The organism is Actinomycetospora aurantiaca (genome assembly GCF_037401875.1).
Classification (GTDB): Bacteria; Actinomycetota; Actinomycetes; order Mycobacteriales; family Pseudonocardiaceae; genus Actinomycetospora; species Actinomycetospora aurantiaca.
In genome coordinates, this window is sequence record NZ_JBBEGN010000016.1 from 1 (window position 1) to 113713 (window position 113713).

The 113713-nt window shown below is 74.9% G+C and carries 110 protein-coding genes and 1 pseudogene (1 of these 111 cut by a window edge); 69 read left to right on the plus strand and 42 right to left on the minus strand.

Features of this window, described 5'->3' with window-relative positions; translation table 11 throughout:
- Positions 1–8: 8 nt before the first annotated feature.
- Together WCD74_RS23595 and WCD74_RS23600 are read right to left on the minus strand one after the other, a co-directional pair.
- Positions 9–458, minus strand: coding sequence for a DUF6918 family protein (locus tag WCD74_RS23595; RefSeq protein ID WP_337697338.1), 450 nt, complete (start codon positions 456–458; stop codon positions 9–11).
- A gap of 99 nt (positions 459–557) precedes the next feature.
- On the minus strand, positions 558–1700 hold the full coding sequence (locus WCD74_RS23600; protein WP_337697339.1) for a polyhydroxyalkanoate synthase family protein: 1143 nt from the start codon (positions 1698–1700) through the stop codon (positions 558–560).
- A gap of 266 nt (positions 1701–1966) precedes the next feature.
- Here WCD74_RS23600 and WCD74_RS23605 point away from each other — a divergent pair, with 266 nt between their 5' ends.
- On the plus strand, positions 1967–2767 hold the full coding sequence (locus WCD74_RS23605; RefSeq protein WP_337697340.1) for a hypothetical protein: 801 nt from the start codon (positions 1967–1969) through the stop codon (positions 2765–2767).
- Positions 2768–3112: 345 nt separating this feature from the next.
- Entirely contained in the window at positions 3113–3772 is a 660-nt protein-coding gene (locus WCD74_RS23610; RefSeq protein WP_337697341.1) for a DUF4190 domain-containing protein, read from the plus strand.
- Between the two features lie 67 nt (positions 3773–3839).
- On the opposite strand, the gene WCD74_RS23615 is transcribed toward WCD74_RS23610, so the two are convergent.
- Positions 3840–4115 carry a hypothetical protein gene (locus WCD74_RS23615; protein WP_337697342.1) on the minus strand — a complete coding sequence of 92 codons (276 nt, stop codon included), beginning with the start codon at positions 4113–4115 and terminating at the stop codon, positions 3840–3842.
- Positions 4116–4282: 167 nt separating this feature from the next.
- Here WCD74_RS23615 and WCD74_RS23620 point away from each other — a divergent pair, with 167 nt between their 5' ends.
- Positions 4283–5206, plus strand: a complete 924-nt coding sequence (locus tag WCD74_RS23620) for an alpha/beta hydrolase (protein ID WP_337697343.1) — start codon at positions 4283–4285, stop codon at positions 5204–5206.
- A gap of 40 nt (positions 5207–5246) precedes the next feature.
- Positions 5247–5933: an NADPH-dependent F420 reductase gene (gene npdG, locus WCD74_RS23625; protein WP_337697344.1), complete on the plus strand. Its 687-nt coding sequence runs from the start codon at positions 5247–5249 to the stop codon at positions 5931–5933.
- Between the two features lie 10 nt (positions 5934–5943).
- Here npdG and panB read toward each other — a convergent pair whose 3' ends face one another.
- A complete protein-coding gene (panB, locus tag WCD74_RS23630; RefSeq protein WP_337697345.1) occupies positions 5944–6756 on the minus strand; it encodes a 3-methyl-2-oxobutanoate hydroxymethyltransferase in 813 nt (270 codons plus the stop codon).
- Between the two features lie 172 nt (positions 6757–6928).
- Between panB and WCD74_RS23635 the strand changes: the two genes are divergently transcribed.
- The 4 genes from WCD74_RS23635 to WCD74_RS23650 all read left to right on the plus strand — a co-directional run bounded on the left by WCD74_RS23635 (position 6929) and on the right by WCD74_RS23650 (position 14481).
- Complete coding sequence (locus WCD74_RS23635; RefSeq protein WP_337697346.1) at positions 6929–8587, plus strand: alpha/beta hydrolase; 1659 nt, start codon at positions 6929–6931, stop codon at positions 8585–8587.
- 62 nt (positions 8588–8649) lie between these two features.
- On the plus strand, positions 8650–9993 hold the full coding sequence (locus WCD74_RS23640) for a glutamine synthetase family protein (protein WP_337697347.1): 1344 nt from the start codon (positions 8650–8652) through the stop codon (positions 9991–9993).
- 37 nt (positions 9994–10030) lie between these two features.
- Positions 10031–13078, plus strand: a complete 3048-nt coding sequence (locus WCD74_RS23645; RefSeq protein WP_337697348.1) for a bifunctional [glutamine synthetase] adenylyltransferase/[glutamine synthetase]-adenylyl-L-tyrosine phosphorylase — start codon at positions 10031–10033, stop codon at positions 13076–13078.
- Between the two features lie 8 nt (positions 13079–13086).
- Positions 13087–14481 (plus strand): pyridoxal phosphate-dependent decarboxylase family protein, encoded by a 1395-nt coding sequence (locus WCD74_RS23650; RefSeq protein WP_337697349.1) that lies wholly within the window; start codon positions 13087–13089, stop codon positions 14479–14481.
- On the opposite strand, the gene WCD74_RS23655 is transcribed toward WCD74_RS23650, so the two are convergent.
- The 3 genes from WCD74_RS23655 to WCD74_RS23665 all read right to left on the minus strand — a co-directional run bounded on the left by WCD74_RS23655 (position 14432) and on the right by WCD74_RS23665 (position 18262).
- The gene (locus tag WCD74_RS23655; RefSeq protein ID WP_337697350.1) at positions 14432–14992 is read right to left on the minus strand and encodes a Uma2 family endonuclease; all 561 of its coding nucleotides are present in this window, start codon (positions 14990–14992) and stop codon (positions 14432–14434) included. The two genes, WCD74_RS23650 and WCD74_RS23655, sit on opposite strands and share 50 nt — an antisense overlap.
- Before the next feature lie 120 nt (positions 14993–15112).
- Positions 15113–16468: a S1 family peptidase gene (locus WCD74_RS23660; protein ID WP_337697351.1), complete on the minus strand. Its 1356-nt coding sequence runs from the start codon at positions 16466–16468 to the stop codon at positions 15113–15115.
- A gap of 144 nt (positions 16469–16612) precedes the next feature.
- Positions 16613–18262 (minus strand): trypsin-like peptidase domain-containing protein, encoded by a 1650-nt coding sequence (locus WCD74_RS23665; protein ID WP_337697352.1) that lies wholly within the window; start codon positions 18260–18262, stop codon positions 16613–16615.
- Positions 18263–18502: 240 nt separating this feature from the next.
- Between WCD74_RS23665 and WCD74_RS23670 the strand changes: the two genes are divergently transcribed.
- The gene (locus tag WCD74_RS23670; RefSeq protein WP_337697353.1) at positions 18503–18823 is read left to right on the plus strand and encodes a hypothetical protein; all 321 of its coding nucleotides are present in this window, start codon (positions 18503–18505) and stop codon (positions 18821–18823) included.
- A 324-nt stretch (positions 18824–19147) separates the two neighbouring features.
- Here WCD74_RS23670 and glnA read toward each other — a convergent pair whose 3' ends face one another.
- Positions 19148–20569, minus strand: coding sequence for a type I glutamate--ammonia ligase (glnA, locus tag WCD74_RS23675; RefSeq protein ID WP_337697354.1), 1422 nt, complete (start codon positions 20567–20569; stop codon positions 19148–19150).
- A 307-nt stretch (positions 20570–20876) separates the two neighbouring features.
- Here glnA and WCD74_RS23680 point away from each other — a divergent pair, with 307 nt between their 5' ends.
- Complete coding sequence (locus WCD74_RS23680) at positions 20877–21341, plus strand: RDD family protein (RefSeq protein WP_337697355.1); 465 nt, start codon at positions 20877–20879, stop codon at positions 21339–21341.
- On the opposite strand, the gene WCD74_RS23685 is transcribed toward WCD74_RS23680, so the two are convergent.
- Positions 21342–22085: a DUF4191 domain-containing protein gene (locus WCD74_RS23685; RefSeq protein WP_337697356.1), complete on the minus strand. Its 744-nt coding sequence runs from the start codon at positions 22083–22085 to the stop codon at positions 21342–21344.
- Positions 22086–22110: 25 nt separating this feature from the next.
- A complete protein-coding gene (gene lipA / locus WCD74_RS23690) occupies positions 22111–23133 on the minus strand; it encodes a lipoyl synthase (RefSeq protein ID WP_337697357.1) in 1023 nt (340 codons plus the stop codon).
- Positions 23134–23177: 44 nt separating this feature from the next.
- On the opposite strand from lipA, the gene WCD74_RS23695 reads away from it, so the two are divergent.
- Positions 23178–24101: an LLM class F420-dependent oxidoreductase gene (locus WCD74_RS23695; protein WP_337697358.1), complete on the plus strand. Its 924-nt coding sequence runs from the start codon at positions 23178–23180 to the stop codon at positions 24099–24101.
- A gap of 1 nt (position 24102) precedes the next feature.
- On the opposite strand, the gene WCD74_RS23700 is transcribed toward WCD74_RS23695, so the two are convergent.
- From WCD74_RS23700 to WCD74_RS23735, 8 genes are all read right to left on the minus strand, one after another.
- Positions 24103–24801 (minus strand): CAP domain-containing protein, encoded by a 699-nt coding sequence (locus WCD74_RS23700; RefSeq protein WP_337697359.1) that lies wholly within the window; start codon positions 24799–24801, stop codon positions 24103–24105.
- Between the two features lie 131 nt (positions 24802–24932).
- Complete coding sequence (locus WCD74_RS23705) at positions 24933–25466, minus strand: CAP domain-containing protein (RefSeq protein ID WP_337697360.1); 534 nt, start codon at positions 25464–25466, stop codon at positions 24933–24935.
- 93 nt (positions 25467–25559) lie between these two features.
- Complete coding sequence (gene lipB / locus WCD74_RS23710) at positions 25560–26294, minus strand: lipoyl(octanoyl) transferase LipB (RefSeq protein WP_337697361.1); 735 nt, start codon at positions 26292–26294, stop codon at positions 25560–25562.
- 26 nt (positions 26295–26320) lie between these two features.
- On the minus strand, positions 26321–27556 hold the full coding sequence (locus WCD74_RS23715) for an NAD(P)/FAD-dependent oxidoreductase (RefSeq protein WP_337697362.1): 1236 nt from the start codon (positions 27554–27556) through the stop codon (positions 26321–26323).
- Positions 27553–28440 carry a TIGR01777 family oxidoreductase gene (locus tag WCD74_RS23720; RefSeq protein ID WP_337697363.1) on the minus strand — a complete coding sequence of 296 codons (888 nt, stop codon included), beginning with the start codon at positions 28438–28440 and terminating at the stop codon, positions 27553–27555. The genes WCD74_RS23715 and WCD74_RS23720 overlap by 4 nt, the downstream gene beginning before the upstream one ends.
- A 222-nt stretch (positions 28441–28662) precedes the next feature.
- Positions 28663–30615, minus strand: a complete 1953-nt coding sequence (gene sucB, locus WCD74_RS23725; RefSeq protein WP_337697364.1) for a 2-oxoglutarate dehydrogenase, E2 component, dihydrolipoamide succinyltransferase — start codon at positions 30613–30615, stop codon at positions 28663–28665.
- Positions 30616–30651: 36 nt separating this feature from the next.
- The gene (gene lpdA, locus WCD74_RS23730) at positions 30652–32034 is read right to left on the minus strand and encodes a dihydrolipoyl dehydrogenase (RefSeq protein WP_337697365.1); all 1383 of its coding nucleotides are present in this window, start codon (positions 32032–32034) and stop codon (positions 30652–30654) included.
- Between the two features lie 88 nt (positions 32035–32122).
- Positions 32123–33670 (minus strand): leucyl aminopeptidase, encoded by a 1548-nt coding sequence (locus WCD74_RS23735; RefSeq protein ID WP_337697366.1) that lies wholly within the window; start codon positions 33668–33670, stop codon positions 32123–32125.
- A gap of 98 nt (positions 33671–33768) precedes the next feature.
- Between WCD74_RS23735 and gcvT the strand changes: the two genes are divergently transcribed.
- From gcvT to WCD74_RS23755, 4 genes are all read left to right on the plus strand, one after another.
- Complete coding sequence (gene gcvT, locus WCD74_RS23740; protein ID WP_337697367.1) at positions 33769–34878, plus strand: glycine cleavage system aminomethyltransferase GcvT; 1110 nt, start codon at positions 33769–33771, stop codon at positions 34876–34878.
- A 7-nt stretch (positions 34879–34885) separates the two neighbouring features.
- A complete protein-coding gene (locus tag WCD74_RS23745; RefSeq protein ID WP_337697368.1) occupies positions 34886–35377 on the plus strand; it encodes a cupin domain-containing protein in 492 nt (163 codons plus the stop codon).
- Between the two features lie 92 nt (positions 35378–35469).
- Entirely contained in the window at positions 35470–37383 is a 1914-nt protein-coding gene (locus WCD74_RS23750) for an MFS transporter (protein ID WP_337697369.1), read from the plus strand.
- A 10-nt stretch (positions 37384–37393) separates the two neighbouring features.
- Positions 37394–38497: a branched-chain amino acid aminotransferase gene (locus tag WCD74_RS23755; RefSeq protein ID WP_337697370.1), complete on the plus strand. Its 1104-nt coding sequence runs from the start codon at positions 37394–37396 to the stop codon at positions 38495–38497.
- Here WCD74_RS23755 and cobS read toward each other — a convergent pair.
- The 4 genes from cobS to WCD74_RS23775 are packed head-to-tail and all read right to left on the minus strand — an operon-like array spanning position 38494 to position 41418.
- Complete coding sequence (gene cobS, locus WCD74_RS23760; RefSeq protein ID WP_337697371.1) at positions 38494–39237, minus strand: adenosylcobinamide-GDP ribazoletransferase; 744 nt, start codon at positions 39235–39237, stop codon at positions 38494–38496. The two genes, WCD74_RS23755 and cobS, sit on opposite strands and share 4 nt — an antisense overlap.
- Positions 39234–40187: a nicotinate-nucleotide--dimethylbenzimidazole phosphoribosyltransferase gene (locus tag WCD74_RS23765; protein ID WP_373696120.1), complete on the minus strand. Its 954-nt coding sequence runs from the start codon at positions 40185–40187 to the stop codon at positions 39234–39236. The genes cobS and WCD74_RS23765 overlap by 4 nt, the downstream gene beginning before the upstream one ends.
- A gap of 23 nt (positions 40188–40210) precedes the next feature.
- Positions 40211–40765 (minus strand): bifunctional adenosylcobinamide kinase/adenosylcobinamide-phosphate guanylyltransferase, encoded by a 555-nt coding sequence (locus WCD74_RS23770; protein WP_337697448.1) that lies wholly within the window; start codon positions 40763–40765, stop codon positions 40211–40213.
- On the minus strand, positions 40762–41418 hold the full coding sequence (locus WCD74_RS23775) for a DUF3043 domain-containing protein (protein WP_373696121.1): 657 nt from the start codon (positions 41416–41418) through the stop codon (positions 40762–40764). The genes WCD74_RS23770 and WCD74_RS23775 overlap by 4 nt, the downstream gene beginning before the upstream one ends.
- Before the next feature lie 79 nt (positions 41419–41497).
- Between WCD74_RS23775 and WCD74_RS23780 the strand changes: the two genes are divergently transcribed.
- The 3 genes from WCD74_RS23780 to WCD74_RS23790 all read left to right on the plus strand — a co-directional run bounded on the left by WCD74_RS23780 (position 41498) and on the right by WCD74_RS23790 (position 42751).
- Positions 41498–42031, plus strand: a complete 534-nt coding sequence (locus tag WCD74_RS23780; RefSeq protein WP_337697373.1) for a glycerate kinase — start codon at positions 41498–41500, stop codon at positions 42029–42031.
- 15 nt (positions 42032–42046) lie between these two features.
- Positions 42047–42229 (plus strand): hypothetical protein, encoded by a 183-nt coding sequence (locus tag WCD74_RS23785; RefSeq protein ID WP_337697374.1) that lies wholly within the window; start codon positions 42047–42049, stop codon positions 42227–42229.
- Positions 42230–42394: 165 nt separating this feature from the next.
- Complete coding sequence (locus WCD74_RS23790) at positions 42395–42751, plus strand: HesB/IscA family protein (RefSeq protein WP_286053199.1); 357 nt, start codon at positions 42395–42397, stop codon at positions 42749–42751.
- A 68-nt stretch (positions 42752–42819) separates the two neighbouring features.
- On the opposite strand, the gene WCD74_RS23795 is transcribed toward WCD74_RS23790, so the two are convergent.
- Together WCD74_RS23795 and asnB are read right to left on the minus strand one after the other, a co-directional pair.
- Positions 42820–43809: an adenosine kinase gene (locus WCD74_RS23795; protein WP_337697375.1), complete on the minus strand. Its 990-nt coding sequence runs from the start codon at positions 43807–43809 to the stop codon at positions 42820–42822.
- Positions 43810–43909: 100 nt separating this feature from the next.
- Entirely contained in the window at positions 43910–45832 is a 1923-nt protein-coding gene (gene asnB, locus WCD74_RS23800; protein ID WP_337697450.1) for an asparagine synthase (glutamine-hydrolyzing), read from the minus strand.
- Between the two features lie 185 nt (positions 45833–46017).
- Between asnB and ctaC the strand changes: the two genes are divergently transcribed.
- The 3 genes from ctaC (at position 46018) to WCD74_RS23815 (ending at position 47947) form a co-directional block, all read left to right on the plus strand.
- On the plus strand, positions 46018–46953 hold the full coding sequence (gene ctaC / locus WCD74_RS23805; RefSeq protein ID WP_337697376.1) for an aa3-type cytochrome oxidase subunit II: 936 nt from the start codon (positions 46018–46020) through the stop codon (positions 46951–46953).
- A gap of 31 nt (positions 46954–46984) precedes the next feature.
- Positions 46985–47383 (plus strand): cytochrome c oxidase subunit 4, encoded by a 399-nt coding sequence (locus tag WCD74_RS23810; RefSeq protein ID WP_337697377.1) that lies wholly within the window; start codon positions 46985–46987, stop codon positions 47381–47383.
- A gap of 174 nt (positions 47384–47557) precedes the next feature.
- Positions 47558–47947: a nuclear transport factor 2 family protein gene (locus WCD74_RS23815; RefSeq protein WP_337697378.1), complete on the plus strand. Its 390-nt coding sequence runs from the start codon at positions 47558–47560 to the stop codon at positions 47945–47947.
- Between the two features lie 144 nt (positions 47948–48091).
- Here WCD74_RS23815 and qcrB read toward each other — a convergent pair whose 3' ends face one another.
- The 4 genes from qcrB to ctaE are packed head-to-tail and all read right to left on the minus strand — an operon-like array spanning position 48092 to position 52418.
- The gene (qcrB, locus tag WCD74_RS23820; RefSeq protein WP_337697379.1) at positions 48092–49777 is read right to left on the minus strand and encodes a cytochrome bc1 complex cytochrome b subunit; all 1686 of its coding nucleotides are present in this window, start codon (positions 49775–49777) and stop codon (positions 48092–48094) included.
- Entirely contained in the window at positions 49774–50943 is a 1170-nt protein-coding gene (gene qcrA, locus WCD74_RS23825; RefSeq protein ID WP_337697380.1) for a cytochrome bc1 complex Rieske iron-sulfur subunit, read from the minus strand. Before qcrA ends, qcrB begins: the two co-directional genes overlap by 4 nt.
- A complete protein-coding gene (gene qcrC, locus WCD74_RS23830; RefSeq protein WP_337697381.1) occupies positions 50940–51764 on the minus strand; it encodes a cytochrome bc1 complex diheme cytochrome c subunit in 825 nt (274 codons plus the stop codon). The genes qcrA and qcrC overlap by 4 nt, the downstream gene beginning before the upstream one ends.
- 30 nt (positions 51765–51794) lie before the next feature.
- On the minus strand, positions 51795–52418 hold the full coding sequence (gene ctaE, locus WCD74_RS23835) for an aa3-type cytochrome oxidase subunit III (RefSeq protein WP_337697382.1): 624 nt from the start codon (positions 52416–52418) through the stop codon (positions 51795–51797).
- Positions 52419–52632: 214 nt separating this feature from the next.
- Between ctaE and WCD74_RS23840 the strand changes: the two genes are divergently transcribed.
- Together WCD74_RS23840 and trpD are read left to right on the plus strand one after the other, a co-directional pair.
- Positions 52633–53055 (plus strand): hypothetical protein, encoded by a 423-nt coding sequence (locus tag WCD74_RS23840; protein WP_337697383.1) that lies wholly within the window; start codon positions 52633–52635, stop codon positions 53053–53055.
- Positions 53052–54104 (plus strand): anthranilate phosphoribosyltransferase, encoded by a 1053-nt coding sequence (trpD, locus tag WCD74_RS23845; RefSeq protein WP_337697384.1) that lies wholly within the window; start codon positions 53052–53054, stop codon positions 54102–54104. The genes WCD74_RS23840 and trpD overlap by 4 nt, the downstream gene beginning before the upstream one ends.
- A 25-nt stretch (positions 54105–54129) precedes the next feature.
- Here the strand turns inward: trpD and WCD74_RS23850 are convergent, their stop codons facing one another.
- Positions 54130–54408 carry an Lrp/AsnC family transcriptional regulator gene (locus tag WCD74_RS23850; RefSeq protein WP_337697385.1) on the minus strand — a complete coding sequence of 93 codons (279 nt, stop codon included), beginning with the start codon at positions 54406–54408 and terminating at the stop codon, positions 54130–54132.
- On the minus strand, positions 54405–56243 hold the full coding sequence (locus WCD74_RS23855; protein WP_337697386.1) for a DEDD exonuclease domain-containing protein: 1839 nt from the start codon (positions 56241–56243) through the stop codon (positions 54405–54407). Before WCD74_RS23855 ends, WCD74_RS23850 begins: the two co-directional genes overlap by 4 nt.
- Before the next feature lie 68 nt (positions 56244–56311).
- On the opposite strand from WCD74_RS23855, the gene WCD74_RS23860 reads away from it, so the two are divergent.
- From WCD74_RS23860 to WCD74_RS23875, 4 genes are all read left to right on the plus strand, one after another.
- The gene (locus tag WCD74_RS23860) at positions 56312–57655 is read left to right on the plus strand and encodes an NYN domain-containing protein (protein WP_337697387.1); all 1344 of its coding nucleotides are present in this window, start codon (positions 56312–56314) and stop codon (positions 57653–57655) included.
- 108 nt (positions 57656–57763) lie between these two features.
- Entirely contained in the window at positions 57764–58045 is a 282-nt protein-coding gene (locus tag WCD74_RS23865; protein ID WP_337697388.1) for a hypothetical protein, read from the plus strand.
- 127 nt (positions 58046–58172) lie between these two features.
- The gene (locus WCD74_RS23870; RefSeq protein WP_337697389.1) at positions 58173–59264 is read left to right on the plus strand and encodes a C40 family peptidase; all 1092 of its coding nucleotides are present in this window, start codon (positions 58173–58175) and stop codon (positions 59262–59264) included.
- Complete coding sequence (locus WCD74_RS23875; RefSeq protein ID WP_337697390.1) at positions 59261–60415, plus strand: glycosyltransferase family 4 protein; 1155 nt, start codon at positions 59261–59263, stop codon at positions 60413–60415. Before WCD74_RS23870 ends, WCD74_RS23875 begins: the two co-directional genes overlap by 4 nt.
- 85 nt (positions 60416–60500) lie before the next feature.
- On the opposite strand, the gene WCD74_RS23880 is transcribed toward WCD74_RS23875, so the two are convergent.
- On the minus strand, positions 60501–62294 hold the full coding sequence (locus tag WCD74_RS23880) for an AMP-dependent synthetase/ligase (RefSeq protein ID WP_337697391.1): 1794 nt from the start codon (positions 62292–62294) through the stop codon (positions 60501–60503).
- A gap of 178 nt (positions 62295–62472) precedes the next feature.
- On the opposite strand from WCD74_RS23880, the gene WCD74_RS23885 reads away from it, so the two are divergent.
- From WCD74_RS23885 to WCD74_RS23910, 6 genes are all read left to right on the plus strand, one after another.
- On the plus strand, positions 62473–62895 hold the full coding sequence (locus WCD74_RS23885; RefSeq protein ID WP_337697392.1) for a polyketide cyclase / dehydrase and lipid transport: 423 nt from the start codon (positions 62473–62475) through the stop codon (positions 62893–62895).
- A complete protein-coding gene (locus WCD74_RS23890; RefSeq protein WP_337697394.1) occupies positions 62895–63695 on the plus strand; it encodes a metallophosphoesterase family protein in 801 nt (266 codons plus the stop codon). Before WCD74_RS23885 ends, WCD74_RS23890 begins: the two co-directional genes overlap by 1 nt.
- A 97-nt stretch (positions 63696–63792) precedes the next feature.
- On the plus strand, positions 63793–64221 hold the full coding sequence (locus WCD74_RS23895; protein WP_337697395.1) for an SRPBCC family protein: 429 nt from the start codon (positions 63793–63795) through the stop codon (positions 64219–64221).
- Positions 64221–65459, plus strand: coding sequence for an ArsA family ATPase (locus tag WCD74_RS23900; protein ID WP_337697396.1), 1239 nt, complete (start codon positions 64221–64223; stop codon positions 65457–65459). The genes WCD74_RS23895 and WCD74_RS23900 overlap by 1 nt, the downstream gene beginning before the upstream one ends.
- Positions 65456–66181: a hypothetical protein gene (locus WCD74_RS23905; protein ID WP_337697397.1), complete on the plus strand. Its 726-nt coding sequence runs from the start codon at positions 65456–65458 to the stop codon at positions 66179–66181. Before WCD74_RS23900 ends, WCD74_RS23905 begins: the two co-directional genes overlap by 4 nt.
- Complete coding sequence (locus WCD74_RS23910) at positions 66175–67128, plus strand: ROK family protein (RefSeq protein ID WP_337697398.1); 954 nt, start codon at positions 66175–66177, stop codon at positions 67126–67128. Before WCD74_RS23905 ends, WCD74_RS23910 begins: the two co-directional genes overlap by 7 nt.
- Here the strand turns inward: WCD74_RS23910 and WCD74_RS23915 are convergent.
- Both WCD74_RS23915 and WCD74_RS23920 read right to left on the minus strand, forming a co-directional pair.
- On the minus strand, positions 67125–67712 hold the full coding sequence (locus WCD74_RS23915; protein WP_337697399.1) for a hypothetical protein: 588 nt from the start codon (positions 67710–67712) through the stop codon (positions 67125–67127). The two genes, WCD74_RS23910 and WCD74_RS23915, sit on opposite strands and share 4 nt — an antisense overlap.
- Positions 67709–68488 carry an alpha/beta hydrolase gene (locus tag WCD74_RS23920; protein WP_337697400.1) on the minus strand — a complete coding sequence of 260 codons (780 nt, stop codon included), beginning with the start codon at positions 68486–68488 and terminating at the stop codon, positions 67709–67711. Before WCD74_RS23920 ends, WCD74_RS23915 begins: the two co-directional genes overlap by 4 nt.
- A gap of 205 nt (positions 68489–68693) precedes the next feature.
- Here WCD74_RS23920 and WCD74_RS23925 point away from each other — a divergent pair, with 205 nt between their 5' ends.
- The 5 genes from WCD74_RS23925 to WCD74_RS23945 are packed head-to-tail and all read left to right on the plus strand — an operon-like array spanning position 68694 to position 72739.
- The gene (locus WCD74_RS23925; RefSeq protein ID WP_337697401.1) at positions 68694–69386 is read left to right on the plus strand and encodes a lysophospholipid acyltransferase family protein; all 693 of its coding nucleotides are present in this window, start codon (positions 68694–68696) and stop codon (positions 69384–69386) included.
- A gap of 14 nt (positions 69387–69400) precedes the next feature.
- Positions 69401–69907 (plus strand): polyadenylate-specific 3'-exoribonuclease AS, encoded by a 507-nt coding sequence (locus tag WCD74_RS23930; protein WP_337697402.1) that lies wholly within the window; start codon positions 69401–69403, stop codon positions 69905–69907.
- 28 nt (positions 69908–69935) lie between these two features.
- A complete protein-coding gene (locus WCD74_RS23935; protein WP_337697403.1) occupies positions 69936–70364 on the plus strand; it encodes a nitroreductase family deazaflavin-dependent oxidoreductase in 429 nt (142 codons plus the stop codon).
- 15 nt (positions 70365–70379) lie between these two features.
- Positions 70380–71333 (plus strand): NAD(P)-dependent oxidoreductase, encoded by a 954-nt coding sequence (locus tag WCD74_RS23940; protein ID WP_337697404.1) that lies wholly within the window; start codon positions 70380–70382, stop codon positions 71331–71333.
- A 17-nt stretch (positions 71334–71350) separates the two neighbouring features.
- Positions 71351–72739 (plus strand): class II 3-deoxy-7-phosphoheptulonate synthase, encoded by a 1389-nt coding sequence (locus WCD74_RS23945; RefSeq protein ID WP_337697405.1) that lies wholly within the window; start codon positions 71351–71353, stop codon positions 72737–72739.
- A gap of 6 nt (positions 72740–72745) precedes the next feature.
- On the opposite strand, the gene WCD74_RS23950 is transcribed toward WCD74_RS23945, so the two are convergent.
- Entirely contained in the window at positions 72746–73939 is a 1194-nt protein-coding gene (locus WCD74_RS23950) for a protein kinase domain-containing protein (protein ID WP_337697406.1), read from the minus strand.
- Positions 73940–74047: 108 nt separating this feature from the next.
- Between WCD74_RS23950 and WCD74_RS23955 the strand changes: the two genes are divergently transcribed.
- A complete protein-coding gene (locus tag WCD74_RS23955; protein WP_337697407.1) occupies positions 74048–74407 on the plus strand; it encodes an Rv2175c family DNA-binding protein in 360 nt (119 codons plus the stop codon).
- On the opposite strand, the gene WCD74_RS23960 is transcribed toward WCD74_RS23955, so the two are convergent.
- From WCD74_RS23960 to WCD74_RS23975, 4 genes are read right to left on the minus strand one after another with little or no spacing between them, the layout of a single operon-like run.
- Entirely contained in the window at positions 74376–74714 is a 339-nt protein-coding gene (locus WCD74_RS23960) for a hypothetical protein (protein WP_337697408.1), read from the minus strand. The two genes, WCD74_RS23955 and WCD74_RS23960, sit on opposite strands and share 32 nt — an antisense overlap.
- A 10-nt stretch (positions 74715–74724) precedes the next feature.
- Complete coding sequence (locus tag WCD74_RS23965; RefSeq protein ID WP_337697409.1) at positions 74725–75744, minus strand: phytoene/squalene synthase family protein; 1020 nt, start codon at positions 75742–75744, stop codon at positions 74725–74727.
- The gene (crtI, locus tag WCD74_RS23970; protein ID WP_337697410.1) at positions 75741–77216 is read right to left on the minus strand and encodes a phytoene desaturase family protein; all 1476 of its coding nucleotides are present in this window, start codon (positions 77214–77216) and stop codon (positions 75741–75743) included. The genes WCD74_RS23965 and crtI overlap by 4 nt, the downstream gene beginning before the upstream one ends.
- Positions 77216–78346: a polyprenyl synthetase family protein gene (locus WCD74_RS23975; protein ID WP_337697411.1), complete on the minus strand. Its 1131-nt coding sequence runs from the start codon at positions 78344–78346 to the stop codon at positions 77216–77218. Before WCD74_RS23975 ends, crtI begins: the two co-directional genes overlap by 1 nt.
- A gap of 132 nt (positions 78347–78478) precedes the next feature.
- Here WCD74_RS23975 and metF point away from each other — a divergent pair, with 132 nt between their 5' ends.
- On the plus strand, positions 78479–79366 hold the full coding sequence (gene metF, locus WCD74_RS23980; protein ID WP_337697412.1) for a methylenetetrahydrofolate reductase [NAD(P)H]: 888 nt from the start codon (positions 78479–78481) through the stop codon (positions 79364–79366).
- Between the two features lie 6 nt (positions 79367–79372).
- Here metF and WCD74_RS23985 read toward each other — a convergent pair whose 3' ends face one another.
- Together WCD74_RS23985 and WCD74_RS23990 are read right to left on the minus strand one after the other, a co-directional pair.
- A complete protein-coding gene (locus tag WCD74_RS23985; RefSeq protein WP_337697413.1) occupies positions 79373–80044 on the minus strand; it encodes an LppM family (lipo)protein in 672 nt (223 codons plus the stop codon).
- Between the two features lie 29 nt (positions 80045–80073).
- Positions 80074–80790 (minus strand): GNAT family N-acetyltransferase, encoded by a 717-nt coding sequence (locus tag WCD74_RS23990; RefSeq protein WP_337697414.1) that lies wholly within the window; start codon positions 80788–80790, stop codon positions 80074–80076.
- 289 nt (positions 80791–81079) lie between these two features.
- Between WCD74_RS23990 and WCD74_RS23995 the strand changes: the two genes are divergently transcribed.
- Positions 81080–81370, plus strand: a complete 291-nt coding sequence (locus WCD74_RS23995; protein ID WP_337697415.1) for a hypothetical protein — start codon at positions 81080–81082, stop codon at positions 81368–81370.
- Positions 81371–81394: 24 nt separating this feature from the next.
- The gene (locus tag WCD74_RS24000) at positions 81395–81943 is read left to right on the plus strand and encodes an SAV_6107 family HEPN domain-containing protein (protein ID WP_337697416.1); all 549 of its coding nucleotides are present in this window, start codon (positions 81395–81397) and stop codon (positions 81941–81943) included.
- 3 nt (positions 81944–81946) lie between these two features.
- Here WCD74_RS24000 and WCD74_RS24005 read toward each other — a convergent pair whose 3' ends face one another.
- Positions 81947–82816, minus strand: coding sequence for a ParA family protein (locus WCD74_RS24005; protein ID WP_337697417.1), 870 nt, complete (start codon positions 82814–82816; stop codon positions 81947–81949).
- Positions 82817–82874: 58 nt separating this feature from the next.
- On the opposite strand from WCD74_RS24005, the gene WCD74_RS24010 reads away from it, so the two are divergent.
- The 6 genes from WCD74_RS24010 (at position 82875) to WCD74_RS24035 (ending at position 89080) form a co-directional block, all read left to right on the plus strand.
- A complete protein-coding gene (locus WCD74_RS24010; protein ID WP_337697418.1) occupies positions 82875–83636 on the plus strand; it encodes a methyltransferase domain-containing protein in 762 nt (253 codons plus the stop codon).
- Positions 83637–83870: 234 nt separating this feature from the next.
- Positions 83871–84272, plus strand: a complete 402-nt coding sequence (locus WCD74_RS24015; RefSeq protein ID WP_337697419.1) for an SCO2097 family morphological protein — start codon at positions 83871–83873, stop codon at positions 84270–84272.
- A 528-nt stretch (positions 84273–84800) separates the two neighbouring features.
- Entirely contained in the window at positions 84801–85232 is a 432-nt protein-coding gene (gene mraZ, locus WCD74_RS24020; RefSeq protein ID WP_337697420.1) for a division/cell wall cluster transcriptional repressor MraZ, read from the plus strand.
- 214 nt (positions 85233–85446) lie between these two features.
- On the plus strand, positions 85447–86439 hold the full coding sequence (rsmH, locus tag WCD74_RS24025) for a 16S rRNA (cytosine(1402)-N(4))-methyltransferase RsmH (protein ID WP_337697421.1): 993 nt from the start codon (positions 85447–85449) through the stop codon (positions 86437–86439).
- Entirely contained in the window at positions 86436–87176 is a 741-nt protein-coding gene (gene ftsL, locus WCD74_RS24030; protein ID WP_337697422.1) for a cell division protein FtsL, read from the plus strand. The genes rsmH and ftsL overlap by 4 nt, the downstream gene beginning before the upstream one ends.
- Positions 87176–89080 carry a peptidoglycan D,D-transpeptidase FtsI family protein gene (locus tag WCD74_RS24035; RefSeq protein WP_337697423.1) on the plus strand — a complete coding sequence of 635 codons (1905 nt, stop codon included), beginning with the start codon at positions 87176–87178 and terminating at the stop codon, positions 89078–89080. Before ftsL ends, WCD74_RS24035 begins: the two co-directional genes overlap by 1 nt.
- Here the strand turns inward: WCD74_RS24035 and WCD74_RS24040 are convergent.
- Positions 89070–89402 carry a GNAT family N-acetyltransferase gene (locus WCD74_RS24040; RefSeq protein WP_337697424.1) on the minus strand — a complete coding sequence of 111 codons (333 nt, stop codon included), beginning with the start codon at positions 89400–89402 and terminating at the stop codon, positions 89070–89072. The genes WCD74_RS24035 and WCD74_RS24040 overlap by 11 nt on opposite strands.
- 54 nt (positions 89403–89456) lie before the next feature.
- Between WCD74_RS24040 and WCD74_RS24045 the strand changes: the two genes are divergently transcribed.
- The 21 genes and pseudogenes from WCD74_RS24045 to WCD74_RS24145 all read left to right on the plus strand — a co-directional run.
- Positions 89457–90113: a TetR/AcrR family transcriptional regulator gene (locus WCD74_RS24045; RefSeq protein WP_337697425.1), complete on the plus strand. Its 657-nt coding sequence runs from the start codon at positions 89457–89459 to the stop codon at positions 90111–90113.
- Positions 90110–91681, plus strand: coding sequence for a UDP-N-acetylmuramoyl-L-alanyl-D-glutamate--2,6-diaminopimelate ligase (locus WCD74_RS24050; protein WP_373696122.1), 1572 nt, complete (start codon positions 90110–90112; stop codon positions 91679–91681). Before WCD74_RS24045 ends, WCD74_RS24050 begins: the two co-directional genes overlap by 4 nt.
- Entirely contained in the window at positions 91678–93144 is a 1467-nt protein-coding gene (locus WCD74_RS24055; protein ID WP_337697426.1) for a UDP-N-acetylmuramoyl-tripeptide--D-alanyl-D-alanine ligase, read from the plus strand. Before WCD74_RS24050 ends, WCD74_RS24055 begins: the two co-directional genes overlap by 4 nt.
- Positions 93141–94208 carry a phospho-N-acetylmuramoyl-pentapeptide-transferase gene (mraY, locus tag WCD74_RS24060; RefSeq protein WP_337697427.1) on the plus strand — a complete coding sequence of 356 codons (1068 nt, stop codon included), beginning with the start codon at positions 93141–93143 and terminating at the stop codon, positions 94206–94208. Before WCD74_RS24055 ends, mraY begins: the two co-directional genes overlap by 4 nt.
- Positions 94201–95676, plus strand: a complete 1476-nt coding sequence (gene murD, locus WCD74_RS24065) for a UDP-N-acetylmuramoyl-L-alanine--D-glutamate ligase (protein ID WP_337697428.1) — start codon at positions 94201–94203, stop codon at positions 95674–95676. The genes mraY and murD overlap by 8 nt, the downstream gene beginning before the upstream one ends.
- Entirely contained in the window at positions 95673–96956 is a 1284-nt protein-coding gene (ftsW, locus tag WCD74_RS24070) for a putative lipid II flippase FtsW (protein ID WP_337697429.1), read from the plus strand. Before murD ends, ftsW begins: the two co-directional genes overlap by 4 nt.
- An 8-nt stretch (positions 96957–96964) precedes the next feature.
- Positions 96965–98104, plus strand: a complete 1140-nt coding sequence (gene murG, locus WCD74_RS24075) for an undecaprenyldiphospho-muramoylpentapeptide beta-N-acetylglucosaminyltransferase (protein WP_337697430.1) — start codon at positions 96965–96967, stop codon at positions 98102–98104.
- 11 nt (positions 98105–98115) lie between these two features.
- Positions 98116–99582 (plus strand): UDP-N-acetylmuramate--L-alanine ligase, encoded by a 1467-nt coding sequence (murC, locus tag WCD74_RS24080; protein ID WP_337697452.1) that lies wholly within the window; start codon positions 98116–98118, stop codon positions 99580–99582.
- A gap of 194 nt (positions 99583–99776) precedes the next feature.
- The gene (locus tag WCD74_RS24085; RefSeq protein WP_337697431.1) at positions 99777–100430 is read left to right on the plus strand and encodes a cell division protein FtsQ/DivIB; all 654 of its coding nucleotides are present in this window, start codon (positions 99777–99779) and stop codon (positions 100428–100430) included.
- A 259-nt stretch (positions 100431–100689) separates the two neighbouring features.
- Positions 100690–102039, plus strand: a complete 1350-nt coding sequence (locus WCD74_RS24090; protein ID WP_337697432.1) for a DUF8814 domain-containing protein — start codon at positions 100690–100692, stop codon at positions 102037–102039.
- Positions 102023–103432 carry a polysaccharide lyase family 20 protein gene (locus WCD74_RS24095; RefSeq protein ID WP_337697433.1) on the plus strand — a complete coding sequence of 470 codons (1410 nt, stop codon included), beginning with the start codon at positions 102023–102025 and terminating at the stop codon, positions 103430–103432. Before WCD74_RS24090 ends, WCD74_RS24095 begins: the two co-directional genes overlap by 17 nt.
- 242 nt (positions 103433–103674) lie before the next feature.
- Positions 103675–104937 carry a cell division protein FtsZ gene (gene ftsZ, locus WCD74_RS24100; protein WP_337697434.1) on the plus strand — a complete coding sequence of 421 codons (1263 nt, stop codon included), beginning with the start codon at positions 103675–103677 and terminating at the stop codon, positions 104935–104937.
- A 13-nt stretch (positions 104938–104950) separates the two neighbouring features.
- The gene (pgeF, locus tag WCD74_RS24105; RefSeq protein WP_337697435.1) at positions 104951–105661 is read left to right on the plus strand and encodes a peptidoglycan editing factor PgeF; all 711 of its coding nucleotides are present in this window, start codon (positions 104951–104953) and stop codon (positions 105659–105661) included.
- Complete coding sequence (locus tag WCD74_RS24110; RefSeq protein ID WP_337697436.1) at positions 105658–106386, plus strand: YggS family pyridoxal phosphate-dependent enzyme; 729 nt, start codon at positions 105658–105660, stop codon at positions 106384–106386. The genes pgeF and WCD74_RS24110 overlap by 4 nt, the downstream gene beginning before the upstream one ends.
- 820 nt (positions 106387–107206) lie before the next feature.
- Positions 107207–107464, plus strand: a pseudogene (locus WCD74_RS24115) (cell division protein SepF); the annotation flags it as partial.
- Positions 107465–107849: 385 nt separating this feature from the next.
- The gene (gene wag31 / locus WCD74_RS24120) at positions 107850–108791 is read left to right on the plus strand and encodes a DivIVA-like cell division protein Wag31 (protein ID WP_337697437.1); all 942 of its coding nucleotides are present in this window, start codon (positions 107850–107852) and stop codon (positions 108789–108791) included.
- 71 nt (positions 108792–108862) lie between these two features.
- Positions 108863–110557, plus strand: coding sequence for a hypothetical protein (locus tag WCD74_RS24125; RefSeq protein ID WP_337697438.1), 1695 nt, complete (start codon positions 108863–108865; stop codon positions 110555–110557).
- Positions 110558–110592: 35 nt separating this feature from the next.
- Positions 110593–111402, plus strand: coding sequence for a class I SAM-dependent methyltransferase (locus WCD74_RS24130; protein WP_337697439.1), 810 nt, complete (start codon positions 110593–110595; stop codon positions 111400–111402).
- Positions 111403–111459: 57 nt separating this feature from the next.
- Complete coding sequence (locus WCD74_RS24135; RefSeq protein ID WP_337697440.1) at positions 111460–112944, plus strand: potassium/proton antiporter; 1485 nt, start codon at positions 111460–111462, stop codon at positions 112942–112944.
- A 50-nt stretch (positions 112945–112994) separates the two neighbouring features.
- Positions 112995–113564, plus strand: coding sequence for a signal peptidase II (lspA, locus tag WCD74_RS24140; RefSeq protein WP_337697441.1), 570 nt, complete (start codon positions 112995–112997; stop codon positions 113562–113564).
- Positions 113561–113713, plus strand: partial view of an RluA family pseudouridine synthase gene (locus tag WCD74_RS24145; RefSeq protein WP_337697442.1) — the start only. Its footprint extends 783 nt past the window's final position; 153 of the gene's 936 nt are visible here — the first part of the coding sequence; the start codon lies at positions 113561–113563; its stop codon lies beyond the right edge, outside the window. The genes lspA and WCD74_RS24145 overlap by 4 nt, the downstream gene beginning before the upstream one ends.

Consider the following 113713-nt stretch of genomic DNA (forward strand, 5'->3'; position numbering starts at 1 on the left):
AGCGGAGCTCACACCGCCGCGTGCTTCTCCACGACGGCGCCGAGGCGCGGCAGCGCCTCGATGACGTTCTCCTGGGCCTTGCCGCGCAGCTTGGAGTAGACCGACGTGATGGCCTGGCGGTTGGACTTCTCCGCGCGCCGGTCGGTCACCGAGAGCAGGGCCTCCGACACCGGCTGCGGGTGGGCGGCCAGGTAGGCGCCGAAGTCACCGGTCGGGGCGGCGTTGTAGGCGGTCCAGTGCGGCTCGAGGGCCTCGACGAACTCGTCGAGCAGCGAGTCGATGACGCCCCAGATGATGCCGGGCTTGATCTTCTTGACGGCGGCGTACCCGGTCTTGATCACGCCGCCGGACAGGCCGCTCTTGTCCTTGACCTCGTCGTCGACGAGCGTCTCGAGGTCGGTGACGACGAATCCGCGCTTGTCGGAGTCGAGCAGGGCTGCCTTCAGGGTGACGGCCACGCGAGGTGTCCTTCCACGGGGGAGCAGGGCAGCGCTGACCGTACGACACCCGTTCGACCGGTCCTCGAACACCCCGGAGGCGAACCACACCGGTGTGGTTCAGTCGTCGTGGTCGGCGATGAAGTCGAGGAACACCGGCCACGTGTGCGACTTCGCGCGGCGGCCGGTGAGGACGCCGAGGTGTCCGCCCGGCTCGACGTCGAAGCGCAGGTCGGACGAGTTCGTCAGCAGGTCGACGCCCGTGCGGACGCTGTCCACCGGGGCGATCCCGTCGTCGGCGCCGGCGATGAGCAGCACCGGGTCGGTCACGGCGGACAGGTGCACCTCGCGACCGCCGATGCGCACGGCGTCGCGGGCGATCTCGTTGCCGCGGATCACGTGGTGGAAGACCTGCCCGAACGCGCGGCCGGGGTAGGCGACCATGTTGTTCATCAGGACGTCGACGGCCTCCATCTGCTCGAGGAGCTCGCGGTCGTCGAGGTGGGTCAGCACCGTCACCGGCTTGGTGATGTACCGGTCGGCGCTGACCAGCTGGAACGCGGCGCGGACGGCGGGCGCGGGGAAGCCGCCCAGCAGGCGGTAGGCGGTGGTGAAGATCCGCCCGCCGGTGTACTCGGCGATCGAGCGGAAGGGCGCCACGATCGGCACCTCGTCGACGTCGACCGGGGCGGCGAACGCGGTGCCGGACGCGACCGGGAGGTCGTGGGCCGCGAGCGTCAGCAGCACGAACAGCCCACCCAGGCTCCACCCGGCGAGGTGCAGGTCGCCCGCGTCCTCGTCGTCGGCGTGGGCCGCCTCGACCGCGGCCGGGAGGACGTCGTCGACCCAGGTCTCCAGGCCCCGTCGTCGCCCCCGCCAGAAGGCGGCGTCGTAGGTGACGATGTAGACCGTCCGGCCGTGCTGGAGCAGGAACTCGACCAGGCTGTTGCCCCGACGCAGGTCGAACGCGAGGTCCGGCGCTCCGAGCGGGGGGACGAGCAGGACCGGGTTCCCGACGGTGCCCGTGACCGGTGCGCCGGTCAGTGGCGCGTACCGGTGCAGGGTCCAGCCCCGTCCCCCGGTGATCGCGGTGCGCGGGTGGCGGGTCGTGTCGGCCAGGTGCCCGTGCCAGAACCGGTCGACGACGTTCGTCGCGGCCGACGACACGCGACCGAGGACGGCGCCGGCCTCGTGCAGCGCCGCGTCGAGCACCGTCGGGGTGTGCTCGGGAGTGCTGGGACCGCCGGTGGCATCGCTGGACACGGCGAGATCGTAGGGCCGATCGGGGGATGACGAGCGGTCGGACCGTGCTCGCGGTCTCGCAGGGTGACACGACGAGTGGTCGTCGGTCCGCGGCCGGACGTCGTTCGTCCTGCTTGACGCTGCGTCACCTCCGGCTGCGGGCAGTGACATCACGCGCCCACTCGGACGCATGACATCCCGCCTGATCAGCAGAGAGACGACTACACCGTCGGTCCGTTTCACTGAGCGGACAGCCCCTCGACCAGGCACGACGGGAGGACGTACGGGTGGAGAGCACGGTGTCGGGCGGGGCGGTGCCCCTGTTCGCGAGCGACGCTCCGGCGGGCGCGGCAGCGGTGGCGGGGCCCGTGCCGGTGGCGGAGTCGGAGCCGGGGGAGCGGACGCCGGCCGCCGACGGCGCGGACACGCGCCGCCGACGCCTCGCGGTGGCCGGCGTGTCTCTCATGGGGGCCGCGGCGGTGAGCACCGCGGTCTTCCAGACGGTCACCGGGAACTCCACCTCGCTCGCGGTGGCCGCCGACCTCGGAGGTCTCCTCGGCGGAACCGCGACGCCGACACCGCAGGGGCCCGTGGCGCCCCCGGTCGTGCCCGCCGCACCAGCCATCACCGACCTCGGGCCGACCGCGCCCATCCCGGTCTCCGCCGACCCGACCACCCCGTCCCCGACCCAGGTCGACCTCGCCGCGCACCGGGGCCCGTTGGCCGGGCCGGGCGACGTGCCCGCGCGTGCGGCGGCTCCGGCGGCTCCGGCACCCGATGGAGGCGGCTCCGGGGGCGGACCGTTCTCCTCCGCGCCCGGCGGGACCGGGTCCTCGACCCCGAGCCGGCGGCCGTCGAGCACGCCGAATCCGACGACCCCGCAGACGACCCCGCCCACGTCGTCGAGCAGCGCTCCGCCCACGTCGACGACGACCACGCCCCCGAGGTCGACGACCAGCGCCCCGCCCACGTCGACCAGCAGTGCGCCGCCGGAGTCCTCGAGCAGCGTCCCGCCGACCTCCTCGAGCAGTGCCCCGTCGTCGAGTTCGCCCTCGTCGCCGTCGTCCGGGGGAAACTCGCAGGACTGAGCCGGCGCGGCGTCGAGTGCGACACCACGCAGATCCGCTGTCCGCGGAATCTGCCCCACGTCGCGCTCGGTGCGGCGGCGGCGGGATGTTGCGCCACACGCACGGTGGGCGGCGTGCTCGGGCCGCTCGCGCCGTCCGCGTCCCCGTGACGCGGACAGCTGGGCGTCGTGCTCGGACCCGGGCCGGCGCGCTGCCCGCACGCCGGGTGACCGACGCGGGGTCGGTCCCGCGACCACGGAGTGCGTTTCGTGTCCGTTCGCCGGGTCGGTGTCGGTGCGTCGTGCAAGGATGCCGCGCATCACGACCGGGCCCCCGGCGGGCCGTACACCGAGGTGGGACGGGGACATGAGCGAGTCGAACCGCGAGCCGCAGGACGGGGATCCGTTCGCGCGTCCGCAGGGCGAACAGGCCGGTGCGGACGGCGGAGCGGACCGGTCCGGCTACCCGCCGCCCGGGGCCTACTCCTCCGGGCCGAGCTCGCAGCCCACCGCGGCGCCCTCCGGGTACGACACCGGCGACCAGGCGTCCGGCACGCCGAGCTACGGGCAGACGGAACCCAGCCAGCAGCAGTACGGCGCCCAGGGCTACGGCCAACAGGGCTACGGCCAGCAGTACGGCCAGCAGCCCGCCTACGGCCAGCAGCCGGGCTACGGCGCCGGTCCGGTCTCGGGCAGCCAGCCCGCCCCCGGGTACGGCCCGCCGCCCGCGTACGGCCAGCAGCCCGGCTACGGCTACCCGCCCGGCGCGGGCGCGCCGACGAACGCGCTGGCGATCACGTCGCTGGTGCTGTCGCTCCTGACGTTCTTCTTCGGCATCACGGCGATCGGCGGGGTGATCTGCGGGCACATCGCGCGCCGCCAGATCCGCGAGCGGGGCGAGAACGGCGACGGGCTCGCGCTGGCCGGCCTGATCATCGGCTACATCTTCATCGGCCTGTTCGTGCTCGCGATCGTCTTCTTCATCGTCTTCGGACTGATCATCGCCGGGTCGAGCGCCACCTACTGACACCGGCGCCGGAGACGACGACGCCCCCGGCACCCGCGAGCGGGACCGGGGGCGTCGGCGGGCGGGGTCAGCGGCGGCGCAGGTTCTGGCGCTGCTCGGCGCGCAGCTGGTGGATCACCATCGGCAGCACGACGAGCGCGACGAACGGCAGGCCCACCATCGGGAGGGCGAACAGTCCGAGCAGCCCGAGCGCCATGACCACGAGGGCGGTCACCGGCGAGGTGACGACGCCGCGCAGCCGCGCCAGGTCGGGGAGGGCCCGCCCGGCACCGGCCCGCTCGGCGGGGCCGACGGTGGCGATGCGGGGGAGGGTCGGGGTGTTCTGGGGCCAGGGCAGAGCCATCGGGAGCGCGGGGTCCTTCGAGGTCGCGGGGCGGCGGGGAGACCTGCACCGGACCCGCCCGTGATCGATCGGGCCCGGCATGCCGAGAGACGTCATACCGGGCCCCGCGTTGCGCGGAGGTCATGTCTCGATTCAGCAACGGCGATCCCACCCCCTAGGGTGCCGACGTGACCGACCTCGACCCCGACGTGGCCGCGCTGCTCGACCGCTGGGCCGACCGGCCCGCGATGTTCGCCGGCACCGACACCGACGAGGGGATCGCCGCCGCCCGCGACCGGTTCGCCGACGCGATGCGCGAGACCGTCCGCCCGGCGGGTGCCGGCCCGGAGGTCCGCGACGACGGTCCGGTGCCGGTCCGGGTGCACCGCCCGGCCGACCGCACGTGCGACGCGCTGGTCGTGCACGCCCACGGCGGCGGGTGGGTGCTCGGCGGCGGCGAGATCTACGACCCGGTCGCGCAGCGTCTCGCCGATGACACCGGTGCAGTCGTGATCGCCCTGGACTACCGGCTCGCGCCGGAGCACCGCTTCCCGGTGCCGCTGCACGACGTCCTCGAGGGCCTCGCCTGGGCGGTCGACCACGCCGCCGAGTGGGACGCCGACCCGGCCCGGGTCGCCCTCGCCGGCGACTCCGCGGGCGCGAACCTGGTCGCGGGCGCCGCGCTCGCGCGCCGCGACCGGCGCGAACCCGTCGTCGGGACCCTGCTGGTCTACCCGCCGCCGGACTTCGAGGGCCGCTACGCGTCGGTGCGCGAGAACGGCGAGGGGTACGTCCTGACGGCGGGCGACGTCGTCGCCTGCTCGAAGCTCTACCTCGGGTCGGCGAACCCGAAGGGCGACGTCCGCCTCTCCCCGATGCGGACCGAGCTCGCCGGGCTCGGGCCGACGATCGTCGCGACCGCCGGCTTCGACCCGCTGCGCGACGCCGGCCGGGCGTTCGCCGAGGCGCTGACCACGGCGGGTGTGGACGTGCGGCTGCGCGAGCACCCGGCGCTCGTGCACGGCTTCCTCGGCCTCACCGGGGTCGTCCCGGCCGCCGACGACGCCGTCGCCGCGCTGCACCGGGAGTTCGCCGCGCTGCTCGGCGCGTGATAATAAACAGTCCGTCCTGACCGTTCGAGAAGGAGCGCCCGTGACCGAACCCATCGACCCGACGACCCTCACCGTCGGGGTCCTCGGCGGCACCGGCGCCCAGGGCAAGGGCCTGGCGCTGCGGTGGGCGGCGGCCGGGATCCGCGTGATCGTCGGCTCGCGCTCGGCGGAGCGGGCGGAGACCTCCGCCGCCGAGTACCGCGACCTGACCGGGACGGAGAACGTCACCGGCACGGACAACGCGACGTGCGCGGAGCAGGCGGACGTCGTGCTGGCCGCGGTGCCGTGGGAGTCGCACGCCGACACCCTGACGGGCCTCGTCGAGCCGCTGCGGGGCAAGATCCTGATCGACTGCGTCAACCCGCTCGGGTTCGACAAGAAGGGCCCGTACCCGCTGCCGGTCGAGGAGGGCAGCGTCGCGCAGCAGGCCGAGCAGCTGCTCCCGGAGACCCGCGTGACCGCCGCGTTCCACAACGTCTCGGCGGTCCTGCTCGCGGACCTCGAGCAGGACCACGTGGACTGCGACGTCCTCGTGCTCGGCGACGACCGCGAGGCCACCGACGTGGTGCGCGCGCTGGCCGACGCGATCACCGGCGTGCGCGGGGTCTACGCCGGCCGGCTGCGCAACGCCTACCAGGTGGAGTGCCTGACCGCGAACCTCATCGCGATCAACCGCCGCTACAAGGTGCACGCCGGCGTGAAGATCGTGTGGCCCGAGGACGGCTGAGCGGCCTGACTCAGCGGAAGCTGTGCTCCTCGGCGGGGTAGACGCCCTCGCGCACCTCGCGCGCGAACTGCTCCGCGGCCCCGCCGAGGGCGCCGGCCAGGTCGGCGTAGCGCTTGACGAACCGCGGGACGCGCCCGGTGTTGAGGCCGGCCATGTCCGGCCACACCAGCACCTGCGCGTCGCAGTCCGGCCCGGCGCCGATCCCGACGGTGGGGATGCGCAGCTCGCCGGTCACCTTCTTCGCGACGTCGGCCGGGACCATCTCCAGCACCGTCGCGAACGCCCCGGCCTCCTGGACGGCGAGCGCGTCGGCGAGGAGCTTGTCGGCACCCTCGCCGCGGCCCTGCACCCGGAAGCCGCCCAGGGCGTGCTCGCTCTGCGGGGTGAAGCCGAGGTGGGCCATGACGGGGATGCCGGCGTCGACCAGAGCGCGGATCTGCGGCGCGTAGTGCGCCCCGCCCTCCAGCTTGACCGCGGCCGCGCCGCCCTCCTTCATGAACCGCACCGCGGTCTCCAGCGCCTGGCCGGGGGAGACCTGGTAGGAGCCGAACGGCAGGTCGGCGACGATCAGGGCGCGGGACGCACCGCGCACGACCGCCTTGCACAGCATCAGCAGCTCGTCGACCGACACCGGCACGGTGGAGTCGTACCCGAGCACGTTGTTCGCGGCGGAGTCGCCGACCAGCAGGACGGGGATGTCCGCGGCGTCGAACACCTTCGCCGTCGGGAAGTCGTAGGCCGTCAGCATCGGCCACCGCTGTCCGGCGTCCTTCCACTGCTGCAGGTGGTGGATGCGGACGCGCTTCGGTGCGGGTGACGTCATCGTCGTGTCCTCCTGCCTCGAGGCCCGCTCGTCGCGGGTCCCCGGGCGTGTGCGAGGGGTTCGGTGCGCACGAAGCCTGCCCCGCGGGCCGCCGTCGTGCCGGTGCTTGTCGCCGGACTCACACCGACCCACCCCGACGGAGACCTCATCGGGCGGTTGCGAGGATGGCCGCGTGCATCCGGGGAGCAGCCACGTCCGAACGAGCCGTTCCCGCAGGTCCCGACGACGGGTCTGGCCACTGGTCGCGCTGCTCGCGGCGCTGCTCGTCGCGGGGGCCTGCGCCGACGCCGTCCCGCGGACCACGTCCCAGGCGGCGCCCCCGTCGGCATCCCCGTCGGCATCCCCGGCCCCGGCCGGCGGCGTCCCGGCCGGGCTGGACCGCTTCTACTCCCAGCAGCTCTCGTGGGGCTCGTGCCTGCCGTTCGCGACGACGGACGACCAGCGCCAGTTCTACGGCCTGCCCGGCTTCGAGTGCTCCCGGCTCGAGGTGCCGGTGGACTACGCGAACCCGGCGGGGCGGACCGCCCAGGTCGCGGTGTCGCGGCTGAAGGCCTCGGACGCGCCGGGCCGGATCGGGTCGCTGCTGGTCAACCCCGGCGGGCCCGGTGCCTCCGGCATCGAGATCGCCTCGCAGCTCGCGATCCTCACCCGCGGTGAGGAGGTCTCCCGCCGCTTCGACCTGGTCGGCTTCGACCCGCGCGGCATCGGCGCGAGCACCCCGACGATCCGGTGCCTGACCCCGGCCGAGCAGGACACCCAGCGCGCCACCGACATCACCGACCCGTCCCCGGCGGGCGTCGCGCGGGCCGAGGGCCTCGCCCGGCAGACCGCCGACGGCTGCACGCAGAAGACCGGCGCGGACATGCTCGCGAACGTCGGCACCCGCGACGTCGCGAAGGACATGGACGTGCTGCGGGCCGTGCTCGGCGACCGGCAGCTGAACTACCTCGGGTTCTCCTACGGCACCCGGATCGGGTCGACCTACGCCGAGCAGTTCCCGGGCAACGTCCGCGCGATGGTCCTCGACGGCGCGCTGGACCCGGACCAGGACCCGACCGACGAGGTCGTCAACCAGGGCCGCGGGTTCCAGGGCGCGTTCGAGGCGTTCGCCAAGGACTGCGCCACCAAGCCGGGCTGCCCGCTGGGCACCGACCCCGCGCAGGCGACCACCCGCTACCAGGAGCTGACCCGGCCGCTGCTCGCCTCCCCGGGCCGGCTGCCCGACGGCCGGACGTTCTCCTACGGCGACGCCCAGCAGGGCACCATCCAGGCGCTGTACGCCACCTCGCTGTGGCCGGACCTGCGCCAGGGCCTGACCGAGCTGACCCAGGGACGCGGCCAGACCCTGATGGGCCTCGCCGACCAGTACTACGACCGCGCCCCCGACGGCACCTACTCCCCGCAGCAGGACGCGTTCACCGCGATCCGATGCGTCGACGACCCGCGCGTCACCGACCCGGCCGCCGCCCTGGACCGCGCCCGCCGCTACAACGAGGCGGCGCCGTTCCTGGACTCCGGGCGCGGGCCGAGCGCCGCCCTGGACTCGTGCGCGTTCTGGCCGCCGCAGGCCCCCGTGACCGGGGGCCCGCACGTCCCGCAGGCACCGGGCCTGGCGCCGCCGCTGGTGGTCTCCACCACCGGCGACCCGGCGACGCCCTACCAGGCCGGCGTGGACCTCGCGAAGGCCCTGAACGGCTCGCTGCTGACCAAGGTCGGCGACCAGCACACGGCGACCTTCCAGGGCTTCGGGTGCGTGGACGCGATCGTCACGCGCTACCTGGTCGACGGCACGCCGGCGCCGCCGGAGGCGCGGTGCACCGACAACGGGTGATCGTCGTCGGCGCGGGGACCCCTGTGACGTCCCTGTAACACGGTCTCCTTAGGGTCGCGAGCATGGATCGGCAGCAGGAGTTCGTCCTGCGGACGTTGGACGAGCGCGACATCCGGTTCGTGCGGCTGTGGTTCACCGACGTGCTCGGCTACCTCAAGTCCGTGGCGATCGCCCCGGCCGAGCTGGAGGGCGCGTTCGCCGAGGGCATCGGGTTCGACGGCTCGTCGATCGAGGGCTTCAGCCGGGTCTACGAGTCCGACATGGTCGCCAAGCCCGACCCGTCGACCTTCCAGGTGCTGCCGTGGGAGGACGCCGACGGCGACCACTACTCGGCCCGCATGCTCTGCGACATCACCATGCCCGACGGCTCCCCGTCCTGGGCCGACCCGCGCCACGTGCTGCGCCGCGCGCTCTCGCGCGCCGCCGAGGCCGGCTTCACCTGCTACGTCCACCCCGAGATCGAGTTCTACCTGCTCCGGGACCTTCCCGACGACGGGTCGCCGCCGGTCCCGGCCGACACCGGCGGCTACTTCGACCAGGCGAGCCACGACGTCGCGCCGCACTTCCGGCGCCGCTGCATCGACTCGCTCGAGGCGATGGGCATCTCGGTCGAGTTCTCCCACCACGAGGGCGGTCCCGGGCAGCAGGAGATCGACCTGCGCTACGCCGACGCCCTGACCATGGCGGACAACATCATGACGTTCCGCTACCTGGTCAAGGAGGTGGCGATCACCCAGGGCGTGCGGGCGTCGTTCATGCCCAAGCCGTTCACCCAGCACCCGGGGTCGGCGATGCACACCCACGTCAGCCTGTTCGAAGGCGACCAGAACGCGTTCCACGACGCCTCCGAGCCCTACGAGCTGTCCAAGACCGGCAAGGCGTTCGTCGCCGGGGTGCTGCGGCACGCCCGCGAGATGTCGGCCGTGACCAACCAGTTCGTGAACTCCTACAAGCGCCTGGTCGTCGGCGGCGAGGCCCCGACGGCGGTGTGCTGGGGCCACGCGAACCGGTCCGCGCTGGTCCGGGTGCCGATGTACTCGCCGGGCAAGGCGTCGTCCCGCCGGGTGGAGGTGCGCTCCCTGGACTCCGCGGCGAACCCGTACCTGGCGTACGCGGTGATCCTCGGGGCGGGGCTGAAGGGCATCGCGGAGGGCTACGAGCTGCCGCCGGCGGCCGAGGACAACGTGTGGTCGCTGACCGAGGGCGAGCGCCGCGCGATGGGCTACCAGACGCTGCCGCAGAACCTCGACGGCGCGCTGCAGGCCTTCGAGCAGTCCGACCTCATGGCGGAGATCCTCGGCGAGCACGTCTACGACTTCTTCCTGCGCAACAAGCGCAGCGAGTGGGACGCCTACCGCCGCAACGTGACCCCCTACGAGCTGGCGACCTACCTGCCGACGCTGTAGGACCCGTCGTCTCCGACCCGCGACTAGGGTCGTCCCGGTGACGACTCCTCCCGTCGCGCGCGACCGACGACCCGCTCGCGCGCCGGCCCGTCTCGGGTTCACCGACGCCGACGCCGGGCCCCGCCTCGCCGACCTCGGCTGGTGGGACGGCGACGACGCCGTCCCGGCCGCGGCGCTCGTCGTGTGGGCCCTGGCGCGGGCGGCCGACCCCGATCTCGCGCTGGCCGCCGTCGAGAACCTGCGCGAGTCGCTCGGGGAGTCGTGGGCGGAGCTGGAGTCGGCGCTGCGGGTCGACCAGGGGCTGCGCGGGCGGCTGTTCGGGGTGCTGGGCGGGTCCACCGCGCTCGGTGAGCACCTGGTCTCGCAGCCGGAGCGCTGGCGGCTGCTGCGCACCGTGCTGGCCCCCGGCCGGGTGCACGACGAGTCCCGGCTGCCCAGCGCCGAGGACCGGCGCCGCACCCACCTCGACGCGGTCGGCGCCGACGCGGACGCGCCGGCGCCCGTCGCCGGCGTGACCGGGCACGGGGCCGTGGAGCTGCTGCGCCTGGCGTGGCGTGACGACGTGCTGCTGCTGGCGGCCGCCGACCTGCAGTCGGTGTGCGAGCCGGAGCTGCCGTTCTGGCCGGTCGACGTGATCTCCGCCCAGCTCGCGGACGTCGCGGCCGCCGGGCTGGAGGCCGCGCTCGCCGTGGCCCGGGCGGAGGTGGGCGCGGATGCCGTCGAGGGGGTGCGGCTCGGCGTCATCGGGATGGGCAAGTGCGGGGGACGCGAGCTGAACTACGTCTCCGACATCGATGTGATCTTCCTCCACGACGGGCCGGCGGACGTCGCGACCCGGCTCGCCTCGACGATGATGCGGGTGGCCACGGAGGCCTTCCTGGAGATCGACGCCAACCTGCGTCCCGAGGGCCGCTCCGGGCAGCTCACGCGCACCCTCGAGGGCCACGTGTCCTACTACCGGCGCTGGGCCCGGACCTGGGAGTTCCAGGCGCTGCTCAAGGCCCGGCCGGTCGCCGGCGACGCGGAGCTGGGCCGGGAGTACTGCGAGGCGCTCGCCCCGATGGTGTGGGAGGCGGCCGAGCGCGACGACTTCGTCGCCGACGTCCGCGCGATGCGCAAGCGGGTCGAGGACCACATCCGCCACGACGTCGCCGACCGCGAGCTCAAGCTCGGCCGCGGCGGGCTGCGCGACGTGGAGTTCGCGGTGCAGCTGCTGCAGCTGGTGCACGGGCGCGGGGACGGGACGCTGCGCGGGCAGAACACCCTGGAGACGCTGGCCGCGCTCGGCGAGGGCGGCTACATCGGCCGGGACGACGCCGCGAACCTCGCCGCCTCCTACCGCTTCCTGCGGATGCTCGAGCACCGCGTGCAGCTGCAGCGCCTGCGCCGCACCCACCTCTTCCCCTCCGACGACGACACCGCGGGCCTGCGCTGGCTCGCCCGCGCCGCCAAGCTGCGGGCGGACGGGCGCCGGGACGCCGTCGGTGTGCTGCAGGCCGAGCGCTCGCGCACGACGGTCCGCGTCCGGCGGCTGCACGAGAAGCTGTTCTACCGCCCACTGCTGGAGTCGGTGGCCAACATCGCCGGCTCGGACCTGGTGCTCACCGAGGAGTCCGCGACCCGGCGGCTCGCGGCGCTCGGGTGGAGCTCGCCGTCGGGGGCCCTCAAGCACGTGGCCGCGCTGACCGCGGGGACCGGCCGGGCCGCGCGCATCCAGCGGGCGCTCCTGCCGGTGCTGCTCGACCAGCTCGGCCACACCGCCGATCCGGACCACGGCCTGCTCGCGTACCGGAAGGTGTCGGAGGCGCTCGCGTCCACGCCGTGGTTCCTGGCGCTGCTGCGCGACGAGGGCCTGGCCGCGGACCGACTGATGTACGTGCTCGGCACCTCCCGGTGGGTCGCCGAGATGATGCCGCGCTCCCCGGAGGTGCTGCGCCTGCTCGGCGGCGACGGGCCGCAGGCCGAGCTGGTCGCCCGCGACCCGGCCGAGGTGGCGGTCTCGCTGCGGGCCGCGGTCGCGCGGCACACCGACCCGCGCTCGGCCGGCAACGTCGCGCGGTCGCTGCGCCGTGTGGAGCTGCTGCGCGTGGCGTGCGCGGACCTGCTCGGGCTGACCGACGTGGTGCGCGTGTGCACGGCCCTGTCGAGCGTGTGGGCCGCGGTGCTGCAGGCCGGGCTGGACGCCGCGATCCGAGAGCGCGCCGGGGCCGCCCCGGCGCCCGCGGTGATCTCCATCGTCGGCATGGGCCGGCTCGGCGGGGGCGAGCTGGGCTACGGGTCGGACGCGGACGTGGTGGCGGTGTGCGAGCCGGTCGAGGGCGCCTCGGACCAGGACGCGACGACGTTCGCCCGGGGGGTCGTCGAGTCCGTCGTCTCCGCGTTGGGGGCGCCCAGCCCGGACCCCGCGCTCGAGGTCGACACCAAGCTGCGTCCCGAGGGTCGCAGCGGACCGCTCGTGCGGACCCTGTCGTCGTACGCGGACTACCTGCGGCGCTGGGCGCAGACCTGGGAGTGCCAGGCGCTGCTGCGGGCCCGCCCCGTGGCTGGTGACGAGGACCTGGGGCGGCGCTTCGAGGAGATGATCGCGCCGTACCGCTACCCCGAGGGCGGACTGCCCGAGGAGCAGGCGACGGAGATCCGGCGCATGAAGGCCCGGGTCGACGCCGAACGCCTGCCCCGCGGTGCCGACCGGGCCCTGCACACCAAGCTCGGCACCGGCGGGCTCGCCGACGTCGAGTGGACCGTGCAGCTCCTGCAGCTCCAGCACGCCGGGCAGCACCCCGCGCTGCGCACGACCTCCACCCTGGACGCCCTCACCGCGCTGGCGGCCGAGGGGCTGCTCACCGAGGACGACGCGGCGACGCTGACCAGCGGCTGGACGACCGCGACCCGCGCCCGCGGCGTCGCGACGCTGGTCCGCGGCAAGCCCACCGACCAGCTCCCGCGCTCCGGCCACGAGCTCGCGGGCATCGCGTCCGCCCTGGGCTACCCGGAGGACGACCCGGGAGCGTGCATCGACGAGTACCGCCGCATCACCCGGCACGCGCGCGCCGTGGTGGACCGGGTGTTCTCGGCCGTCCGGTGAGCTCTCCGGTGAGCTCGCCCGTGATCGAGGAGCTCGACGCGGCCCGGCGGTTCGCCGACCGGTGGCTCGCCTCCCTGCCGACGCGCCCGGTCGGGGTGCCGGCGGACCCGGCGGCGCTGCGGGCGGCCCTCGGCGACCTCCCCGACGACGGGCTCCCCGCGGCCGGGGTGCTCGACGACCTCGCGGCCGCGCTGGAGCCGGGCCTGGTGGCCAGCGGCGGCCCGCGCTACTTCGGGTTCGTCACCGGCGGGACGCTGCCGGTGGCGCTCGCGGCCGACTGGATGGTGACGGCGGCGGACCAGGACGCCGCGGTCGCGGTGATGTCGCCGGCCGCGGCCGTCGTCGAGGAGGTCGCGGGCCGGTGGGCGCTCGACCTGCTCGGCCTGCCCACCGACGCTGCGGTGGGCTTCGCGACCGGGGCCCAGACGGCGAACATCGCATGCCTGGCCGCCGCGCGGCACGCCCTGCTCGCGGCCGCGGGTCACGACGTCGAGGCCGACGGACTCGCGGGCGCGCCGCCGGTGACGGTGCTGGTGGGCGCGGCCGGGCACGCCACCGTGCTCCAGGCGCTGCGCCTGCTCGGGTTCGGCGCCCGGCACGCGGTCCGGGTCCCGGCCGACGCGCAGGGCGCGATGCTCCCGGACGCGCTGGCCGCGGCCCTCGACGCGGCGCCCGGCCCGGTGCTGGTGTGCGCCCAGGCCGGGCAGGTGAACACCGGGGCGTGCGACCCGCTGGACGCGATCGCCGACGTGGTCCGGGCGCGGGAGAACGCCTGGCTGCACGTCGACGGGGCGTTCGGGCTGTGGGCCGCGGCGTCCCCGACGCGGCGCCACCTCGTGGCGGGCGCCGACCGCGCCGACTCCTGGGCGGTCGACGCGCACAAGTGGCTCAACGTCCCCTACGACTCGGCGCTGGCGGTGGTCCGCGACCGTGCCGCGCTGGCCACCGCGATGTCGGTGTCGGCGCCCTACCTCCCGCTCGGCGAGCAGGACCCGTCCACCCGCACGCTGGAGAACTCCCGCCGGGCCCGGGGCGTGCCGGTCTACGCGGCGCTGCGGACCCTGGGCCGGCAGGGCGTCGCCGACCTGGTGGACCGGTGCTGCGACCTCGCGGCGCGGGCGGCGGAGCGGTTCGCGGGGCACGCGGAGGTGGTGAACGACGTCGTGCTCAACCAGGTGCTGGTGCGCTTCCCCGGGGTCGACGTCGCCGGGCTCGCGCGGGCGGTCGCCGAGGACGGGACGTGCTGGGTCGGCACCACGGTGTGGGACGGCGTGCCCGCCCTGCGGTTCTCGGTGTCGAACTGGTCGACGACCACGGCGGACGTGGACCTCTCCGTCGACCGGATCCTGGCGCTCAGCGGGCGAGGTGCGGCAGGTCCAGGATCGCGGGGAACGGCTCGGTGAGCTCGACGACGGGGCCGGTCGCGACCTCGCGGTAGGCGCCGTCGACGAGTTCGTGCAGGTGCCCGACGGGGCCGTCCTGCTCGATCCGGAGGTACCACCGGATCCCGGCCTCCGCGTAGAGGTGGGGCTTGAGGATCCGGTCGTGCGCGGCGTTGCCCGGGCTCACGACCTCGACGACGAGCACCACGTCCGCCGCCTCGTTGACGACCGTCGCGGGGTCGAGGCCATGTCGCATCACGCCGACGTCCGGCATGAGCAGTCTGTTCCGCCCGACGCGCACCGTCGGCTCGCCGACGACGGACCACTGCGGGGCCGCCGCGGCGTCGAGGGCCGCGAAGCTCCGGTAGGCGAGCCGTTGGTGCTGGTTCGACCCGCGAGGGCTCATCACGAGTGCACCGTCGACGAGCTCAACGGGACTCTTCTCCGGGAGCTCGAGCCAGTCCCGCTCCGTCCAGGGCTCGGAGCGGTCGAGGAAGCCGGGGGCCTCGTCCTGGTGCTGCGGTGCGGCCACGGTGCGCCTCCTCGGTGATCCGTGACGGTCATGGTCGCACCATCGCAGCGACCACCGACAGCCTCGGCGGACGCGTCGAGCCCCTCCGGGAGGACCCGGAGGGGCTCGACGTGCTCGGGTTCAGCGGTCCTCGGGGGTCCGCTCCACGGTGGGCGCCGGCTCCTCCTCCGGCCGCGGGGCCGGGACGGTGCCCCACGGCGGGGTCGCGAACGGAGCCGGCGCGGGACCCGCCGTCGGGAAGGGGCCGCTGGGGTGCCCGGCGGGGAAGCCGACCGGACCGGTCGTCGGGAAGGCCGGGGCCCGGCGGCGGGAGCGGCGGACCAGCAGGACCGCCGTGAGGACGCCGCCGGCGAGGACCAGGAACGCCACCACCGAGGCCGCGACGATCGCGAGCGTGCGGGTGCGGGTCTCGCTCGCGTCGCCGACCGTCGCGTAGGCCTGCTGAGCCGTGGTGAGCTGCTTCGCGGCCTGCGTGTGGTCCGGGCGCAGGCGGGTGACCTCGGTGAACGCGGCGACCGCGTCGGCGTTCTCGCCGGTGGCGAGGGCGTCGAGGCCGGCGCGGTAGCGGGTGTCGACCGGGCCGGGCGCGGTGACGACGCCGTGCCGCTCGAGCATGCTGCGCAGCGCGGAGCTCGGCGCCAGGAAGTTGAAGGCGCCGGAGTCGCCGATCCCCATGCTGTTCAGGCCGACGACCCGGCCGCGGGCGTCGACCGCGGGCCCGCCGCTCATGCCGGGCGCCATGTCCGCGCTGACCTCCACGAACGGGACGCCGTCGCGGGTCTGGACGGAGCTGACGGTGCCGTCCTTCCAGCTCGGGTCGCGGCTGGGGTCCATGAGCCGGTCGCGGTCGGCGGGGTAGCCGACCGCCGTGACCGGGGTGCCGGGCGTGGGGTCGCCGGCCGGGGCGAGGGCGGCGGCGGGGAGGTTCTCGCCGTCGACGTCGAGCAGGGCGACGTCGCCGCGCTCGTTGGGCACGGAGTCGACGATCTCCGCGTCCAGGCGCTTCTCCGGCCCGGAGGCGTCCGCCCGCACGACGGTGACGTCGCGCTCCACCGGGCTCCCGGGCGTGGGGCCGCCGATGTCGTAGCGGGCGAGGATGAAGGCCTCGTACTGGATGGCGGTGCCGGTGGCGCCGGGGGTGGTCGCGACGTCGCCGGCGAGGCGGCGGCGCAGCGAGTCGGTCAGGTCGGTCGCGTCGACGCAGTGCCCGGCGGTGGCCACGTGGCCGTCGTTCGCGACGATCACCCCGGAGCAGGTCCCGGTGACGGCCACGGTGCCGATCTCCCGGCCGGTGCCCTTCTCGCGGACCCAGCCGGTGGCGCGGGTCTCGACGTAGGTGACCGCGGGCAGCACCTCCGCGACGAGACGCTCGCGGGGGAGGGCCGGTTCGGTCTGCGCGACGGCGGGGGCGGCGGTCATCAGGAGGGCGCCCCCGACGACGGCGCCGGTGAGCAGGGTGGTCACGACTCGCTTCATGGCGGTGCTCGCTTCGTATCCGTGGGACCTGTCGAGGTCCCTGACCAGCGGTGACGCTGAAACTACGAAGCGAGCGGGGCGGGGGAATGCGTAGAACCCCCCGGGTGACCCGGGGGGTTCTACGCTGATCGCTCGTGGGGCCGGTCAGGCGAGGCCCACCCCGCAGCCTCCGCAGAAGCGGGCGCCGGTGGCGCGGGCGGTGCCGCAGTTCGGGCAGTGGCCGGGGCCGCTCGGGGCCTCGGTCAGGGGAGTCGCGGGAGCCGCCGGGGCCACCGGAGCCATGCCGGCGGGCGGCGTGGCGACGGCGACCGGGGCCGCCGGGGCGACCTCGGCTGCCGGGGCCGCCGGGGCGGCCGGGGCCGGGAAGCCGACCGGGGGAGAGGCCGGGGCGGCGGGCATCGCGCCGTGCTGCCCGTACGGCGCGGCACCGAAGCCGGCCGGGGCCTGGAACTGCTGCGGGGCGTACTGCGGCTGCGGGACCTGCCGGCCGTACTGCTGCTGGGCGAGGGTCGCGGGGGTCTGCTGGAGCGGCACCTGGTAGCCGGTCGGCAGGCCGAAGCCGGGCTGGGCGACGGAGACCTGCGGGGCGGCCACGGCAGCCCGCCGACGCTTGTTCCGGACGACGATCCCGACCGCGATCCCGGCGACGACCAGCACGAACAGCACACCGCCGCCGATCAGGCCCCAGCCGAGCAGGCCCATGCCCTTGTCCCCGAACTGGTCGTGGGCGCGGGCGGCCTTCGCCTTGTAGTCGGCCGCGACCTTCGAGTCCGGCGCGATGTCGAGGACCGTCGCGAACTGCTCCTCGGCGTCGGAGTAGTAGCCCTGGTAGTAGTCCGCCAGACCGGCCCGGTAGGCCTGGTCGAAGGCGCCGGGCTGGGCCTGGACGCCGTTGCGGGCGAGCATCTCCTGCAGGGTCGAGCTCGGCGCGACGTAGTTGAACGAGGCGCTGCGCTCGCTGATGCCCATGCTGTTGATGCCGACGACCTGGCCCTGCTGGTCGACCGTCGGGCCACCGCTCATGCCCTGGCCCATGTCCGCGGTGATCTGCAGGAACGGGATGCCGTTCTGGTTCTGCGTGCCGCTGACCGAGCCGTCCTTGAAGGTCGGCTGCAGGCTCGGGTCCATCACCTGGTCGACGACGCCCGGGTAGCCGATGCTCATCACCTGCGTGCCCGTGGTGGTCGAGTTCGGCGGTGCGACCTCGACGGTCGGGAGGTTGGTGGCATTGACCTTCAGCAGCGCCACGTCGCCCTGCGCGTTGGGCTTCGAGTCGACGATCTGGGCCTGCATCGGGGTCTGCTGCGGCCCCTCGGAGGCGCGGGACACCGACACCTTCTTGTCGGCCGGCGAGCCGCCGACGTCGCCCTCGAGCTTGTAGTTCGCCATCACGTAGTCGTAGGTCGTGGTGGCGTCGTATCCGGACCGGGCGGCGCTGGTGGAGATCTCGGTGGCCAGCTCCTCCTGGATGTCCAGGTCGGAGACGCAGTGGCCGGCGGTCGCGATGTAGCCGTTCGGGTTCACGACGAAGCCGGTGCACTGCATGCTGAGGTCGAAGGGGCCCTCGATGGAGCCGTCGGCCATGTTGCGCAGGTAGGTGTGCACGTCGGTCTGGAGGTAGACGACCCCGGGCAGGACCTCGGCCGACACCCGCTCCTGCACGGGTGCGGTGGTCGGATCGGGGCCACCCCCACCATCCTGGGCCAGGGCTGGGGGTGCGGTGGCCAGCAGCGCGGCACCGGTGACCGCGACGATGCCGAGGGTGGACTTCCAGGTCGGCAGGCTCTTGCGCATGGTCGATCTCCTCACTCCACGTGACTGTTCGGTGTCCGGAGAGGGAGTTCCTCACCTGTGTGGACCGCCATAGAGTCACACAGGGTGGCGAGCGGGGCAAGCAGTCGGGGCCGATATCCCGGATTTATGTCGAAAATTGACACTTCTCGCGGATGTCGTGACGCTCCGTCGATCGTCACGACGGGTGATGTGGGCGGACCGGCTGGCGCCGGGCGGGGGTCGCCCGTCATCATCGAACACGTGTTCGAGGAGCGTGGGCCGGCGCAGCGCCGCAACGATCGCTCGGGCGCCCTGCAGCGCACCGAGGTCCGCCGGGTGTGGGTGGACCTGGCCGTCGCGTACCCGCGTCCGGCGGGCCGGCCGCCCCGCGCCGTGCCCGACGGGGTCGACCTCCAGAGCCGGGTCCCGGGGGAGCTCCTCGGCTGGCGCCGCACGACGACGGGGGAGTGGGTGGGCTGGGTCTGCGTGCCGATCAGCCAGGGCGAGGAGATCCGCTACGTCTACCAGTACGTGGCGGCGGCGGCGCTGTCCCCGCGCGACGACGTGCCCGACCGGCGGTGAACCGACCCGGCTCGCCGCGATGCGTGCCGCTCGACGTCGCGGAGGAACGCGAAGATCCCGTTCCAGAGCGCGGACCGATCGGTCCCCGCCCCACTTCGCGCGGCTCGACGAGATGGTGCTCGGCCGGTCGCCGGGAGAGTGACACCAGGCATCCGCGCGTGCCTCTCGATCTGCGCGGTGTCGCACTCGCGCCCGGCGGTCGGGCGCCCCGGCGCACTCGGACTCACGACGACGTGCCCGACCCGCCCCGACCCGACGTCGGGAACGCAGAACGGCCCGGCCACCCCCGAGGGGTGACCGGGCCGGTGCGGGCCGATCAGGAGATCAGCAGTTGTAGTACAGCTCGAACTCGTACGGGTGCGGGCGCAGCCGCAGGCCCGTGACGTCGTCGCGCTTGAGCTCGATCCACTTCTCGATCAGGTCGGAGGTGAACACGCCGCCCTCGAGCAGGTAGTCGTGGTCGGCCTCGAGGTTGTTCACCGCGGCGTCGAGGCTGGCCGGCACCTGCGCGATGTTGGCGGCCTCCTCCGGCGGGAGCTCGTAGAGGTCCTTGTCGACCGGCGTCGGCGGCTCGATCTTGTTCCGGATGCCGTCGAGGCCCGCCATCATCATGGCCGCGAACGACAGGTACGGGTTGCCCGACGAGTCCGGGCAGCGGAACTCGAGGCGCTTGGCCTTCGGGTTGTTGCCGGTGATCGGGATGCGCACGCACGCCGAGCGGTTGCGGTTCGAGTAGACCAGGTTGATCGGGGCCTCGAAGCCGGGCACCAGGCGGTGGTAGGAGTTCGCGGTGGCGTTGGTGAACGCCACGAGCGAGGGCGCGTGGTGCAGGATGCCGCCGATGTAGTGGCGGGCCAGGTCGGAGAGCCCGGCGTAGCCATTCTCGTCGTAGAACAGCGGCTCGCCGCCCTTGAACAGCGACTGGTGGCAGTGCATGCCCGAGCCGTTGTCGCCCGCGATCGGCTTCGGCATGAAGGTCACGGTCTTGCCGGCCTGCCACGCCGTGTTCTTGACGATGTACTTGAACAGCTGCAGGTCGTCCGCCGCGTGCAGCAGCGTGTTGAACTTGTAGTTGATCTCGGCCTGGCCGCCGGTGCCGACCTCGTGGTGCAGCTTCTCGAGCTCGAAGCCCGAGTTCATGAGGTTGGTGCCGATCGCCGCGCGCAGGTCGGAGGTCTGGTCGGTCGGCTCGACCGGGAAGTAGCCGCCCTTGGCCTTGATCTTGTAGCCCTTGTTGCCGCCCGGCTCGTCGCGCCCGGTGTTCCAGGCGCCCTCGATCGAGTCGACGGCGTAGAACTGGGTCCGCATCGAGGACTCGTAGCGGACCTCGTCGAAGATGTAGAACTCGGCCTCGGGGCCGAAGAAGCAGGTGTCCGCCACGTCGACGGTGGACAGGAAGTTCTCCGCCTTGCGGGCCACGTTGCGCGGGTCGCGGCTGTAGGCCTCGAGCGTCAGCGGGTCGTGCACGAAGAAGTTCATGTTCAGGGTCTTCTGGGCCCGGAACGGGTCGATGCGCGCGGTCGCCACGTCGGGCAGCAGCGTCATGTCCGACTCGTTGATGGTCTGGAACCCGGTGACCGACGAGCCGTCGAAGGCGAGGCCGTCGTTGAAGACGCCCTCGCTGAACTCCGAGGCGGGCACGGTGAAGTGCTGCATCTGGCCGGGGAGGTCGCAGAACCGGACGTCGACGTACTGCACCCCCTCGTCGGAGATGTACTTGAAGACCTCGTCCTTGTTGCTGAACACCCTCACTGGCTCCTTCTCGAGGCACTGTCTTCCGGTCGAGCGACCCGCCCGGCAGGACCGGATCACCGCATCAGGTGACTCCGGACGCTAGGCGGCGGACGTTTCTCATCCGTCGCACCGATGTTTCGCAGCAGTTAACGGGCACGCGTCACACTGCTCGGGCTCCGTTGCCGGGACGCGTCTCGACGACGCGGCACCGTAGCCTGTCAGAGTGTCGTGGTTTCGTGAATGGCTCACCGACGACAGGCCCGACCGGGCGTCGGACGGTGGTCCGGAACGCGACGGACGACCGGCCCGTGCACGGGACGTGCCCACCGCTAGGCCGAACGGGCGGCCGGCGTCGGCGAGCGTCGGGTCCCCGAACCACGAGGGCGACACGGCCGACGGCGGGTGGCCGGGCCAGGACCTCGGCCTGCCGGAGTCCGGGCCGGGCTCGGTCGCGAGCCCTCCACGACGCCTCGGGCAGTTCCTGCTCGACCTGCTCGTCGGCGGCCTGGTGGCCTCGGCGATCTCGTTCCCGGCGCCGACCTACCTCAGCCTGGCCGTGTGGGCGGTGCTGGTGACCGTGCCGGTCGCGCTCCTCGGCCAGACGCCCGCGATGGTGCTCACCGGGCTGCGGGTGCTGCGCGCCGACGGCGCCGACCGCGTCGGCGCGTGGGCCCTGGCCCGCACGGTGTCGCTGTTCTTCGTGATCCCGGCCGTGATCATAGACCGGGACGCGCGCGGGCTGCACGACCGCGTCAGCCGCACGGTCGTGGTCCGCACCCGCTGATCAGCGACGGCGCACGGTGCGCTGCATGCCCTTCATCTGCGCGCCCTTGGGCACCGGGCCCTTCGGCATCGCCGGCCCGCCGCGGCCGGCGATCGCGGCCAGCCGCTTCTCGAGGGTGTCCATCTGCGAGCGGTCGATGTTGCGGGGGAGCTTCGCCATGTGGCGCTGCAGCTTGGAGAGCTCCACCTCGCCCTCGGACTTCCCGACCGCGACCTCGTAGATCGGCACCTGCCCGGCGACGCGCGAGACCTTCTTCTTCTCCTGCGCGAGCAGGCCCTTGGTGCGGTGCGAGGCGCCCTCGGCCACGAGGATCACCCCGGGCCGGCCGATGACGCGGTGCACGACGTCGAGCTGGGTGGTGCCGGCGACCGCCTGCGTCACCCGCCACGGGCCGCGCATGTTGTCCAGCGCCCAGCCGGCGGCGCCGGGCTGGCCGTCGGCCTTGGCGTACACGTTGTTCTGCACGCGGCGCCCGAACACGATCATCGCGACCGCCAGGCCGAGGATGACCCCGATCGGCACCAGGTACCAGGACTGCCCGATGAGCAGCCCGATGACCAGGAAGATCAACGCCGTCACGACGACGGCCCCGATCATCAGCGGCAGGAGGAGCTTGTCCTCCTTGCGCTGCATCTGGAAGGCCTGCCAGATCTGCGACCAGCGCTGCTTGCGCGCCGCCCGCGCAGCCTGCCTGGCGGCCTTCTTCTCTTCCTTGGTCGCCTTACCGGCAGTGCCCTTGGCCATGCCGCCCATTCTGCCGGATGGCGGCCTACGCGCGGCGCGCGAGGACCGATCCGACCTCCTGGCGGGCCTCGCCCTCGGCCGCCAGCTCCTCCATGCCCTCGGGCAGCGCCTCGCCGCGGTGCAGCTTGGCCTGCGCGTAGAGCCGGCCCGCCCGGTACGACGACCGCACCAGCGGCCCGGCCATCACGCCGGCGATCCCCATCTCCAGGGCGGCGTCCCGGTGCTCCACGAACTCCTCGGGCTTCACCCACCGCTCCACCGGGTGGTGGCGCAGCGACGGGCGCAGGTACTGGGTGAGCGTGAGCAGGTCGCACCCGGCGTCGTGCAGGTCCTGCATCGCCGCCGTGACCTCCTCGGGGGTCTCGCCCATGCCGAGGATGAGGTTCGACTTCGTGACGAGGCCCGCGGCGCGCGCCTTGCGGATCACGTCGAGCGAGCGCTCGTAGCGGAAGGCCGGGCGGATGCGCCGGAAGATGCGCGGCACGGTCTCGAGGTTGTGCGCGAGCACCTCGGGGGCCGCGTCGAAGACCGGGCCCAGCTGGTCGTCCCGGCCGTCGAAGTCCGGGATCAGCAGCTCGACGCCGGTGCCCGGGTTGAGCTCGTGCACCTGCCGGACGGTCTCGGCGTAGAGCCAGGACCCGCCGTCGTCCAGGTCGTCGCGGGCGACGCCGGTGATCGTCGAGTAGCGCAGCCCCATCTGGCGCACCGACTCGGCGACCTTGCGCGGCTCGAAACGGTCGAGCGGGGAGGGCTTCCCGGTGTCGATCTGGCAGAAGTCGCACCGCCGGGTGCACTGCTCGCCGCCGATGAGGAACGTCGCCTCGCGGTCCTCCCAGCACTCGTAGATGTTGGGGCAGCCCGCCTCCTCGCAGACGGTGGCGAGCCCGGCGGAGCGCACCATGCCCTTGAGCTCGGAGAAGTTCGGGCCGGTCTGCACACGGGTGCGGATCCACTCGGGCTTGCGCTCGATGGGCGTCTGGGAGTTGCGGACCTCGAGGCGGAGCAGCTTGCGTCCTGCCGGTGCCGTGGGATCAGCGCTCGTGGTCACGGGTCCCAGCCTACGCGGGATGCCCCGTTAGGCTGATCGACGTCATGGACCTCCGGATCTTCACCGAACCGCAGCAGGGCGCGACCTACGACGACCTGCTGCGGGTGGCCCGGTGTGCGGAGGAGTGCCGCTACGACGCGTTCTTCCGCTCCGACCACTTCCTCGCGATGGGCCACTCGTCCGGCCTGCCCGGGCCCACCGACGCGTGGGTGACGCTGGGTGCGCTGGCGCGGGAGACGTCGGTCATCCGGCTCGGCACGTTGATGACGGCCGCCACGTTCCGGCTGCCGGGCCCGCTCGGCGTCGCGGTGGCGCAGGTCGACCACATGTCCGGCGGGCGGATCGAGCTCGGGATCGGCACCGGCTGGTACTCCGATGAGCACCACGCGTACGGGATCCCGTTCCCGCCGCTGGGGCAGCGGTTCGACATGCTCGCCGAGCAGCTGGAGATCCTGACCGGTGCGTGGGGCTCCCCGGTCGGGCGGCCCTGGTCCTTCTCCGGCGAGCACTACACCTTCACCGACAGCCCGGGCCTGCCCAAGCCGCTCCAGGAGCCCTACCCGCCGGTGATCGTCGGCGGGTCCGGTCCGCGCCGCACCCCGGCGCTGGCGGCCCGCTTCGCGGACGAGGTCAACGTCCCGTTCGCCTCCGTCGAGCACGTGGCGGCGCAGTTCGCGCGGGTCCGCGAGGAGTGCGCCGTGATCGGCCGCGACCCGGCGACCCTGCGCTACTCGACCGCCCAGGTGCTCTGCGCGGGGACCTCCGAGGCCGAGGTGGAGCGGCGGGCGGCCGCGATCGGGCGTGAGCCCGACGAGCTGCGCGCGCACGGCATCGCGGGGACCGCGACCGAGATCACCGACCGGCTCGCCCGGTTCGCCGACGTCGGCGTGGAGCGGGTGTACCTGCAGGTGCTCGACCTGTCCGACCTCGCGCACCTGGAGTTCGTGGCCGGGACCTGCGGGCTGTGAGCTACCGCCCGAACTCCTGCACCCAGTAGTTCCCCGACTCGCCCACGCCCAGGGTGCGGAACGAGCAGTCGAGGATATTGCGCCGGTGCCCCGGGGACTCCATCCAGTCGTCCATGACCTCGTCGGCGCTGCTCTGTCCCTGGGCGATGTTCTCGCCGCCCGGGCTGTCGTAGCCGGCGGCGCGGACCCGGTCGGAGAAGTCGGACCCGTCCGGACCGGTGTGCGAGAACGTCCCGGTGCGCTCCATGAGGGCCGCGTAGTCCGCCGCGGCCCGGTCGAGGGTCCCGTTCCCGGCGACCGCGCCGCAGCCGGCGTCGGCCCGGGCGGCGTTCACGAGGGCCAGGACCCGAGCGGCGGGTCCGCTCGCGGCAGCCGCGGCGGCGCGCGCCGTGGTCCGCCGTGCCGTGGTGCGGGTGGTGGTGCTCGTCGGTCGGGGCGTCGTGGTGGTGGTCGTGGGGGCGGCGGTGGGCACCGGGGGCAGGGCCGGGAGGGCGGGCAGGGCCGGGGGGACGGCGGGTGCGGGCAGGGCCGCGACGGCGCCGGCGGCGCGGACGGCGTCCGCGTCGTCGGTGCCGTCCACATCGTCCGTGCCGGGCCGCAGCAGCAGCGCCGCCGCGACCAGGCCCAGGACGACGACGGCCACCCCGGCGCCGAGCGCGACTCGGCGGCGGGGTGGCTGATCGGGTCGGTGCCGGCTCACGTCGTCGACGGTGGCAGCGGCGTCAGGTCACGGACAGGTCACGGGCGATCGGGCACGACGAGCGGCGCGCCGGAGCGGTGCGGTCGTCGAGCGGTACGGCCGAACGGACGCGCCGCACGGCCCGGGCCGACTCAGTAGCCGAAGTTCTGCACCCAGTAGTTCTTCGTCCCCGCGAGCCCGACGCCGATCTTCGTGAACCGGCAGTTGAGGATGTTGGCCCGGTGGCCGGGAGAGTTCATCCACGCCGTCATCACCGCCTGGGCGTCCCGCTGACCCTGCGCGATGTTCTCGCCACCGGGGGTCGGGTAGCCGGCGGCCTTCATCCGGTCGACGAAGCTCGACCCGTTCGCGCCGGTGTGCGAGAACGTGCCGGTCTGGTTCATCCAGTCGGCGTGGCGCTGTGCGGACGTGTCGGCCCGGGTGTCGCGGGTCAGGGCCTGACAGCCGTTCTGCTGGCGGTACTGGTTGGTCAGCGCGACCACCTTCGTCAGCTGGGCCGCCTGCGTCGGTGTGACGGCGGTCGGGGCGGCGGTCGGGGCGGGGGCGGCGGACGCGCCCGGCGCCAGGACGGTGAGGCCGGCGAGGACCGCGAGGACGGCGGCGAGGAGCCCGGCCGTCGTGCGCCCGGGCCCCGTGGTCGGGAGGGACTGCTCGTCGTGGGACATGCCGCGACCGTCCGTCGCGATGTCGTCACGCACAGCGTTTGCCGACACGGCGCGCGACGAACGGTGGCTCATGTCTGACGGACGGTGATCAGGTCACAGCATCTGGACGGCAACGTTGCCCACTCTCAGCGTCTCCGTGACCTCCGGACGGAGCAGTTGGTGGTCACTCACCGGCAGATCGCCCGAGAACGCGGCCAGCACGGCGTCACGAACGGCCGAACGGACCTCGTCGACACCGACCCGCCGGCCGAGCTCGGCCGTCAGGCTCGTGACGCCCGCGTCCGCGATGCCGCACGGGACGATCGCGCCGAAGGCGGTCAGGTCCGGGTCGGCGTTCAGGGCGAACCCGTGCAGCGTCGTGCCGCGGCTGACCCGCACGCCGATGGCGGCGATCTTGCGCTCCGGACGCCCCGCGTCGGCGGCCAGCCACACCCCGGAGCGGCCCTCGACGCGGCCGGTCTCGAGCCCGTAGCCGGCGCAGACCGCGATGAGCGCCTCCTCGAGGCGGCGCACGTGGTCGACGACGTCGTAGGGCTGGGCGAGCTGGAGGATCGGGTAGCCGACGAGCTGGCCGGGGCCGTGCCAGGTGATCCGCCCGCCGCGATCGACGTCGACCACCGGCGTCCCGTCGGTCGGCCGGTCCTCGGGCCGGGTCCGCTTGCCCGCGGTGTACACGCTCGGGTGCTCGAGGAGCATGAGGACATCGGGTCCGGTGCGGGCCACCCGCGCGGCGTGGTGGGCGCGTTGCTGGTCCCACGCCGCGGTGTACTCGACGGTGCCCAGGTCCAGGACCTGCATCGGCTCGCTGCTCGCGCGGTGGGACCCCATGGCCCCGACGCTACTCCGGGAGGTGCTCAGTGCAGCGCGGCCAGCGCCGCCTGCGCACAGCGCCGGCCCGAGACGAGGGCGCCCTGCACCGACGGCGTGTCGCGGTGGTCGCCGGCCACGAGGAGGCCGTCGCCGAGGTCGACCGGGCGGCGCAGCCCTGCCGGGGTCGGTGGCAGCGCGGGGGGCAGCGCGTGCGGGATCGGCCGCGTGGCGAGGTGCTCCCACCGGGCGGTCCCCACGCCCCAGATCCGCTCCAGCTCCGCGCGCAGCCGGGGCTCGGGCAGCGGTTCGGCGCCGAGGACCGTGGACACGACGAGGTGGCGGTGGTCCGGGGAGTACGAGGGCACGGCCGCCGTCAGGACCATCGTGTTGACGATCGGGCCGCCGGTGCCGTCGAGGTGGAGCAGGCCGCGGCGCGTCGGCGGCTCGTCGGTCACGTGGTAGTGGCTCGTGAGCGCGAACGGGCGCGGGGCCTCGACCCGGCCGTCGAGCAGCGCCGCGGCGTCGGTGCCCTCGGTCGCGACGATCACCGCCCCGGCCCGGACCGGGCCGTGGTCGGTGGTCACGCGGCCGGGCGCGACCGCGCGGACCGGGGTGTCCAGCCGGACGGTGCCCGCCGGCAGCCGCGCGGCGAGGTGGGTGGTCATCGCGCCGATGCCGCGGCCGGGCAGGGTCAGGTCGCCGAGGGCGAAGGTGCGCCAGAACAGCGAGACGACCCGCGAGGACGTCGCGAGCTCGCCGTCACCGAGCACCCCGGACAGGAACGGGCGCAGGAAGCGGTCGACGTCCGCGCCGTGGAGACCGAAGCGGGCGAGGTCGTCGGCGGCCGACCGTTCCGGCGCCGCGGCCTGCCGCTGCGGCGGGGTCAGCACCGAGCGCGCGGTGAACGCGGCGACGCCGAGCTTGCCCCGCAGCGAGAGCAGCCGGGTCACGGCGGTGCGCGGCAGCCACGACGGGCGCCGCGCCACGTGGTGCAGCGTCCCGTCCTCGGTGCGGACCGCGGCGCCGGGGACGAACGGGTGCAGGTCGAGCGCGGACAGGTCCACCGCGGCCCGCAGCGCCGGGTAGGAGGTGTTCAGGATCTGGAACCCGCGGTCGACCAGGAACCCGTCGACCGTGTCCGTGCGCACGCGCCCGCCGACCCCGTCGGAGGCCTCGCACACCAGGACCGACCGCCCGGAGCGGGCCACGGTGCGGGCGGCGTTGAGGCCGGCCAGGCCCGCGCCGACGACGAGGACGTCGACCTGGTCGGGCAGGCTCATTCCAGCACCGCGGACAGGGCCGCCTGCAGCGTCTGGTGCTGGAACGCGTACCCCTCTCCCTCGAGGACCCCGGGCAGCACCCGCTGGCTGACCAGCACGCCCTCGTCGGCGAACTCGCCGAGCACCGCGCGCATGGCGAAGCCGGGCACCAGCCACGGCGCCGGCCGGTGGATCGTCGAGGCCATGACGCGGGTGAACTCGGCGTTGGTGACCGGCGCGGGGCCGGTGGCGTTGAGCGGCCCGGACACCGAGTCGTGCTCCAGGGCGTGGGTGATCGCGCCGACCTCGTCGTCCAGCGAGATCCACGGCCAGTACTGCTCGCCGGACCCGAGCTTGCCGCCGAGCCCGAACTGGAAGATCGGCTTGAGCCGCCCCATGAGCCCGCCGGAGTGCGAGAGCACCAGACCGGTGCGGACCGTCACCACGCGCGCGCCGGCCTCGCTCGCCGGGGCGGTCGCGTTCTCCCAGTCGCGGCACAGGTCGGCGAGGAACCCGCGGCCGCGGGCGCCGGTCTCGTCGACCGCGACCTTCCCGGTGTCGCCGTAGAACCCGACCGCCGAGCCGCTCACGAGCACCGGGATGCCGCGGGCGGCCACCGCGCGGGCGAGCACGTCGGTGGGGATGGTGCGGCTGTCGCGCAGCTCCTGCTTGCGGGCGCCCGACCAGCGCTTGTCGCCGATCCCGGCGCCGGACAGGTTGATCACGGCATCGGCGCCGTCCAGCGCGCCGTCGTCGATCCGTCCCGACGGCGGGTCCCAGCCGCGCTCGTCGGGCGCCTGTGGCGTGCGCCGCACCAGGCGGATCACCTCGTGGCCCCGGCCGCGCAGGTGGGGGACCAGGGCGGTGCCGATGAGTCCGGACGAACCGGAGATGACGACGCGCATGGGAGTGATCGTCGCGGAGTCGCTGCGGCCGCGCGACCCGGGCGCGCTGTCCGGTTCGTCGCGGTGCGGCGCCGATGGCGAGCGAAGGGCCCCTCCGGTCGACTAGACGGGCCGTGGGCGCCCTTCGCCAGGTGCGGCCGGCCCGCTCCGGAACGAGCGAAGGGCCCCTCCGCGCGATCTGGTCGCGCGACGGGGCCCTTCGGTCGGAACGTGGGCCGGGAGCTAGACGAGCCCGAGGTCCGCCTCGAACGCGCCCGCCTCCAGGCGTGCCTTGACCGACCCGAGGAACCGGGCGGCGTCGGCGCCGTCGACGATGCGGTGGTCGTAGGACAGGCAGAGGTAGAGCGTCGAGCGGATCGCGATCGACTCGCCGCCCTCGCTGTCGGTGACCACGACCGGCTTCTTGACGACGGCCCCGGTGCCGAGGATGCCGACCTGCGGCTGGTTGATGATCGGGGTGTCGATCAGCGCGCCGCGCGACCCGGTGTTGGTGATCGTGAACGTCCCGCCGGAGAGCTCGTCCGGGGAGATCTTGTTGTCCCGGGTCCGCTGGGCGACGTCGGAGATCTTGCGGGCCAGCCCGCCGAGGTTGAGGTCCCCGGCGTCGTGGATGACCGGCACGATCAGGCCGGCGGGGGAATCCACCGCGATGCCGAGGTGCTCGGCGCCGTGGTAGGTGACCTCGCCCTTCTCCGTGTCGATCATGGAGTTGACCTGCGGGTGCGCCTTGAGCGCCTCCACGGTGGCCAGGGCCATGAACGGCAGGAAGGAGAGCTTGACGCCCTCGCGGCGCTCGAAGTCGGCCTTCGCCCGGTCGCGCAGGCGCGCGATCCGGGTGACGTCGGCCTCGACCACGGTGGTCAGCTGCGCGGAGGTCTGCAGCGACTCCACCATGCGCTTGGCGATCGTGGCCCGGCGGCGGGAGAGCTTCTGGGTGGTCCCGCGCAGCCCGGAGTCGTCCGGGGCCGGGATGGCGGCGCTGCGGGCGCCCGCGGGCTTCTGCACCTCGCCGCCGTGCACCGCGCCCTGCGAGCCGTCCGACGGGGTCGCGGCCGGCTGACCGGCCGATGGCGCGGCCGACGCCTGCTGCTGCTTGGCCTGGTCGGCCTCGTCCGCCGCGGCCACCACGTCCTGCTTGCGGATCCGCCCGCCGACCCCGGTGCCCGAGACGGTCGACAGGTCCACGCCGCGCTCCTGGGCGAGCTTGCGCACCAGCGGCGTGACGTAGGGGGACCCGGCCGCCTCGCCGCCGCCGGTGCCGTTCGACGGCGCGCCGCCGGACTGCAGCGCCCCGGCGTTCGCGGGTCCGCTCGCCCCTGCCGGCTGCTCGGTCTCGTGCGAGACGTAGTCGTCGGCGCCGGAGGCGGCCACGGCACCGCCCGAGCTCTGGGCGGTGTTCGCGCCGTCCGAGGCGGCGGGCTGTGCCTCCGGCTCCGGCTGCCGCTGCTCCTGCTGCGGCTCGGGCTCGGGCTGCTGCTGCGGCTCGGCCGGGGCCGACCCGCCGCCGGAGGAGGAGCCGGCCGAGCCGTCGCCGACGACCGCGAGCGCGCCGCCGACCTCGACGGTGTCGTCCTCGTTCGCCCGGATCTCGAGCAGGGTGCCCGCGACCGGCGACGGGATCTCGGTGTCGACCTTGTCGGTGGACACCTCGAGCAGCGGCTCGTCGACCTCGACGGAGTCCCCGACCTGCTTGAGCCAGCGGGTGATCGTGCCCTCGGTGACCGACTCGCCCAGCGCCGGCATCTCGATGGTCGTCCCGGACCCACCCGACGAGCCGGACCCACCGGAGCTGCCGGAGCTGCCACCCGACGACGACGGCGCGGCCGACTGCGGCTCGGGCTCGGGCTCCGGTTCCGGCTCCGGTTCCGGCGCGGCCTGCTCCTCGGCCTGGCCGCCCGCGGAGCCCGCGGAGTCCGAGGAGTCGCCACCGCCACCGGACCCGTCACCGATCACGGCGAGGTCGCCGCCGATCTCCACGGTGTCGTCCTCGTTCGCGACGATGCGCTCGAGGACGCCCGCCTGCGGCGAGGGGATCTCGGTGTCGACCTTGTCCGTCGACACCTCCAGCAGGGGCTCGTCGACCTCGACGTGGTCGCCCTCCTGCTTCAGCCACCGGGTGATGGTGCCCTCGGTGACGCTCTCGCCGAGAGCAGGCATCTGGACGGTGTAGGCCATCGTGCTCGGTACTCCTTGTCAGGCGTGGTGGGCGGGTCAGCCGTGCGCGTGCAGGGGCTTGCCGGCCAGCGCCAGGTGCGCCTCGCCGAAGGCCTCGTTCTGCGTCGGGTGCGCGTGGATCAGGTTGGCGACCTCGACCGGGAGAGCCTCCCAGTTGTAGACCAGCTGCGCCTCGCCCACGAGCTCGCCGACGCGGGTGCCGATCATGTGCACGCCGACCACCGGCGAGTCGTCGGTCGTCCCGCCCTTGACCAGCTTGATCGCCCCGGCGGTGCGCAGGATCTGCGACTTGCCGTTGCCGGCGAGGTCGTAGGTCGTCGTCTGCACCTCGCCGTAGGCCTCCTTGGCCTGCGCCTCGGTCAGCCCGACCGACGCGATCTCGGGCTCGCAGTAGGTGACCCGCGGGATGCCCTTCTCGTCGATCACCGGCGGGTTGAGCCCCGCGATCTCCTCGGCCACGAAGATGCCCTGCTGGAACCCGCGGTGCGCGAGCTGCAGGCCGGGCACGATGTCGCCGACCGCGTAGACCGACCCGACCCCGGTGCGCAGCCGCTCGTCGGTGCGCACGAACCCGCGGTCGAGGGTGACGCCCTGCTCCTCGTAGCCGAGGTCGGCGGTGTTCGGGCCGCGGCCCACCGCCACCAGCAGCAGGTCGGCCTCGATCTGCTCGCCGTTCTCCAGGCTGATCGTCACCGCGTCCGCGGACTGCTCGACGCCGGTGAACTTCGTGCCGATCTTGAAGGCGATCTTGCGCTTGCGGAACTGGCGCTCGAGGGACTTCGAGAGGAACTCGTCCTCGTTCGGCACCAGGTGCGGCAGCGCCTCGACGATCGTCACCTCGGAGCCGAAGGAGCGCCAGACGCTCGCGAACTCGCAGCCGATGACGCCGCCGCCGAGCACGACCACGCGGTCGGGCACGTAGTCCAGGTTGATCGCCTCGGTGGAGGTGATCACGCGGCCGCCGAGCTCGAGCCCGGGCAGCGTCTTGGAGTACGAGCCGGACGCCAGCACGACGTGGCGGCCGGTGTAGCGCTGCCCGTCGACCTCGACGGTGTCCTGCCCCACGAGCCGGCCGTGACCCTCGATCATGGTGACCTTGCGGGACTTGATCAGCCCCTGCAGACCCTTGTACAGCTTCCCGACGACGCCGTCCTTGTAGGAGTTCACCCCGGACATGTCGATGCCGGACAGCGAGCTCTTCACACCGATCTGCTCGCCCTCGCGGGCGTTGTCGGCGACCTCGGCGGCGTGCAGCAGCGCCTTGGTCGGGATGCAGCCCCGGTGCAGGCAGGTGCCCCCGAGCTTGTCCTGCTCCACGAGGGCGACCGAGAGGCCCAGCTGCGCCGCGCGCAGCGCGCAGGCGTAACCGCCCGAGCCCCCGCCCAGGATGAGGACGTCGTAGGTGTCGCTCTCGCTCAACTCACTTCTCCCGCGTCGGCGTGTGACGTGCGGTCTTCCCGACGACCATCCTTCCACCGCGGGCAAACCGGTCCACGAGGTGATCGCCTCAGCCGTGCGCGGCGACGTCGGCGAGGACGGCGGTCAGCGTGCGCACCGGCATCCCGGTGCCGCCGCGGGGCGTGTACCCGTGCGGGCCGCCGGTGTTGAACGCCGGACCGGCGATGTCGACGTGCGCCCACGGCACGTCGTCGGCGACGAACTCGCGCAGGAAGATGCCGGCCGCGAGCATCCCGCCGAAGCGGTGGTTGGTGACGTTCGCGATGTCGGCGACCCGCGAGTCCAGGTCGCCGCGCAGCTCCTCGGGCAGCGGCATGGCCCACGCGCCCTCGCCGACGGAGGCGGCGGCCGCCGCCACGCGGTCGCGGAACGCCTCGGCGCCCATCACCCCGGCGGTGCGCGCGCCCAGGGCCACGGTCTGCGCGCCCGTGAGCGTCGAGGTCTCCACCAGGTAGTCCGGCGAGTCCTCGCACGCCCGCACGATCGCGTCGGCCAGGATCAGCCGGCCCTCGGCGTCGGTGTTGAGGACCTCGACGGTCTTCCCGCCGTACATCGTCAGCACGTCGCCCGGGCGGTAGGCCGTGCCGGACGGCATGTTCTCGGCCATCGGCACGACGGCGGTCACGTTCACCGCGAGACCCAGCTCCGCGGCCAGGCACACCGTGGCCACCACGCACGCCGCCCCGGACATGTCCGAGGTCATGTGGTCCATGTTCGCGGCCGGCTTGATCGAGATGCCGCCGGTGTCGAACGTGATCCCCTTCCCGACGAGGGCCACGGTGCGCGTGGCGTCCGGGTGGGAGTGGGTGAGGCGGACCAGCCGCGGCGGCCGCGACGAGCCACCGCCCACGCCCAGCACGCCGCCGTAGCCGCCCGCCGCGAGCGCGTCCTCGTCCAGCACCTCCACGCCGACCCCGACCGTCTCCGCCAGCTCGGAGGCCCGGCGGGCGAACTCGGCCGGGAACAGGTCGTTCGGCGGGGTGTTGATCAGGTCACGTGCCGCGCAGACCGCCCGTGCCGTCATCGCCGCGTCGGCCAGCACGGCGCGCTCGCGCTCGGGAGCGCCGCCGCTGCCGCCCGGGGCGCCCAGGAAGTAGACCGTGCGCGTCGGGTCGTCCTCCGCGCTGCGGTAGTCGGTGAAGGAGTAGGCGCCGAGCACGGTGCCCTCGATCGCGGCCGCGAGATCGAGCTCGGAGAGCGTGGTGCCGACCGTCGTCGCGGTCCGCGGCAGCGCCCGCGCCGCCGCGCCCGACGCCCGCCGGACCTGCTCCGCGAGGTCCGGGCCGCCCTGCAGGCCGGCGGGCGCCGACTCCGGCCCCAGCCCGACCGCGAGCAGCAGCGGCGCGGTGACCGCTCCCCGCGTCGGGACCTTCACGACCTCCTCGGCCTTCCCGGTGGCCCCCGTCAGCGCCAGCAGCGAGGCCAGCTCGCCGTCGAAGGCGCTCGCCACGCCCTGCGCGCCGACCAGGACCGGGGCGACCGGCTCGGCGGCGACCCCGCCCGCGGCCTCGCCGGGCCGCATGCCGACCACGAGGACGTCGACGACCGCGCCCGCCGCCGCGGCGTCGCTGAGTTCGAGCTCGGGCGGGGTGCTCACGATCGGTGTGCCTCCGGGTCCGTCGGTGATCGGGGATGGTGTGACCGCATGCTAGGACGGACCCCCGACGACGCGCCGTGCCGTACGGTCCCGGACCCGTGACCGACCTCCGACGCAGCCCGCTGCACGCCCGCCACGAGGCCCTCGGGGCCACGTTCGCCCCGTTCGGCGGGTGGGAGATGCCCGTCCAGTACTCCGGCACGGTCGCCGAGCACACCGCCACGCGCGAGGCGGTCGGCCTGTTCGACGTCAGCCACCTGGGCAAGGTGCGGATCTCGGGCCCGGGCGCCGCCGCCTTCGTCGACCGCTGCCTGACCAACGACCTCGGCCGCATCGTCCCGGGCAAGGCGCAGTACACGCTGTGCTGCGCCGAGGACGGCGGGGTCGTCGACGACCTCATCCTCTACCTGGTCGGCGACGACGAGGTGTTCGCCGTCCCGAACGCCGCGAACTCCGCCGGCGTGGGGCGCGCGCTCGCGGAGGTCGCGCCCGAGGGCATCACGGTGGCCGACGAGCACGACGCGCACGTCGTGCTCGCGGTGCAGGGCCCCTCGTCGCGCACGGTCCTGGCCGAGACCGGCGTGCTCCCCGACACCGGGGACGTCGACCTGGACTACATGGCCTTCGTCGACAGCTCCTGGGACGACCGCGAGATCCGGGTCTGCCGCACCGGCTACACCGGCGAGCACGGCTACGAGCTGATCGCGCCCGCGGGGATCGCGGAGACGCTGTGGGACGCGCTGGCCGCCGTCGTCGCCGAGCGCGGCGGGCTGCCCGCGGGCCTCGGTGCCCGCGACACCCTGCGCACCGAGGCCGGGCTGCCCCTGCACGGCCAGGACCTCGGCCCGGAGATCACCCCGAACCAGGCGCGCTGCGGCTTCGCCGTCGGGTGGAAGAAGGACGAGTTCTGGGGGCGCGAGGCGCTGCTGGCCGAGCGCGAGCGCGGGCCGCGCCGGCGCTCGTGGGGCCTGCGGGCCACCGGTCGCGGGGTGCCGCGCGCGCACATGGCGGTGCAGCTCGGCGGGAGCACGGTGGGGGAGACGACGTCGGGCACCTTCTCCCCGACGCTGCGGCACGGGATCGCCCTCGCGCTGCTCGACACCGCGGCCGGACTGGCGGAGGGTGACGTCGTGACCGTCGACGTCCGGGGACGCGCCCTCGAGTGCGAGGTCGTCGCCCCGCCCTTCGTCCCCTCCCACGTGCGGTGAGATCCCGATGAGCTTCCCGACGGTGCCCGACGCCGCGCCCGGCGTCTACCGGTACCGCGACGAGGCCGAGACGGCCGGCCCGGCCCGCTTCATCGCCCCGGGCGACGTCGTCGGGGGCGGCTTCGGGCTCTTCGAGTCGGCGGCCGCGCCCGGGCGGATCGGGGCGGTGCCGCACTACCACCAGGGGTTCTCGGAGTCGTTCTGGGTGATCTCCGGGCGCCTCGCGGTGATGAGCGACCGGACGTGGCAGGTGCTCGGCAGCGGCGACTTCGCCCACGTGCCCGTGAACGGGGTGCACGCCTTCGGCGCCCTGGGCGACGAGCCCGCCCGCTTCCTCATCCTGTTCGTCCCCGGCGCGCCCCGCGAGGAGTACTTCCGCCGCCTCGCCGAGTGCCTCGAGCGCGGGGCCCCGCCCGACGAGATCGACGCCATGGCCCGGGAGTGCGACCAGGTCAACCTGCGCGACTGGCCCGCGCAGGCCCGCTTCGCGGAGCTGTGACCGCCGGATCATCGACAGGACTTTGCTTAGCGCAGTACAACTAACGCATGTCCCACGATGCCCCGGCGAGTCCGTTTCGCCAACCGAAGGCCGTGTGGGCCGTCGCGTTCGCCTGCGTCATCTCCTTCATGGGCATCGGGCTCGTCGACCCGATCCTCCCGGCGCTGGCCGAGCAGCTCTCCGCGACGCCCGCGCAGGTCTCCCTGCTGTTCACCAGCTACCTGCTGATCACCGCGGTCGCGATGCTCGTCACCGGCTGGGTGTCCAGCCGCATCGGGGCCAAGGCCACGCTCGTCACCGGCCTGGCGATCATCGTCGTGTTCGCCGCCCTCGCGGGGTTCTCCGGCTCGATCGGTGAGATCGTCGGCTTCCGCGCGGGCTGGGGCCTGGGGAACGCGCTGTTCATCGCGACCTCGCTCGCCGTCATCGTCGCGAGCGCCTCCGGCGGCTTCGCCGGCGCGATCATCCTCTACGAGACCGCGCTCGGCGTCGGGATCGCCCTCGGGCCCCTGGTCGGCGGGCTGCTGGGCTCGGTGAGCTGGCGGGCGCCGTTCTTCGGCGTCGCGGTGCTCATGGCGGTCGCGCTGATCGCGACGCTGGTGCTGCTGGAGAAGACGCCGAAGCCGGCGGAGAAGATCTCCCTGCTCGCCCCGCTGGCGGCCCTGCGCCACCGCAGCCTCGCGACGATCGCGCTGACCGCGTTCGCCTACAACTGGGGCTTCTTCACGCTGCTGGCCTACTCGCCGTACTCCATGGGCGACCTCGGGCCGCTCGGCCTCGGCGGGGTGTTCACCGCCTGGGGCGTGCTCGTCGCGGTCTTCGCGGTGTTCGCCGCACCGGCCCTCGAACGCCGCTTTGGCACCGTCCGCGTCCTGTACTTCGTGCTCGGCCTGCTCGCGGTGGACCTGCTGGTCATCGCGATCTGGCAGGACACCCCCGGCGTCGTGATCGGGGCGGTGATCGTCGCCGGCGCGATGATCGGGCTGAACAACACGCTGGTCACGCAGGCGGTCATGTCCGTGGCCCCGGTGCCGCGCCCGGTCGCGTCGGCCTCGTACAGCTTCGTGCGCTTCCTGGGCGGCGGACTGGCGCCGTTCGTCTCCGGCCTCCTCGCCGAGGCGTTCCTGCCGAACACGCCGTTCTGGGTCGCGGCGCTCGTCGTCGCGGTGGGGATGCTGGTGCTCGCCACCGCTCACCGGCTGCTGCGGGCCGCGGAGACGGGCTCCGACGAGGGCGTTCCGGACGGCGGGGCGGTGCCGGTCGCGGGGGACCGTCCGGTCCTCGTCGCGCTCGACGACGCCCCGCACGCCGCCGCAGTGCTCGCCACCGCGGCCCGGCTGGCCCGGACGGTCGACGCGCCGCTGCTGCTGGTGCACGTCGCGGAGGACGCCGTGATCGGCGACGCCGTCGGCTCCGACCCGACGGTGCTGGTCCGCGCGTCCGGCCTCGACGACCTGCGCGTGGACACCGAGCCGCTCGCGCCGGTGGCGTCGCACGACCAGGTCGGGCCCGCCCTGGCCGACCTCGCCGCGGCCCGGGACGCCCGGGCGATCGTCGTCGGGAGCCCGCACGGCGGCCCGCTCGCCGCCCTGGCCCGTCCCAGCGCCGACCGTGCCCTGTTCGCCCGCGCCGACCGGCCGGTGATCGTGGTCCCGGCGGGGATGTCGGGGTCGCCGGCGGTCAGCGATGGTCCATCGCTGACGTCAGGTGTGCGAACGGCGCCACTCACGCACGAGCCGCTGGTCACCGGGCGGGTGCACGACGGCGAAGGACGGCCGGTCGGGGCGGTGCTGACGCTCGTGGACGCCGACGGCCACCAGCTGGGCCGCACCGAGACCGACGGGGACGGCGGGTTCGGACTGGCGAACCCGGGCCGCGGCAGCGGGCTGCTGGTCGTGCGGGGCCGTGGCGGGGGAGCGCCCACCGTGGTGTCGGTCGGGCTCGGCGCCTCGGCCACGCACGACGTCGAGCTGCGAGACGTGTTGGCCGTCGGGGGTGCGGTTTAGAGTGAGCGCCATGTCGAGCACGGCCTTCGAGGTCCTCCCGCACCCCGCCCCGGCGACGGAGGAGCGGGTCGCGGAGGTACTGGCCGCGCCGGGCTTCGGCAGGTTCTTCACCGACCACATGGTCACGATCCGCTGGGACGCGGCGCGGGGGTGGCACGACGCGAAGGTCGAGCCCTACGCGCCGCTGCAGATCGACCCGGCGTCGGTGGTGCTGCACTACAGCCAGACGATCTTCGAGGGGCTCAAGGCCTACCGGCAGCCCGACGGGTCCATCGCCTCGTTCCGGCCGTGGGCCAACGCGGAGCGGATGGCGCGCTCGGCCGAGCGCCTCGCGATGCCGCCCCTGCCCCAGGACCTGTTCCTCGGCTCGATCTCCGAGCTGCTCGCTATCGACCACCGGTGGGTGCCGGCGGCGGGCGGCGAGGAGTCGCTCTACCTGCGGCCCTTCATGTTCGGGTCGGCCTCCGGGCTCGGGGTGCGCCCGAGCGAGGAGTACCTCTACCTGCTCATCGCCTCCCCGGCGGGCGCCTACTTCCCGCGCGGGCTCGCGCCGGTGAGCGTGTGGCTGTCCACCGACTACGTGCGCGCGGTGCCCGGCGGCACCGGCGAGGCCAAGTGCGGCGGGAACTACGCCGCCTCCCTCGCCGCGCAGGCGCAGGCCGCCGCCCAGGGCTGCGACCAGGTGGTCTGGCTCGACGCGCTGGAGCACCGGTGGGTCGAGGAGATGGGCGGGATGAACCTGTTCTTCGTCTTCACCGACGCGCAGGGCCACCACGAGGTCGTCACGCCGGAGCTCTCCGGCTCGCTGCTGCCCGGCATCACCCGCCGCTCCCTGCTCGAGCTGGCCCGCGAGGACGGCGCGACCGTCACCGAGCGCCGCATCTCCACCGACGAGTGGGAGAAGGAGGTCGCCTCCGGCGCCCTCACCGAGGTGTTCGCCTGCGGGACGGCGGCCGTGATCACGCCCGTCGGGTCGGTTAAGTACGACGGCGGGTCGTTCGAGATCGGCGACGGCACGCCCGGCCCGGTCACCGCCCGCCTGCGCGAGCGCCTCACCGACATCCAGCGCGGTGCGGCGCCCGACCCGCACGGCTGGATGGCGAAGCTCGGCTAACCCAGGGCCAGCTCGGCGAGGGCCATGGTGACGGCGACCTCGGAGACGGCGCCGAACACGTCCCCGTTCACGCCGCCGAGGCGCCGGACGGCGTGCCGGGCCAGCAGGACCACACCCACGGCCGCGACCACGAGGGCGAGCGGTCCCTGCCAGGGCCGGCCGGGGACGGCGAGGACCGCCGCGGCCCCGAGGACCACGAGCCACGCGAGCGGGACGAGCGGGTGCTGCGTCCCCGCCACGAGAGCGCCCAGCCCGCCCTCGCTGGCCGCCGGGACCCGTTTTCGGGCGCACCAGCCGAACGACGCGCGCCCCGCGGCCCAGGCGACGGCGGTCCCGACGGGGCCGACCGCCGGCAGCGCGGCCGCCTGCGCGACGAGCACGACGACGAGCGTGACCACCCCGAACGCGCCCGTCGTCGGGTCCTTCATGACGGCGAGCGTGCGGGCCGCGTCGCCGTAGGAGCCGAGGCCGTCGGCGAGGTCGGCGAGTCCGTCCAGGTGCAGGCCGCGGGTCAGCAGGGCCCCGACCGCGACGCCGACGATCCCGGCGAGCAGGTCGGGCGCCCCGAGCACGCCGAGGCCGGCGACGACCCCGCCGACGGCCCCGCCGATCACCAGCCCCACGACCGGGGCGAGCGCGAGCGCCCGGCCCGCCGTCCCGCGGTCGAACGCCCGGGCCCGGACCGGGGCCACGCTGAACAGCGAGAGGGCGAGCCGGACGGCGGCCGCGGCCCCGGTCACGAGCCGGCGGCGACCCGCGCGGCCATCGTCACGAGCGGGACCGCCGCGAGGGCCCCGGTGGCGGCGCCGGCGCGCAGGTCGAGCAGGAGCAGCGGGTCGGCGCCGAGCAGTTCGAGCGCGAGGGCCTGGGCGGGCTCGGTGTCGCGGGTCGCGGCGAGCCACCAGGAGCGCGCCCCGGGGGAGCGGGAGTCGGCGAGCACGGCGGCGACGCAGACGGCGGCGCCGTCGAGCAGGACCGGCGTGCGACGGCGGGCCGCCTGGGTGAGGAACCCGACGAGTGCGGCCAGGTCGGCGCCGCCGGCTACGCGCAGCAGGCCCTCCGGGTCACGGCCGACGGCCTTCGTGCGGCGCAGCGCGTCCCGGACCGCGGCGGCCTTGCGCATCCACGCGTGGTCGTCGATGCCGGACCCGCGCCCCACCACGGCGACCGGTTCGCGGCCGCCGATCGCGGCGGCGAGCACGGCGGTCGGGGTGGAGACACCCACGGCGAGCTCACCCGGGACGAGCAGGTCGGCGCCCTCGTCCACGGCGGCGTCCGCGGCCTCGACGCCCGCCGTCAGGGCCGCCTGCAGCCCCGCGTCGGTCAGCGCGTCCTCCCGGTCGATGCGCCCGCTCGGTCCGTCGCCGACCTCGACCACCCGCACGTCGGCGCCCGCGATCGTCGCCAGCGAGTTCGTCGGCGACGTGCCCTCGCGGACGGCGGCCAGGCGCGTGCCGGTCTCCGCGGGGTCGAACGCGGACACCCCGGCCCCGGCGATCCCGTGCTCGGCGGCGAAGAGCACCACCCGCGGCGCGGCGGGCGGACGCGCGGGCGAGCGCGCCTGGCACGCCGCGAGCCACGCGGCGACGTCCTCGAGCCGGCCGAGCGCGTGCGTGGGCAGCGGCAGGCCGTCGAGGTGGCGACGCAGGTCGGTGCGGGCGGCGTCGTCGGGTGGTGCCACCGACGGCATCTCGGGGTGCTCCCTTCGAGCGGTTACGGGACGACGCTATCGGAGCCGGAGGTCCCTTTGAGCGGCACCGGCAGGCCCGCCACCAGCAGGACCACCTCGTCGCACACGGCCGCGAGGTCGGCGTTGAGCAGCCCCAGCTCGTCGCGGAACCGCCGCCCGGCCGACGTCGACGGCACGACCCCGAGCCCGACCTCGGCGGAGACCAGCACGAGCGGGCCGGTGCGCCCGCGGACGGCGTCCACCAGCGCCTCGCGGCCGGCGGCGACCGACGGGGCGTCCCGCTCCCACCCGGCGTCGTCGAGCAGGCCGGTCACCCAGGTCGCGAGGTCGTCGACGAGCACCGGTCTCGGGTGGGACCGGACCACCTCCGCCGTCCGGGACCCGTCGTCGTCCTCGACCGTCTCCCACGACGCCGGACGACGGCGCCGGTGGACGGCGATGCGGTCGGCCCACTCCGGGTCGGCGGCCGGGTCGACCGGCCGGGCCGTGGCGACGTAGACGGCGGCCGCGTCGGGCACCAGGCGCTCGGCGTACGCGGACTTGCCGGAGCGCGTGCCCCCGAGGACGAGGGTGCTCAGCTGACCGGGGTGCCGGCCGTGACCCGCGGGGCCGGCATGCGCAGCTTGCGGATCTGGGTGGCGCGGGTGAACGCGTACCAGCCGACCGAGAAGCCCTTGATCTCCTCGTCGGGGAACTTCGCCCGCACCCGCGCGGTGATCTGCCGCCCGAGCAGCGTGCCCTCCACGACCATCGCGGCCAGCATGCACAGGCAGAGCAGGCTGCCGATGTTCTGGATGCCCGGCACGGGCACGACCACCGTCACGAAGATCAGGATCGCCAGCGGCATGAACAGGCCCATGAGGTGGCGGCGGGAGTCGACGAGGTCGCGGACGTAGCCGCGGACGGGCCCGCGGTCACGCACCGGGAGCACCCGGTCGTCGCCGGCCATCATGCGCTTGCGGCGCTCCGCGGCGGCCTGCCGGCGCTCGCTCTTGTCGCCGCGCAGCGCCTTCGCGCGCTTCATCGCCTCGCGCTGCGTCTTCGGTGCCGGCGCGACCGGGCCCCGCTGACGGCCCTCGGCCTCGCGGCGCGACCGCGTGGGGCGGCCCTTCCCCGCGGTCGGGGTGCGCTTCCCGGCGCCGACCGCCACGACGTCCTCCGCCTCGGCGGCCTCCCGCACGGCGGGGTCGGCGGTGTCGGGGGTGGAGGAGCCGCGACGCAGGAAGTTCACGGCCCCAGGATAGGACACCCGGACACCGCACGGTGGGGTCCTCGCGGGCCGGCGGCCCGGGGCCCTACGGTGCGGTGTCATGCGCGTGCTCATCGCGCCGGACGCCTTCCGCGGCACCCTCACCGCCGACGAGGCCGCCACGGCGATCGCGGACGGGTGGTCCCGGGGCGCCGCCGCGGACGAGCTCCGGCGGTCCCCGGTCGGCGAGGCCGCCCGGACGCTCGAGACGGCCGGCGACGACGACCTGCCCGACCTCGTCGTCACCGGCGAGGGCAGCCTGGAGTTCCGGTCGCTGCGCGACACCGCCGTCGCGGCCCTCGCCGCGGCGGCGATGGCGCGCTCGGTGCCGTGCGTGGTGGTCGCGGGCCAGGTCCACGTGGGCCCGCGCGTCGCGTTCGAGGCGGGCATCCACGGGGCGTACGCCGCTGCTGCGGACGTCGGATCGGTGGAGGCGTCGATGGCCGATCCCGCGGGCACCCTCACCGCACTGGCCGAGGGTGTCGCGTACCACTGGGGCGGCCGCCGCGGACGCACCGACGTGCGTCCGGAGCTGCTGCCCCCCGACCCCCTCGTGCCCGGGCCGCGGCCGGGGGAGGACGACCCCGGGGACTGAGAGGGGTGCTCGGGCGTGGAGGACGCGAACGGGCTGGTGCTGCTGGTGGTGATCACCGGCCTGCCGGCGATGGTCGCGTCCACCGGCCTGCAGGTCGCCTGGCTGCTCGTCGTCGGGGCGTTCGCGCTGCTGCGCGGGCCCCGGTTCCGGCGTCTCGGGATGCCGCTGCCCACACCCCAGGGGCCGGGGTCGTCATGACGCGTGATGGCGCGGCGGGGATGTGATTACCATGGAGATCGCAGGCGAGCCGCGTCCTGCCCCGGTCGGGCCCCGGCCCGACGGCGGGTGCCACGTCGGGCGGGAACATCCCGCCGCCCGGCGGGGTTGCACGGCGCGAAACGCATCGGGAGCTCAGGGAGAACCATGACCGTCGAGAACCCCACCAAGACCGAGGAGCACGGCGTCGAGCTCAGCGACGCCGCCTCGAGCAAGGCGAAGGCCCTGCTGGACCAGGAGGGCCGCGACGACATGCACCTGCGCATCGCCGTGCAGCCCGGAGGCTGTGCCGGCCTGCGCTACCAGCTGTTCTTCGACGACCGCAGCCTCGACGGCGACCTCTACCGCGACTTCAACGGCCTCAAGGTGGCCGTCGACCGGATGAGCGCCCCGTACGTCCAGGGCGCGACGATCGACTTCGTCGACACCATCGACAAGCAGGGCTTCACCATCGACAACCCGAACGCCACGGGGTCGTGCGCCTGCGGCGACAGCTTCAACTGAGCGTTCCCGACGACGAGCCCCGGTCCCGCTGATGCGGGGCCGGGGCTCGTGTCGTTCGTGGGGTGCGCTCAGCCGGCCTGCGGCACGTCCCGGGCGACGCGGGCCTTGAGGTTCTCCGGGGGCTGGGCGCCGAGCTGGGCGACCACGTGCGAGGCCGCGACCGAGCCGATGCGGCCGGCCACGTCCAGGTCGAAGCCGTGGGTGAGGCCGTAGAGGAAGCCACCCGCGTAGGCGTCCCCGGCTCCGGTGGTGTCGACCAGCTCGTCGGCGGGCCGCGCCTCGATCTCGTGGCGGACGCCGCCCTCGGCGTACACCGTCGAGCCCTTCGCGCCGTGGGTCACGACGACGATCTCGCAGTTGCCGCCGTTCCCGCGCAGCAGCGACTCGATCGACTCGTCGCCCACCAGCGCGGCGACCTCGTCCTCGTCGGCGATCAGGATCTCGACGTTCTCGCGGGTCAGCTCGCGGAAGTAGTCGCGATGACGCTCCACGCACAGCGAGTCCGACAGCGTGAGCGCGACCCGCGCCTCGCTCTTGGCCGACGCGTCGATGATCTTGCCGATCGTCGCGCGCGCCTGCTCGGTGTCGGCCAGGTAGCCCTCGATCAGGGAGACGGCCGAGCCGGCCACCTCGTCCTGGTCGATGTCGTTCGGCCCGAGTGCGGTGCAGGCGCCGAGGTAGGTGCCCATCGTGCGCTCGCCGTCGGGGGTGACCAGCACCAGGCAGCGGGCCGTGGACGGGCCCTCGCTGAGCGCCGGGGTGCGGAAGCTCACGCCGTGGGACCGGATGGAGTTCGTGAAGGAGGTGCCGAGCTGGTCGTCGTGGACCTTCCCGACGTAGCCCGCGTCGGCCCCGAGCGCCGCGGCGATCGCGATGGAGTTGGCCACGCTGCCACCCGAGCGCTCGGTGGTCTGCCCGGCCTTCGCGTACAGCGACTCGGCCTGGTCCTCGTCGACGAGCGTCATGCCCCCCTTCGGCAGGTCGAAGGCGGTGATGGTGTCGTCGTCGGTCTGCGTGAGCACGTCGACGATCGCGTTGCCGATTCCCAGTACGTCCATCGGGCCGGGAGGTCCTCTCGGTTGACTACTCGCTCCGGATCAACGACTCACCGTAGGTGACACGCCGAGGAGCGACAGCCCGATCGTTGCCCTGACCACGTCATGCATAGACCGGGTAGACGGGCGCGGGGATCTCCGGGCGGATGCGCTGCTCGACGAAGATGCCGTGCCAGAGCATGAACACCAGCAGGGTCCAGATGCGCCGCGAGTGGTCCACCGGGCCGCTGCGGTGCTCGTCGATCAGGCGCAGCACGGCCGCCTTGTCGAGGATCGCGTCGGTCTGCGAGTCGCGCACGATCCCGCGGGCCCAGTCGAGCATGTCGGTGGCCAGCCAGTGCCGGATCGGCACCGGGAAGCCCAGCTTGCGCCGGTGCAGCACGTGCGGCGGCACGATCCCCTCGATGGCCCGGCGCAGCGCGTACTTGGTGGTGCCGTGCGCGATCTTCTGGTCGGTGGGCAGGGCCGACGCGACGCGGAAGACCTCCGGGTCGAGGAACGGCACGCGCAGCTCGAGCGAGTTGGCCATCGTCATCTTGTCGGCCTTGACCAGGATGTCGCCGCGCAGCCACGTGAAGAGGTCGACGTGCTGCATGCGCGCCACGGGGCTCCAGGCGCGCGAGCCCTCGTAGACCGACGCCGTGACGTCGACGTGGGAGAGCTCGTCGTCGTAGGAGCGGAGCACGTCGGCGAGCTGGGCGGGGAAGAAGTTGCGGGCGTTGCCGTAGTAGCGCTGCTCGAGGGGGAGCGCGCCGCGACGCAGCAGGTCCTTGCCGCGCATCCCGGTGGGCAGGCGGTCGGAGAGCGCGCCGGCGAGCTTGCGGACGGCCCCGGGCAGCGCGTCGAACGGCGCGAGCGAGAGCGGCTCCTTGTAGATCGTGTAGCCGCCGAACAGCTCGTCGGCGCCCTCCCCGGAGAGCACCACCTTGACGTGCTTGCGGGCCTCGCGGGCCACGAAGTACAGCGGGACCAGCGCCGGGTCGGCCACCGGGTCGTCCAGGTACCAGACGATCAGCGGCAGGGCGTCCATCATCTCCTGCGCGGTGACCGTCTTGACGACGTGCTGCACGCCGATCGCGTGCGCGGACTCCGCGGCCACGTCGACCTCGGAGTAGCCGGCGCGCTCGAACCCCGTCGTGAAGGTGATCAGGTCGGGGTTGTGCTCGCGGGCGAGCGCCGCGATCGCGGTGGAGTCGATGCCGCCGGACAGGAAGGCGCCGACGGTCACGTCCGCGCGCATGTGCTTGGCGACCGAGTCGCGCAGGACCTCGGTGATCTCCTCGTGCCGGCGGGTCTCCTCGGCGAGGTCGCCCCGGGGGATCGGCCGCTCGTCGAAGCGCGGGACGAAGTAGCGCTGCACCGAGATCGGCTCGCCGGGGGAGATCGTGAACGAGCAGCCGGACTCCAGGCGCCGCACCGCGCGGTGCAGCGTCGCCGGCTCCGGGACGTACTGCAGCGTCAGGTAGTGCTGCAGGGCCTCCGGGTCGGGCGCCGCCTCCGAGGCGCCCAGCTCGTCGAGCACCTCCAACAGGCACTTCTTCTCGCTGGAGAAGGCGACCCCGTGCGCGCCGGCGGCGAAGAACAGCGGCTTGATGCCGAACGGGTCGCGGGCGCCGAAGAGGACCCGCTCGTGGGTGTCCCAGATCAGGAAGGTGAACATCCCGCGCAGCCGGGGCACTGCGTCCGCACCCCACACCGAGTACGCCGCGACGATCACCTCGGTGTCGCCCTCGGTGGCGAAGGTGACGCCGTGGTCGCGCGCCAGCTCGGCCCGCAGCTCCACGTAGTTGTAGATCTCGCCGTTGAAGACGATCCGGTAGCGCCCGCCGCCGAACTCCAACGGCTGGTGCGAGCCCTCCACGTCGATGATCGACAGCCGGGCGAAGCCGAGCGCCACGTCGTCGTCGTGCCAGAGGCCCGGCTCGTCCGGACCCCGGTGACGCATGCAGGGCAGCGCCGCCTCCAGGTCGGCCGAGTACCGCGCCCCGGCGCCGTCGGTGGTGATCCAGCCCATCAGCCCGCACACGGCGCCCAGTATGGCGAGGGGGTCCGACACTCCCGGCCACCACCGTCGCGCCCCTCCGACAGCGCGTAGGAGTCAGCTCGGATAGGCTCCGCGTGTCCGGACCTCGGGTGGGCGTCCTCGCCGGGAACACCCAGGTCGCACGGCCTCGAGGAGGTTGGCCAGCAGTGCGCCGAGCAGGGAGTCTTGTGCCCCGGGAGGTGTCGTCCACCCGGCGGCGTCGTCTGACGCGCGCCGCGCAGCTGACCGGACTCGCCGTCGTCACGGCGCTCGTGTCCAGCGGGTGCTCGGTGGAGGAGGCCATCCGCTTCGGGTGGCCGGTGGGTGTCACGCCCGAGGCCACGATGATGCGCGAGCTGTGGACCTGGTCCGCGATCGCCGCGCTCGTGGTCGGCGTCATCGTCTGGGGCCTGACGGCCTGGACGGTCGCGTTCCACCGCCGCAAGGCCGGGGAGTCGGAGCTGCCGCGTCAGTTCCAGTACAACCTGCCGCTCGAGCTGGTCCTCACCGTGATCCCGCTGGTGATCGTGGCGGTGCTGTTCTACTTCACCGTCGTCGTGCAGAACGTGGTCGACCGGCAACCGACCGGCAACGAGCTCCAGGTCGACGTCGTGGCGTTCCAGTGGAACTGGGAGTTCGCCTACCCCGACACGCGCAACCCGGTCGGGCAGCCGGTCGCCACCATCGGCACCACCGAGGAGGTCCCGCTCCTCGTCCTGCCGACCGACCGGCCGATCCAGTTCACGCAGCGCGCCGAGGACGTCATCCACTCGTTCTGGATCCCCGAGTTCCTCTTCAAGCGCGACGTGCTGCCGGAGCCGGAGAAGAACGACCAGAAGAACACCTGGGTCATCGAGCGCATCGAGCGGCCGGGCGCGTTCGTCGGGCGCTGCGCGGAGTACTGCGGTGCGTACCACTCGATGATGAACTTCGAGGTCCGCGCCCTGCCGCCGAACCTGTTCGACCAGTACATGCAGCTGCGGCAGTCGGTCAACCCGGCGACCCAGCAGGCGTACTCGGCGGCCCAGGCCCTGCAGCAGATGAACTGCGGTGAGCTGTGCTCGCCGACCGCGACCACCACGCGGCCGTTCAACCCGAACCCGACCGACCGCCTGGCCTTCTGATGGCGGCCGTCCGCGAGAGGAGCACTCGGCGATGAGGGTCGAGTCCCGGATCTTCGAGATCCTGACCGTCTTCTGCTTCGTCTGCGCGATCGTGTACGGCGTGCTGTCGGGCGAGGAGGTCGGCATCGTCGCCCTCACCCTGACCGGTGGGCTCACGCTGATCGTCGGCACGTACTTCCGGTTCGTGGCCCGCCGTCTCGAGGAGCGGCCGGAGGACAACCCGGAGGCCGAGGTCTCCGACGGCGCCGGCGACATCGGCTTCTTCAGCCCGGGCAGCTACTGGCCGCTCGGCGTGGCCGCCGGCGTGGCGCTCACGGGCCTGGGCCTGGCCATCTACCAGTGGTGGCTGATCGTGCTCGCCGGGATCGCGATGATCATCGCCATCTGCGGCCTCGTCTTCGAGTACCACGCAGGCCCCGAGGCGCACTGAGCCCTGCACGACCCCGAGAGGCCCCTCCCGCACCGTGCGGGAGGGGCCTTTCTCGTGCCGTGCGCTGGTCCCGAGTGCGGCACCACGCAGCTCCGAGGGCCGCCTGAGCTGCCTCACGGAGCACTCGGCGACGGGAGCGCGCCGGGGCCCGGAGGAGTGCCAGGATGCGTCGTCATGGACGGCGACGAAGCCCGGGTGCTGGAGGTGGCGCGGGCCTTCCAACGGGCCGTCGCCGAGAACGACGTCGACGCGATCGCACGCCACGTGAGCGACGACTGGGTGCTCGTGGACCCCGACGGCGTCGGCACGAAGCAGGACCTGGTGTCCCTGGTCGCGAGCGGTGAGCTCACGCACAGCGCCATGGGAGCGGTGGACGGGAGCGAGCGTGTCCGCGTGCTGGGGGAGCTGGGTCTGGTCACCGCACGGGTGCTGAACACCGCGCACCTCGGCGGTCAGGTGTACGAGGCCGACGAGTGGACCACCGACGTGTTCGTCCGTCGGGGGTCGGGCTGGGTCTGCGTGCTCTCCCACGTCTGCCCGGCCCGCAGCACTGACGAGGGCTGACTGCCCCTCCGAGTGCGCCATGAGGCAGGCCGGTCGGCCCGTGAGGCTGCCTGGTGTGGCACTCGGGGCCGGACCACCGGCCCCGGACAGACGAGAACGGGGCGGGGAGCCGATCGGCTCCCCGCCCCGTTCACCTCGTACTGACTACTCCCGGACGTCGCGCGGGCGCCCGGCGTCCGGCCGGCCCGCGAGCTCGCGGTCGGAGTTCGGCTCGACCTGCAGCGGGTCGCGGCCGTGGACCTCCTCCTGCTCCTCGGCCGGGTCCGGGCGGAACCAGCCGCCCTTGACCGGGGAGCCGGCGGAGCCGAGGTCGTTCATCCGCTTCGGCACCGACGCGCCCTGGTAGGCGAGCGGGATCGCGTGGCCGTGCTCGTCCACGCCGCCGAGGGGCTGGTGCACCTCGATGAACTCGCCGTGCGGGAGGCGCTTGATGTGGCCGGTCTCGATACCGTGCTCGAGGACCTCCCGGTCGGAGCGCTGCAGCCCGAGGCAGATCCGGTAGGTCGCGAAGTACACGACCGGCGGGATCACCAGCAGACCGATGCGGCCGATCCAGGTCATCACGTTCAGCGAGATGTCGAACGTGTAGGCCACGATGTCGTTCCCGCAGGCCACGACCAGCCAGAAGTAGAAGGCCATGGCCATCATGCCGGTCGCGGTGCGAACCGGGACGTCCCGCGGGCGCTGCAGCAGGTTGTGGTGCGCGTCGTCGCCGGTGAGCTTGCGCTCGATGACCGGGTAGAGCGCCAGCAGCGTCGTCAGGATGCCCATGCCGATCACGGCCGGGAAGAAGATCGCCGGGATCGTGTACTGGTTCAACCCGATGAAGCCCAGGTCGAGGTACATCTCCCACGAAGGCCACAGGCGCACCGCGCCGTCGAAGACCGCCATGTAGAAGTCCGGCTGCGAGCCTGCGGAGACCTGCGTCGGGTCGTACGGGCCGAGCTTCCAGATCGGGTTGATCTGGAACACGCCCGACATGATCGCCATGATCCCGACCGACACGACCATGAAGCCGCCGGCCTTGGCCGCGAACGTCGGGAGGATGCGGACGCCGACGACGTTGCGCTCGGTGCGGCCCGGGCCGGGGAACTGGGTGTGCTTCTGGAACCACACCAGCGCCACGTGCACGCCGATCACCGCGAGGATGATCCCCGGCAGCAGGAAGACGTGGACGATGTAGAGCCTCGGGATGATGATCGTGCCCGGGAACTCGCCGCCCATGATCGCCCAGTGCAGCCACGTGCCGACCACCGGGATCGACATGACGATCGCGGAGAGGCCGGTGCGGATGCCCGTGCCGGAGAGCAGGTCGTCGGGCAGCGAGTAGCCGATGAAGCCCTCGATCATGCCCGTGAGCAGCAGGACGACGCCGAGCACCCAGTTCGTCTCGCGCGGGCGGCGGAACGCTCCGGTGAAGAACGTCCGCATCATGTGCGCGATCATCGCGGCGACGAACAGCAGCGCCGCCCAGTGGTGGACCTGGCGGATGAACAGCCCGCCGCGCACGTCCATCGAGATGTTGACGGTGGACTCGTACGCCATCGACATCGTGACGCCGCGCAGGCCCGGGTAGACGCCCTCGTAGGTCGTCTCGGCCATCGACGGGTCGTAGAAGACGGCCAGCCAGGTCCCCGAGATCAGCAGGACGATGAAGCTGTACATCGCGATCTCGCCCAGCATGAACGACCAGTGCGTGGGGAAGACCTTGTTGATCTGACGACGGATCGGGCCAGCCGGGTGGACCCGGCTGTCGACCTCGTCCGCGGCCGTGCCGACGAGCTTCATCGCCGTGCTACCGCTTCGAGTGGGTGTGGTGATCGCACTCATGATGAACGACGCTCCCAGAAGCCGGGCCCCACCGGCTCGATGAAGTCGCTGCGGGCGTACAGGTACCCCTGATCGTCCACCGCGATGGGCAATTGCGCCAGTGGACGGGCAGCCGGACCGAAGATGGGCCGGGCGTACTCGTTCGCCTGGAACTGCGACTGGTGACACGGGCAGAGGATCCGGTTGGTCTGGTCCTCGTACAGCGAGGTCGGGCAGCCCATGTGGCTGCAGATCTTCGAGTAGGCCACGAGGGACCCGTAGTTGAAGTCCTCCTGGCCGGCCCGCTTGATCATCGGGACGTTGGGTCGCAGGCGGATGAGCATCACGGGGGAATCGGAGGACCGCACGACCTCGGCGAGGTGCTCCGGGTCCTCCCGGTCGGCCTCGCGGAACGGGAACACCGTCTCCATCGAGCCGGGCTCGAGGTCGCCCGCGCGGACGAGCACGACCTCCTCGGGGTCGCCGTTGAACTTGCGCAGGTAGACCCGCTCGCCGTTCTCGGACTTCCAGTCGGTCACGAGGAGCGGCGACTCGTCGCCCTCCTTCCACGGGTTCTTGACGAGCCCGCCGAAGGCCGCGACCGCGATCCCCGCCGTCAGGATGCCGCCGGCCGCGCCGAGCGACCGGAAGATCAGCTTGCGGCGCGGGAGGCCGCTCTGCTGGCCGGTCTGCACGAGGCGGGCGGCCGCGGTGCGGCGGTCGACCTCGGAGGACCGGCCGTCGTGGCGCTGCTGGATCGTCAGGTCCTCGGGCAGCAGCTTCTTCGAGTAGGCGATGACGCCCATGCCGACGCCGAGCACCGAGAGGCCGAGGGTGGCCCCGATGAGCGGCGTGTACAGCACGTAGAGCAGGTCGCCCTCCTGGCCGGGGGAGACGTACTCCCAGGGCCAGGCGATGAAGATGACGATGAACGCCAGCCCCATGACCGCGGCCATGATGAACCAGCCGGCGACCTGCCGTTCGGCACGCTTCTCCGCGCGCGTCCCGGGCACCGGGAAGCGCGGGCGGTCCGAGACGACCTCGATGTCGTCGATCCGGTTGCCCAGACGCACGAGGTCGTCGGTGCTCATCTCGGCGAGCTCGGCGTCGCTCGGGATGTGCAGCTCGTTGCGATCCGGCTGGGTCCCGGCCTGGTCGCTGTACTGGGACTCGGGAGGTGCACTCACTGGCGGGATCCGATCCAGAGGGAGATTCCGATCAGGGCGGCGAGGCCGACGAAGAACGCGACGAGACCCTCCGGCACCGGGCCGAAGCCGCCGAGGCCGTTGCCGCCGGGGTTGACGGCGCCCGAGTCGGGGCTCACCGACTTGATGTAGCCGATGATGTCGCGCTTCTCCTCGGGGGAGAGCTGCGAGTCGGCGAACGTCGGCATGTTGCCCGGGCCCACCTGCATCGCCGCGTAGATCTGGTGGGCGTTCGCCGCGTCGAGGACGGGGGCGAACTTGCCCGACGACAGCGCGCCGCCGCGCCCGGTGAAGTTGTGGCACTGCGCGCAGTTCAGCCGGAACAGCTCGCCGCCGCGCCCGAGGTCCGAACCGACCAGGGCCGCGTCCGGCTCCGCGGGGACGACGGGTCCGCCGCCGTTGGCCTGGATGTAGGCCCCCATCGCGTCGATCTGCTGCGGGCTGAACTCGACCTTCTTGCGGTCGGCCTGCGCGTCCTGGGCCTTCAGCGGCATGCGGCCGGTGGAGACCTGGAAGTACACCGACGCCTGGCCGACGCCGATCAGGCTCGGGCCGCGCCCGACGACGCCCTGCAGGTTCGCGCCGTGGCACGTGATGCAGGCGTTGTCGTAGAGCGACTGACCCTCGCGGACCAGAGCGGTGTCCTGGGCCTGCGCGGTCTGCGGCTGCGGTTGGAAGGCCGCGTACAGGCCTCCGACGGCGAGCAGCGCGATGCCGAGGGCGAGGAAGCCCGCGACGCGGCGGCGCGTCCTGGTGCCCGCACGCGCCCACAGCCTGCGCGGGCGTGGCGTCCGGTCGCTCATGTGGTGGCCTACCCCTGACTCTCGTGCCGGCTATCGGATGAAGTAGATGACCGCGAACAGGCCGATCCAGACCACGTCCACGAAGTGCCAGTAGTACGAGACGACGATCGCGGCCGTCGCCTGCGCCGGTGTGAACCGACTGAGGAACGTGCGGGCGATCAGCAGCACGAACGCGACGAGCCCGCCGGTCACGTGCAGCGCGTGGAACCCGGTGGTGATGTAGAAGACCGACCCGTACGCGCTGGACGCCAGCGTCGTGGCGTGCTCGGTGACCAGCGTGTGGTACTCGTTCACCTGCGCCAGGACGAAGAACAGGCCCATCACGAACGTCACCGCGTACCAGCGGCGCAGGCCGAACACGTCGCCGCGCTCGGCCGCGAACACGCCGTACTGGCAGGTGAACGACGACGCCACCAGGATGATCGTGTTGACCAGGGCGTAGGGGACGTCGAGCTCGGTCGGTGCCGGCGGCCACTCGCCCACGTTCTGGGCGCGGGCCACGAAGTACATGGCGAACAGCCCGGCGAAGAACATCAGCTCGCTGGAGAGCCAGATGATCGTCCCCACGCTGACCACGTTCGGCCGGTTCAGGGAGTGGATGCGCGCGCTGAAGGAGGGCGCCGGCGCACTCGGGGCGGTCGTCACGAGCGTCATCATGTCACCTCCCCCCGACATCAGCCGGGTGGGGCGAGGCCCCGCGATCACGCCTCCCACCTGCAACAGGGTCTACCTGCGGTTTCTCCTACTGATCGTCGTACGTCGTGTCGTAGTCGAGACGTCCCGACGGCGGGTCCGGGCGCCCGGGGCGCGCCGGTGGCTAGGCTGCGCGCGAGCAGTCGCCGCCGCCAGAGCCGGGAGGCCCGCCCACATGAGCACAGCCGCAGGAGCCGCCGCGACGCTCGACGTCGTCGTGATGAGTCACCGGCCCGAGGTCCGGGAGGCCGTCATGGCGGCGGTCGGGCGGCGGCCCGCGCGCGACCTGCCGCGCCTGCGCTACCGGGAGGCCGACGGCATCGCCGACGTGCTGGGCGCCGCCGACGCCGGCGAGCTCGACCTCGCGGTGCTCGACGGCGAGGCCCAGCCCACCGGCGGGATGGGCGTGTGCCGCCAGCTCAAGAACGAGAGCGACGACCCGGCCCCGGTGATCGTCGTCGTGCGTCGCGAGGACGACCGCTGGCTGGCCACCTGGTCGCAGGCCGACGCCGTCCTCGTCCAGCCCCTCGACCCGGTGACGGCGGCCCGCACGGTGGCCGACGTCCTGCGGGCCGGGGTGCCGGCGCGCCAGGGATGAGCTCGCCGACCTGGCCCGCGCTGCTGGGTCGCCTGCTGCGCGGCGAGGACCTCGCCGGCGACGAGGCCGCGTGGGCGATGGACCGGATGATGTCCGGCGAGGCGTCGCCCGCGCAGGTCGGCGCGTTCGTCGTGGCCCTGCGGGCCAAGGGCGAGACGGCGGCCGAGATCGGCGGGCTGGCCGAGGTCATGCGTGCGCACGCCCGCCCGGTCCGGGTGTCCGGTGTCGTGGTGGACGTGGTCGGCACGGGGGGCGACCAGGCGCACACGGTCAACATCTCGACGATGGCCGCGGTCGTCATGGCGGCCGCGGGGGCCCGTGTGGTCAAGCACGGCGGCCGGGCGGCCTCGTCGGCGTGCGGCTCGGTGGACCTGCTCGAGGCCCTGGGCGTGCCGATCGACCTCGGGCCGGAGGCGGTGGCGGCCAGCGTCGAGGAGGTGGGCATCGGGTTCTGCTTCGCCCAGACCTTCCACCCGGCGATGCGCCACGTCGGCGGCGTGCGCCGCGAGATCGGGGTGCCGACCGCCTTCAACCTCCTCGGCCCCCTCACCAACCCGGCCCGTCCCGCGGCCGCGCTGATCGGGTGCGCCGACGTCCGGTTCGCGCCGCTGCTCGCGGCGGTGCTCGCCGACCGCGGCGACACGGCCCTGGTGGTGCGGGGCGACGACGGCCTGGACGAGATCACCACGACCACCACCACGACGGTGTGGCGGGCCGGGCCCGCGGGCGTCACGCGCGAGACCCTGGACCCGACCCGGATCGGCGTCCCGGTCTCCGTGCCCGGCGACCTGCGCGGCGGGGACGCGTCGGTGAACGCCGCCGCCGCCCGCGCCGTGTTCGCGGGCGAGGGTGGTCCGGTCCGCGAGGCCGTCCTGCTCAACGCGGGGGCGGCGCTCGCGGCCTACGACGACGCCCTCGGGCAGGGGCACACCGACCTGCACGACGCGGTCGCCGCCGGCCGGGACCGCGCCGCCGCGGCGGTCGACGACGGCTCCGCGGCGGCCCTGCTCGATCGCTGGGCCGGCACCGCGGCGCGCTTGCGCGGCTGAGCCGGGCCGGCCCGGCTCGGGCCGCTCAGTCCAGGCCGACCGCGAACGCCGCGTCCGTGTCGCCGGCGGAGTACGAGCGGAAGGCGATGTGCGTGGACGTGTCGACCACGCCCGGCACCCGGCTCAGCCCGCCCGCGATCACGTCGGCGAGCTCGTCGTGCTCGCGGACCCGCACCATCGCGATCAGGTCGACGTCGCCCGCGCACGAGTACACCTCGGTGACCCCGGGGAGCTCGGCGATCGCCTGCGCGGTCTCCGGGATGCGGTCGGCGTTCGCGTGGATCATGACGATGGCCGTGATCACGGGGGCTCCCTGCGTCGGCGGTGGCGGCCCACCCGCGGCGGACCGGCGGGCTCGGCAGGGACTCTAGAGGGCGGGCCGGTCCCGGCCCCGTCCGCGGCGACCGTCGCCCGTGCCGCCTCCCTGGCCCGGGCCACCCAGTCGGTCCAGGCCCCGGCCCCGCGTGCGGGGACCGCCCACGGCGACGTCGTGCGCACCATCCGGGTGCCCGGACGCTCCAGCCAGCGGGTGATCACCCCCACCTCCTCGGGCGGCGCCCCGCCCAGCGGACCCGCCCCGGGGCGGACGGTCTCCGCGGCGGCCACGAGCGTCTCCACCACCGGCATCGGCGGCACCCCGCGGCGCGCGGTCCCGGCCGCGGCCAGGCGGCCGTACCGGACCACCGCGAACTCCCATCCGCCGGTGCCGTCCGGGCGGGCGGCCACCAGCTCCTCGGTGGCGGCCACCGCCGACAGTCGCTGCACCCGGCCGAGCGCACCGGCGAGGTCGGCCAACCGGTCGCGGTGGGCCGCGGCGGCGTCGAACCGCTCACCCGCCGCGAGCGTGGCGACGCGGTCGTGCAGCCGCAGCAGCCCGTCGTCGGAGCGCCCGCGCACCAGTTCCAGCGCCCCGTCCACCGCGGGGGCGTACTCGGCCGCGCTCTGGAGGCCGGCGCACGGCGCCCCGCAGCGCCCCAGACCGTGCAGGGCGCACGGGCTGCCCCGCCCGCCCCGCGCCGGGATGCGCTGCGTGCACGGCCGCAGGGCCACCGCGTCCCCGAGCGCCTCCACCGCCCGCACCGCGTCCGGGCGCCGCCCGAACGGGCCGACCGCGTCGGTGCGGGGCGTGCGCACCACCGACCAGCGCGGGAAGGGCTCGTCGGTCAGCGTGATCCACCAGCCCCGGTGGGGGTACCGCGACCGCCGGTTGTAGCGCGGGGCGTGCCCGGCGAGCAGCCGCAGCTCGCGGACCTCGGCCTCGAGGGCGTGCGCGCACTCCACCCAGTCCACCCGCTCGGCGAGCCCGACCATCTCCTTCACCCGCGCCCGCTTCTCCGAGCCGGTGAAGTAGGAGCGGACCCGACGCCGGAGGTCGGTGGACGTGCCCACGTAGAGCACCTCGTCGGCGGGCCCGCGGAACAGGTAGACCCCGGGCGCGTGCGGCACCGCCTCGGCCAGGTGGCGCTTGCCGCGCTGGGCCGGCGTCGTCTCGACCTGCAGGGCGAGCAGGTCCTCCAGCGTGGCCACGCCCCGGCCACCGACCCGTTCGAGCAGCCCGTGCAGGACGTCCACCGTGGCCCGGGCGTCGTCCAGCGCCCGGTGGACCGGCCGGGTGGAGGCGCGGAAGAGCGTCGCCAGGGCGGAGAGCCGGCAGGAGGGCGCCTCGTCGCGGGTGAGGACCTTGCGGGCCAGCCGCGCGGTGCACACCACCGGCGGCCGCGGCCACACCGACCCGTGCCGCCGGCACGCAGCGCGCAGGTGTCCGACGTCGAACGGGGCGTTGTGCGCCACCACCACGGCGCCCGCGCAGAACTCCAGGAAGCCCGGCAGCACCGCGGGCAGCCGCGGCGCGTCGCGCACCATCGCGGTGGTGATCCCGGTGAGCGCGACGATCTGGGGCGGCACGTCACGGCCCGGGTCGACCAGCGTGGCGTACTCGCCGACGACCCGGCCCCCGCACACCTTCACCGCGCCGATCTCGGTGATCGCGTCCGGGCCGCCCGCGGCGTCCGGCCCCGCGGGGGGACCGCCGGTGGTCTCGAGGTCGAGCACCACGAAGGTCGACGCGTGCAGCGGCGTCCCCAGCTCCTCGAAGCTGAGCTGCGGATCGGGCCCGGTGACGGGACGTGGTGCCTCCACGCGTCGCACACTAGTTCGACCCCCCGACAGTCACGCCGACGCGCGCCGGCGGTCGCTAGCCTGACGCCATGACCGCGGGGGAGGAGGTGGCGCCGCCGCCGCAGGGTGCGGCCCGACGCGCCGCGCTCCTCGAGGCCGCCCCCGAGACGGTGCGCGCCCGGGTCGCGGACCTGGTGAGCCGCGCCGTCGGGCAGATGCCCGCCGCGGACCTCCCGGCCCCGGTCCGCCCGATCGCCCGCTTCGCGCCGGCCAAGCGCGCCAAGGTGGGCTCCGGCCCGCTGCTCGCCGCGCTCGGCTCCACCGACGGCTTCGCCGAGGACGTCGTGGCCTGGTGGCTCGAGCACCGGCCGCAGGAGTGGGAGCCGCCCGTCGCCGAGCCGGTGCACGCCGCGGCGGTCGCGGTGCTGCGCGGCGACGACGACGCCGCGGCCGGCCTGCTGCGCGACGCCGGCGAACGGGCCGACGCCGGGAGGCTGCGGGCCGAGCGCGACGCCGCGCAGACCCGGGCGGACCGGCTCGCCGCCGAGCTGGAGCGGGTCACGGCGGAGCGCGACGAGGCCCGGGCGCGGGCGCGGGACGCGACCCCGGACCTGTCCGAGGAGGTCGCGAAGCTCCGCGCCCGGCTGCGCGAGCAGGGTGTCCGGGTCAAGCAGGCCGAGAGCCTCGCGGCCGACGCCGCCCGGCGGCTGGAGGAGGGCCAGGGCGACCTGGTGCGCGAGCTGGAGGACCTCCGCCGGGACCGCACGCGGGACCACGAGGCGGTCGCGGCGGCCGAGGCCCGGGCCCGCCGCGCCACCGCCGAGCTGGAGTCCGCCCGCCGCGCGGCGCACGAGGCCCGGCACGCGGACGACGCCCGCCTGGCGCTGCTCGTGGACACCGTCGCGGGCGCCGCCGCGGGGCTGCGCCACGAGCTGGGCCTGCGCGCCGACGACCAGCGGGTCGGTCCGCGGCCGGCCGAGCTGGTCGGCTCGGCGGCGCGCGCCCCGATGGCCCGGGTCACCGACCCCGCCACCCTCGACCGGCTGCTCGCGCTCCCCGCGGTGCACCTCGTCGTCGACGGCTACAACGTCACCAAGACCGGGTGGCCGGGCCTGTCGCTGTCGGCCCAGCGGGACCGGCTGGTCGCGGCGGTCGGCCCGCTCGCCGCCCGCACGCACGCCGAGACCACCCTGGTCTTCGACGGCGCGGGCATCTCCGGGGTGCCCACGGCCTCGATCCGCGGGGTACGGGTGCTGTTCTCCGAGCCGGGCGTCATCGCGGACGACCTGATCCGCACCCTGGTCGACGCGGAGCCGGACGGGCGCCCCCTCGTCGTGGTCACGTCGGACCGGGCCGTCGTCGACTCGGTGCGGCGCAAGGGCGCGCACCCGGTGCCCTCGAGCGTCCTGCTCGAGCGCCTGGCGCGGATCTGAGACCTGGGTCACACCAGGGTCCACGACGCCCCGTGACTGTCGGACCCCCCACCTAGCGTCCGCCGCGACTCCCCGGGAGATGCCGGGGCCGACCGGCCGGAGGCCGCGATGATCATCGACTGCGACCGCTGCGTGGTGCGACACCAGGCGTGCGACGACTGCGTCGTCGGGGTCCTGCTCGGGGTGCCGGAGGTGCCCGCCCGGGACGAGACGCCCCGGGAGCCGGCCGCGCCGGGAGCACCGCTGCCGGTCGAGTTCGGGCCGGTCGAGCGGCGCGCCCTCGAGGTCCTGGCCGACCACGGGCTCATCCCGCACCTCCGGCTCGTCCCGGGCGCCCCGGAGCGGACGGCGCCCCGCGGGGGGCGGGTGCGCCGGCGCGACGCCGGGTGAGGGTCGCGGGGCACCACGCTGCGGGACGCCGGGGCCGGTCGGTTACCGTCCCGTCACCTCTCGCGGACGCGCTCCCCGCCCCGCCGTCCGACGGGAGTCGCCCTGGCCGAGAGGACCTCCCCGACCCGTGACGCCCCGATCGTCCCGCCCCGGCGCGCGCCGCATCCAGCGGCCCCACCGCCGCCGCGGTGCCGCCCTGCCGGTCCTCGTCGTCGCACTGCTCGCCCTCGCCGGCCTGCTGTCGCCGGTCGGCGCCGGGACCGCGGCGGCCGACCCGATCGTGCCGCCCGGGGCCAACGACGTGGTGCGCTCGCTCGCCGACGCCAACGCCCGCGCCGAGGCCGCGAACGAGGCGGCCATGGGAGCCCGGGAACAGCTGCCCGTCCGCCGCGCGGAGGCCGACCGGACGCGCCGGGCCGCCGACGACGCCCGGGGTGCGGTCGACGAGGCGCGGACGGCGCTCGACCAGGCCTACGTGGCGGTCGACCAGCTGACCCGCAGCACCTACCAGGGCGGCGACCTCGACCAGCTCGGTGCGCTGCTCTCCAGCCCGAGCCCGCAGGCCTACCTGGACAAGGTCGAGCTGCTCGACGCGGTCTCCGCGGCCAACCGGGCGGTGCTGCAGCGCTACCTCGACGCCTCGGCGTCCGCGGAGGCCGCCCAGCGCGACGCCGACGCGCGCGCCACCGATGCCCGCCGCGCGGCCGACGACGCCGCCCGCACCGTCGAGGACGCCGCCCGCACGAAGGCCCAGGCCGACCGCGACGTCGCCGCGGCCGAGGCGGCCCTGGGCCGGCTGTCCCGGGCCGACCGGGCCCTGTTGCGCGGCGGCGGGATCACGGACTACCCGACGGACGTCCCCGGGAACTCGTTGGGGATCGCCGCGCTGCGCGCCGCCCTCTCCCGCCAGGGCGCCCCGTACGTCTGGGGCGCCACCGGACCCAACACCTTCGACTGCTCCGGGCTCGTCCAGTGGGCCTACCGCCAGATCGGGGTCGGGATGCCGCGGGTCGCGGCCGCCCAGCAGCAGGTCGGGCAGCTCGTCGACCCCGCCCGGGTCCAGCCCGGCGACCTGGTCTTCTTCGGCAGCCCGGCCACCCACGTCGGGATCTACGTGGGCGGCGGGCGGTTCCTGGAGGCCCCGCAGTCCGGGGACGTGGTCAAGGTGGCCCCGGTGCGCCGGAACGTCTCGACCATCCGCCGCATCTCGCCGCCGTGACCCGGATCCTGCTCGTCACGAACGACTTCCCGCCGCGGCCGGGCGGGATCCAGTCCTACCTGCACGAGCTCGCCGTCCGACTGGCCCCCGGGTCGCTGACCGTGCTGGCCTCGAGCTGGCCGGACGCGGCCGACAGCGACGGCCGGTGCGCCGCCTTCGACGCCGCGCAGCCGTTCGCGGTGCACCGGCTGGCCACGACGATGATGCTGCCCACCCCGGCCGCCCTGCGCCGCGCCGTCGAGCTCGCGGCGGGCCACGACACGGTGTGGTTCGGCGCGGCCGCACCGCTGGGGCTCATGGCGCCGGCGCTGCGCCGGGCGGGTATCGGTCGCGTCCTCGCCAGTACCCACGGCCACGAGGTCGGGTGGTCGATGCTGCCCGGCAGCCGGCAGCTGCTGCACCGCATCGGACGCGAGGCCGACGTGGTCACCACGGTCAGCCGCTACACCCGGGCGCGCATCGCCGCCACGCTCGGCCCGGACGCCGCCCTCGAGCCGCTGCCCTCCGGGATCGACACGACGCGGTTCCGGCCCGACCGGGCGGCCCGGGACGCGATCCGGGCCCGCTACCGCCTCGGGGACCGACCCGTCGTCGGGATCGTGTCGCGGCTCGTGCGCCGCAAGGGGCAGGACGTGCTGGTCCGGTCGCTGCCCGCGATCCGGCGGCGCGTCCCGGGGGCGGCGCTGCTCGTCGCCGGGGACGGCCCGGACCGCGACCGGCTGCGGCGCCTCGCCCGGGACGCCGGGGTCGAGGACGACGTCGTGTTCACCGGACCGCTCGCCCACGACGACATCCCGGCCCACCACGCCGCGCTCGACGTCTTCGCGCTGCCGTGCCGCACGCTCGGCGGCGGGCTGGACGTGGAGGGCCTCGGGATCGTGCTGCTGGAGGCCTCGGCCAGCGGGGTCCCCGTGGTCGCCGGCCGCTCGGGCGGCGCCCCGGAGACGGTGCTCGGCGGTCCGTCCGGCACCCGGACCGGGCGCCTCACCGACGGGCGGGACCCGGCCGACGTCGCCGAGGTCGTCGCCGACCTGCTCGCCGACCCCGAGGAGGCGGCCCGCACCGGTGCGGCCGGGCGCCGGTGGATGCAGGCGGAGTGGACGTGGTCGTCGCGGGCCCGCCGCCTCGAGGCGTTGGCGCGGCCCGCGTAAGCCCGGGAAGGGGACGAACGGGTCGTTCGTCACGATAGAAGGTGACGAACGACCCGTTCGTACGGAACCGGGGGAGCGGGACCGGCTACCGCTGCGCGTACACCGCCTCGATCTCGTCGGCCCGCTGGTCGGCGATGACGTTGCGCTTGAGCTTCATCGTCGGGGTGAGCTCGCCGGACTCCTCGGTGAAGTCCGAGGTGAGGATGCGGAACTGGCGCACCGACTCGGCCTTGGACACCGCGTCGTTGCCGTCGTCGACCGCCGCCTGGATCTCCGCGCGCAGGTCCTCGTCGCCCGCCAGCTCCTCGGCGGTCGTGCCGGACTTGCCGTGCTCGGAGGCCCAGCCCGGGAGGGCCTCGGGGTCGAGGGTGACGAGCGCGGCCACGTAGGGCCGGTTGTCGCCCACGACGAGCGCCTGGCTGACGAGGCGGTGGGCGCGGATGCGGTCCTCGATGACCGCCGGGGCCACGTTCTTGCCGCCCGCGGTGACGATCAGCTCCTTCTTGCGGCCGGTGATCGAGAGGAACCCGTCGTCGAGCGTGCCGATGTCGCCGGTGTGGAACCAGCCGTCCTGCAGCGTCTCGGACGTCGCCGACGGGTTGTTCCAGTACCCGCGGAAGACGACGTCGCCCTTCGCGAGCACCTCGCCGTCGTCCGCGATCGCGATCGTCACGCCGGGCAGCGGGCGGCCGACGGTGCCGACGCGGATCTCGCCCTCGCCGTTGGCCGTGATCGCGGCGCTCGTCTCGGTGAGTCCGTAGCCCTCGTGGATCGGGACGCCCACGCCGCGGAAGAAGTGCCCGATCCGCGCGCCCAGCGCGGAGCCGCCGGACACCGCGCCGCGGCACTGCCCGCCCAGCGCGGCGCGCAGCTTGGAGTAGACCAGCGCGTCGAACACGGCGTGCTTGGCCCGCAGCAGGATCCCGGCCCCGCCGGCGTCCAGGGCCTTCGAGTAGTCCACCGCGGTCGCCTCGGCGAGGTCGAAGATGCGGCCCTTGCCGCCCTGGTAGGCCTTCTGCTTGGCCGAGTTGTAGACCTTCTCGAAGACCCGGGGCACGGAGAGCAGGAAGTCCGGCTGGAAGCGCGGCAGCTCGCCGGAGAGCTTCGAGGTGTCGGCGAAGTGGCCGACCACGTAGCGCTGCTCCTGCGCCGCGATCTGCACGACGCGGGCGAAGATGTGCGCGAGCGGCAGGAACAGCAGCGTGGAGTTCCCCGCCTGCATCATCGAGCCGAAGGTGTCGCCCGCCGCCCGGACCTCGAACAGGAGGTTCCGGTGGGTGATCTCGCAGCCCTTCGGGCGGCCGGTGGTCCCCGAGGTGTAGATCAGCGTGGCGAGGTCGTCCGCGCGGACCCCGGTGCGCCGGGCCTCCACGTCGGCGTCCGGGACGTCCCGGCCCGCCTCCTTGAGCGCCTCGACGGCGGGCGACGAGCCGTCGATCTGCCAGACGTGCGCGAGGTCCGACAGGTTCCCGCGGACCTTGTCGAGGGTCTGCCGGTGCTCGTCGGTCTCGATGACCACGCCGCGCGCCCCGGAGTCGGACAGGCACCACTCGTACTGCGAGGCCGAGGACGTCTCGTAGATCGGGAGCCCGGCGCAGCCCGCCGTCCAGAGCGCGTAGTCGATCAGCGTCCACTCGTAACGGGTCTTCGCGACGATGCCCACGCGGTCGCCCGGCTCCAGGCCGGCGGCGATGAAGCCCTTGGCCACCGCGACGACCTCGTCGCGGAACTCCCCGAACGTCGTCGGCTGCCACGCGTCGTCGACCAGCCGCAGGTAGGCGGCGTCGGAGGGGTGCTCGGCGGCGTTCGCCCAGACCGCGTCGGTCAACCGGTCGTCGTCGGCCACCTTGGCCACCGCCGGCACGCTGTACTCCTGCACCCCGCACACACCCTTCCAGGCCTCGACCGGCGTCCCCGGCGACCTCCGGTCCGCCGCAGCCTAGGGCGAGCAGGGCCCGCCGTCACTACCCGGCGGTATACCCGACCAAACCCCCGAAACGGACAGACGGCCTCGGGGTGCTGCTGCAGCACGGGCGGCGGTCGGGCACGCTGCGGGAGTGGCCGCCCTGGACGTGATCGACGAGACGTTCGTGCTGGCCGAGCCCGCCGTCGTGGCCGCCGCGTTCGCCGACCCCGCGGACTGGCCGCACCGGTGGCCGGACCTGGAGCTGCACGTGTTCGCCGACCGCGGCGCCGCCGGCCTGCGCTGGTCGGTGACCGGGCGGTGGGTCGGGAGCGCCGAGGTGTGGTGCGAGCCCGTCGGCGACGGGACGGTGCTGCACTGGTTCCTGCGGCTGGACCCCGCCCCCGGTCCCGACGGCGGGTCGGCGCGGGCGCTGCTGCGCGGGCCGCGGGGCCCGGCGCGGGAGGCGCTGCGCCGCCAGCGGGCCGCGAAGGCGATCGCGTTCGAGCTCAAGGCCCGCCTGGAGGGCGGACCGGACGGGCCGCGGCGGCCCGGCACCCCCGCCGTCGGGACCTGATGCGCGTTCACGTCGTCTCCGACGTCCACGGCAACAGCGCCGACCTCGCCGCCGCGGCGCGCGGGGCGGAGGCGCTGGTGGTGCTCGGCGACCTCCTCGACTTCGTCGACTACGACGAGCCCACCCACGGCATCCTCGCGGACATCCTCGGCCCGGCGGCCACCACCGAGTTCGCCCGGCTGCGCTCCGAGGGCGGGCCGGGCGCGCTGCGGGAGTTCACCCGCGCGCTGTGGGCGGACGTCGACGACCCGCGCGCCCGCGTCGACGAGGCGGTCCGCCACCAGTACCGGCGGATGTTCGCCGCACTCGGGGCGGTGGAGGTGCCGGTGTGGCTGATGCCGGGCAACGTCGACGTCCCCGCGATGTGGCCGGAGTTCCTGGCCGACCTGCCGCACGTCCGCGCCGTGGACGGCGAGGTGGTCCGGATCGGCGACAGCCGCGTCGGGTTCGTCGGGGGCGTGCCGCTCCCGCCGGGGGTCGAGGCGCGGGCGGGGGCGTTCCGGTCGTACATGCGGGAGGCGGGGGAGTACACGGCCGCCGTCGAGCGCCTCGGCGCCGTCGACGTGCTGTGCAGCCACGCCCCGCCGGCCGTCGCGGAGCTCGCGTACGACGTGGTGGCCCGCACCCACGAACTGACCTCGCCGGCCCTGCTCGAGGCGGTCCGCGCGACCCGGCCCCGCCTCGCGCTGTACGGCCACGTGCACGCCCCGCTCACGGAGCGCACCCGGATCGGCCCCACCGAGTGCCTCAACGTCGGGCATTTCCGCCGGCGCGGCACGCCCGCGGTGGCCCGATGGTGACCGACGCGACACGGCGGGCGCGCCACACGTCCCCCGGGCGTGGCGAGGGCGACGGCGGGGCGAGTCCGACCCCGGGACGACGGTAGCCTTCCGCGCCATGGCGGACGAGTCCACGCAGTCCATCACCATCGCGGCCGCTCCGGCGTCCGTGCTCGACGTGATCGCCGACTTCCCCGCCTATCCCGAGTGGGCGGACTCCATCACCTCCGCGAAGGTCCTCACCCACGACGACGAGGGCCGCCCCGAACAGGTCCGGTTCACCCTCGACGCCGGTCCGCTCAAGGACACCTACGTGCTCGCGTACGACTGGGTCGACGACGGCGTCACCTGGGACCTCGTGTCCGGGCAGATGCAGCGCGGCCAGCGCGGGCGCTACCGGCTGGAGGGCTCCGAGGAGGAGACGACCGTGACCTACACGCTGTCGGTGGACCTGGCGGTCCCGATGCCCGGGATGATCAAGCGCCGGGCCGAGAAGAGGATCATGGACACGGCGCTGACCGGCCTCAAGCGACGCGTGGAGGGCTAGTGCGGGTCCTGCTCTTCACCGGCAAGGGCGGGGTCGGGAAGACGACGACGGCGGCCGCCACGGCCGTGGCCCTGGCGCGGTCGGGCCGCAAGGTCCTCGTGCTCTCGACCGACCCGGCGCACTCGCTCGGCGACGCGTTCGGCGTCCCGCTGGGCGGCGAGCCGACCGAGGTCGACGGCACGTCCCTGCCCGGGCTGTTCGCGGCCCACGTCGACACCCGCGTCCTGGTCGACGAGGCCTGGGAGCCGCTGCGCACCCAGCTGCGCACCCTGCTGGCGGGCGCGGGCGTCGAGGACATCGTCGCCGACGAGCTCACCGTCCTGCCCGGCGTGGAGGACCTGCTCGCCCTGGAGCAGGTGCGCCGGGCCACCGAGGACGGGCCCTGGGAGGTCCTGGTCGTGGACTGCGGGCCGACCGCGGAGACCCTGCGCCTGCTGAGCCTGCCCGAGGCCCTCGGCGGCTACCTCGAGCGGCTCTTCCCCGCCCACCGGCGCGCGGTCCGCGGGGTCCTCGCGGGCCTGGCCGGGAGCGGCGCGACCGTGGCGAGGTGGGACGCGGCCGCGGCGTCCCTCTCCCGGCTGGCCGACCAGCTGTCCGGGCTGCGCGCGATGCTCGCGGACCGGTCCACCACCACCATCCGGCTCGTGCTCACCCCGGAGCGGGTGGTCGCCGCCGAGACCCGCCGCACGATCACGGCGCTGGCCCTGCACGAGCTGCACGTCGACGGCCTCGTCGCGAACCGCCTCGTGCCCGACCCGGGTGCGGGCCGCAGCGCCGCCGTGCAGTGGCTGCGCGTCCGCCGCGCCGAGCAGGAGGACGTGCTCGCCGAGCTCGCCGAGCTGACCACGGGGGCCGGGGTGCCGGTGCGCACGGTCGCACACCGGGCGGGCGAGCCGGTCGGGCTCGAGGACCTCGCCGAGCTCGCGCAGGACCTCTACGGCGACGACGACCCGCTGGACGGGACGTGTGCCCGCCCGCTGATGGAGCTGCGGCGCACCGCGGGGAAGGGGACCTCGGTGGACAGCGAGTACGCGCTGGACCTGCAGGTCCCGGGCATCGGCGACGCCGAGGTCGACCTCGCGCGGATCGGGGACGACCTGGCGGTGACCGTCGGCGGGCGTCGCCGCACCGTGGCACTGCCCCCGGTGCTGCGCCGCTGCGAGGTGACCGCGGCCGACCTGGACGACGACGTGCTCTCGGTGACCTTCCGCCCCGACCCGTCGGTGTGGATGCGATGAGCGGGGCCGGGGGGAGCACCGGGGCCGACCAGGGGGCCGACCAGGCTGCCCGCGACCGCCTCGCCCGTGAGGCCCGCGAGACCGCGACCGCTCTGCTCGACTGGGTGGGGACCCGGGTCGAGGGGGCGCGCCCCACGGACGGCTCCGGCCGCCCGCGCCAGAGCGCGGGCCCGTGCACGTGGTGCCCGGTGTGTGCGCTGGTCGCCGCGCTGCGCGGGGAGCAGCCCGAGCTCACGGCCGGCCTCGCCGAGCAGGCCTCCGGCCTGCTCGTGCTGCTGCGCCTGCTGGTGCAGGCGCACGCGACCGGCACCCACGACCACCACGCCCCGGCTCCCGCGCCCGACCCAGAGCCCGCGACGGCGGCGGCGCCCGCACCGGCGCCCGACCGGTGGCCCGCCGAGTGGGGCACCCCGACCTGGGCGCCGGACGTGCCGTGGGACGTCGCCCCGCACGCCGTGTTCGACGCCGCCCCGCCCTCCGGGCCCGAGCCGGCCGACCGGCCGGACGACCCGCCGGACGCGAGGCCGGCCGAGCGCCCGACCGGGAAGCGCGGCCCGCGGCCGAGCCCCCGGCACCCCCTCGCCCCGACGGGCGACGCCGCCGGGCCGGCGCCGACCCCGGCACCCCCCTCGGCACCCTCGCCGCCCGCCCCCGTGGCACCGTCCCGCGGTCGTCGCGGGGTCCAGCGCATCCCGGTCCGACGCCGGCCGCGCCCGTGCTGACCGTCGGGGTCGACGTCGGCGGCACCACGGTCAAGGCCGGGCTGGTCGACGACGGCGGCTCCCTGCTGGTGGCGCGGGTCGCCCCGACCCCGCGGCAGCCCGACGAGCTCGACGACACCGTGGCCCAGCTCGTCGAGCACCTGGTCGGCGAGGCACGCGCGGACGGCCACGGGGTCGGCGCGGTGGGCCTGGCCGTGGCCGGCTTCGTCGACCCCACCCGGCAGTCGGTCTCGTTCGGGGCGCACCTGCCCTGGCGCGACGCCCCCGTGGTCGACCGCATGTCGGCCCGCCTCGACCGGCCGGTGACCCTGGAGCACGACGCGAATGCCGCCGGGCTGGCCGAGCACCGGGTCGGGGCGGCGGCGGGCGCCTCGGTCGCGGTGCTGATCGCCCTGGGCACCGGAATCGGCGCGGCCCTGGTCGTGGACGGGCAGGTGTTCCGCGGGGCGCACGGGGTCGCGCCGGAGCTGGGCCACCTCGTCGTCGTGCCGGACGGGCGCCCGTGCCCGTGCGGCAAGCGCGGGTGCCTGGAGCGCTACTGCAGCGGCACCGCCCTCGGGGCGAGCGCGGACGAACAGGTGTCGGCGAGCGACGACTTCTCCACCCTGCGGGCCCAGTGGGAGCGCGGCCTGCCGCTCACGGGCCGCGACGTCGCCCAGGCCGCGGCGGCGGGGGACACCCTGGCCCGCCGCGTCGTCCTCGACTTCGCCGGGTGGCTCGGTCGCGGCCTGGCCCTGGCCGCGGACGTGTTCGACCCGGACGTCGTCGTCCTCGGCGGCGAGGTCTCCGCGTCCGCGCAGCTCTACCTCGACGACGCGTGCGCGGTGTACGCCGAGGAGGTCACGGGTCGCGGGCACCGTCGGCTCGCGACCGTGCGCCCGGCCGTGCTGGGCGGGGACGCCGGGGTGATCGGCGCCGCGCTCGACGCCCGGGAGCGCGGGCTCTAGACGGTGCCGTCGGGGTCGTTCGACTCCGACGGCCGCCGCATCCCGACGACGAGCCAGCCCAGCCCGGCGGCCATCGCGAGCAGGCCCGGGACGATCCCGAGCCCGGCGATCCCGCCGACCAGGGCGGGCAGCGCGAGCAGGACGACCCCCGCGACGAGCAGCAGCAGGCCGAACAGGCTCGACATGCCGATCCGGGGCAGCGGGGGCGGCTCCGGCGGGACGAAGTGCTCGTCCTCGGCCCGGTGCGGGCGCGGGGCGGCCGGGGGCGGCGTGGCGGGGGAGGCGGGCCGCGGCAGCTCCGGCTCCGTGCGCGGCGCCGGGGAGAACAGCTCGTCCGCGGGCCGCTCCGGGTGCGCGGACGGCTGGCCCTGCGGGGGCGTGGCGACGCCGATCCCGGAGGACGGTCCGTCGGTGTCGTCCGGCGTCTCCGGCCAGCGCGGCGCGTCCGCCGAGACCCAGTCGGCGACGATCGCCGCGAACTCCGCGTCGACGTCGTCGGGCAGCTCGAACCGGCGGGCGCCGGCGGCGCCGGACCCGCCGTCGCGCTCCGGGCGGGCGGCGTCGTCGGGGTCGGGTGCGCTCATGCGGGCTTCCCTGAGGTGGTGCGGGCGGCGTGCCGCCGGCGGGCGAACTCGGTGCTGCCGGTGAAGATCGTCAGCGCGTCGTGGTCGAGGGTCGCGACGTGGTAGCTGTCGTGCAGCACCACCTCCGCGACGTCGGTGGCGGACACCCCGTCGAGCACGAGGCGGGCGTTGACCGGCTCCACCACGTGGTCGTCGGTGGAGCGGTAGAGCAGGACGGGGCTGGTCACCCGGGCGAGGTCGGCGCGGACGGTCGTCCACAGCTCGGTGAGCGAGACGAACGCCCGCAGCGGCACCCGGTCGTACCCCAGCTCCGTGACGCCCGGCTTCGCGACGTCGTTCGCCACGCCCGGTGCCCACGGCCAGAGCCGCGCCAGGTAGCGCGCGAAGGCGGCGTCGCGGCGCAGCGTGGTCACCGACGGGTTGACCAGGCAGATGCCGGCGATCGCGGACCCGTACTCCTCGGCGATCCGCAGCGTCAGCGTGCCGCCCATCGACAGCCCGAAGACCAGGACGGTGTCGTACCGGGCGAGCAGCTCGTCGGTGGCGCGGGCGATCTCGCCGTACCAGTCCGGCCACCGGGTCGCCTGCATGTCGCGCCAGTGCGTCCCGTGCCCGGGCAGGCGGGGCCCGCGGACGGCGAACCCGGCCGCCGTCAGGTGCTCACCCCACGGGCGCATGCTCTGCGGGCTCCCGGTGAAGCCGTGCGCCAGCACGACACCGATCTCGGCGCCCTCGGGGTCGGCGGAGAAGGGCTCCGCCCCGGGCATCACCGGCACTCGGGCCTCCACGGCTGGCGCTCGCGGGCGCGGCGACGCCCGGACGTCCATCGTGGCACGTCGCACACCGGCGCGGTACGTGCAGGGCCCCGATCCGGGGGTGTCGTCGGCGACCGGTCGGTGAGCGTCCGGCGACGCGCTGTCGTTGTCCGCCGGACACGCCGCTCCTAGGCTGCCACATCCGAGGACGCGGGGAAGGGGAGCAGTGCTCTACTGGTTGATGAAGTGGGTGCTCATGGGCCCGCTGATGCGCGCGGCCTTCCGGCCCGACGTACGTGGCGCGGACCACCTCCCGCGCACCGGCGGTGCCCTGGTCGCCTCGAACCACCTCGCGGTCCTGGACTCGTTCGTCCTGCCGCTCATGGTGCCCCGGCGCATGGCCTTCCCGGCCAAGTCGGAGTACTTCACGACGCCGGGTCCGATCGGCACCCTGCAGCGCTGGTTCTTCTCCGGCATGGGCCAGGTGCCGATCGAGCGCGGCAACGGTCGCGCCGCCCGCGCGGCCCTCGACACCGGGATCGGCGTCCTGCGCGAGGGCCGCCTGTTCGGGATCTACCCCGAGGGCACCCGCTCGCCCGACGGGCGCCTCTACAAGGGCCGGACCGGCGTGGCCCGGATGGCGCTGGAGGCCCGCGTCCCCGTCGTGCCGGTGGCGATGATCGGGACGGACCGCGCCAACCCGGTCGGGTCCCGCTTCTGGCGCCCGGCGAAGATCACGATCGCGATCGGCGAGCCGATCGACTTCTCGCGGTACTTCGACATCGCCGACGACCGCCAGGTGGAGCGGGCCCTGACCGACGAGGTGATGTACGCGATCATGGAGCTCTCCGGGCAGGAGTACGTGGACGTGTACGCCTCCAAGGCCAAGGAGAGCGCCGACGACGCCTCGGCCGCCTGACACAATCGCCCGCCGTGGCACGGATCTTCTACGACTGCGAGTTCATCGAGGACGGGACGACGATCGACCTCGTCTCCCTCGGTGCGGTCGACGAGGACGGGCGGGAGTTCTACGCCATCTCCCGCGCGTTCGACCCCCTCAAGGCCGGACCCTGGGTCCGCAAGCACGTGCTCGACAAGCTCCCGCCGTCGTCGGACCCCGCCTGGCGCAGCCGCCTGGCGCTCCGGGAGGACTTCTTCGCCTTCGTGACGGCGGGTCCGGGCGAGGTCGAGCTGTGGGCGTGGAACGCCCCGTACGACCACGTCGTCGTCGCCCAGCTGTGGGGCGCCATGCCCGACCTCCCGCGGGCGCTCCCGCGCTACACCCGCGACCTGCGCCAGCGATGGGAGGACGTCGGGCGTCCCGACCTGCCGCCCGCGCCGGCGGACGCGCACGACGCCCTCGCCGACGCCCGGCACAACCTGGTCAAGTGGCGGGTGATCGACCCGATCTGGCGGGCGCGGATGGGCGAGCCGGAATGATCGTCCCGGGGCGCGGGTTCCCCCGGGCATGAGCGAGCAGGTGGAGACCAACCCGACCGACTGGGTGCGCGAGCAGATCGAGCGGATCCAGGAGACCGGCACGACCGAGGGCATCGAGGTCCTGGGCTCGCCGATCGTGCTGATGACCCTGCGCGGGGCGAAGACCGGCAAGCTGCGCCACACCCCGGTGATGCGGGTGGAGCACGACGGGCACTACGGCGTCGTCGCCTCCAAGGGCGGCGCCGACGAGCACCCGGTCTGGTACCACAACATCGTCGCCAACCCGGAGTTCCAGCTGCAGGACGGCACCGTCACGAAGACCTACCGCGCCCGGCTGGTCGAGGGCGAGGAGCGGGCGCAGTGGTGGGAGCGCGCGGTGGCCGCCTACCCGTCGTACGCGGAGTACCAGGAGAAGACCGACCGGGAGATCCCGGTGTTCGTGCTCGACCCGGTCTGAGTCCAGGATCCCGGCGTGCGTATCGGACTGGTCGGCGGCGGGTTCCCCGAGGTGCGACGGTGCCTCACCGAGGCCCTGGCGGAGCTCGCGCCGCCGGAACTGGCGGGGGCGGAGCTCGTCGACGTCCCGCACTCTGCGCCGGTCCCCGCGGAGGTGCTCGCCCCGCTGGGCAGCACGATCGACGGGCCGTTGATCGACGCGTGCGGGGCGCGGTTCGTCCAGCAGTTCGGCGTCGGGGTGTCCGGCGTGGACCTGGCCGCCGCCCGCGATCGCGGGATCCCGGTGGCGAACGTGCCGGGCGGGGAGTCCGGGAATGCGACCGCGGTCGCCGAGATGGCGGTCCTCCTGCTGCTGGCGCTCCTCCGGCGCTACGAGGAGGCGCGAGCCGGGGTCGCGGAGAAGGTGGTCGGCGCGCCGATGGGGGTCATGCTGCGCGGCCGGACGGTCGCGGTGCTGGGGACCGGCGACATCGGGGTCGAGGTCGCCGCCCGGCTGCGCGCCTTCGGCGTGCGCGTCGTCGGGATCGGACGGCGGGAGGCCGCGGACTACCCGGAGGCGGCCGCGGTGGTGGACGAGTACCGCCGCGGGTCCCTCCCGGCCGCGCTGTCCGGGTGCGACGACCTGGTGGTCGCGTGCCCGCTGACCGAGCAGACCCGGGGCCTCGTCGCCGACGGGGCGCTCGCGGCGCTGGAGCCGGGCGGGTACGTCGTCAACGTCGCCCGGGGTCCGGTCGTGGACCGCGACGCGCTGCTCGCCGCGCTGCGCTCCGGGCGCCTGGCCGGGGCCGGACTGGACGTCACCTGGACCGAGCCGGTCGACCCGCACGACGAGCTGCTGGGCGAGAACGTGCTCGTGACCCCGCACGTCGGCGGGATCACCGAGCAGTCCTACGCCGGGATGGCGCGCGGGTTCGTGACCAACGTCGTCCGCTTCGTCCGCGGTGAGGCGGTCCGGCACCGGGTCGCGTGACAGTAGGCTGTCGTCCCGTGTGGTCCGTCGACCTGCCCGTGGATGCCCTGCCCGGCCTGCCGCCGCTGCCCGCGGAGCTGCGCGAACGGCTGGACGCCGCGCTGTCGCGGCCCGCCGTCCAGCAGCCCGCGTGGCCGGACGCCGCGGCGGTGACCGACGTGCGCACCGTGCTCGAGCACGTCCCGCCGATCACGGTGCCCGCCGAGATCGACCGCCTCCGCGGCCAGCTCGCGGCGGTGGCCCGGGGCGAGGCGTTCCTGCTGCAGGGCGGCGACTGCGCGGAGACCTTTGCCGACAACACCGAGCCGCACCTGCGCGGCAACATCCGCACCCTGCTGCAGATGGCGGTCGTGCTCACCTACGGGGCGTCCACCCCCGTCGTCAAGATCGGCAGGATCGCGGGGCAGTACGCCAAGCCGCGCTCCGCGGACACGGACGCGCTCGGCCTGCCGTCGTACCGCGGGGACATGGTCAACTCGCTGGCTGCGAACGCGGAGCTGCGCGTCCCCGACCCGGGCCGGATGATCCGCGCCTACGCCAACGCCTCGGCCGCGATGAACCTGGTCCGGGCGCTGACGTCTGGCGGGATGGCGGACCTGCACGAGGTCCACGACTGGAACCGCGAGTTCGTCGCGAACTCCGCGGCCGGTGAGCGGTACGAGGCGGTCGCGGCCGAGATCGACCGGGCGCTGCGCTTCATGTCCGCGTGCGGCGTCACCGACCACACGCTGCACGCCACCGAGATCTTCGCCAGCCACGAGGCGCTGGTGCTCGACTACGAGCGGGCGCTGCTGCGGCTGGACTCCACGAAGCGCGACGACCCGAGGCTGTTCTCCCTGGGCGCGCACTTCCTGTGGATCGGGGAGCGGACCCGCGCCCTGGACGGCGCGCACATCGCGTTCGCCGAGCTGCTCGCCAACCCGATCGGGCTCAAGATCGGCCCGTCGACCACCCCTGAGCAGGCGGTGGAGTACGTCGAGCGGCTCGATCCCCGCGGGGAGGCGGGCCGGCTGACGCTGATCTCGCGGATGGGCGCGGGGAAGGTCCGCGACGTGCTCCCGGGCATCGTGGAGAAGGTGACCGCGTCCGGCCACCAGGTGATCTGGCAGTGCGACCCCATGCACGGCAACACCTACGAGGCCACCACCGGCTTCAAGACCCGCCACTTCGACCAGGTCGTCGACGAGGTCCAGGGCTTCTTCGAGGTGCACCACCGCCTCGGCACCCATCCCGGGGGCATCCACGTGGAGCTCACCGGGGAGAACGTCACCGAGTGCCTCGGCGGCGCCCAGGAGATCTCCGACACCGACCTGGCCGGCCGCTACGAGACCGCCTGCGACCCCCGGCTGAACACGCAGCAGTCGCTGGAGCTGGCGTTCCTCATCGCGGAGATGCTCCGTAACTAGGGAGTTCTAGGGAGTCCCCAGGCCCCACCCGACGATCCCGGACGCGACGCTCGCGACGAGGACGCCGAGCACCCAGGCGGCGAGGATCCGGCGCGACCGGATGCGGGCCCGCCGCCGGGCCTGCCGCTCCACGCGGTCCGCGACGTCGGCGTGGGCCGAGCGCGAGGGGGCGGCCTCCTCCGGGATCGGCTCCGGCTCCGGTTCCGGGTCGGGCTCCGGGGCGGCGCGGGGGGTCGGGCCGGTGAAGACGCGGGTGCCGGTGTGCGGCGGCGGGGTCGCGCCGGCGGCCCGCCGCCGGGGCGGCGCGACCGGCGAGAACGGCAGCGCCTCCTCCTGCCGCGCCCGGCGCGCGGCCTCGAGGAACGCCGCCGCGCTCGCGACGCGGTCGTCGGGATCGCGCCGGGTGGCGGCGACCACGAGCCGGTCGAGGGCGCGGGGGATGCCCGGGGCGCGGGTCGAGGGCGCGGGCACGTCGACGTTCACGTGCCGGTAGGCGACCGCCAGCGCGGTGTCCCCGCCGTGCGGCGGCACCCCGGTGAGCAGCTCGAACAGCACGACCCCCGCGGCGTACACGTCGCTGCGCTCGTCGGTGCGGCCGTGCTGGACCTGCTCCGGCGCGAGATAGGCGGCCGTCCCCAGGATGAGGTCGTCCGAGGTGGAGCCGCCGGTGTCCAGCGACCCGTCCGCCGCGCCGTCCCACGCCGCCGCGACCAGCCCGAAGTCGGCCACCTTGAGCTGGCCCGTCGTCGCGACCAGGACGTTCTCCGGCTTGACGTCGCGGTGCACCATCCCCGACCGGTGGGCCACCGACAGCGCCCCGAGCACCTGCTCGACCACGGTCAGCGCGGTCGCGGGCGCGAGCCGGACCTGCTCGCGGAGCACGTCGCGCAGCGTCCCGCCCTCGACCAGTTCGAGGACGAGGAAGATCGTGCCGTCGGCGTGGCGCCCCTGGTCGTGCACCGCGACGATGCCGGGGTGGGAGAGCCGGGCGGCCGCCCGGGCCTCGCGCTCGAACCGCCGCACGAACGTCGGGTCGCTCGCCAGCGACGGCTGCATGATCTTGACCGCGACCGGTCGGTCGAGCCGCAGGTCCGTGCCGCGGTGCACCGTCGACATGCCGCCCCGCGCGATCACCTCGCCGACGCGGTACCGGCCGTCGAGCACCGTCCCGGCGGTCCCCGAGGTGGTGTCGCGCGGCATGCCGGCGATGCTAGGCACAGCGTGGGCCCTCCGGCCGGGACGACGCGCGGACGCGACCCGGCGCGAACCGATGTCCCCCGGGCGTGTCCTCTGGCACAGTGGGCGCCGATGACCGCCGCACTGACCGCTCTCGTGGGTCGCGAGATCGACGCCCTGACCCTCGCCGAGGCCGGCGAGCGGCTCGGCGTGCCCCGCACCCGTGTCAGCCAGATGATCAAGCAGGGCCAGCTCCTCGGGGTCCGCGAGGGCGACAAGTGGATCGTCCCGGCGGCCTTCCTGGTCGAGAGCGGCGTGGTCAAGGGCCTGCCCGGGCTGATCACGGTGCTGCGCGACGGCGGCTACACCGACGAGGAGATCCTCCGCTGGCTGTTCCTGGAGGACCCGACGCTGCCCGGCGCGCCCATCGAGGCCCTGCGCTCGGACCGCGGCGGCGAGGTCAAGCGCCGCGCGCAGGCGATGGCCTTTTGAGGACCGTCCCGACGACGGGGGCGAGGGCCGCGGCCCGCCACGGCCCCAGGGTGCGGACGAGGCCGATCGCGACGGCGGGTCCGTGCCAGGCCCGCACGCGGTCGACGCCGTCGGCGCCGACCGTCACCGCGAGCAGCGTCGGGGCGTGCGGCGGGTCCGCGCCGTAGGCCTCCGCCCGCCAGGCCCGCACGCGGTAGTCGCGCAGCGGCAGGACCTCCAGCGCCGGTTCCCGGGCGCTCACCCGCGTCGCGACCGCCCGGCACCGCGCGCAGTCCGCGTCGAAGGCGAGGACGAGCTCGTCGGGCACCCGCCGCAGCCTAGGCGGCCGGGCGTCGTCGCCACGGCCGGTGGCGGGCCGCGACCGCGCGGACCAGGCCGGGACCGGCGACCGCGGCGCGCCGGGCCTTCCCGACGACGACCCGGTGCCTGAGCACGTCGTAGTCCGCCGCCACGATCTCGTCGAGGATGCCGCGGTACAGCACGAACGCCGTCCGGACACAGGGGCGCGAGACGGGGTCGAGCAGGGCGATGCCGTCGTCCGCCCGGCGGTAGATCGCCCGGGTGCGGGCGACGAGGTGGGCGATCGCGCGCCGCACCCGCGCATCGGTGCGCTCCCGCTCCCGGCACCAGGCGAGCAGCTCCCGGTCCACCCCGAACGCCGCGAGCTCGTCGGCGGGGAGGTAGACGCGCCCGCGGTCGAGGTCCTCGCCGACGTCGCGCAGGAAGTTCGTCACCTGGAAGGCGACGCCGAGCGCCGCGGCGGCCGGCGCGGCCTCCTCCCGGGGGACCACGGTGCCCAGCACGGGCAGCACCTGCAGCCCGATCACCGCCGCCGACCCGTGGACGTAGACGGCGAGGTCGTCGAACGTCGGGTAGTCGGTGACGGTCAGGTCCATCGCCATCGAGTCCATGAAGTCCTCGAGGTGGCGGTGGTCGATGCCGTAGCGGTCGACGGTGTGCGCGAGGGCGGCGACCACCGGCTCCTCGGCCAGGACGTCACTGATCCAGCCCCCGTCGCCGCGCTCGCCCGAGCTGCCCGACAGCGCCACCCGCATCCGGGCGCGGATCTCCTCGATCCGGGCGACGACCTCCGCGACCGTCGCTGCGCCCGGCGCGTCCACCACGTCGTCGGCCATGCGCGCGAAGCCGTAGAGCGCGTGGATCGCGGGGCGCTGGGCGGGCGTCAGCAGGCGGGTCGCCAGGAAGTAGGTGCGGCCGTGCTCGGCGTTGAGGGCCCGGCAGCGGGCGTACGCCTCCCGGAGGTCCGGCGAGGTGATGCCGGCGGCGTCCAGCTCCGCCGCGGCGCCGCGCGGCGGGGTGGCCACACCCGCCGTCATGAAGGCATGCCCCCGATCCGGGCGGCGGCGAGCTTGCCCGAGACGACCACCGTCGGGACCCCGACGCCGGGCGTGGTGCCGCACCCAGCGAGGTAGGCGTTGTCGAGGCCGCGGACGCGGTTGCCGGACCGGAAGGGTCCGGTCTGGCCGAACGTGTGCGCGGCCGAGAACGGGGTGCCCGCGGCCATGCCCATGCGGGCCCAGTCGGCGGGGGAGATGCGGTGCTCGGCCACCACGTGCCCGGTCACGTCGATGCCGCGGCCCGCGAGCACCCCGAGGATCTCGTCGCGGTAGCGCGGGGTGATGCGGTCCCAGTCGAGGTCTGGGGCCGTCTCGAGGTTGGGGCACGGCGCGAGGACCGAGACGTAGTCGGCGCCCGGCGGGGCGAGCTCCGGGTCGGTCGTCGTCGGGCGCGTGACCAGCAACGAGGGGTCGCTCATGAGCCGACCGCGGGTGATGATCTCGTCGAACGTCGACGCCCAGGCGTCGCCGAACGAGATCGTGTGGTGCCCGAGATCGGGCTGCGCGCGGTCCAGGCCGAGGTGCACGACGAACGCCGACGGCGACCAGCGCAGCGGGACCGCGCGGCGCGGGCGCCGCCCGACGAGCGCGTGGACGGCCGGGAGGTCGGGGGTCAGGACGACCGCGTCGGCCCGGAGCGTCCCGCCGGTGGTCTCGACGGCGGTGACCCGCCCGCCGTGCCGTTCCAGCGCCGTGACCTCGTGGCCGTAGCGGAACTCCACCCCCGCGGCGGCGGCCGCGTCCGCGTAGGCCTGCGGCAGCGCGCGGACCCCGCCCCGCGGGAAGTAGACGCCCGCGACCGTGTCCATGTAGGCGATGACCGCGTAGGCCGCCAGCGCCCGGGCCGGCGGGACCCCGGCGTAGAGCGCCTGGAAGGAGAAGATGCGGCGCAGGCGCTCGTCGTGCACGAATCGCCCGACCTGCGACCCGAGGCGGCCGAAACCGCCGAGCAGGCCCAGCCGGACGAGGTCGCGGGAGACGACGTCGAGCGGCGAGTCGAAGTTGGCGTCGATGAACGTCGCCATCTGGATGCCGTAGAGCTCGGTGAGCCACGCGCGCAGCCGCCGGTAGCCCGCCGCCTCCGCCGCGGAGATCTTCTCGCGGATCTCCTGCTCCATTGCGTCGCCGTCGGTGTGGACGTCGATGGCGGATCCGTCGGCGAACCGCGCGTGGTAGGCCGGGTCGAGCCGGACGAGGTCGAGGCGGTCGCCCAGCTTCTCCCCGACGGCCCGGAGCGGCTCCTCGAGCAGGTCCGGCATCGTCAGGACGGTCGGGCCGGTGTCGAGCCGGAAGTGTCCGGACCGGCCGTCGGGAAGATCGAGCCGGCCCGCACGGCCGCCGGGGAAGGCCTCGCGCTCGACGACGACGACCTCGCGGCCCGCGCCGCGCAGGTGCAGCGCCGCGGTCAGCCCGGCGAGGCCCGCCCCCACGACGACGACGGGTCCGGCCATCAGAACGTCCTCCGGGTCGCGGCGGCGGCGAGCGTGGTGAGCCGGTCGCGGGCCGCGGGGTCGATCTTCGCGGTGGTGAGCGCAGCGAGCGCGGAGGTGGTGAGGGTGTCGATGCGTTCCTCCACCTCGTCGACGACCCCGAGTCGTCGCAGGGCGGTCCGCGCGGCGTCGACGTCGGCCGGTCCCAGATCGTCCCGACCCAGGGCGTGCTCGACGGGCGCGGCGGCGTCGCGGTCGGGGTGGCGGCGGGCGAGGGCCACGAGCAGGGTGCGCTTGCCCTCGCGCAGGTCGTCCCCGGCGGGCTTGCCGGTGACGGCGGGGTCGCCGAAGACGCCCAGCAGGTCGTCGCGCAGCTGGAAGGCGATGCCGAGGTCGGTGCCGAAGCGGCGGTAGGCCGCCACGAGGTCGTCGTCGGCGCCGGCGAGCGCGGCGCCGAGGTGCAGCGGCCGCTCGATGGTGTAGGCGGCGGTCTTGTACCGGCTGATCCGCAGGACGCCCTCGGGGGTGGCGAGGTCGGTGGCGTGCCCGACGACGTCGAGGAACTGCCCGGCGAGCATCTCGGTGCGCATGGCGTCCCACACCGCGGCGGCGCGGGACAGGGTCGGGGCGTCGAGGCCGGCGCCGCGGAGCATGTCGTCCGACCACGCGAGGGCGAGGTCGCCCACGAGCACCGCGATCGCCCCGCCGAGCCGCTCGGAGGAACCGATCCAGTCACGCTCCGCGTGCCGCGCGGACCAGCGGGCGTGCACCGTCGGGATGCCGCGACGCAGGTCCGAGTCGTCGATCAGGTCGTCGTGCACCAGCGCGCAGGCCTGCACCAGCTCGAGGGCGGAGACGGTGCGCAGCACGACGTCGGGGGAGGGTCCGTCCTCCCGGTCGGCGCCGCTCGCGCCGCGCCAGCCCCACCAGGCGAAGGTCGGCCGCAGCCGCTTGCCGCCGCCGAGGGCCATCGCCGAGAGGTCGTCGACCGCGTCGACGAACTCCGGGGCCAGGTCGGCGCAGGTCTCGCGGCGGGCGGCGAGGAAGCGGCCGAGTTCCTCGGTGACCGCCGCCGGGAGATCGGACTCGACCTCCTCGAGCCGCTCCGGGCGCCCGACTCCACGCGCGGGCAGCGTCCGGCCTGCGGTCATTCGATCTCCCATCGCCGTCGGCGGACGCCAGGGTAGGGAACTCGGCCGGACCCGGCGCGACGGGCGCAAGGGGTCGCGTCGACCGTCACACGAAAGCCCCACACGGGCTGCCCGGCCACGTATGGTCACCGGATGGCCACTGTCATGGAGCGAATCCAGCGTGGGACGCCGACGTTCTCGGTGGAGTTCTTCCCGCCGAAGACCGACGAGGCGGAGCGCACGCTGTGGAACACCGTGCGGTCCATCGAACCACTGGACCCGGCATTCGTCTCGGTGACCTACGGCGCGGGCGGCTCCAGCCGCGACCGGACCGTGCGCACCACCGGGCGCATCGCGACCGACACCACCCTCACCGCGATGGCGCACCTGACCGCCGTGGACGCCTCGATGGAGGACCTGCGCCACGTCATCGGCTCCTACGCCGAGGCCGGCATCTCCAACGTCCTCGCCATCCGCGGCGACCCCCCGAACGACAAGGACGCCGAGTGGGTGCCGCACCCGGCCGGGCTGCAGTACACCGAGGAGCTCGTGCACATGGTGCGGCGCCTCGGGAGCTTCTGCGTCGGCGTGGCGGCCTTCCCCTACCTGCACCCGCGGTCGGGTGACGAGGACACGGACACGCGGTTCTTCGTGCAGAAGGTCAAGGCGGGCGCGGAGTTCGCGATCACGCAGATGTTCTACGACGCCGACCAGTTCCTGCGGATGCGCGACCGGATCGCCGCCGCGGGCTGCGAGATCCCGATCATGCCCGGCCTCATGCCGATCACCACGCCGAAGGCGATGGAGCGCGGGGCCGACTTCTCCGGGGCGGCCCTGCCGACGGCGATGGCCGAGCGGCTCGAGCCCTTGGCCGACGACGCCGCGGCCTTCCGCGACGCCGGGATCGACCTGTGCGTCGAGCTCTCGCAGCGGATGTACGACGAGGGCGTCGGCAACATCCACTACATCAGCATGAACCGGCACCCGGCGGTCGTGGACGTGGTGCAGCGCCTGGGCGTCGCGTCGTTCCCGGACGCCTGAGCCCCCTCAGCGGCGCGCCCGGCGGTCCACCCGTGGGCGCGTCGCGGCGGCCAGGGCGAACACCACGCCGGCCGCCACCAGGACCACCGCGGTGAGCAGCAGCGCCCAGCTGACCCACGACGGCGCGTCCGGGTCGGGGTACTCCGCGACCGCGTTCACCTCGCCGACCTCGCCGGGGGTGAAGGTCCAGCTGACGACGCCCGCGGAGACGGTGCCGTCGGTCTGGCGGACCGTGCCGGGGAAGGCCATCTTGAGCTGCACATCGGCGCTCTCCGGCGTGACCCGCGTCAGGTCGACCTGCCCGGACAGGACCACCCGGTCGCCCGCGCGGCGCAGCTGCAGGCGGATCGCGGACGACGTCGTGGGGCTGATCTGGGGCAGCAGCCGCGAGACGTCGTCGAACGACAGGTCCTCGAACGCGAGGTGCGAGCCGATGTAGCCGTCCTGCTCGTACCGGGTGACCGTGACGTCGCCCTCGAGGTCCGAGGGCACCTCGAGCGGCGGGCCGTTGCCGCCCGGCGTGCCGTCCGGCGTGCCGACGTCGATCGTGCCCGAGACCGTGTCCTCCGGGGACACCGCGAGCCCGGCGCGGACCCGGACGCACCCCGTGCCGAGCAGGCCCACGAGCGCGAGCACGAGGGCGAGCAGGACGAGGGGGCGTCTCCGGCGGCTGGGCACGCGGACATGGTGCCAGGCACCCCCGACGATCACGGCGAGCGGCGGACCGGCTCCCCGGGGTCGAGCGGCAACGGGCGCCCCAGCACGGCGAACGGGCGCGGGTCGCTGGAGAAGCGGTGGTGGCGCAGCACGTCGCGGAAGCCGCAGCGGCGGTACAGCGACCACGCCCGGGTCGGCGACGGGGCCTCCGGGGTGGAGAGCAGGACGTGCCCGGCGTCCGCGCGGTCCAGCAGCCGGCGCAGCAGGGCCTCGCCGAGCCCGTGGCCCTGGGCGTCCGTGCGCACGTGGAGCTCGGTGAGCTCGAAGTAGTCGGCGAGGTAGGCCTCGGGGTCGCCGTCGAGCGGCGCGCCCTCGAGCTCCGGGGCCGGCCGCTCGACGGCCCCGTCCGGGTCCGCGCCGGACTCGCCCAGCAGCCGGCTCCATCCGCCGCCGAACAGCCCGCCGCCGGACCGCCCGGTGCGCGCGGCCCGGCGCAGGCCCCGCCGGACCTCCTCGTACCACCACTGGCCGGGTGCGCCCGGGTAGCCGTAGGCGATGCCGCGCAGCACGTCCTCGCCGTCCACCGCGGCGACCGCGCGCCACCCGACGCGGCGCGAGTGCTCCAGCCACATCGGGGCGCGCTGGCGTGCGGTCCCCGCGGGGTAGCCCATCGCCTGCACGTACAGGTCGAGGGCCTCGTCGAGGCGACGCCCGAGCTCGGCCGGTGCGAGGTCGACGAGGTGGGGGTCCTCCGGCGCGGCCGTCATCGGTCGGCCCGGCGCGCCGCGTGCCCCGGCGTCGCTGCCTGCCCGTCCATCGCGCCATCTCATCACGTCGGGCGGCGCGGATCACGCTCACTCCCGGACGACTTGACGCGGGGCGGCGGGCAGGGTTCACTCGAACACGTCGAACACGTGTTCGACGGGGCCGGTCGGTCGGGGCGTGGGGAAGCGTCCCGCCGGCCGGGCCGGAGCCGCCGGCTTCCCCACGGTGGCAGGCACAGGCCGTCCCGCGCGAGGTGCGGGCGGCATCGAGCGCGCCGCCCGTGGAGGACGCATGGTTCGCAGCCCGTCGCCGGTCCAGGTCCGGTGCGTCGACGGGGACCCCGTCGAGTTCCACCGCCGACCGAACCGTCGGGACAGCCACTACCTGGTCACCGAGGTCCAGGAGCGGTGGATCGAGGAGTCGCGGTGGCCGTTCCGGTCGGCGATGCCCGTCGGCGGCGACCGGTGCCGGTGCTGGCGGGTGCTCGCCCGGCGCTCCGACGAGCCGCACCTGCCGCCGGGCGAGTTCGTCCTGCGCATGCGCTCCGGCCCGGGGGTCTGGGACCTCCGCTGGCTGACCTGACCCGACCCTGCCGAGGAGACCACCGTGAGCACCCCCACCTGCACCACCGGCGACCTGTTCGACACCGGGGCGGCGGCCTCCGCCCCGGCTCCGCGTCCCGCCTCCCGGGCCTCCGCCCCGGGGCGGGCACCCGTGGCGGGGCGGCGGGGCGAGGCGCGCCGACGCACCGCGGCGGCACCCCGCCCGCCCGCCCCGCCGCCGTCCCGCTCCGTCGTCTCCCTGCTCGGCGCCGCGCGGGACGGGCTGCGTGAGGCCCAGGGCGCGGCGACGCCGGCCGAGCGCTTCCGGCTCGCGCACCTCGCCGCGCTCCGCTCGGCGGCCGCCGTGCTGGCGGTGCGGGCCCGATCGCGCCGCACGTCCCGGCCCACCGACGCGTGGACGCTGCTGGCCTCGGTCGCACCGGAGTACGGGGAGTGGGCGGCGTTCTTCGCGGCGCACTCGTCGACCCGCTCGGCCGTCGAGGCGGGCGCCACCCGGCTGGTCGGCCAGCGCGACGCGGACGACATGGTGCGCCAGGCGGACCTGTTCCTGGCGCTGGTCACGAGGACGGTGGCCGGGCTCCGCCCGCTGTAGGGGTCAGCCGGTGCGGCGCGAGCCCCCGCGGCGTTCGCGGGTGCTGCTGTGGCCCGCCCGCACGATGCGGCCGAGCAGGTTGTCGAACTGCTGGGAGATCTCGCGGGCGCCCGGGGTGTCCCACCGCTGGATCGGCACCCCGGCGCCCTGGGCCTGCTGCACCGCGGTGCGGTCGGGCAGGACGCCCGAGAGCACGAGCGGGCCGAACAGCTCGCGGAGCTCGTTCACCCGGAACTCGTGCTCGGCCGAGCGGGCGCGGTACCGGTTGATCAGGACGCCGAGCGGCTGGAGCCGGGGGTTGTGGGCGCGCTCGGACTGGACCGCCTCGAAGGCGCGCTGCACGCCGGAGACGGCGAAGATCGTCGGCTCGGTGACCAGGACGGCGCGGTCGACGGCGACCAGCGCCGACCGGGTCAGCTGGCCCAGGGAGGGCGGGCAGTCGATGAGCACCAGTTCGTAGTGCGCCAGGTTCGCGCCGGGAGCCTGCCCGCGGAGACGTGTCGTGGGCTCGTCGGGCTCGGTGCCGCGGGGGAGGGCGGCCAGGAGGCGGGAGAGCCGGCCGAGCCGCTGCGACCCCGGGTCGGGGTGGTTGTGCCGCTCGATGTCCTCGGACCCCACCAGCACGTCGATCGTGTCGTCCCAGGCGCTCGGCGCGATCGAGGTGGCCAGCACCGCGGGGGAGGGGTGCTCCAGGGCGTCCGCGACCGTGGTCTCGCTCTCCGCGGGCTCCAGGGCCGTGGTCGCGTTGCCCTGCGGGTCCAGGTCGACCACCAGCGTGCGCAGGCCCTGCTTCGCGGCGGCCCCGGCCAGCCCGAGGGTGACGGTGGTCTTGCCGACCCCGCCCTTGAGGCTGAGCACCCCGGTCACGTACACGGGGGCAACCTACCGGCTCGGGCGCGGATCCCCGATGGGTGAGCACTACGGTGTGGCCGTGACCGCTCGCCCGGCCCGAACCCCCGCGCCACCGGTCGTCGACGTGGTGGCCGCGAGCCTGCGCGACGAGCTGGCGGCCGCACGCGCCCGCCGCGGGATCGACGGCGGCGCGGTGCGGGTGCTCGACGTCGGGGGCGGCAGCGGCGCCTGGGCGGTGCCCCTCGCGGAGCAGGGGTGCGAGGTCACGGTCGTGGACTCCAGCGCGAACGCCCTCGCCGTGCTCCGCAGCCGGGCCCGCGACGCCGGGGTCGCCGCCGCCGTCCACGCGTTGCAGGCGGACGTCGACGCGCTCGCGACGGTCACCGACGGGCTGCACGCCGACCTGGTCCTGGGGCACGGACTGCTGGAGTACGTCGACGACCCGGCTGCCGCCGTGCGCTCGCTCGCCGCCGCGACGGCGCCGGGCGGCCTGCTCTCGCTGCTGGTCGCCGGGCGCTACGCCGCCGTGCTCGCGCGCGTGGTCAGCGGACGGGTCGGCGACGCGCGCCGGATGCTGTCCGACCCCGCCGGGCGGTGGGGGCCGGCCGACCAGCTGCTGCGGCGCCTGGACACCGCCGAGCTCACCGCGCTCGTGGACGCCGAGGAGTCGTTGACCCTGGAGCGGGTGCAGGGTCACCGGGTGCTCGCGGACCTCATCCCCGAGGCCATGGCCGACGCGGGCACGCCGGCCGACGTCGCGGCGCTCGAGGAACTCGCCTCCACCACCCCGCCGCTGCGCGACCTCGCCTCCCGCATCCACGTCCTCGCCCGCCGCGTGTGACCGGCGTGTGGCGAGGACCGTAAGATCTCTACGGACCGCAGTCCGGTGATCGCGGGGCGTCGCGGGGACAGGCCTCTCACCGGCCGAAAGAATGATCGTCCGCGCAGAAATCCAGTCCGGGTAGTCGGACTGCCACCGGGCTCGTACGATGAAGGCAGCCATCACGTTGATGTGCCGATCGTCCCTTCCCCCCGGGGCCGATCCTCGCTCTCGTTCCGGTGCCGGAGGAGAACCATGCCGCTCTCCGAGCACGAGCAGCGTCTGCTCGACCAGATCGAGCGCGCGCTCTATGCCGAGGATCCCAAGTTCGCGTCGACCGTCCGTGGTGGCCGGCTACGACGCCCGTCGAGGCGCCGCCGCATCCAGGGCATCGCGCTCTTCGTCGTGGGTGTCGCCGCCCTCGTGATGGGGCTGGTCTTCCAGTGGTTCCCGGGAGGGTTCCCGGTCGTCAGCGTCATCGGCTTCCTCATGATGTTCGCGGGCGCCGTCCTCGCGATCACCGCCACCGGCGGCAAGAAGGGCGAGGCCGCGGCCGGTGAGGGCGACGCCAAGGCCGCCCCGGCCGGCGACAAGGAGAAGAGCCGCTTCACCACGAAGATGGAGGAGCGCTTCCGCAAGCGTTTCGAGCAGGAGTAGCAGCCTCCGCCCGCACTTCCCGCGCCGTCGACCCCCGGGTCGGCGGCGCGTTCGTGTCTCCGGGCCCCCACGTCGCCCCACCACGTGGTGCCGAGTGCGACGTGCGGCAGGTTCCGGGGCCCCACGGCCTGCCTGATGTCGCACTCGGCACCGGCCGGTGGCGGCGCCTCTCGCGTGAGTGGCGCCCTTCGCACACCTGACGTCAGCGATGGGCCATCGCTGACACCCCCCGGCGCCCCCCACTCCGCCCCACCGGCGCCCCCCACTCCGCCCCACCGGCGCCCCCACGAGGCCGGATCCACCCCCGAACCGGCCCGGCAGGCGTGTCACGACCTGCTCCGACCAGGTGGATCCGGGATGGTCGGGGCTCGTTCCCCACACGTCCCCCACCTGCCCCCACCGGCACTGACCTGGGCGAACTCCACCGATCGAGGCGCACACGCTGCCCCGGGGAGGTTGAAGGTGGTGGATCGTGGGGTATTGTGGTGCGCAGTGGGGCGATAGGGGCCTCATCGGGGAGGTGGGGCCGTGTTCCTCGGCACCCACACCCCGCGGTTGGACGAGAAGGGCAGGCTCACCCTGCCCGCCAAGTTCCGCGACGAGCTCGCAGGGGGGCTGATGATCACGAAGGGGCAGGACCACTGCCTGTACGTGTTCCCCCGTGACGAGTTCGAGCAGATGGCCCGCAAGGTGGCCGAGGCGCCGTTCACCGACGAGCGGGTGCGCGCGTACCAGCGCTACCTGTTCGCCGGCACCGACGAGCAGCGTCCGGACTCCCAGGGCCGCATCCCCATCGCGGCCGAACTGCGGCGCTACGCCGGGCTCGACCGCGACTGCACGGTGATCGGGGCGGTCAACCGTCTCGAGATCTGGGACTCGACGGCCTGGCAGACCTACCAGGACGCCCACGAGGACAGCTACGCGCAGGCCCAGCAGGAGGTTCTCCCCGGGGTCTTCTGACCCCACACACCGAGCACGACCCGCCCAGGACAGCGGGGTCGGGTGCCGTGAGGCCCCGACCCGCAGGGTGACGGCCCTGGCACACCTTCCCCGGTGCCAGGTCCGCCCGCCCTGCGGGCCGGGACGTGACGGCATCCGCCCCGACCGGGCGCCGGCCGGCGGTCCGCCGGCCAGCACACCAGCCAGGCCTGAGCGGACACGGTGGAGGCGGACGATGGACCCACTCGGGCCCGGGGGCGACGACGCCCCGCCGTTCACCCACATGCGTCACGTGCCGGTGCTGCTCGAGCGCTGCCTCGATCTGCTCGCGCCCGCACTCGACGCGCCCGGCGCGGTCGTCGTCGACGGCACGCTCGGGCTCGGAGGGCACGCCGAGGCGCTGCTGAGCCGGCACGCCGGGCTGACCCTCGTCGGGCTCGACCGCGACCCCGAGGCGCTGCGCCTGGCGGGGGAGCGCCTGAGCCCGTTCGCCGACCGCACCCACCTCGTGCACGCCGTCTTCGACGAGATCGCCGAGGTGCTCGACCGGCTCGGGCTCGGCCCGGTCCACGGCGTGCTGTTCGACCTCGGCGTCTCCTCGCTGCAGCTCGACGAGGACGAGCGCGGCTTCTCCTACTCCCGCGACGCGCCGCTGGACATGCGCATGGACCCGACGACGGGGCCGAGCGCGGCGGACGTCCTGAACACCTACGCGCCCGGCGAGCTGGTGCGCGTGCTCCGCGACCACGGGGAGGAACGTGCGGCCCGGCGCATCGTCGAGGCCGTCGTCCGTGCCCGGCGACGGGCTCCGCTGCGGACCAGCGCGGAGCTCGTCGCCCTCCTCGAGCAGGCCATCCCGGCGGCCAGCCGGCGCACCGGGGGCCACCCGGCCAAGCGGACCTTCCAGGCCCTGCGCATCGAGGTCAACGGCGAGCTCGACGCCATCGCCGCCGCGGTCCCGGCCGCCGTGGACGCGCTCGCGCTGCACGGCCGCGTGGTCGTCATGAGCTACCAGTCCCTGGAGGACCGCATCGTCAAGCGGGTCCTCGGCGAACGGTCCCGCCCGACCGCGCCGCCGGACATGCCGGTGCTGCGCGAGCAGGACCAACCCGAGCTCGCGCTGCTCACCCGCGGCGCGGAGAAGGCCGACGAGTCGGAGGTCGCCGCGAACCCGCGGGCGGCCTCGGTGCGGCTGCGCGCCGCGGAACGCGTCCGGGAGGCGGCATGACCAGCACCCTCACCCACCGCACCGCGACCCCGGCGCGGGGCACGGCGACGGCAGGGAAGACGGCCGGGACGACGGGGAAGACGGGGTCGGACACCCGCACGACGAAGGCGGGTGCCCGGGCGCGGGCGACCTCGCGGCGTGCCCCGGCCCCCGGCGCCACGCGGGCCCGGACGACGACGGCCGCGGCCCCGGAGGCGACCGGCGGCACCGCCCCGTTCGTCCTGCTGATCATGGTGCTGCTGACGTCGGGCCTGGTCGCCACCCTGTGGCTCTCCACGGCCGCCGCCGCGGACTCCTACCGCCTCGAGGACGCCCGGCAGGCCACCCGTGACCGCTCCGAGGAGGTCGAGCGGCTCCACCGCGACGTCGCCGCGATGCAGGCCGCTCCCGCCCTGGCGGCGTCCGCCGGGCGCATCGGCATGGTGCCGGCCGGCGTCCCCGCGGTGATCCTCGTGCACCCGGACGGCACCAGCCAGGTCGTGGGACGCCCGGAGAAGGCGCGCGCCGCGACGCCGCCCCCGGCGCCCGCCCCGAGCACGCCGCCGGCCGCCCCGTCTCCAGCACCGGCCGCCCCGTCGAACCCGGACGCCCGCACGCCGGGCACCCCCGACCCGGAGCGTCTCGCCGCCGACCCGGCCAGCGGGGTCCAGGCCGCGTCCGGCGGCAGCCCCGCGCCCGCCCCGGCCGGCGCGGGTGCCGCCGCCGGTGCCGCTGCCACGCCGACGGGCGCGCGCTGATGCCCCGCCCGCCGGCCACGCTGACCCGGCCGCCGTCCCGCGTCCCGCCGTTCCGCGGCCGTGACGACCGGTCGCCGCCCCCGCGCCGCCCGCAGCCCCCGCCCGGGCCGCCGCGCCGCCCGCGTGCCCCGAAGCCCCCGGACCCCCGCCGCCGGCTGCGGATCGGCCGGCTGCTGCTCGTCGTGGTCCTGGTGATCGCGGCGGTCAAGCTCGTCGAGGTCCAGGCGATCAGCGCGGGCGACCTCGCCGCCGACGCCGCCAAGCAGCGGATGACGCGCCTCGTCGTCCCGGCCGAGCGCGGCGCCATCCTCGACCGCAACGGCACCCCGCTCGCCTTCTCGGTCGAGGCCAAGGCGCTCGTCGCGAACCCGCGCCGCATCGCCGCGGACTGGTCGAAGCCCGAGATCCGCTCGACCCCGGGTGCGCCGACCCCGGAGCAGCGCAAGGCCCAGATCGCGCAGGGGATGGGCGCGATCCTGCACGCCGACCCGGCGCCGTTCTACGCGGCATTGATGAGCGACCGCAGCTACGTCGTGCTGGCCCCGCTGGTCGACCCGACCGCGGCCCGCACGATCCGCGAGCAGTTCCCGGAGATCGCCCAGGAGGACCGCGAGTCGCGGCAGTACCCCGCGGGCGACGTCGGCGGGTCCGTGGTCGGCAGCGCGTCCTGGTCGATGGACAAGAGCCGCATCAACGGCAACGTCGGGCTGGAGAGCGCCGAGGACACGACCCTCGCGGGCCGCGACGGGTTCCGGGTCGTGGACACCGCCGAGGGCAGCGACGCCGTCATCCCCGGCTCGACCCGCGCCGAGCAGCCCGCGCAGGCCGGCAGCGACATCGTCCTCACCCTGGACTCCGACCTGCAGTACACCGTGCAGCAGAAGCTCTCCGCCTACGTCGCGCGCACCGGCGCCAAGGACGGCAGTGCGGTCGTGCTGGACGCGCGCACCGGGCAGGTCCTGTCCCTCGCGAACGCCGGCGCCGGCGGCGGCCCGGCGGCCGGCGACCCCGCGGTCACGACGCCGTTCGAGCCCGGCTCGGTGAACAAGGCGGTCACCTTCTCGGCCGCACTCGAGGCCGGCCTGATCCGCCCCGAGGACGTCCTGACGGTCCCGGGCAACATCAAGGTCGCCGACGTGACCGTCAACGACGCCTGGTCGCACGGCCCGGTCCCGATGACGATGAACGGGATCCTGGGCAAGTCCTCGAACGTCGGGACGCTGATGACCGCGCAGCGGGTCGGGCCGGACCGGTTCGCGGACATGCTCGGGAAGCTCGGCATCGGCAGCCGGACCGGCGTCGAACTGCCGGGGGAGAGCGGCGGCAGCGTCCCGCCGCGCGAGGACTGGTCCGGCTCGACGTTCGGCAACCTGCCGATCGGCCAGGGGCTGTCCATGACGACGTTGCAGATGGCGAGCATGTACCAGGCCATCGCGAACGACGGCGTCCGCGTCCCGCCGCGGGTGATCTCCGCGACCGTCGGGCCGGACGGCGTGCGCACGCCCACCGCGGCCCCGGACGCCGTCCGCGCGATGTCGCCGCAGACCGCGCAGACGATGCGCCAGATGCTGCAGTCGGTGACGCAATCCGGGAGGGGCCCGAACGCGGGCACCGGCGCCCAGGCGGCCATGGACGGCTACCCGGTGGCGGGCAAGACCGGCACCGCCCAGCAGGTCGACCCGTCCTGCGGCTGCTACGCGCGCTCGACGTACTGGATCACCTTCGCCGGCATGTTCCCGGCGCAGGACCCGCGCTACGTCGTCGCGCTGATGCTGGACGCGCCGCCCGGGGGCGACTCCGCCGCCCCGCTGTTCCACGACATCGGCACCTACCTCGCCGCCCACGGCGACGTGCCGGTGTCCACCGCGCCGCCGCGTCAGGTGCCGCTGCAGCTCACGCCGTGAGCGCGAGCTCGTAGTCCTGGCCGAGCACGACCACGCCGAACTCGTCGTGCTCGGCCTGCCCGACGAGCGTGAACCCCTCGGCCAGGTAGATCGCGCGGGCGGCGGCCAACGGGGCGTTGGTCCAGAGCACCAGCCGGGCGTACCCGGCGGCGCGCGCGTGGTCCACGCAGCGGCGCACGAGCGCGCGCCCCACGCCGAGCCCCCGCGCCGTCACCCCCTCCACCGACCAGCCGTACTCGCGGGCGTAGAGCTCCCCGTGCGCCATCACCACCCGGCCCAGATCCCCCGGCCGGTCGGCCGCCCGGAGCGCGACGTCACCCATGACCACACACCCTCCTGACTGAAACGACTGTTTCAGTCAAGCACACTGTGCGGCGTGACGGCGACCGATCCCGCGACGGCGGCGACCGCGCCCGGCGACGGCGGCGAGGGCTCGGCGCGACGGCGCGAGCTGCTCGACGCCGCCTACGGCTGGGTCCTGGAGCACGGGTGGGCGGGCATGTCGCTGCGGCCGCTGGCCGAGGCGGTCGGCTCCAGCCCCCGAGTGCTGCTCTACCTCTTCGGCAGCAAGGACGGGCTGGTGCGGGCCCTGCTCGGGCGGTCCCGGGCGGACCAGCTGCGGGTCCTGGACGCGCTGCCCGACGACGCCGGGCTCGCCACCGCCGGGCGCGTGCTGTGGGACTGGCTCGCCGCCGACGAGCACCGCGCGCTCCTGCGTCTGTGGCTCGAGGCCTACAGCCGCTCGGTGGGCGACCCGGACGCGGAGGAGTCCACACCGTGGGCGGGGTTCGCCCGGGACACCGTCACCGACTGGGACCTGCTGCTCGCCGCCCACCAGCCCTCCGGGCGGGTGTCCACCCCGGCCGGCACGGCCGAGCGCGCCCTGCTGCTCGCGGTGCTGCGCGGGGCCCTGCTCGACCTCCTCGCGACCGGCGACACCGACCGCACCGGCGCGGCCGTCGACGCCCACCTGCACGCACTGGAGCACGTCACCGCGAGTGCAGGGCGCGGGGAGGACCGGTCCGGGCGGTGAGTAACCTCCCCCGCGTGCCGCCCGCGCCGAGCCGGACCCCGACCGAGCAGGACGGCGTGATCCGGCCGGACACCGTGGAGCCGACGCCGATCGCCGCCCTCGTCGACCGCATCGCGGCCGCGACCGGCACCGCACCCGAGGTGCGCGGCGAGCTCACCGGCACGACGACGGGTGCGACGCTGCGGGCGGGCGAGGTCCGCTCGGGCGACCTGTTCGCGGCCCTGCCCGGCGCGCGCGCCCACGGCGCGGACTTCGCCGACCAGGCCCTCGGGCGCGGCGCCGCCGCGGTGCTGACCGACGCCGGCGGCGCGACCCGCCCCGCCGTCGGGACCGTGCCGGTCCTGGTCCACCCGCACCCCCGGGAGGCGCTCGGACCGGTGTCGGCGCGGATCTACGGCGACCCGTCGGAGCACCTGGCGCTGCTCGGGGTCACCGGGACCAGCGGCAAGACGACCACGGTCTACCTGCTCGAGGCGGCGCTCGCGGCGGCCGGCGCGACCACGGGACTGATCGGCACCGTGGAGACGCGCATGCGCGGCCGCCGGGTGCCCAGCGCGTTCACCACGCCCGAGGCGCCGGACCTGCAGGCTCTGCTGGCGAGCATGGTCGAGCAGGAGGTCACGCACGCCGCGATGGAGGTCTCGAGCCACGCGCTCGCGCAGGACCGGGTCGGCGGCACCGCGTACGCGGTGGGCGCGTTCACCAACCTCTCCGCGGAGCACCTCGACTTCCATCCGACGATGGAGGACTACTTCGCCGCGAAGGCCCGGCTGTTCGACGGCCGGGCGCAGCGGCACGTGGTGTGCACCGACGACGCGTGGGGCGCGCGCCTGGCGCGCACGGTCGACGCGGCGACGGTGAGCGTCACCGGGCCCGCGGACTGGACCGCCACCGACGTCGTGGCTCACCCGGACGGCACCCAGTCCTTCCGCGTGCACGGGCCCGACGGCGTCGAGGTGCCGGTCGAGCTCGCGCTGCCGGGCACGTTCAACGTCGCGAACGCCCTGGTCGCGCTCGCGTGCGGCCACGCGGTCGGCCTGGACCCGGCCCGGCTCGCCGCCGGGCTCGCGACGGTCGCGGTCCCGGGCCGGATGCAGCGGGTCGACGCGGGCCAGCCGTTCCTCGCGATCGTCGACTACGCCCACAAGCCCGCGGCCGTCGAGGCTCTCCTGACCACCCTGCGGGCGGAGACCGACGGCCGACTTCTCACGGTGCTCGGCTGCGGCGGCGACCGCGACCGCGAGAAGCGCCCCGTCATGGGCGCGCTCGCCGCGCAGCTCGCCGACCTGGTCTGGGTCACCGACGACAACCCGCGCACCGAGGATCCGGCCGCCATCCGCGCCGCGATGCTGGACGGGGCGCACCACGCCGAGGGCGCCCGTGCGATCGTGGCCGAGGAGGGTGACCGGCGGAGCGCGATCCGCGCCGCCGTGGCCGCCGCCGGGCCCGGGGACGTGGTCGTCGTCGCGGGCAAGGGCCACGAGCTCGGCCAGAAGGTCGGTACGGACACCCTGCCCTTCTCCGACGTCGACGAACTCCTGACCGCCATCCGAGAGGACCCTGCGTGATCGAGCTGACCCTCGCGGAGCTCGCCCGCCTCGTCGGCGGGACGCTGCACCGGGCGACCGGCGACGAGCGCGTCACCGGCACGGTCGAGTTCGACAGCCGCGCGGTGGCCCCGGGCGGGCTGTTCGTCGCGCTGCCCGGCGAGCGGGTCGACGGCCACGCCTTCGCGACGACGGCGGTGGCCGCCGGCGCGGCCGGGGTCCTCGCCGCCCGTCCGGTCGACGCGCCGGCCGTGCTGGTGGACCCGCTGCCCGACGGCGCGCACGTCCCCGACGCCGCCCACGACGCGGGCGGCGCGGCGGTGCTGGCCGCACTGGCGACCCTGGCCCGGCACGTGGTGGACGCCCTGCCCGACCTCGGGGTCGTCGGGATCACCGGCTCGTCCGGCAAGACCTCCACCAAGGACCTGGTCGCGGCCCTGCTGGAGCGCGACGGCCCGACGGTGGCCCCGCCCGGCAGCTTCAACAACGAGCTCGGGCACCCCTGGACCGTCCTGCGCTGCGACGCGACGACGAGGCACCTGGTCGCCGAGCTGTCCGCCCGCGGCCGCGGCCACATCGCGGCGCTGTGCCGGGTGGCGCCGCCGCGGATCGGGGCGGTGCTCAACGTCGGGTCCGCGCACCTGGGGGAGTTCGGCTCCCGCGAGGCGATCGCGCAGGCCAAGGGCGAGCTGGTCGAGGCCCTGCCCGCCGCCGACGAGGGCGGGGTCGCCGTCCTGGGCGCGGACGACCCGGTCGTCGCGGCGATGCGGCACCGCACCGCGGCCCGCGTCGTGCACGCGGGCCGGGCGCCGGAGGCCGACGTCCGCGCGGTGGACGAGACGATCGACGCCGAGGGCCGGGCCCGGTTCCGGCTGGTGACCCCGGCCGGCGAGGCCGGCGTCGCCCTCGGCCTGCGCGGCGCCCACCAGGTGGACAACGCCCTGGTCGCGGCCGCGATCGCGCTCGAGGCGACCGGCCTGACCGTGGCCGGGATCGCGGACGCGCTCGGCGCCGCCGCCCCGCGCAGCCGCTGGCGGATGGAGGTCGGCGAGCGGCCGGACGGCGTCCGGGTCCTCAACGACGCCTACAACGCGAACCCGGAGTCCATGCGCGCCGCCCTCGCGACGCTGGCCGCGATGTCGGGACGGCACACGGCCGTCCTGGGCGCCATGGCCGAACTCGGCGACGACGCCGCCGCCGCGCACGCGGAGCTGGGCCGCCTGGCGGCCAGCACCGGCCTGCACCGGCTCGTCGTCGTGGGGGAGGCCGCCCGCGGGGTGCACGAGGCCGCGCGCGACGCGGGCCTGGTCTCGGACCTGGTCCCGGACGCCGCGGCCGCGGTCGACGCCGTGCACGCCGAGCCGGGCGACGTGGTGCTGGTGAAGGCCAGCCGGTCCGCGGGGCTGGAGGAGGTCGCGCAGGCGCTGCTGGGCGGGACACGCAGCGGAGCGGAGCTGGACCAGCTGAAGGGACGGACCTCGTGAGGGGCGTGCTGGTCGCGGCCGGGATCGCCCTCGCGGTGTCGATCCTGCTGACGCCGTACGTGATCCGGCTGTTCATCAAGCAGGGCTTCGGGCAGGAGATCCGCGAGGAGGGCCCGCAGAGCCACCAGGGCAAGCGCGGCACCCCGACGATGGGCGGGGTCGCGATCCTCATCGCGATCTGGGTCGGCTACCTGGTCTCGCACCTGGTCGCGGACGTCTCCATCTCCGCGTCCGGCCTGCTGGTGCTGCTGTTGATGACCTCGCTCGGCGTCGTCGGCTTCCTGGACGACTTCATCAAGATCCGCCGGCAGCGCAACCTGGGGCTGAACAAGACCGCGAAGCTCGTCGGTCAGTTCGTCACCGCGGTGATCTTCGGGGTGCTCGCGCTGCAGTTCTCCGACGAGCAGGGGCTGACCCCGGCGTCGACGAACCTGTCGTTCGTCCGCGACATCGCGATCGTCGGCTTCGGCAGCATCGGCTTCGTCCTGTTCTGCTACCTCATCGTCACCGCCGCCTCGAACGCGGTGAACCTCACCGACGGGCTCGACGGGCTCGCCGCGGGCATCTCGGCGATGGTGCTCGCGACCTACCTGATCGTCTCGTTCTGGCAGTTCCGCAACGCCTGCGGCACCGCGATCGAGGCCGGCTGCTACCAGGTCCGCGACCCGCTGGACATCACCTTGGTCGCCGCCGCGGGGATGGGCGCGTGCATCGGCTTCCTGTGGTGGAACGCGGCACCGGCGCGCATCTTCATGGGCGACACCGGGTCCCTCGCGCTCGGCGGCATGTTCGCGGGCCTCGCGATGGTGACCCGCACCGAGCTGCTCCTGGTCGTTCTCGGCGGGGTGTTCGTCGTCGAGGCCCTCTCGGTGGTCCTGCAGGTCGCGGTGTTCCGGACGACGAGGCGGCGCCTGTTCCGGATGGCCCCGTTCCACCACCACTTCGAGCTGGCCGGGTGGGCCGAGACCACGGTGATCATCCGCTTCTGGCTGCTGGCCGCGATCTGCTGCGCGCTCGGTCTCGGGCTGTTCTACAGCGAGTGGCTGGCCGCGTCCGGTGGCTGAGTCGGCGCACTGGAGCACCCGGCACGTCCTGGTCGCGGGCGCCCGGCGGACCGGGGCGTCGGTCGTCGACGTGCTGACCGAGCTCGGCGCGCGGGTGACCGTGGCCGACGCCGACCCGGCCCAGCTGGCCACCCTGGAGGACCGCGACGCGGAGTTCACCGGGGACGCGACCACGCTGCCCGCGGGCTGCGACCTCGTCGTCACCAGCCCCGGGTTCCGGCCGGACTCGCCGCTGGCCACCGCGGCGCGCGCCGCCGGGGTGGAGATGATCGGCGAGCCGGAGCTGGCGTGGCGGCTGGGGCAGGACCCGGCCGTGTGCCCGGACGGACCACCCACCTGGCTCGCGGTCACCGGCACGAACGGCAAGACGACGACGACCGGCATGCTCGAGGCGGTCCTGCTCGCGGCCGGCCGCGACGCGGTGGCGTGCGGCAACATCGGGCTGCCGATCGTGGACGCGCTGCGCGCCGGGCACCGGGTGCTCGCGGTCGAGCTGTCCAGCTTCCAGCTGGAGTGGTCGCCCTCGGTGGCGCCCTTCGCCGGGGCGGTGCTCAACGTGGCCGACGACCACCTCGACTGGCACGGCTCCATGGCCGCCTACGCGGCCGCCAAGGCCCGGGTGCTGCGCGGACGGATCGCGATCGGCGGTCTCGACGACGAGCGGGCCCACGGTCTGCTGCGGCAGGCGCCCGGCCGCCGGGTCGGCTTCACCCGCGGCGAACCGGGACCGGGCGAGGTCGGGATCAGCACCCATCGCGGCGTGCGGACGCTGGTCGACCGCGCGTTCGACGACGCGGGGGGCGAGGACCGGCGCCCGACCGAGCTGGCCGGCGCCGTCGACATCGCCCCGGGCGGCCCGCCGGGCGAGGCCAACGCCCTCGCCGCGGCCGCCCTCGCACGCGCGATCGGGGTGCCCGCGGACGCGGTCGCGGCCGGCCTGCGCGGGTACGCACCCGGCGCGCACCGCGGGGCGGTGGTGGCCGAGTCCGCCGGTGTCCGGTGGGTGGACGACTCGAAGGCGACCAATCCGCACGCGGCCGCGGCGTCGCTGGCCGCGTACTCCCGCGTGGTGTGGGTGGCGGGGGGCCTGCTCAAGGGCGCGGAGGTCTCCGACCTGGTGCTCGCGCACGCCGGGCGGCTCGCCGGGGCGGTGGTGCTGGGCGCCGACCGGGGCACGATCCTCGACGCCCTGGCCCGACACGCCCCCGAGGTGCCCGTCGCGGACGTCGGCGGGGGCGACGATGGCCCGATGGACGCGATGCTGACGGCGGCCCGGGCCGCCGCCACGATGGCCCGGCCCGGTGACGTCGTGCTGCTCGCCCCGGCGGCCGCCTCGATGGACATGTTCCGGGACTACGCGGCGCGCGGCGACGCGTTCGCCGCGGCCGCCCAGCGGGTCGCCGCGTCGGGCGGGGCCACCGGGGACGTGGCGGGGGAGCCCGCGGAGCCGTCGTCGGGGACGCCGTGACGACCGCCCGCCCGCGCCGGCCGGAGGGCGACCGGCGCCGGCAGGCGTCGCCGCAGGTCCGGGCCGTCGGCGGGGCGCTGCACCAGTGGCTCGGGCGGCCGCTGACCTCGCTGCATCTGGTGCTGGCGGTGTTCGGGCTGCTGACCGCGCTGGGCCTGGTGATGGTGCTCTCGGCCTCGTCGGTGAACGCCTACGCGGCCGGCGGCTCGTCGTACGGGGTGTTCTTCCGGCAGGCCGCGTTCGCGGTGCTCGGCGCCGCGCTCTTCTGGCTCGGCCTGCGGGTGCCGCCGCGGCGGTGGCGCGCGGCCAGCCCGTGGCTGCTCGCGGTGTGCCTGGTGCTGCTGGTGCTGGTCCTGGTCCCGGGTCTCGGTGCACAGGTCAACGGGTCGCGGTCGTGGTTCCGGGTCGCCGGGCTCTCCCTGCAGCCCAGCGAGATCACCAAGATCGCGCTCGCGCTGTGGGGCGCGCACGTCCTCGTGCGGCACCGGCCGGCGCCCCGTCGGTGGCGGCAGGCGCTGCTGCCGATGGTGCCGGTGGCGATGCTGGTCTTCGTGCTGGTCATGCTCCAGCCCGACCTCGGCACGACGATCTCGCTCGGCGTCATCGTGGTCGCCCTGCTGTGGTTCGCCGGGGCGCCGCTGGGTCTACTCGCGCTGCTCGGCACCCTCGGGGTGGTCGGGATGGTGGTGCTGGGCGTGATCGCCAGCTACCGCCAGAGCCGCATCGCCGCGTTCCTCGACCCCGCCAACGCCGACCCGCTCGGCCCGGCCTACCAGGCCCGGCAGGCGCTCTACTCCCTCGCCGACGGCGGGCTGTTCGGGCAGGGCCTGGGCCAGGGCCGCGCCAAGTGGAGCTACCTGCCGAACGCGGACAACGACTTCATCTTCGCGATCATCGGCGAGGAGCTCGGGTTCCTCGGCGCGACCGCGGTGATCGCCCTGTTCGTCACGCTGGCCTACACCGGCCTGCGGATCGCGGCGCGCTCGACCGATCCGTGGATCCGCACCGTCTCGGCGACCCTGACGGTGTGGCTGGTGGTCCAGGCGGCCATCAACATCGGCTACGTCGTCGGCCTGCTCCCGGTGACCGGCATCCCGCTGCCGTTGGTGTCCTCCGGGGGGACCTCGCTCGCCCTCGCCCTGTTCGCGGGCGGCCTGCTCGCGAACTTCGCCCGCCACGAGACCGACGCCGCCGCGGCACTGCGCACGCACGGCCAGGGCCGCCTCGCCCGCGCCCTGCGACTGCCGCCGCCCGAGCCGGGGCGTGTCCGCACCACCTGAGGAGTTCCGTGCCCGACCGGCCCGACCAGCCCGACCGGACCGACCGTCCCCGCCGCCCGCTCTCCGTCGTCGTCGCGGGGGGCGGCACGGCCGGCCACATCGAGCCCGCGCTCGCCCTGGCCGACGCGGTGCGCCGACTGCGGCCCGATGCCCGGGTGACCGCCCTGGGGACCGCGCGCGGCCTGGAGACGACGCTCGTCCCGAAGCGCGGCTACCCGCTCGAGCTGGTCCCGCCGGTGCCGCTGCCCCGGAAGCCGTCGAAGGACCTCGCCGCGCTGCCGTGGCGGATCGTGCGGTCGGTGCGGCGGACGCGGCAGGTGCTCAGGGAGGTCGACGCGAACGTCGTCGTCGGGTTCGGCGGCTACGTCGCCCTGCCCGCCTACCTCGCGGCGCGGCTGCCCGGCACGCGGATGCCGGTGGTGGTGCACGAGGCCAACGCGACCGCGGGGATCGCCAACAAGGTCGGGGCCCGCCACGCGGCGGCCGTGGCGGCGGCCGTCCCCGGCAGCGGGCTCGACGGCCCCGTGATCGGGATACCGTTGCGGCGGGCGATCACCGGCCTGGACCGCGAGGCGCTGCGGGCGAAGGCCCGGGCCCACTTCGGCCTGGACCCGGACGCGCCCACGCTGCTGGTGTTCGGCGGCTCGCAGGGGGCGCGGTCGTTGAACGAGGCGGTCGCCGGCGCGGCCGGTGCCCTCGCCCGGGCGGGGATCGGGGTGCTGCACGCGCACGGCCCGAAGAACTCCGTCGAGGTCGAGGCCGTCCGGGGAGCACCGCCGTACGTGGCCGTGCCCTATTTGGAGCGGATGGACCTGGCCTACGCCGCGGCGGACCTGACGATCTGCCGGTCCGGGGCGATGACGGTCGCCGAGGTGTCCGCGGTGGGGCTGCCCGCGATCTACGTGCCGCTGCCGCACGGCAACGGCGAGCAGCGGCTGAACGCGCTGCCCGTCGTCGAGCACGGCGGCGGCCTCCTGGTCGAGGACGCGGAGCTGACCCCGGAGAAGGTCGCCGAGCTCGTCGTCCCCCTGCTGACCAGCGGGGAGCGGCTCTCCGCGATGAGCGTGGGAGCCCGGCGTACGGGGCACGCGGACGCGGACGAGACACTGGCCCGGATGGTGCTCGACGCGGCGGAGGGGGACCGGTGACCGAGGAGATCATGCAGCCGGGGGAGCAGACGGTGTCCCCGGAGCTGCCGCGGCTGCTCTCGCGCGTGCACTTCATCGGCGCGGGGGGCGCCGCCATGAGCGGGATCGCCCGCATCCTGCTGGCACGCGGGGCGATGGTGTCCGGCTCGGACGCGAAGGACTCGCGGGCGGTGCTGGCGCTGCGCACGCTCGGCGCGGAGGTCTCGGTCGGCCACGACGCGGCGAACCTGGACCTGCTGCCCGGCGGGCCCACCGCCCTCGTCACCACCAAGGCCGTCCACCAGGCCGACCCGGACAACCCCGAGCTGCTCGAGGCCGCCGCCCGGGGCGTCCCGGTGCTGCACCGCTCGGCGGTGCTCGCCGAGCTGATGGCCGACCACCGGGCGGCGTGCGTCTCCGGCAGCGCGGGCAAGACCTCGACCACGTCGATGCTCGTCGTCGCGCTGCAGGCGTGCGGCACGGACCCGTCGTTCATGATCGGCGGCGACCTGCTCGCGTCCGGCTCCAGCGCCCACCACGGGCACGGCGACGTCTTCGTGGCCGAGGCGGACGAGTCCGACGGGTCGTTCCTCGCCTACTCACCCGCCGTCGCGGTCGTCACGAACGTCGAGCCCGACCACCTCGACCACCACGGCACCGTCGACGCCTACGTCGCGGTGTTCGACGCGTTCGTCGGCCGGATCGAGCCCGGCGGGGCCCTCGTCGTGTGCGCCGACGACCCGGGCGCGGCGGCCCTGGGCGACCGGGCGGCCGCCGCGGGCGTGCGGGTCCGGCGCTACGGGCGCGCGGCGACCGGGCCGGACGACGTCACCGTGCTCGACTACCGCGCGGAGGCCGCCTCGGGGGTGCTGACGATCCGCGTGGGCGGCGTCGAGCGGACGGTGCGCCTCGGGGTCGCCGGGGAGCACCAGGCGCTCAACGCGTGCGCCGCGCTGCTCGCCGGGCTCGACCTCGGTGCGCCGCTCGAGCGGCTCCTCGCCGGCCTGGCGTCGTTCACCGGGGTCCGGCGCCGGTTCGAGCTGCGGGGCGAGCACGGCGGGGTCCGGGTCTACGACGACTACGCCCACGCGCCGACCAAGGTCGCCGCGCAGCTGCGGGCCGCGCGCCCGGTGCTGGGGGAGCGGGGCCGGCTGATCGTCGCGTTCCAGCCGCACCTGTACTCGCGCACCCGCGACTTCGCAGTGCAGTTCGGGGAGGCGCTCTCGCTGGCCGACGAGGTCGTCCTGCTCGACGTGTACGGCGCCCGCGAGCAGCCCGAGCCCGGGATCAACGGCGCGACGATCGCCCGGGAGGTCGGCCTGCCCGCCGAGCACGTGCACTACGAGCCGTCCTGGGCCGCCGTGCCCGCCCTGCTCGCCGACCTCGCCCGACCCGGCGACCTGGTGATCACCATGGGGGCGGGCGACGTGACCGTGCTCGGCCCGGAGGTCCTCGCCGAGCTCGAGCGCCGGAACTCGCCGGCCCACGTCGGGGGCTGAGCCCGCTGCCGCCGCCCACGCGCCGCCCGCGCCCCGGTGCGCCCGACGGCAGGACGGGGCGCTCCGGGCGCACGCGTGACGGTCGCGAGGCGCGGGGCCGGCGGCCCTCGTCGCGCCCGCCGCGGGACCGCCCGGTCCGCGACCACGCCGCGCTCAAGGCGCGCGCCGCCCGTCGGCGCACGCTGCGGCGGCGCGTGACGGCCGGGGTGCTCGCGCTCCTCGTCGCCGGGGGCCTCGTGTACCTGCTGGGCTTCTCGCCGGTGTTCGACGTGCGGTCGGTGCAGGTGGACGGCGCCTCCCCGGAGACGCTGCCCGCGGTGCAGGACGCGGCCGCCGTGCCGCCGGACACGTCACTGCTGTGGCTCTCCACGGCCGAGCTGGACGCCCGGGTGGCGACGATCCCGCGGGTCGCCTCGGTGGACGTCCGGCGGTCCCTGCCGGGCACGGTGACCGTGACGGTGACCGAGCGGGAGCCGGTGGTGGCGGTGCCCGTGGCGGGCGGGGTCGCGCTCGTGGACGCGACCGGCTTCGTCTACCGCACCCTGCCCGCCCCGCCCGCCGGCGTCCCGCGGCTGGTCCTGCCGCCCGCGGTCGCGGCGTCGCCGGAGGACCCGGCCACCGTGGCGGCCGTGCGGGTGCTGCAGGCCCTGCCGCCGGAGCTGCGGCGCCAGGTCACGGAGCTGCGCGCGGGCAGCGCGTACGACGTGTCGTTCACCCTCGACGGCCGGACCGTGCGCTGGGGCGCCGACGCCGAGGACGAGCGCAAGGCCGCCGTCCTCGGCCCGCTCCTGACGCGCCCGGGCTCGGTCTACGACGTCTCCACCCCGGAACTCCCCGTCGTCAGCTGACCCTCGATCACCACTCGAAGTGTCACGCGTGGTCACCGTGTCTCGGGTGGCCCGCGGGCACCGAGGGTGGTCACGGGACCCTCGTCCGGGTGGACGGCCCTCCTCCGGGCGACCTGTGAAGTGGTTGTGACCTGCACGAACGGGTTTCACCACTCTGGTTATCACTCACGTGCACACCACGCGTTTCGCTTGACCCCCATGTGTCACGCAGCGTCAACTCTGCGCCGTCGGCACGACGGTGGGGAGAGGTGCGAGCACGATGACCAAGAGGACCGGCCGCGACTCCGGGGGTGCGGCTCCCCCACGGGTCCGGCGGGCGCTGGCGGGCGCCCTCGCCGCTGCCGCGGCCGCCTCGATCCTGGGGGCGACCCTCGGCCACGCACCCGTGGCGCGGGCGGCCGAACCGGGGGAGTCCTGGATCCCGGAGCTCGCCGTCGAGGGCGGGGACGACACCAACGTCGTCGCCACCACCGGCGCGATCCGGCTCGCCGACGGCGTCGTCCGCGCGCAGAGCGCCCGCTCGACGCGCAACGAGGGCGAGCTGCTCCTCCCGCCCCGCCGCCTCACCGCGCCCGCCACGTCGATCGCCGCCGAGGCCACCGCGGACGTCCCGCCGGGCGCCGAGGTGCTCGTCGACGTCCGCGGCCTGCGCTCCGACGGCACCTGGAGCCAGTGGAGCACCGCCGGACCGGCCGGCCCGGCCGTGCTCGCCCAGCCCGCGACGGAGGTGCAGGTCCGGGTCACCCTCGTCGGCGGCGACTTCGGTGCGAGCCCCGCGCTGCAGCGGCTCTGGCTCGCGGGCGAGCGCGGGACCACCGCCCCCGCCCCCACCACCGCACCCACCCCTGCACCCACCACCGCGCCCGCCCCGCCGACCGTCCCCACGGCCGCCCCCGCGCCGCAGCCCGAGCCCGCCAAGGCCGCCCCGGTGACCAGCCGGGTCTTCGCCACCCGGATCGGCCTGGTCGGCAACACCACCGCCAACGGCCACGTCATCGTCCCGCGCGACCACTTCGTCGCCCTGCCCTCGCGCCGCGGTCTCTCGCCCCGGGACAAGGGCGACTACACCGTCAAGGTCTGCGCCGCGAACGGGCGGTGCGCCTGGTCGCCGGTGTGGGACGTCGGGCCCTGGAACATCCGCGACGACTACTGGAACCCGCCGGGCACCCGCCAGGAGTGGGGTGACCTGCCGCAGGGGTTCCCGCAGTCCCAGGCCGCCTTCGAGCGTGGCTACCACGGCGGCAAGGACGGGTTCGGACGGCGGGTCGCGAACCCCGCGGGCATCGACCTCGCCGACGGCACCTACTACGACGACCTGCAGCTGCGGGACAACGCGTGGGTCACCGTCACCTACCTCTGGACCGCCACCGGGCCGTCGGCCCTCGCCCGCCCCACCGCCGCCCCGACCGTGGTCGTCCGCTCCGCCCCGACCGACGCGTCGTCCTCGGTCGGTGCCGTCGCCGCCGGGGCGCGGATGGCCGTCACGTGCTCCGCCGCCGGCCAGCTGCGCGCCGGCTCGCAGGGCTCGAGCGACCGGTGGCTGCAGATCGGTCCCCAGCAGTACGTCCCCGCCGCCGCCGTGGAGGCCCCCCGTGTCGCGCCCTGCTGATCTCCTCGAACCCCTCGCCCCCCGCCCGCTCTCCCCGCACGCCGGCCCGGGCGCGACGCCCCCGACCGCCCCCGAGGACCGCGAACGCCGTCGCCGCACCCGCCGTCGGGCCGCCCTCGCCGCGGGGGCCGGTGCGTTCCTCGCGGCCGTCGTCGGCCTCGCGGCCTCGGCGGCCGCCGTCCCCGGCGGCGAGACGTGGGGCAGCGAGCTCGCCGTCTCCGGCGGGGACGACGTCAACGTCTCCCTCGTCGACGGCGCGGTGCGGCTCGCCACGCCGTCCACCGCGAAGGCCCGCTCCGAGGGCGTCATGCTCCTCCCGCCGCGCCGCCCGGCCGCGCCCGCCAACGCCGTCACCACCGAGCTCACCGCGGACCTGCCGCCCGGCACCTCCGCCCGCGTCGACGTGCGCGGCATCCTGCCCGACGGGTCGTGGAGCCGGTGGCTGCCCACGAAGGACGACGTCCGCACCGTCCTGCCCGCGACCACCACCCAGGTGCAGGCGCGGGTGGTCATGCTCGGCGGGTCCGGATCGGTGAGCCCCGCCGTCGAACGGCTCTGGATGACCACCTCGACGACGAGCGCCGCCCCCGCCACCGGGACCGCCCCGGCCGCGCCGACCACGACCGCGCCGGCCACCACGAGGCCCCCGGCCCCGCCCTCGACCACCGTCATCCCGATCCGACCCGGTGCGCCGGCGCCGGCCGCGACCCCGAACGCCGCGCCGACCCCGGCGGCGAAGCCGATCTGGGACGCGGCGATCACCGCACAGGGCCTCGGCATGTTCAAGGACACGCCCTGGAACATGGTCGGGGCGAAGACGCCGACCGTCGTGCCGGCCACCGACCTGGCCGGGCGCAAGGCGCTGAAGTTCACGATGCCTGGCGGCGGCAAGCGCTCCGAGATCGAGCCGAACGTCGACAACTTCACCGAGGGTCAGGACCGCTACATCCGCCTCTCGGTCCGGCTGGCCGACGGGTTCCCGGTGGACACCGACTCCTGGCAGCTCATCACCCAGTTCAAGAACGAGGGCACCGGCAGCCCGCCGCTCGAGCTGCGCATCGGCAACGGCAACTTCGTCCTCTCCGGCGGCTTCGGTCACCCGAGCGGCTCGAAGAGCTTCGACAAGGTGATCGCGCCGGCCGCCGTCGGGAAGGTGACGACGCTCGTGCTGCACGTGAAGTTCTCGTCCACGAGCTCGAAGAGCGTCGTCGACGCGTGGGTCGACGGGCAGCAGAAGGTCACCGGCTTCCGCCCGCCGGGTGGCACCCTCTACCCGGGCGACTACAGCTACTGGAAGCTCGGGCTCTACCGCGACACCGGCATCGGGAAGACCTCGACCTACGAGCTCTCCGACGCCAAGCTCGGCGACTCCTACGCCGCCGTGGCCGGCTGACCATCCGGGCCCTCCGGACCCTCGACCCGCCGTCGAGGGTTCGGAGGGGGTGTGGCAGACGGGTGACATCGACCCGGGACATGCCCGGCGCGCCTGCGTGCATCGCCGGGTGTCGGCTGCCTACGGTCACGCCGACACCGGAACGGGGAAGCCAACCATAGACCTCCAGGTGAGGTCGAGGGTCGAGGGTTCGCCCGCGTGTCGGCCGGTGTCGCCGAGCTGCAGAGGTGAAAGGCGGTCCCATGACGCCCCCGCACAACTACCTGGCCGTGATCAAGGTCGTCGGCATCGGTGGCGGCGGCGTCAACGCCGTCAACCGCATGATCGAGGTCGGCCTCAAGGGGGTCGAGTTCATCGCGGTGAACACCGACGCCCAGGCGCTGCTGATGTCCGACGCCGACGTCAAGCTCGACGTCGGCCGCGAGCTCACCCGCGGGCTCGGTGCGGGCGCGGCGCCCGACGTGGGCCGCCGCGCGGCCGAGGACCACGCCGAGGAGATCGAGGAGGTCCTCAAGGGGGCCGACATGGTCTTCGTGACGGCGGGTGAGGGCGGTGGCACCGGGACCGGCGGCGCCCCGGTGGTCGCGAGCATCGCCCGCAAGCTCGGCGCGCTGACGATCGGCGTCGTCACCCGCCCGTTCTCCTTCGAGGGCAAGCGGCGCGCGACCCAGGCCGAGAACGGCATCACCGAGCTGCGCAACGAGTGCGACACGCTCATCGTCATCCCGAACGACCGGCTCCTGCAGCTGGGCGACGTCTCGCTCTCGTTGATGGACGCCTTCCGGTCCGCCGACGAGGTCCTCCTCTCCGGGGTCCAGGGCATCACCGACCTCATCACGACGCCGGGTCTGATCAACCTGGACTTCGCCGACGTCAAGAGCGTCATGTCCGGGGCGGGCAGCGCCCTGATGGGCATCGGCTCCGCGCGGGGCGACGGGCGCAGCGTCGAGGCCGCGGGCAAGGCGATCAACTCGCCGCTGCTCGAGGCGTCCATGGACGGCGCCTACGGCGTGCTGCTGTCGATCGCGGGCGGCTCGGACCTGGGCCTGTTCGAGATCAACGAGGCCGCGTCGCTGGTGCAGGAGGCCGCGCACCCGGACGCGAACATCATCTTCGGGACGGTCATCGACGACTCGCTGGGCGACGAGGTCCGCGTCACCGTCATCGCCGCGGGCTTCGACTCCGGCACCGTCCCGCACGCCAAGGCCGTCCCGAGCGCGATCGGGTCCACCGGCCGGACGGGCCCGGGCCGGGGCCCCATCGCCGGCGGCGACTCCGGCCCGCGGCAGCCCTCGGCCCCGCCGAGCCAGCCGCCGAGTCAGCCCCAGCCGGCCATCCCGACGGCGGTCGCCCAGGCCCCGACGACCCCGTCGATGCCGGTGCCGAAGCCGGAGGAGGTCGAGGCCGCCAAGGAGGGGTCCGCGGACGCGGCGTCCACCCCGTCGGCGACGTCGTCGAAGGGCAAGGACGAGGACGACGTCGACGTCCCCTCGTTCATGCGCTGAGAGAATCGGACGCGTGCGGGTACGTCGTGTCCTGACCACGCGTGCGGGCGGCCGGTCGAAGCCCCCGTACGACTCCTTCAACCTCGGCGACCACGTGGGCGACGACCCCGCGGCGGTCGCCGCGAACCGCGACCGGCTCGCCCGGGGCATCGGCCTCGGGCCCGGCCGGGTCGCGTGGATGAACCAGGTCCACGGCACGGACGTGGTGGTCGTCGACGGCCCGCAGGAGGAGGTCCCGACCGCGGACGCCCTCGTCACCGAGCAGCCGCGGCTCGCGCTCGCCGTCGTCGTGGCGGACTGTGTGCCGGTGCTGCTGGCCGACCCGGAGGCCGGCGTCGTCGCGGCGGCGCACGCGGGCCGGACCGGCGCGGCCGCGGGCGTGCTGCCCGCGACGCTGCGCGCGATGGAGGAGCTCGGCGCGGAGCGCGACCGGGTCGAGGTCCTGCTCGGGCCGAGCGTGTGCGGGCAGTGCTACGAGGTGCCCGCCGCGATGCGCGACGAGGTGGAGGCCGCGCTGCCCGGCAGCGCGGGCACCACCCGCGTCGGCACGCCGTCGCTCGACCTGCGGGCCGGGCTGGTGCGCCAGCTCGGCGACGAGGGCGTCCTCAAGATCGACGCCGACGGGCGCTGCACCTTCGAGGACGACCAGCTCTTCAGTCACCGGCGCGCCCGACCCACCGGACGCCTCGCCGGGGTCACGTGGTGGGAGTACGACCGCCGGTGACCCCGTCCGAGGTGGAGGAGCGCCGGGAGGGCCTCCGTCGGGCGCTGGCCGACGTGCGGGCGCGGATCGACGCCGCGGCCCGCGCCGCCGGGCGCGACCCCGCGGAGGTCGAGCTGCTCGCCGTCACGAAGACCTGGCCGGCCTCCGACGTCGCGCTGCTGGTCGACCTGGGCCTGGCCGAGTTCGGGGAGAACAAGGAGCAGGAGGGCGCGGCCAAGGCCGCCGAGCTCGCCGACCTGCGGCCGGAGGCCGAGGTGCGGTGGCGGGTGGTCGGACGGCTGCAGCGCAACAAGGCGCGCTCGCTCGCGCGGTGGGCGCACGCGGTGGACTCCGTGGACTCCCCGCGGCTCGCCGACGCCCTCGACCGCGCCGCGGGCGCCGCGGAGGAGGCGGGGGAGCGCTCCGGGCCGCTGCACGTGCTCGTGCAGGTCAGCCTCGACGGCGCGGAGGGGCGCGGGGGCGTCCCGGTCGACGAGGTCGCGGCGCTGGCCGAGCGTGTCGACGCGGCGGCACACCTGTCACTCGACGGCGTGATGACGGTGGCGCCGCGCGACGCCGAGCCCGCGGAGGCCTTCGCCACGTTTGCCGCCCTCGCCGAGTGGGTGCGCCGGGACTTCCCGGGGGCGCGGACCCTCTCAGCAGGCATGTCGGGGGATCTGGAGGCCGCGATCGAGCACGGTTCGACGTGTGTGCGTGTCGGAACGGCCCTCCTCGGCACCCGGTAGCTAGCGTTCCGTGTGAGTGAATGACACGGATGTAAGTCGGCGGTCCCGCGGGTCGGTCGGCGGTGGTGAAGGGGAGAGGGCTGCCATGACCGCTCTGCACCGGGTGAAGGCGTACTTCGGCATGGTGCCCGCGGACGAGCTGGACGCCTACGACGGCTACGGCGATCCCCGCGACCGCTACGACGACTACGGGCCGGATCGCTACGGGCGCCGTCGGCACGAGGCGGACCGGTACACCGACCGCTACGAGGAGCGCCGGGACTCCAGGGACTCCTACGACCGGGACTCCTACGACTCGTTCGACGCCTACGACGACCGCTTCGACGGCGACCGGTACGCCGACCGCTACGAGCGCGCCGGCGAGCGTCGCCCGGAGCGCGCCGACCGGTCCGCCGCCGAGGACCGGGCCCGCGCCCCGCGCCCCCGGGACCCCGAGCCGGAGGGGCGCGCCGAGCGCGACCTGGCGCACCTGCGCGCCGAGACCGACCGGACGTCGTCCGGCGACCGCGACGAGGAGGCCGACGTGTCCGTGCGCTCGAACAGCCGGGGCCGGAGCTGGGAGCAGAACACCGGCCCGAACCACACCTCGCGGTCGCGGTCGTCCGCGCTGGCCGCGGTCGGGGGGACCTCGTCGTCCGGCTCGTCGTCCGGGTCGCTCTCCGGGTCGCTCGCCTCCGCCGGCGGCTCGTCCGCCGCCGAGTCGCTGCGCGCCTCCGGTGCGGCCGCGCTCGCGCTCGGGGTCGAGGAGGAGGCCCGCCCGGTGCGCGCGGTCGAGTCGTCGCCGGTCACGGCGAAGGGCCCGGACACCCCCGCGGTCCCGGAGATCACCACGCTGCGGCCGACCAGCTACAACGAGGCCCGGGTCATCGGCGAGCGCTACCGCGACGGCATCCCGGTGATCATGAACCTGACCGAGATGGACGACGCCGCCGCGAAGCGGCTCGTCGACTTCGCGGCCGGGCTCGCGTTCGCCCTGCGGGGCTCGATCGAGAAGGTCACGAACCGGGTGTTCCTTCTCTCACCGCCCAACGTCGAGGTCTCGGCGACCGATCGGCGCAAGTTCGCGGAGACTTCCTGACCCCCGGTTCCTGAGCCGAATCTGAGAGCGGGCAAGCCCTCTCCGAGCGATTGCGTTCAGTGGTCGCACGGGGGCGGTGAGCGTCCGACCGGTCCGTCGAGGGCCGGTGGAGCAGGCGAAGTCCGATCGTCACGGGCGGTGCGCCGCGGTGAGCGGTCCCGCACCGTCCGGCCGATCGCTCTCAGGCGTGTCGCGAGGTACGCGTGTGGGTGGACGTCCCGTGATCCGTGGCGCTGTGTCACCGATCGGGCGTCGTACGCAGCGCATGACTGGACCCGTCCACTATGGTTCACCTGCTCGCAGAGGTCATACTCTGCGGGTCGCGGAGCTCGAAGAGCCCGAGGTACCTGGGGTTCCGCAGCCAAGGAGTGCTTGAGGAGATCCGATGCCGCTGACCCCTGCCGACGTCCACAACGTCGCGTTCAGCAAGCCGCCGATCGGCAAGAGGGGCTACAACGAGGACGAGGTCGACGCGTTCCTCGACCTCGTCGAGGCCGAGCTCGGGCGTCTGATCGAGGAGAACAACGATCTCCGCGAGCAGGTCGAGCAGCTCGAGCAGCAGCTCTCGAGCGCCCACGCCGACCTCGACGACGCCCGCAGCAAGGCCGCAGCCGCCCCGTCGCAGCCGAGTGCGCCGTCCCAGCCCCCCGCGCCGGCGACCACGATGGTCCAGCCCCCGCAGCAGCGTCCGGTCGAGGACGCCCCGCGGACGGTGCAGCAGCCGATGCCGGTGGCACAGCAGCCCGTGCCGCAGCAGCAGTCGGTCGTGCCGCCGCCCTTCGGGTCGGACCCGTCCCCCATGGGCGGCGGGGGTGACCACCACGTCCAGGCGGCCAAGGTCCTCGGGCTCGCCCAGGAGATGGCGGACCGTCTGACCGCGGAGGCCAAGTCCGAGGCCGACGGGATGCTGTCCGACGCGCGGACCAAGTCCGAGCAGCTCCTCTCGGAGGCGCGCACCAAGTCCGACAGCATGGTCAACGAGGCGCGCAGCCGCGCCGAGACGATGCTGAACGACGCCCGCACCCGGGCGGAGACGCTGGAGCGGCAGGCCCGCGACAAGGCGTCGACCCTGGAGCGGGACGCCCAGCGCAAGCACAACGAGACGATCACGCTCATCGAGCAGCAGAAGACCGGTCTCGAGAAGAAGATCGACGAGCTGCGCACGTTCGAGCGGGAGTACCGCACGCGACTCAAGACCTACCTGGAGTCGCAGCTGCGTGACCTGGAGGGCCGAGGATCGGCGGCACCCGCCGACGGCGCCGGCCGGAACGGTTCCGGGGGTTACGCGACCAGCGGTTACGGCTCGCGGGCCGAAGCCGGCAGCTGAGTCGGTCGACTCGGTCGGGGCAGGGGAAGGCCTCCGATCGATGAGCCGACGCGGTACGTGAGGGGCCGACCGTGCTACTGCTCGTCCTGCTCTGCGTCGTCGTGGCGTTCGCCCTGCTCGTGGTCGCCGTGGTCACCACCACGGCGGCCTGGGCGTGGGGTTCGGTCGCGGCGAGCGCCGTGGCGGCGGCCCTGCTGATCGCCGACGTCCTGCGGCGCCGCAAGGCCCGTGCGGCCACTCCGGAGCCCGTCGCGGCGACGGCCGGTGCTCCCGGCCAGGAGCCGTGGCAGCAGCAGCCCGCCGACCGGGCGCCCTCGCAGCCGGTGGGCGCCCCACCGTCCTCCGGCCCGGTGCCGCAGGACGGTGCCGGCCCGGTGGCGAGCCGACCGTTCGCCGACGCACCGCAGCAGTCCGCGGGCCAGAGGGGCCCGGGTGGCCCCGGCGGTCCCGGCGGGCGCCCGTCGATGCCCCCGCCGCCGGCCCGGCCCCGCGGCATCCCGCGCGGACTGCGCGCCCCGGCGACCGGCCGTCTCGGGCACGACCCGTCGCGGGTGCCGAACGCCCCCGAGGGCTCTCGGTTCCTCGGCCTCGTGCCACTGCCGAACACCCCGGCCGCCGGTCCCGGCGGCCGTCCCCTCGGCGGCCCCCCGCCGCAGGGCCCGGGTGCCCCGCAGGGCCCGGGTGCCCCGCAGGGCGCCGGGCGCGCCGGAGGTCCGCAGGGGCCGTTCGCGCCGGGGTCGGTCCCGCCCACCTCCACGCCCTACGGCGGCCCGCCGCAGGCACCCGCCGCCCACGCGGCCGGCGGGACCGGGGAGGACGCGCGGCCGGAGACCGCCGCGACGTCCGATGCGCGGGCCGCGGAGACGGCGGCGGACGAGCCGAGGTCGAACGGCCGCGCCACGACCGCCGCGACGGCCGGCGCCGCCGGTGCCGCCGGTGCTGCGGCCGCCGGAGCGGCTGCGACGCACGGACCGGAGGACGAGCAGGACGCCACGAACCGGATGTCGGCGGAAGCGCTGGACCGGGTGCGGCGCGGGCCCACCGGGCCGACCGGACCGTCGTCGGACGCCGCGGCGCCCGAGCGGGCCGACGGCGCGGAGCCACAGCGACCCCGCGGACCCGAGTCCGCGGGTGACACCCGGCCGGGCGGCCCCGACGACCCCCGGGCCGATGACGGCCGCCGCGCCCCGGCCGGCCCGCCGAGCCGGCCCGTGGAGGCCGTCGACGGTGCGCCGACCGCCGGTGGGCAGGGCCCGCCCCCCGGGCGGCAGGGACCCGAGACCCCGGGCCGGCCGCCGCAGCAGGGTGACGCGGCCGGTACGGCCCAGACCCGCCTCGGCCAGGGCCCGCCGCCGCAGAACCCGGGGACACCCGGCGCGCCGAACCAGGCCGGGCCCACGCAGGCCGGGCCCACGCAGGCCGGCCAGGGCCCCGGCGGCCAGGTCCCGGGCCGCAACGGCGCCGGACACCAGGGCGCCCCGCCGCCGATGGCGCCGCCCCCGATGGCCCCGCCCGCCCGCGCGCCGGAGCCGGAGGACGAGAACCCGGAGGCGGCCGCGCTCGACGTCGTCGTCGCCCGGGTCGACGAGGTGCTGGTCATCGACGAGGAGCCGCGGTTCCACCTCGGCCGGTGCGGCTACCTGTTCGGCCGCGAGGTGATCCCGCTGCCGGTGTCCGAGGCGATCGAGCTCGGCTTCACCGGGTGCTCGTGGTGCACCCCGGTCCAGTCACTGGCCGAGCAGCACGGCGCGGACAGTCGCCGCTGACCCGATCCGCCGCCCGGCGTGATCGGATGGGCGTCGTGGACACCCCGACCGGTACGCAGCCCACCACCGCCGCCGGCCGCTGGACCGCCCTGATGGCGGCCCGGCGCGTCCCGGACGAGATCCTCGCCCACGCCCCGGCCAGCCCCTACCGGCAGGACCCGGAGCGCTTCCGGCCCGTCGCCGCCCCGCCCGACACCCCGTCGCGTCGCGCGGCCGTGGCCCTCCTCGCCGCCTCGGCGGACCGGACCGTGCTCGACGTCGGGTGCGGCGCGGGAGCGGCCTCGCTCGCGCTCGTGGGGGAGGCCCGGCACGTCGTCGGGGTCGACCCGGCGTCGGACATGCTCGCGGCCTTCGTCGCCGCCTGTCTGGAGTGGGGAATGCCCTACCAGGGCGTCCTCGGGTCGTGGCCCGAGGCGCTGGACGACGCCGGGACCGCCGAGGTCGTGCTGTGCCACCACGTCGGCTACGACACCGGCGACCTCGCCGCCTTCGCGGCCGGGCTGGGCGCGGCCGCGCGCGTCGGCGTCGTCATGGAGATCCACGCCGAGCACCCGCAGGCCTGGCTCGACCCGTTCTTCGAGCGCTTCCACGGTCTGCGCCGGCCCGCCCCGCCGACCGCCGACGACGCGCTCGCGGTCCTGACCGAGCTGGGCGTGGACCCGCAGGTCGAGCGGTGGACCGCCGAGGTCCGCCCGGTCGAGGACCCGCAGGCCCGCGCCTCCCGGGTCACCCGCCGGCTGTGCCTGCCGCCGGAGCGTGCCGGGCACGTCGCGACGGCGCTCGCCGCCCACGACGGACCGACCGCGCCGCCGGCGGAGCGGGTCACGATCAGCTGGCGGCCGTGACGGGGCCGCTAGGATCACCACTTCCGTCGGGGTGAGGCGAACGGAGGACCGCGGCACGTGGACCGGCTGCCGCTGCTGCTCGGGATCGGCTCGGCCGTCGTCCTGCTCGCGGTCGTCGCCGTCCGCTTCTCCACGCGGCTCGGGCTGCCCTCGCTGCTGCTCTACCTGGGCATCGGGGTCCTCATCGGCGAGTCCGGCCTCGGCATCCGGTTCGACGACGCCGACCTCACGCAGGCCCTCGGGCTCGCCGCGCTCGTGCTGATCCTGGCGGACGGCGGGATCTCCACCCGCTGGTCCACCGTCCGGCCCGCCCTCGGCCTCGGGATCGCGCTGTCGACGGTGTCGGTGGTGGTCAGCATCGGCGTGACCGGCTTCGCGCTGCACTGGCTGCTCGGCCTGGACCTGCGGGTCGGCTTCCTCTGGGGCGCGGTGCTGTCGTCCACCGACGCGGCGGCGGTGTTCAGCGTGCTGCGCGGCCTCGGGCTCGGCGGGCGGCTGGTCGGCGCGCTGGAGCTGGAGTCCGGGCTCAACGACGCCCCGGTGTTCATCGCGGTCGTGCTGCTGTCGGCCGGGACGGCGCTGTCGTGGACCGACCCGCTGCTCGTGGTCTACGAGCTCGTCCTCGGCGGCGTGCTCGGCGGACTGCTCGGCCGGGTGGGGGCGGCCGGGCTGAAACGGGCGGCGCTCCCCGCCACCGGCCTGTACCCCCTGGCCACGCTCGCCGTCTGCGTCGGGGCGTTCGCGCTCGTCCAGAGCCTCCACGCCTCCGGGCTGCTCGCCTGCTACGTCGCCGCCCTCGTGCTCGGCAACGCCGCGCTGCCGCACCGCGAGGGCACCCGCTCGTTCGCCGAGGGCCTCGGCTGGCTCGCCCAGATCGGGCTGTTCGTGCTGCTGGGGCTCTACGTCTCCCCGGACCAGCTGCTCGACGCCGTCGTCCCGGCCCTGATCGCCGCCGCGGTCCTGCTGGTGCTGGCGCGCCCGCTGTCCGTGATGGCGGCGACCGTGTGGTTCCGGCTGCCGTGGCAGGAGCAGGCCTTCCTGTCGTGGGCGGGGCTGCGCGGAGCCGTCCCGATCGTGCTCGCACTCATCCCGCTGACCAGCGGGCTCGACGGCGCCCGCGAGCTGGTCGACGCGGTGTTCGTGCTCGTGGTGGTCCTGACCGTCGTGCAGGGGACCACCCTCCCCGCGGTCGCCCGGTTCCTCGGGCTGGCGAAGCCCCAGGTGCAGGAGATCGAGGTGGACGCGGCGCCCCTCGAGGCGCTGCGGGCCGACCTGCTGCAGATGACCGTGCCGCAGGGTTCGCGGATGCACGGGGTGTACGTGCGGGAGCTGCGGCTGCCCGAGGGCACCGGGCTGTCGCTGGTGGTGCGCCGCGGCGCGAGCTTCACCCCGCAGGGCGACACCCGCCTGCAGGAGGGCGACCAGCTCCTAGTCGTCGCGACCGCCACCGCGCGGGAGGCGGCCGAGCGGCGGCTGCGCGCGGTCGACCGCTCCGGTCGCCTCGCCCGCTGGCGCGGCGACTCCGGCACCGCCGCGACCTGAGCGGCGGGGTCCTCACACCCCTCCCCGGTGCGTCGGGGGAGGATGGGGTCATGACCGACGCCAGGGAGGACACGGACCCCGTCGAGCGCGGGGAGACCGCCCCCGCCGCCCGACGCCGGCTGCCGCTGCTGGTCGTCGTGGCGGTCGTCGTGCTCGTGGCCGACCTCGCCACGAAGATCGCGATCGTGGCCTCGATGGCCGACGGCGAGCGCATCCCGCTGCTGTTCGACGGCACCGTGAGCCTGGTCCTGGTCCGCAACCCGGGGGCCGCGTTCTCGCTGGCCACCGGCATGACCTGGCTGCTCACCCTGGTGGCCGTGGCGGTGGTGGTCGGCATCGTGCGCTTCGCGCGCCGGCTGCGGTCGCCGGGCTGGGCGGTCGCGCTCGGGCTGGTGCTGGGGGGAGCGGTCGGCAACCTGGTCGACCGGTTCTTCCGCAGCCCTGGGCCGCTGCGCGGGCACGTCGTCGACTTCGTCTCCGTCGGCTGGTGGCCGGTGTTCAACGCCGCCGACTCCGCGATCTGCCTCGGCGGGGCGCTGCTGGTCGTGCTGGCGCTGTGGGGCGTGGAGATCGACGGTTCCCGCGCCGGTGCGAAGGAACCGATGGGGGAGTCGACGTGACGCTGCGCGAGCTCCCGGTGCCCGACGGGCTCGAGGGAATGCGGCTCGACGCCGGGCTCTCCCGGCTGCTCGGGCTGTCCCGCACGGTGGTGGCGGCCCTCGCCGAGGAGGGGGCCGTCCGGCTCGACGGCGACACGGCCGGCAAGTCC

Excerpts from the sequence above, each read along its gene's own strand:
- metF (WP_337697412.1), top strand. The coding sequence starts at position 78,479 with ATGGCCACTGTCATGGAGCGAATCCAGCGTGGGACGCCGACGTTCTCG.
- WCD74_RS23975 (WP_337697411.1), bottom strand. The coding sequence starts at position 78,346 with ATGACCGCAGGCCGGACGCTGCCCGCGCGTGGAGTCGGGCGCCCGGAG.
- lipB (WP_337697361.1), bottom strand. The coding sequence starts at position 26,294 with ATGGGGTCCCACCGCGCGAGCAGCGAGCCGATGCAGGTCCTGGACCTG.
- WCD74_RS23935 (WP_337697403.1), top strand. The coding sequence starts at position 69,936 with ATGAGCGAGCAGGTGGAGACCAACCCGACCGACTGGGTGCGCGAGCAG.
- WCD74_RS23995 (WP_337697415.1), top strand. The coding sequence starts at position 81,080 with ATGGTTCGCAGCCCGTCGCCGGTCCAGGTCCGGTGCGTCGACGGGGAC.
- WCD74_RS23860 (WP_337697387.1), top strand. The coding sequence starts at position 56,312 with ATGACCGCGGGGGAGGAGGTGGCGCCGCCGCCGCAGGGTGCGGCCCGA.
- WCD74_RS23915 (WP_337697399.1), bottom strand. The coding sequence starts at position 67,712 with ATGAGCGCACCCGACCCCGACGACGCCGCCCGCCCGGAGCGCGACGGC.
- WCD74_RS23890 (WP_337697394.1), top strand. The coding sequence starts at position 62,895 with ATGCGCGTTCACGTCGTCTCCGACGTCCACGGCAACAGCGCCGACCTC.
- WCD74_RS24090 (WP_337697432.1), top strand. The coding sequence starts at position 100,690 with ATGACCAAGAGGACCGGCCGCGACTCCGGGGGTGCGGCTCCCCCACGG.
- WCD74_RS23895 (WP_337697395.1), top strand. The coding sequence starts at position 63,793 with ATGGCGGACGAGTCCACGCAGTCCATCACCATCGCGGCCGCTCCGGCG.
- WCD74_RS23720 (WP_337697363.1), bottom strand. The coding sequence starts at position 28,440 with ATGCGCGTCGTCATCTCCGGTTCGTCCGGACTCATCGGCACCGCCCTG.
- WCD74_RS23815 (WP_337697378.1), top strand. The coding sequence starts at position 47,558 with ATGGACGGCGACGAAGCCCGGGTGCTGGAGGTGGCGCGGGCCTTCCAA.
- ftsL (WP_337697422.1), top strand. The coding sequence starts at position 86,436 with ATGACCAGCACCCTCACCCACCGCACCGCGACCCCGGCGCGGGGCACG.
- murC (WP_337697452.1), top strand. The coding sequence starts at position 98,116 with ATGCAGCCGGGGGAGCAGACGGTGTCCCCGGAGCTGCCGCGGCTGCTC.
- WCD74_RS23665 (WP_337697352.1), bottom strand. The coding sequence starts at position 18,262 with ATGCGCAAGAGCCTGCCGACCTGGAAGTCCACCCTCGGCATCGTCGCG.
- WCD74_RS23765 (WP_373696120.1), bottom strand. The coding sequence starts at position 40,187 with ATGCCGTCGGTGGCACCACCCGACGACGCCGCCCGCACCGACCTGCGT.
- WCD74_RS23615 (WP_337697342.1), bottom strand. The coding sequence starts at position 4,115 with ATGGCTCTGCCCTGGCCCCAGAACACCCCGACCCTCCCCCGCATCGCC.
- WCD74_RS24040 (WP_337697424.1), bottom strand. The coding sequence starts at position 89,402 with ATGGGTGACGTCGCGCTCCGGGCGGCCGACCGGCCGGGGGATCTGGGC.
- WCD74_RS23685 (WP_337697356.1), bottom strand. The coding sequence starts at position 22,085 with ATGGCCAAGGGCACTGCCGGTAAGGCGACCAAGGAAGAGAAGAAGGCC.
- WCD74_RS23795 (WP_337697375.1), bottom strand. The coding sequence starts at position 43,809 with ATGGACGTACTGGGAATCGGCAACGCGATCGTCGACGTGCTCACGCAG.
- qcrB (WP_337697379.1), bottom strand. The coding sequence starts at position 49,777 with ATGAGTGCGATCACCACACCCACTCGAAGCGGTAGCACGGCGATGAAG.
- WCD74_RS23955 (WP_337697407.1), top strand. The coding sequence starts at position 74,048 with ATGACCGCCGCACTGACCGCTCTCGTGGGTCGCGAGATCGACGCCCTG.
- WCD74_RS23965 (WP_337697409.1), bottom strand. The coding sequence starts at position 75,744 with ATGACGGCGGGTGTGGCCACCCCGCCGCGCGGCGCCGCGGCGGAGCTG.
- sucB (WP_337697364.1), bottom strand. The coding sequence starts at position 30,615 with ATGGCCTACACCGTCCAGATGCCTGCTCTCGGCGAGAGCGTCACCGAG.
- WCD74_RS23790 (WP_286053199.1), top strand. The coding sequence starts at position 42,395 with ATGACCGTCGAGAACCCCACCAAGACCGAGGAGCACGGCGTCGAGCTC.
- rsmH (WP_337697421.1), top strand. The coding sequence starts at position 85,447 with ATGGACCCACTCGGGCCCGGGGGCGACGACGCCCCGCCGTTCACCCAC.
- WCD74_RS23610 (WP_337697341.1), top strand. The coding sequence starts at position 3,113 with ATGAGCGAGTCGAACCGCGAGCCGCAGGACGGGGATCCGTTCGCGCGT.
- WCD74_RS23865 (WP_337697388.1), top strand. The coding sequence starts at position 57,764 with ATGATCATCGACTGCGACCGCTGCGTGGTGCGACACCAGGCGTGCGAC.
- WCD74_RS23780 (WP_337697373.1), top strand. The coding sequence starts at position 41,498 with ATGCGCGTGCTCATCGCGCCGGACGCCTTCCGCGGCACCCTCACCGCC.
- lspA (WP_337697441.1), top strand. The coding sequence starts at position 112,995 with ATGACCGACGCCAGGGAGGACACGGACCCCGTCGAGCGCGGGGAGACC.
- WCD74_RS23990 (WP_337697414.1), bottom strand. The coding sequence starts at position 80,790 with ATGACGGCCGCGCCGGAGGACCCCCACCTCGTCGACCTCGCACCGGCC.
- WCD74_RS23755 (WP_337697370.1), top strand. The coding sequence starts at position 37,394 with ATGTCGAGCACGGCCTTCGAGGTCCTCCCGCACCCCGCCCCGGCGACG.
- WCD74_RS23745 (WP_337697368.1), top strand. The coding sequence starts at position 34,886 with ATGAGCTTCCCGACGGTGCCCGACGCCGCGCCCGGCGTCTACCGGTAC.
- WCD74_RS24015 (WP_337697419.1), top strand. The coding sequence starts at position 83,871 with ATGCCGCTCTCCGAGCACGAGCAGCGTCTGCTCGACCAGATCGAGCGC.
- WCD74_RS23640 (WP_337697347.1), top strand. The coding sequence starts at position 8,650 with ATGGATCGGCAGCAGGAGTTCGTCCTGCGGACGTTGGACGAGCGCGAC.
- WCD74_RS24035 (WP_337697423.1), top strand. The coding sequence starts at position 87,176 with ATGCCCCGCCCGCCGGCCACGCTGACCCGGCCGCCGTCCCGCGTCCCG.
- WCD74_RS23695 (WP_337697358.1), top strand. The coding sequence starts at position 23,178 with ATGGACCTCCGGATCTTCACCGAACCGCAGCAGGGCGCGACCTACGAC.
- wag31 (WP_337697437.1), top strand. The coding sequence starts at position 107,850 with ATGCCGCTGACCCCTGCCGACGTCCACAACGTCGCGTTCAGCAAGCCG.
- crtI (WP_337697410.1), bottom strand. The coding sequence starts at position 77,216 with ATGGCCGGACCCGTCGTCGTCGTGGGGGCGGGCCTCGCCGGGCTGACC.
- WCD74_RS23660 (WP_337697351.1), bottom strand. The coding sequence starts at position 16,468 with ATGAAGCGAGTCGTGACCACCCTGCTCACCGGCGCCGTCGTCGGGGGC.
- WCD74_RS23840 (WP_337697383.1), top strand. The coding sequence starts at position 52,633 with ATGAGCACAGCCGCAGGAGCCGCCGCGACGCTCGACGTCGTCGTGATG.
- ctaE (WP_337697382.1), bottom strand. The coding sequence starts at position 52,418 with ATGACGCTCGTGACGACCGCCCCGAGTGCGCCGGCGCCCTCCTTCAGC.
- qcrC (WP_337697381.1), bottom strand. The coding sequence starts at position 51,764 with ATGAGCGACCGGACGCCACGCCCGCGCAGGCTGTGGGCGCGTGCGGGC.
- WCD74_RS23905 (WP_337697397.1), top strand. The coding sequence starts at position 65,456 with ATGAGCGGGGCCGGGGGGAGCACCGGGGCCGACCAGGGGGCCGACCAG.
- WCD74_RS23705 (WP_337697360.1), bottom strand. The coding sequence starts at position 25,466 with ATGTCCCACGACGAGCAGTCCCTCCCGACCACGGGGCCCGGGCGCACG.
- ftsZ (WP_337697434.1), top strand. The coding sequence starts at position 103,675 with ATGACGCCCCCGCACAACTACCTGGCCGTGATCAAGGTCGTCGGCATC.
- WCD74_RS23715 (WP_337697362.1), bottom strand. The coding sequence starts at position 27,556 with ATGAGCCTGCCCGACCAGGTCGACGTCCTCGTCGTCGGCGCGGGCCTG.
- WCD74_RS23950 (WP_337697406.1), bottom strand. The coding sequence starts at position 73,939 with ATGCCGCGCGACACCACCTCGGGGACCGCCGGGACGGTGCTCGACGGC.
- WCD74_RS23810 (WP_337697377.1), top strand. The coding sequence starts at position 46,985 with ATGAGGGTCGAGTCCCGGATCTTCGAGATCCTGACCGTCTTCTGCTTC.
- panB (WP_337697345.1), bottom strand. The coding sequence starts at position 6,756 with ATGACGTCACCCGCACCGAAGCGCGTCCGCATCCACCACCTGCAGCAG.
- trpD (WP_337697384.1), top strand. The coding sequence starts at position 53,052 with ATGAGCTCGCCGACCTGGCCCGCGCTGCTGGGTCGCCTGCTGCGCGGC.